General features: G+C 67.9%; 86 protein-coding genes, 9 pseudogenes and 1 CRISPR repeat array (1 of these 96 cut by a window edge). Of the genes and pseudogenes, 36 read left to right on the top strand and 59 right to left on the bottom strand.

The window, feature by feature from the left end; all coding sequences use genetic code 11:
• Nucleotides 1–4887, top strand: partial view of a WD40 domain-containing protein gene (locus tag GA0070618_RS11200; protein ID WP_088981574.1) — the 3' portion only. Its footprint begins 903 nt before the window's first position; 4887 of the gene's 5790 nt are visible here — the last part of the coding sequence; the start codon falls outside the window, past its left edge; it ends in the stop codon at nucleotides 4885–4887.
• A gap of 259 nt (nucleotides 4888–5146) precedes the next feature.
• On the top strand, nucleotides 5147–5713 hold the full coding sequence (locus GA0070618_RS11195) for a DUF4291 domain-containing protein (protein WP_088985456.1): 567 nt from the start codon (nucleotides 5147–5149) through the stop codon (nucleotides 5711–5713).
• 110 nt (nucleotides 5714–5823) lie between these two features.
• On the opposite strand, the gene GA0070618_RS11190 is transcribed toward GA0070618_RS11195, so the two are convergent.
• The 5 genes from GA0070618_RS11190 to GA0070618_RS11175 all read right to left on the bottom strand — a co-directional run bounded on the left by GA0070618_RS11190 (nucleotide 5824) and on the right by GA0070618_RS11175 (nucleotide 9738).
• Nucleotides 5824–6930, bottom strand: a complete 1107-nt coding sequence (locus GA0070618_RS11190; protein WP_269148484.1) for a sensor histidine kinase — start codon at nucleotides 6928–6930, stop codon at nucleotides 5824–5826.
• Between the two features lie 10 nt (nucleotides 6931–6940).
• Nucleotides 6941–7636, bottom strand: a complete 696-nt coding sequence (locus tag GA0070618_RS11185; RefSeq protein WP_088981572.1) for a response regulator transcription factor — start codon at nucleotides 7634–7636, stop codon at nucleotides 6941–6943.
• Between the two features lie 44 nt (nucleotides 7637–7680).
• Nucleotides 7681–7917 carry a VanZ family protein gene (locus GA0070618_RS34660; protein ID WP_231931700.1) on the bottom strand — a complete coding sequence of 79 codons (237 nt, stop codon included), beginning with the start codon at nucleotides 7915–7917 and terminating at the stop codon, nucleotides 7681–7683.
• A 29-nt stretch (nucleotides 7918–7946) separates the two neighbouring features.
• Nucleotides 7947–8384, bottom strand: a complete 438-nt coding sequence (locus tag GA0070618_RS34655) for a hypothetical protein (protein ID WP_231931699.1) — start codon at nucleotides 8382–8384, stop codon at nucleotides 7947–7949.
• Nucleotides 8385–8466: 82 nt separating this feature from the next.
• Complete coding sequence (locus GA0070618_RS11175) at nucleotides 8467–9738, bottom strand: serine hydrolase domain-containing protein (protein WP_088985455.1); 1272 nt, start codon at nucleotides 9736–9738, stop codon at nucleotides 8467–8469.
• Between the two features lie 447 nt (nucleotides 9739–10185).
• On the opposite strand from GA0070618_RS11175, the gene GA0070618_RS11170 reads away from it, so the two are divergent.
• Together GA0070618_RS11170 and GA0070618_RS11165 are read left to right on the top strand one after the other, a co-directional pair.
• On the top strand, nucleotides 10186–11967 hold the full coding sequence (locus GA0070618_RS11170; protein ID WP_088981571.1) for a family 43 glycosylhydrolase: 1782 nt from the start codon (nucleotides 10186–10188) through the stop codon (nucleotides 11965–11967).
• A gap of 152 nt (nucleotides 11968–12119) precedes the next feature.
• A pseudogene (locus GA0070618_RS11165) lies at nucleotides 12120–12308 on the top strand (helix-turn-helix domain-containing protein); the annotation flags it as partial.
• 209 nt (nucleotides 12309–12517) lie between these two features.
• Here GA0070618_RS11165 and GA0070618_RS11160 read toward each other — a convergent pair.
• Nucleotides 12518–13576, bottom strand: a complete 1059-nt coding sequence (locus tag GA0070618_RS11160) for a hypothetical protein (protein ID WP_088981570.1) — start codon at nucleotides 13574–13576, stop codon at nucleotides 12518–12520.
• Nucleotides 13577–13912: 336 nt separating this feature from the next.
• A pseudogene (locus tag GA0070618_RS33430) lies at nucleotides 13913–14065 on the bottom strand (IS5/IS1182 family transposase); the annotation flags it as partial.
• 93 nt (nucleotides 14066–14158) lie between these two features.
• On the opposite strand from GA0070618_RS33430, the gene GA0070618_RS11155 reads away from it, so the two are divergent.
• Nucleotides 14159–14911 (top strand): CPBP family intramembrane glutamic endopeptidase, encoded by a 753-nt coding sequence (locus GA0070618_RS11155; RefSeq protein ID WP_143740555.1) that lies wholly within the window; start codon nucleotides 14159–14161, stop codon nucleotides 14909–14911.
• 315 nt (nucleotides 14912–15226) lie between these two features.
• Here the strand turns inward: GA0070618_RS11155 and GA0070618_RS11150 are convergent, their stop codons facing one another.
• Entirely contained in the window at nucleotides 15227–15559 is a 333-nt protein-coding gene (locus GA0070618_RS11150; protein ID WP_088985454.1) for a glyoxalase superfamily protein, read from the bottom strand.
• Between the two features lie 236 nt (nucleotides 15560–15795).
• Nucleotides 15796–16188, bottom strand: a complete 393-nt coding sequence (locus tag GA0070618_RS11145) for a hypothetical protein (RefSeq protein WP_143740557.1) — start codon at nucleotides 16186–16188, stop codon at nucleotides 15796–15798.
• Nucleotides 16189–17048: 860 nt separating this feature from the next.
• On the opposite strand from GA0070618_RS11145, the gene GA0070618_RS11140 reads away from it, so the two are divergent.
• A complete protein-coding gene (locus GA0070618_RS11140) occupies nucleotides 17049–17369 on the top strand; it encodes a helix-turn-helix domain-containing protein (protein ID WP_088981567.1) in 321 nt (106 codons plus the stop codon).
• A gap of 437 nt (nucleotides 17370–17806) precedes the next feature.
• On the top strand, nucleotides 17807–18010 hold the full coding sequence (locus GA0070618_RS11135; protein ID WP_088981566.1) for a cold-shock protein: 204 nt from the start codon (nucleotides 17807–17809) through the stop codon (nucleotides 18008–18010).
• A gap of 186 nt (nucleotides 18011–18196) precedes the next feature.
• Here the strand turns inward: GA0070618_RS11135 and GA0070618_RS34650 are convergent, their stop codons facing one another.
• The 4 genes and pseudogenes from GA0070618_RS34650 to GA0070618_RS35635 form a co-directional block, all read right to left on the bottom strand.
• Complete coding sequence (locus GA0070618_RS34650; protein WP_231931698.1) at nucleotides 18197–18520, bottom strand: hypothetical protein; 324 nt, start codon at nucleotides 18518–18520, stop codon at nucleotides 18197–18199.
• 49 nt (nucleotides 18521–18569) lie between these two features.
• On the bottom strand, nucleotides 18570–19412 hold the full coding sequence (locus tag GA0070618_RS11120) for a hypothetical protein (RefSeq protein WP_088981565.1): 843 nt from the start codon (nucleotides 19410–19412) through the stop codon (nucleotides 18570–18572).
• A 274-nt stretch (nucleotides 19413–19686) separates the two neighbouring features.
• Nucleotides 19687–20337: pseudogene (locus GA0070618_RS11115) on the bottom strand (transposase); the annotation flags it as partial.
• Nucleotides 20338–20396: 59 nt separating this feature from the next.
• Nucleotides 20397–20867: pseudogene (locus GA0070618_RS35635) on the bottom strand (pectate lyase family protein); the annotation flags it as partial.
• Between the two features lie 822 nt (nucleotides 20868–21689).
• Between GA0070618_RS35635 and GA0070618_RS11105 the strand changes: the two are divergent.
• The gene (locus GA0070618_RS11105) at nucleotides 21690–24683 is read left to right on the top strand and encodes a discoidin domain-containing protein (protein ID WP_088981563.1); all 2994 of its coding nucleotides are present in this window, start codon (nucleotides 21690–21692) and stop codon (nucleotides 24681–24683) included.
• Between the two features lie 40 nt (nucleotides 24684–24723).
• Here the strand turns inward: GA0070618_RS11105 and GA0070618_RS33425 are convergent, their stop codons facing one another.
• Both GA0070618_RS33425 and GA0070618_RS11100 read right to left on the bottom strand, forming a co-directional pair.
• The gene (locus GA0070618_RS33425; protein ID WP_157748936.1) at nucleotides 24724–24894 is read right to left on the bottom strand and encodes a hypothetical protein; all 171 of its coding nucleotides are present in this window, start codon (nucleotides 24892–24894) and stop codon (nucleotides 24724–24726) included.
• Between the two features lie 654 nt (nucleotides 24895–25548).
• Nucleotides 25549–26394, bottom strand: a complete 846-nt coding sequence (locus GA0070618_RS11100) for a MerR family transcriptional regulator (protein ID WP_197701746.1) — start codon at nucleotides 26392–26394, stop codon at nucleotides 25549–25551.
• Nucleotides 26395–26842: 448 nt separating this feature from the next.
• Between GA0070618_RS11100 and GA0070618_RS35500 the strand changes: the two genes are divergently transcribed.
• Complete coding sequence (locus GA0070618_RS35500; protein ID WP_414467575.1) at nucleotides 26843–27385, top strand: tyrosine-type recombinase/integrase; 543 nt, start codon at nucleotides 26843–26845, stop codon at nucleotides 27383–27385.
• Between the two features lie 493 nt (nucleotides 27386–27878).
• Here the strand turns inward: GA0070618_RS35500 and GA0070618_RS34645 are convergent, their stop codons facing one another.
• Nucleotides 27879–28985, bottom strand: coding sequence for an ArsR/SmtB family transcription factor (locus tag GA0070618_RS34645; RefSeq protein ID WP_231931696.1), 1107 nt, complete (start codon nucleotides 28983–28985; stop codon nucleotides 27879–27881).
• A gap of 80 nt (nucleotides 28986–29065) precedes the next feature.
• Between GA0070618_RS34645 and GA0070618_RS11080 the strand changes: the two genes are divergently transcribed.
• Complete coding sequence (locus GA0070618_RS11080) at nucleotides 29066–30304, top strand: MFS transporter (protein WP_088981561.1); 1239 nt, start codon at nucleotides 29066–29068, stop codon at nucleotides 30302–30304.
• Between the two features lie 309 nt (nucleotides 30305–30613).
• Nucleotides 30614–30985: a hypothetical protein gene (locus GA0070618_RS11075; protein WP_143740558.1), complete on the top strand. Its 372-nt coding sequence runs from the start codon at nucleotides 30614–30616 to the stop codon at nucleotides 30983–30985.
• An 89-nt stretch (nucleotides 30986–31074) separates the two neighbouring features.
• Here the strand turns inward: GA0070618_RS11075 and GA0070618_RS11070 are convergent, their stop codons facing one another.
• Both GA0070618_RS11070 and GA0070618_RS11065 read right to left on the bottom strand, forming a co-directional pair.
• Nucleotides 31075–32112 (bottom strand): CU044_5270 family protein, encoded by a 1038-nt coding sequence (locus tag GA0070618_RS11070; protein WP_088981559.1) that lies wholly within the window; start codon nucleotides 32110–32112, stop codon nucleotides 31075–31077.
• A 2-nt stretch (nucleotides 32113–32114) separates the two neighbouring features.
• On the bottom strand, nucleotides 32115–32663 hold the full coding sequence (locus tag GA0070618_RS11065; RefSeq protein ID WP_088981558.1) for an RNA polymerase sigma factor: 549 nt from the start codon (nucleotides 32661–32663) through the stop codon (nucleotides 32115–32117).
• 669 nt (nucleotides 32664–33332) lie between these two features.
• Nucleotides 33333–34336: direct repeats of the CRISPR family, unit length 37 nt; unit sequence GTTGCGATCCTCGCCCGGCGCGGTGGCCGGGCGCAGC.
• 181 nt (nucleotides 34337–34517) lie between these two features.
• On the opposite strand from GA0070618_RS11065, the gene GA0070618_RS11060 reads away from it, so the two are divergent.
• A complete protein-coding gene (locus GA0070618_RS11060) occupies nucleotides 34518–36356 on the top strand; it encodes an IS481 family transposase (RefSeq protein WP_269148483.1) in 1839 nt (612 codons plus the stop codon).
• Here the strand turns inward: GA0070618_RS11060 and GA0070618_RS11055 are convergent.
• Both GA0070618_RS11055 and GA0070618_RS11050 read right to left on the bottom strand, forming a co-directional pair.
• A complete protein-coding gene (locus tag GA0070618_RS11055) occupies nucleotides 36265–36690 on the bottom strand; it encodes a hypothetical protein (protein ID WP_088981557.1) in 426 nt (141 codons plus the stop codon). The two genes, GA0070618_RS11060 and GA0070618_RS11055, sit on opposite strands and share 92 nt — an antisense overlap.
• Nucleotides 36691–36841: 151 nt before the next feature.
• Nucleotides 36842–37669: a tetratricopeptide repeat protein gene (locus GA0070618_RS11050; protein WP_088981556.1), complete on the bottom strand. Its 828-nt coding sequence runs from the start codon at nucleotides 37667–37669 to the stop codon at nucleotides 36842–36844.
• Between the two features lie 79 nt (nucleotides 37670–37748).
• Between GA0070618_RS11050 and GA0070618_RS11045 the strand changes: the two genes are divergently transcribed.
• From GA0070618_RS11045 to GA0070618_RS11035, 3 genes are all read left to right on the top strand, one after another.
• Nucleotides 37749–39035: an IS256 family transposase gene (locus tag GA0070618_RS11045; protein ID WP_088981555.1), complete on the top strand. Its 1287-nt coding sequence runs from the start codon at nucleotides 37749–37751 to the stop codon at nucleotides 39033–39035.
• 342 nt (nucleotides 39036–39377) lie between these two features.
• The gene (locus GA0070618_RS33420; RefSeq protein ID WP_157748934.1) at nucleotides 39378–39974 is read left to right on the top strand and encodes a hypothetical protein; all 597 of its coding nucleotides are present in this window, start codon (nucleotides 39378–39380) and stop codon (nucleotides 39972–39974) included.
• A 69-nt stretch (nucleotides 39975–40043) separates the two neighbouring features.
• Nucleotides 40044–40247 carry a hypothetical protein gene (locus GA0070618_RS11035; RefSeq protein WP_088981553.1) on the top strand — a complete coding sequence of 68 codons (204 nt, stop codon included), beginning with the start codon at nucleotides 40044–40046 and terminating at the stop codon, nucleotides 40245–40247.
• A gap of 1441 nt (nucleotides 40248–41688) precedes the next feature.
• On the opposite strand, the gene GA0070618_RS11030 is transcribed toward GA0070618_RS11035, so the two are convergent.
• Both GA0070618_RS11030 and GA0070618_RS11020 read right to left on the bottom strand, forming a co-directional pair.
• Nucleotides 41689–42090, bottom strand: a complete 402-nt coding sequence (locus tag GA0070618_RS11030; RefSeq protein WP_088981552.1) for a hypothetical protein — start codon at nucleotides 42088–42090, stop codon at nucleotides 41689–41691.
• Nucleotides 42091–42438: 348 nt separating this feature from the next.
• Entirely contained in the window at nucleotides 42439–42819 is a 381-nt protein-coding gene (locus tag GA0070618_RS11020; RefSeq protein WP_143740586.1) for a hypothetical protein, read from the bottom strand.
• A gap of 1885 nt (nucleotides 42820–44704) precedes the next feature.
• On the opposite strand from GA0070618_RS11020, the gene GA0070618_RS11015 reads away from it, so the two are divergent.
• Both GA0070618_RS11015 and GA0070618_RS11010 read left to right on the top strand, forming a co-directional pair.
• Nucleotides 44705–45085 (top strand): hypothetical protein, encoded by a 381-nt coding sequence (locus GA0070618_RS11015; protein WP_088981550.1) that lies wholly within the window; start codon nucleotides 44705–44707, stop codon nucleotides 45083–45085.
• Nucleotides 45086–45188: 103 nt separating this feature from the next.
• Complete coding sequence (locus GA0070618_RS11010; RefSeq protein ID WP_088981549.1) at nucleotides 45189–45662, top strand: hypothetical protein; 474 nt, start codon at nucleotides 45189–45191, stop codon at nucleotides 45660–45662.
• 44 nt (nucleotides 45663–45706) lie between these two features.
• Here GA0070618_RS11010 and GA0070618_RS11005 read toward each other — a convergent pair whose 3' ends face one another.
• The 5 genes from GA0070618_RS11005 to GA0070618_RS10985 form a co-directional block, all read right to left on the bottom strand.
• Nucleotides 45707–46711, bottom strand: coding sequence for a tyrosine-type recombinase/integrase (locus GA0070618_RS11005; RefSeq protein ID WP_172900279.1), 1005 nt, complete (start codon nucleotides 46709–46711; stop codon nucleotides 45707–45709).
• A gap of 117 nt (nucleotides 46712–46828) precedes the next feature.
• Entirely contained in the window at nucleotides 46829–47521 is a 693-nt protein-coding gene (locus GA0070618_RS11000) for a hypothetical protein (RefSeq protein ID WP_088981547.1), read from the bottom strand.
• A 52-nt stretch (nucleotides 47522–47573) separates the two neighbouring features.
• Entirely contained in the window at nucleotides 47574–48410 is an 837-nt protein-coding gene (locus GA0070618_RS10995; protein WP_143740604.1) for a hypothetical protein, read from the bottom strand.
• A gap of 396 nt (nucleotides 48411–48806) precedes the next feature.
• The gene (locus GA0070618_RS10990) at nucleotides 48807–49442 is read right to left on the bottom strand and encodes an AAA family ATPase (protein ID WP_172900278.1); all 636 of its coding nucleotides are present in this window, start codon (nucleotides 49440–49442) and stop codon (nucleotides 48807–48809) included.
• On the bottom strand, nucleotides 49439–50173 hold the full coding sequence (locus GA0070618_RS10985) for a class I SAM-dependent methyltransferase (RefSeq protein ID WP_197701745.1): 735 nt from the start codon (nucleotides 50171–50173) through the stop codon (nucleotides 49439–49441). Before GA0070618_RS10985 ends, GA0070618_RS10990 begins: the two co-directional genes overlap by 4 nt.
• A 75-nt stretch (nucleotides 50174–50248) precedes the next feature.
• Here GA0070618_RS10985 and GA0070618_RS10980 point away from each other — a divergent pair, with 75 nt between their 5' ends.
• Together GA0070618_RS10980 and GA0070618_RS35340 are read left to right on the top strand one after the other, a co-directional pair.
• Nucleotides 50249–51079, top strand: coding sequence for an IS5 family transposase (locus GA0070618_RS10980; protein ID WP_088981545.1), 831 nt, complete (start codon nucleotides 50249–50251; stop codon nucleotides 51077–51079).
• Nucleotides 51076–51483: a hypothetical protein gene (locus GA0070618_RS35340; RefSeq protein ID WP_088980870.1), complete on the top strand. Its 408-nt coding sequence runs from the start codon at nucleotides 51076–51078 to the stop codon at nucleotides 51481–51483. Before GA0070618_RS10980 ends, GA0070618_RS35340 begins: the two co-directional genes overlap by 4 nt.
• A 27-nt stretch (nucleotides 51484–51510) precedes the next feature.
• Here GA0070618_RS35340 and GA0070618_RS35335 read toward each other — a convergent pair.
• The 7 genes and pseudogenes from GA0070618_RS35335 to fxlM all read right to left on the bottom strand — a co-directional run.
• Nucleotides 51511–52089: pseudogene (locus GA0070618_RS35335) on the bottom strand (methyltransferase domain-containing protein); the annotation flags it as partial.
• Nucleotides 52090–52183: 94 nt separating this feature from the next.
• Nucleotides 52184–53287: a hypothetical protein gene (locus tag GA0070618_RS10965; protein WP_143740532.1), complete on the bottom strand. Its 1104-nt coding sequence runs from the start codon at nucleotides 53285–53287 to the stop codon at nucleotides 52184–52186.
• On the bottom strand, nucleotides 53287–54171 hold the full coding sequence (locus tag GA0070618_RS10960; RefSeq protein WP_088985450.1) for a thiopeptide-type bacteriocin biosynthesis protein: 885 nt from the start codon (nucleotides 54169–54171) through the stop codon (nucleotides 53287–53289). The genes GA0070618_RS10965 and GA0070618_RS10960 overlap by 1 nt, the downstream gene beginning before the upstream one ends.
• Nucleotides 54172–54218: 47 nt before the next feature.
• Nucleotides 54219–55448 (bottom strand): lanthionine synthetase C family protein, encoded by a 1230-nt coding sequence (locus GA0070618_RS10955; RefSeq protein ID WP_088981543.1) that lies wholly within the window; start codon nucleotides 55446–55448, stop codon nucleotides 54219–54221.
• Complete coding sequence (locus tag GA0070618_RS10950; protein ID WP_088981542.1) at nucleotides 55445–58498, bottom strand: lantibiotic dehydratase; 3054 nt, start codon at nucleotides 58496–58498, stop codon at nucleotides 55445–55447. Before GA0070618_RS10950 ends, GA0070618_RS10955 begins: the two co-directional genes overlap by 4 nt.
• A gap of 76 nt (nucleotides 58499–58574) precedes the next feature.
• On the bottom strand, nucleotides 58575–58772 hold the full coding sequence (locus GA0070618_RS10945) for an FxLD family lanthipeptide (RefSeq protein ID WP_088985449.1): 198 nt from the start codon (nucleotides 58770–58772) through the stop codon (nucleotides 58575–58577).
• A gap of 70 nt (nucleotides 58773–58842) precedes the next feature.
• Complete coding sequence (gene fxlM / locus GA0070618_RS10940) at nucleotides 58843–60018, bottom strand: methyltransferase, FxLD system (RefSeq protein WP_231931693.1); 1176 nt, start codon at nucleotides 60016–60018, stop codon at nucleotides 58843–58845.
• Between the two features lie 423 nt (nucleotides 60019–60441).
• Here fxlM and GA0070618_RS10935 point away from each other — a divergent pair, with 423 nt between their 5' ends.
• A complete protein-coding gene (locus GA0070618_RS10935) occupies nucleotides 60442–61392 on the top strand; it encodes a helix-turn-helix domain-containing protein (protein ID WP_088981540.1) in 951 nt (316 codons plus the stop codon).
• Here the strand turns inward: GA0070618_RS10935 and GA0070618_RS35495 are convergent, their stop codons facing one another.
• Nucleotides 61393–61758, bottom strand: a complete 366-nt coding sequence (locus GA0070618_RS35495; RefSeq protein WP_414467574.1) for a GNAT family N-acetyltransferase — start codon at nucleotides 61756–61758, stop codon at nucleotides 61393–61395. It lies immediately after the preceding gene.
• A gap of 355 nt (nucleotides 61759–62113) precedes the next feature.
• On the opposite strand from GA0070618_RS35495, the pseudogene GA0070618_RS10925 reads away from it, so the two are divergent.
• A pseudogene (locus tag GA0070618_RS10925) lies at nucleotides 62114–62280 on the top strand (IS5/IS1182 family transposase); the annotation flags it as partial.
• A 4-nt stretch (nucleotides 62281–62284) separates the two neighbouring features.
• On the opposite strand, the gene GA0070618_RS10920 reads toward GA0070618_RS10925, so the two are convergent.
• The 4 genes and pseudogenes from GA0070618_RS10920 to GA0070618_RS10910 form a co-directional block, all read right to left on the bottom strand.
• On the bottom strand, nucleotides 62285–62764 hold the full coding sequence (locus GA0070618_RS10920) for a GNAT family N-acetyltransferase (protein WP_088981538.1): 480 nt from the start codon (nucleotides 62762–62764) through the stop codon (nucleotides 62285–62287).
• Nucleotides 62764–64884, bottom strand: a complete 2121-nt coding sequence (locus GA0070618_RS10915; RefSeq protein WP_231931692.1) for an orotidine 5'-phosphate decarboxylase / HUMPS family protein — start codon at nucleotides 64882–64884, stop codon at nucleotides 62764–62766. Before GA0070618_RS10915 ends, GA0070618_RS10920 begins: the two co-directional genes overlap by 1 nt.
• A 396-nt stretch (nucleotides 64885–65280) precedes the next feature.
• A pseudogene (locus GA0070618_RS35490) lies at nucleotides 65281–65970 on the bottom strand (helix-turn-helix domain-containing protein); the annotation flags it as partial.
• Between the two features lie 850 nt (nucleotides 65971–66820).
• Nucleotides 66821–67414, bottom strand: a complete 594-nt coding sequence (locus tag GA0070618_RS10910; RefSeq protein WP_143740534.1) for a hypothetical protein — start codon at nucleotides 67412–67414, stop codon at nucleotides 66821–66823.
• A gap of 436 nt (nucleotides 67415–67850) precedes the next feature.
• On the opposite strand from GA0070618_RS10910, the gene GA0070618_RS10905 reads away from it, so the two are divergent.
• A complete protein-coding gene (locus GA0070618_RS10905; protein ID WP_197701742.1) occupies nucleotides 67851–68783 on the top strand; it encodes an NYN domain-containing protein in 933 nt (310 codons plus the stop codon).
• 8 nt (nucleotides 68784–68791) lie between these two features.
• Here GA0070618_RS10905 and GA0070618_RS10900 read toward each other — a convergent pair whose 3' ends face one another.
• The 4 genes from GA0070618_RS10900 to GA0070618_RS33415 form a co-directional block, all read right to left on the bottom strand.
• Nucleotides 68792–69331, bottom strand: coding sequence for a hypothetical protein (locus GA0070618_RS10900; protein WP_088981534.1), 540 nt, complete (start codon nucleotides 69329–69331; stop codon nucleotides 68792–68794).
• Between the two features lie 543 nt (nucleotides 69332–69874).
• The gene (locus GA0070618_RS10895) at nucleotides 69875–75136 is read right to left on the bottom strand and encodes an ATP-binding protein (protein ID WP_088981533.1); all 5262 of its coding nucleotides are present in this window, start codon (nucleotides 75134–75136) and stop codon (nucleotides 69875–69877) included.
• A gap of 381 nt (nucleotides 75137–75517) precedes the next feature.
• A complete protein-coding gene (locus tag GA0070618_RS10890; RefSeq protein WP_143740536.1) occupies nucleotides 75518–75781 on the bottom strand; it encodes a hypothetical protein in 264 nt (87 codons plus the stop codon).
• Nucleotides 75782–76491: 710 nt separating this feature from the next.
• Nucleotides 76492–77655, bottom strand: coding sequence for a hypothetical protein (locus GA0070618_RS33415; protein WP_143740538.1), 1164 nt, complete (start codon nucleotides 77653–77655; stop codon nucleotides 76492–76494).
• Between the two features lie 308 nt (nucleotides 77656–77963).
• Here GA0070618_RS33415 and GA0070618_RS10885 point away from each other — a divergent pair, with 308 nt between their 5' ends.
• A complete protein-coding gene (locus tag GA0070618_RS10885) occupies nucleotides 77964–79103 on the top strand; it encodes a hypothetical protein (RefSeq protein ID WP_088981531.1) in 1140 nt (379 codons plus the stop codon).
• Nucleotides 79104–79117: 14 nt separating this feature from the next.
• A complete protein-coding gene (locus tag GA0070618_RS10880; protein ID WP_157748933.1) occupies nucleotides 79118–80209 on the top strand; it encodes a hypothetical protein in 1092 nt (363 codons plus the stop codon).
• On the opposite strand, the gene GA0070618_RS10875 is transcribed toward GA0070618_RS10880, so the two are convergent.
• Nucleotides 80206–81219, bottom strand: coding sequence for a hypothetical protein (locus GA0070618_RS10875; RefSeq protein WP_094978037.1), 1014 nt, complete (start codon nucleotides 81217–81219; stop codon nucleotides 80206–80208). The genes GA0070618_RS10880 and GA0070618_RS10875 overlap by 4 nt on opposite strands.
• 430 nt (nucleotides 81220–81649) lie before the next feature.
• On the opposite strand from GA0070618_RS10875, the gene GA0070618_RS10870 reads away from it, so the two are divergent.
• On the top strand, nucleotides 81650–82588 hold the full coding sequence (locus GA0070618_RS10870) for a hypothetical protein (RefSeq protein WP_088981528.1): 939 nt from the start codon (nucleotides 81650–81652) through the stop codon (nucleotides 82586–82588).
• Nucleotides 82589–82612: 24 nt separating this feature from the next.
• On the opposite strand, the gene GA0070618_RS35485 is transcribed toward GA0070618_RS10870, so the two are convergent.
• A complete protein-coding gene (locus GA0070618_RS35485; RefSeq protein ID WP_088981527.1) occupies nucleotides 82613–82807 on the bottom strand; it encodes a hypothetical protein in 195 nt (64 codons plus the stop codon).
• 35 nt (nucleotides 82808–82842) lie between these two features.
• A pseudogene (locus GA0070618_RS10860) lies at nucleotides 82843–83223 on the bottom strand (transposase); the annotation flags it as partial.
• Nucleotides 83224–83428: 205 nt separating this feature from the next.
• Here GA0070618_RS10860 and GA0070618_RS10855 point away from each other — a divergent pair.
• The 3 genes and pseudogenes from GA0070618_RS10855 to GA0070618_RS10845 all read left to right on the top strand — a co-directional run bounded on the left by GA0070618_RS10855 (nucleotide 83429) and on the right by GA0070618_RS10845 (nucleotide 88010).
• A complete protein-coding gene (locus tag GA0070618_RS10855; protein WP_170107947.1) occupies nucleotides 83429–85693 on the top strand; it encodes a DUF262 domain-containing HNH endonuclease family protein in 2265 nt (754 codons plus the stop codon).
• A gap of 385 nt (nucleotides 85694–86078) precedes the next feature.
• Nucleotides 86079–86659 (top strand): annotated as a pseudogene (locus tag GA0070618_RS10850) (transposase family protein); the annotation flags it as partial.
• A 289-nt stretch (nucleotides 86660–86948) separates the two neighbouring features.
• Nucleotides 86949–88010, top strand: a complete 1062-nt coding sequence (locus GA0070618_RS10845; RefSeq protein ID WP_088979978.1) for an IS110 family RNA-guided transposase — start codon at nucleotides 86949–86951, stop codon at nucleotides 88008–88010.
• 65 nt (nucleotides 88011–88075) lie between these two features.
• Here the strand turns inward: GA0070618_RS10845 and GA0070618_RS10840 are convergent, their stop codons facing one another.
• The 5 genes from GA0070618_RS10840 to GA0070618_RS10820 all read right to left on the bottom strand — a co-directional run bounded on the left by GA0070618_RS10840 (nucleotide 88076) and on the right by GA0070618_RS10820 (nucleotide 95683).
• Nucleotides 88076–89524, bottom strand: coding sequence for a restriction endonuclease (locus tag GA0070618_RS10840; RefSeq protein WP_088981525.1), 1449 nt, complete (start codon nucleotides 89522–89524; stop codon nucleotides 88076–88078).
• 159 nt (nucleotides 89525–89683) lie between these two features.
• On the bottom strand, nucleotides 89684–91168 hold the full coding sequence (locus GA0070618_RS10835; RefSeq protein WP_088985448.1) for a DNA phosphorothioation-associated putative methyltransferase: 1485 nt from the start codon (nucleotides 91166–91168) through the stop codon (nucleotides 89684–89686).
• A 113-nt stretch (nucleotides 91169–91281) separates the two neighbouring features.
• Entirely contained in the window at nucleotides 91282–92190 is a 909-nt protein-coding gene (locus tag GA0070618_RS10830; RefSeq protein ID WP_088981524.1) for a phospholipase D family protein, read from the bottom strand.
• Nucleotides 92187–94082: an ATP-binding protein gene (locus GA0070618_RS10825; RefSeq protein WP_197701741.1), complete on the bottom strand. Its 1896-nt coding sequence runs from the start codon at nucleotides 94080–94082 to the stop codon at nucleotides 92187–92189. Before GA0070618_RS10825 ends, GA0070618_RS10830 begins: the two co-directional genes overlap by 4 nt.
• Nucleotides 94079–95683: a DEAD/DEAH box helicase gene (locus GA0070618_RS10820; RefSeq protein WP_088981522.1), complete on the bottom strand. Its 1605-nt coding sequence runs from the start codon at nucleotides 95681–95683 to the stop codon at nucleotides 94079–94081. The genes GA0070618_RS10825 and GA0070618_RS10820 overlap by 4 nt, the downstream gene beginning before the upstream one ends.
• A gap of 366 nt (nucleotides 95684–96049) precedes the next feature.
• Here GA0070618_RS10820 and GA0070618_RS10815 point away from each other — a divergent pair, with 366 nt between their 5' ends.
• The 5 genes from GA0070618_RS10815 (at nucleotide 96050) to GA0070618_RS10790 (ending at nucleotide 105252) form a co-directional block, all read left to right on the top strand.
• Nucleotides 96050–97237 (top strand): cysteine desulfurase family protein, encoded by a 1188-nt coding sequence (locus tag GA0070618_RS10815; RefSeq protein ID WP_088981521.1) that lies wholly within the window; start codon nucleotides 96050–96052, stop codon nucleotides 97235–97237.
• Between the two features lie 62 nt (nucleotides 97238–97299).
• Nucleotides 97300–98400 carry a DUF4007 family protein gene (locus GA0070618_RS10810; protein ID WP_088981520.1) on the top strand — a complete coding sequence of 367 codons (1101 nt, stop codon included), beginning with the start codon at nucleotides 97300–97302 and terminating at the stop codon, nucleotides 98398–98400.
• A gap of 29 nt (nucleotides 98401–98429) precedes the next feature.
• The gene (locus tag GA0070618_RS10805) at nucleotides 98430–101987 is read left to right on the top strand and encodes an ATP-binding protein (protein ID WP_197701740.1); all 3558 of its coding nucleotides are present in this window, start codon (nucleotides 98430–98432) and stop codon (nucleotides 101985–101987) included.
• Complete coding sequence (locus GA0070618_RS10800; RefSeq protein ID WP_088981518.1) at nucleotides 101984–102823, top strand: phosphoadenosine phosphosulfate reductase domain-containing protein; 840 nt, start codon at nucleotides 101984–101986, stop codon at nucleotides 102821–102823. The genes GA0070618_RS10805 and GA0070618_RS10800 overlap by 4 nt, the downstream gene beginning before the upstream one ends.
• 1115 nt (nucleotides 102824–103938) lie before the next feature.
• Nucleotides 103939–105252: a DUF6907 domain-containing protein gene (locus GA0070618_RS10790; RefSeq protein ID WP_143740575.1), complete on the top strand. Its 1314-nt coding sequence runs from the start codon at nucleotides 103939–103941 to the stop codon at nucleotides 105250–105252.
• A 5-nt stretch (nucleotides 105253–105257) separates the two neighbouring features.
• On the opposite strand, the gene GA0070618_RS10785 is transcribed toward GA0070618_RS10790, so the two are convergent.
• The 7 genes from GA0070618_RS10785 to GA0070618_RS10755 form a co-directional block, all read right to left on the bottom strand.
• Entirely contained in the window at nucleotides 105258–106463 is a 1206-nt protein-coding gene (locus tag GA0070618_RS10785; RefSeq protein WP_231931856.1) for an IS256 family transposase, read from the bottom strand.
• Nucleotides 106464–106838: 375 nt separating this feature from the next.
• Nucleotides 106839–108053, bottom strand: a complete 1215-nt coding sequence (locus tag GA0070618_RS10780; protein WP_088981515.1) for an acyl-CoA dehydrogenase family protein — start codon at nucleotides 108051–108053, stop codon at nucleotides 106839–106841.
• A 204-nt stretch (nucleotides 108054–108257) separates the two neighbouring features.
• Entirely contained in the window at nucleotides 108258–108818 is a 561-nt protein-coding gene (locus GA0070618_RS10775) for a GAF domain-containing protein (RefSeq protein WP_088981514.1), read from the bottom strand.
• Complete coding sequence (locus tag GA0070618_RS10770; protein WP_088981513.1) at nucleotides 108815–109432, bottom strand: GTP-binding protein; 618 nt, start codon at nucleotides 109430–109432, stop codon at nucleotides 108815–108817. Before GA0070618_RS10770 ends, GA0070618_RS10775 begins: the two co-directional genes overlap by 4 nt.
• Nucleotides 109407–109784 carry a DUF742 domain-containing protein gene (locus GA0070618_RS10765; RefSeq protein ID WP_088981512.1) on the bottom strand — a complete coding sequence of 126 codons (378 nt, stop codon included), beginning with the start codon at nucleotides 109782–109784 and terminating at the stop codon, nucleotides 109407–109409. Before GA0070618_RS10765 ends, GA0070618_RS10770 begins: the two co-directional genes overlap by 26 nt.
• The gene (locus tag GA0070618_RS10760) at nucleotides 109781–110200 is read right to left on the bottom strand and encodes a roadblock/LC7 domain-containing protein (RefSeq protein ID WP_088981511.1); all 420 of its coding nucleotides are present in this window, start codon (nucleotides 110198–110200) and stop codon (nucleotides 109781–109783) included. Before GA0070618_RS10760 ends, GA0070618_RS10765 begins: the two co-directional genes overlap by 4 nt.
• A gap of 37 nt (nucleotides 110201–110237) precedes the next feature.
• Complete coding sequence (locus GA0070618_RS10755; protein WP_231931690.1) at nucleotides 110238–111602, bottom strand: sensor histidine kinase; 1365 nt, start codon at nucleotides 111600–111602, stop codon at nucleotides 110238–110240.
• 446 nt (nucleotides 111603–112048) lie between these two features.
• Between GA0070618_RS10755 and GA0070618_RS34630 the strand changes: the two genes are divergently transcribed.
• The 3 genes from GA0070618_RS34630 to GA0070618_RS10740 are packed head-to-tail and all read left to right on the top strand — an operon-like array spanning nucleotide 112049 to nucleotide 114583.
• Nucleotides 112049–113152 carry a radical SAM protein gene (locus tag GA0070618_RS34630; RefSeq protein WP_088981510.1) on the top strand — a complete coding sequence of 368 codons (1104 nt, stop codon included), beginning with the start codon at nucleotides 112049–112051 and terminating at the stop codon, nucleotides 113150–113152.
• Nucleotides 113153–113158: 6 nt separating this feature from the next.
• The gene (tmk, locus tag GA0070618_RS10745; RefSeq protein WP_088981509.1) at nucleotides 113159–113767 is read left to right on the top strand and encodes a dTMP kinase; all 609 of its coding nucleotides are present in this window, start codon (nucleotides 113159–113161) and stop codon (nucleotides 113765–113767) included.
• 12 nt (nucleotides 113768–113779) lie between these two features.
• On the top strand, nucleotides 113780–114583 hold the full coding sequence (locus tag GA0070618_RS10740) for an exodeoxyribonuclease III (protein ID WP_088981508.1): 804 nt from the start codon (nucleotides 113780–113782) through the stop codon (nucleotides 114581–114583).
• Here GA0070618_RS10740 and cyaB read toward each other — a convergent pair.
• The gene (gene cyaB / locus GA0070618_RS10735; RefSeq protein WP_231931689.1) at nucleotides 114580–115173 is read right to left on the bottom strand and encodes a class IV adenylate cyclase; all 594 of its coding nucleotides are present in this window, start codon (nucleotides 115171–115173) and stop codon (nucleotides 114580–114582) included. The two genes, GA0070618_RS10740 and cyaB, sit on opposite strands and share 4 nt — an antisense overlap.
• Between the last annotated feature and the right edge of the window lie 170 nt (nucleotides 115174–115343).

Raw genomic sequence — 115343 nt, 5'->3', positions numbered from 1 at the left:
GCGAGCCGCGCGTACTTCGCCACCTGCGAGGCGGACGACGTCGACCCGCAACCTCCGTACTGGCCGAAGTGGCGGCACTACGCGCGGCTCTTCGACGACCTCTACCAGGGTCTCGAGGACCGGATCTTCGACAGCGAGCAACCCTGGACGCTGTTCCCGGTGCCGGACCTGCGGCTGGTGGTGGCCGGGTTGAACTCCACCATTGCCGTCACCCACCGTGAGGAGGACCGGTACGGCTTCCTCGGCGAGGCCCAGTCCACCTGGTTCGCCCAGCGGCTGCGCCACTACCAGCAGTCCGGCTGGCTGCGGCTGGGGGCGATGGCGCACGTCCCCGGCCCGCGCACCCCGTACGCCGACGAGGTGGCGGTCCCGGACGGGGTGACGCTGCGCGACCGGGGATCGTTCAACCGTCTGCTCGGGCCGATGCTCAACCTGCTGCTCTCCGACGCCGCGCCGACCGGCGCCCGGGTCGATCCGGTGGTGCCGCTGGCCACCGCCTCCCGTGACGGCCGGGCGCAGGTGCTCCGGCTTGCCGCCGACGGGATGACCCGCTGGGTGCTCGGCCGCGACGACCGGCACGAGGTGGGCGAGCCGACGGCGGTGAGCTGGCCGAAGGCGGCGGCGACGTTCGGGGCTGCCGGGCCGGCGCAGGTGCCCGACCCGCGGCTGCCCACCGCCGTCGAGGGGCCTGTCCAGGATGCGCCGGTCACCACGCCGGCCGTGGTCCCGGCGGCGCCGCTGGACCGACTGCTCGACCGGCTGGCCGAGGTCTGCGAGGCGCGCCACGACCGGGTGCTGGTCCGTCGGGTGGCGGCCGAGCCGCCGCACCTGTTCGTCACCTACCGCGCCGACGGGGTGGTTCGGCAGCAGCGGGTCGGGGCGTACGTCGGCACCCCGACTGCCTCGGACCTCGACCACTTCGCCCGGCGGGTGCACGCCACCGACCCGGACATCCCGTCCGAGCTGGTCTACGACGGCGACCGGGTGCCACGCGGGCTGGCCGAGGAGGCGCAGCGGCGCGGCGTACGGGTGCTGCACCTGACCGAGTTCCAGGGGCTGCTCGACCTGCGCGAGTACGTCGCCGCACAGACCGCCCGGCTGCAGGCCGACCGGCTCTACCCGCCCGGCCAGTACGTGCCGCAGCGCTACCGCCACCTGGTCGGCGCCGACCAGCAGGTCCGCGAGGACGTGGTGGACGAACTGCTTGAGCTGGCCTCCGCGCCGGACGGCCGGTTCGTGCTCGTGCTCGGCGACTTCGGCCGGGGTAAGACGTTCGCGTTGCGCGAGGTGGCCCGCCGGCTGCCGACGGCCGCGCCCGACCTGATCCCGATCCTGGTGGAGCTGCGTGCGCTGGACAAGGCACACTCGGTCGACGGGCTGGTCGCCGCGCACCTGGCCAACCACGGCGAGCAGGTGATCGACCTCAAGGCGTTCCGCTACATGCTCCGGCAGGGGCGGATCGTGCTGCTCTTCGACGGCTTCGACGAGTTGGTGGCCCGGGTCACCTACGACCGGGCGGCGGACCACCTGGAGACGTTGCTCCAGGCGGCCGAGGGCAACGCCAAGATCGTGGTGAGCAGCCGCACCCAGCACTTCAAGACCAACTCGCAGGTGCTCACCGCCCTCGGCGAGCGGGTGGGCATGCTGCCGCACCGGCGGGTGCTGGCCATCGAGGACTTCACCCCCGTGCAGATCGAGACCTTCCTGCGGCACCGTTACGGCGGGGACGAGCGGGCCGCCCGGGAGCGGATGAACCTGCTCGGCGGGGTGAAGGACCTGCTCGGCCTCTCCCGCAACCCGCGCATGCTCGGCTTCATCGCCAACCTTGACGAGGGACGGCTGACCGCCGTGGCCGGTGCGGGCGGCACGTTCAGCGCGGCCGCGCTCTACCGGGAGATCCTGGAGTCCTGGCTGGACTTCGAGGAGCGGCGTACCCAGGGGGTGCCGGGCGCACCGGTCAGCCTGCGTCGCCCCGAGCTGTGGCACGCGGTGAGCCGGTTGGCGTTCCAGCTCTGGGAGAGCGGGGAGTCGTACCTGCGCCTGGCCGAGCTGGCCGAAACCGCCGGGCAGCTCGCCGGGCTGGCAGAGTCCCGGCTCTCCGGACCGCAGGCGACACACGCGGTGGGCGCGGGCAGCCTGCTGGTCCGCACCGACGACGGTCTGTTCGGGTTCATCCACGCCTCCGTGATGGAGTGGCTGGTCGCGGCGGGGATCGCCGCCCAGCTCAACCAGGGCGAGGAACCGTCGGCCCTGGCGGCGCGCCCACTGTCGGCGCTGGCCGTGGAGTTCCTCGGCGACCTCGCCGACCCGGCTCGCTGCACCGCCTGGACGTCGCGGGTGCTCGGCGACGAGACGGCCGGCGAGACGGTTCGGGCCAACGCGTTGCGGCTCAGCGCCCGGCTGCGGTTGCCCGACCGGGCCGACCTGCGTGGCGCGGTGCTGCGTGGTGAGGACCTGTCCCACCGGGAGCTGGCCGAGGCGGATCTGACCGGCGCGGACCTGACCGACACCCGCCTGGTCGCCACCAACCTGACCGGGGCTCGGCTGGTCCACGCCCGGTTACGCGGCGCCCGCCTGGACCAGACCCGCCTCGTCGGGGCCGACCTACGCGCGGCCGAACTGGCCGGGGCCCGACTGTTCCGGGCCGATCTGCGTGACACGCGAGTCGCCGGCAGCAGTTGGCGCCGGGCCGCGCTGATCGACGTGAACGCCGACGCGGCGCTGCTGCGCGCGCCGGAGCTGCGCGGCGCGGTGGTCGCACCGGGCCGTCCGGTGATACCGGGCCTGGCCCCACCCGCTGTCGGCGTCTCGTACGGCTTCGAGGTGGGCCGGCTGCCGGTGCCGGCGGCGTACAGCCCGGACGGCACGGTGCTCGCCGTGGGCAGCGACGACGGGGGTGTGCTGATCTGCGACACGGCCACCGGTCTGCCGGTGCGGACCCTGCAGGGTCACCGGGGCCGGGTCTACGCGGTCCGCTTCGACGCCGCCTCGCACCACCTGGTCACCGGCGCGGCCGATCTCACCGTACGGCTGTGGGACGCCGACCACGGCGACGTGCGGCACGTGATCGAGGATGTCTTCGCCGGCTGGGTGTGGCCGCTGCTCACCGACGGCGCGCGGGGCCGGCTGGTGGTGGGCGACGCGGCCGGCGTGGTCCGGCTCTACGACACCCGCACGGCCCGGCTGCGCCAGGAATGGCCCGGGCACGCCGCCCCCATCTGGGGCACCTCGTTCAGCCCGGACGGTCAGCGGGTCGTGGTGGTGGACAGCGCCGGCGTGGTCCGCGGCTGGGAGATCGCCTCGGGCAACCTCGCGTTCGAGGTGCGGGAGCCGGAGGTGGTCTACCGGGTGGTGCACACCCCGGACGGCCGGTCGCTGGTCGCCGTCGGTCAGCACGGCCGGGTGTGGATCCGCCGGGCCACCGACGGGGCTCTCCTGCGCCAGCCGCGCGGCCACGAGGCCGACGTGTACGCCCTCGACGTGCACCCCGACGGCGGGTTGATGGCCACCGGCGACACGCATGGCGCGCTGCGACTGTGGGACGTGGAGACCGGCCGTTCGGTCCGGGTGCTGGGCCGGCAGCGCGGCGCGATCTACAGCGTCCGGTTCAACGCCGACGGCACCATGCTCGCCACGGCCGCCAGCGACGGCGCGATCCAGCTCTGGGACACCGCCGACGGCCAGCTCCGGCACGAGCTGACCCGGCACCGCGGCTCGGTCTGGCCGGTGGTCTGGCGGCCGGACCAGGCCCAGGTGGCGACCAGCAGCAACGACGGGACCACCCGACTCTGGGACGTACGGACCGGGCAGCTTCAGCACACCCTGCGCGGACACGGGCGGCGGGTCACCTCGCTGTCCTTCCGGGACGACGGCGAGATGCTGGCCGCCTGCGGCAACGACGGCGTGGTGCGGCTGTGGGAGCCGCGCACCGGGCGGCTGGTCCGGCAGCTCGCCAGTCCGGCCGACCGGCTGCTCTCCGCCGTGTTCTGTCCGGGCGAACCGCTGGTCGCCGCACCGAGCGGCGACGGCGGGGTGCACCTGTGGAACACCGACACCGGGGTCGACGAACGTGAACTGAACGTGGACACCGACCATGTCTGGTCGGCCGCGTTCAGCCCGGACGGCGACGCGCTGGCCACCGCCAACGACGACGACACGGTCCGACTGTGGTACCGCCGTACCGGCCGCCACTTCGCCACCCTGACCCCACACCGGGGCCGGGTCCGGGCGGTGGCGTTCAGCCCGGACGGCGAGGCCATCGCCACCGGTTGCGACGACCATCTCGTCCGGCTCTGGGACGCGGCCACCGCGACCTGCCGCCGCACCCTGGAGCAGCACACCGACCGGGTGTACGCGGTGTGCTTCAACAGCGAGGGGACGCTGCTCGCCAGCGCCAGCAACGACGGCACCGCGGTGGTGTGGGACGCGCTCACCGGCGAGCGGCGTACGGTGCTCACCGAGCACACCGGCAGGCTGTGGTCCTGCGCGTTCAGCCCGAACGGCGCGCTGCTCGCCACCGCCGGGGACGACCTGGTCATCCGGCTGTGGGATCCGGGCACCGGCCGGTTGCACGGCACCCTGGCCGCGCACACCCGGCGGGTATGGTCGGTGGCGTTCAGCCCGGACAGCAGCATGCTCGCCAGCGCCGGTGACGACGGCACCGTCCGGCTGTGGGACGTCGCGGACCCGGAGCACGGGCAGCTACGCGCCACTCTGATCGGCCTGCCGGACGGCTGGGCCGCGGTCAGCCCGGACGGCCGGTACAAGCTGGACGGTGATCCGGGCGGCCAGTTCTGGCACGTCATCGGCACCTGCCGGTTCGAGGTGGGAGAGCTGGACCCGTACCTGACGCAGGTGCGCCGGCTCTCGGTGGACGCCCCGTTCTGATGGCTGGCCGGGGCCGCGATGGTGTCGGGTGCGGTGAGACGGCCGGCGGCCTCGGCGGAGCGGACGCACGCCCGCACCGTCGTCGACGTCCACACCTACCGGGTGATCGTCGGCGACGCGCCGGTGCTGGTGCGCAACAACGACGGCGACGTCAATGAGCTTTCAGGCGGGAATGACCACGACCAATATGTTCGAACCGGCCCGGGTCAGGGGGAAAAAGGTTCGCGAGGCGGGTGGAGCGGATGGCAGGGTGCGGCGCATGGCACCCCAGTACCAGATCCGCGCTGACTACGATGCGCAGACCATCGTGGTCTACCAGGCGTACTCGCCTGCCATCGCCGACGCGGCGCTGCGAGCGGGCCGCTTCGTTGCGCCGTTCTCCTTCCACAGGATGACATGGATCAAGCCCTCCTTCCTGTGGCTGATGCACCGCAGCAACTGGGCCCGCAAACCCGGTCAGGAGCGTGTTCTCGCCGTGCGGATGACCCGGCAGGGCTGGGAGGAAGCGCTGTCCCAGGCGGTGCTCACGACGGCCGACCCGGCGACCGTGGCCGAGGCAGCCGTACATGTCCAGTGGGATCCGGAACGCTCGCCCCGCGGCGCGGCCCTGAACCACTACAGCATCCAGGTCGGCATCGGCCGCCGGCTGATCCGCACGTTCACCGACGACTGGATCGTCAGTCTCACCGACCTCACCCCCCAGGTTCGCAAGGCCGCGGCACTGACACAAACCGGGCATGCCGCCAAGGCCCAGCGGCTGTTCCCCCCAGAGCGCGTCTACCCACTGCCACGGGCACTGGAAGGTCTCCTTTCCCCGGGTAGATGACAGCCGACTGTCCGACGACCAAGGCGTTCCGGCAAACTCACGATCGCGCGTAGCAAGCGGCCACCGGGGCGTTGAGGCTGCCAGACCGAACGAGGGACCGTTCGGGGGTGCTACGGCGTGCCGGGAAGCCGGACCGTGACGCGGAGACCTCCGTTGGGTTTGGGGACGAGGTCGAGGGTCCCAGCGTGGGCGCGGACGATGCTGTGCACGATGGCGAGGCCGAGGCCGACGCCGGCGTGTTCGTCGGTGCGTACGCGTTCCGTTCCGCGCTGAAAGGGTTCGGTGAAGGTCGGTACCAGTTCGGGTGGGAGCCGACGACCCGTGTTCTCGATCCGCAGCACGCTCGTGTCGCCGTGCGCCTCGGTGTGAACCGCCACGGAGCCGCCGGCGGGGAGGTTGTGGACGATGGCGTTCTGGACGAGGTTCGTCACCATCCGCAGCAGGAGTTCGGCGGAGCCGCTGGTTCGGGCCGCCCCGCCGGAGACGTCCAGCGTGATCCGACGCCGTTCAGCGAGGGAAAGCAGCGTTTCGGCGGCTTCTTCGGCGACGAGGGAGAGGTCGACGCTTTCGCGGGTGAAGTTTCTGCGGTCGCCGCGGCTGAGCAGCAGGAGGGCCTCGGTGAGGTCGATCGCCCGCTGGTTGATGGTGTGCAGTCGTTCGATGAGTTCGCCCCGCCCCTGCGTGGGATCCTTGCGGGCGACGTCGAGGAGCGTCCGCGAGATCGCGAGCGGGGTGCGCAGTTCGTGGGAGGCGTTCGCGGCGAACCTCTGCTGCTCGGCGACGTGGGACTCGAGTTGTTCGAGCATCGAGTCGAACGCGTCGGAGAGTTCACGGAATTCGTCCCTGCGGCCCTCCAGGCGGATCCGGTGGGACAGTGATCCGTCTGCGGCCACGCGTGTGGCATTGGTGATGCGGGTCAGCGGCGCGAGCATCCGGCCGGCGAGGATCCATCCGCCCAGCAGGCCGAAGACCAGCAGGAAGGCCAGCACTGCGACTGCTCTCGGAGCGAAGGCGCGGAGCAGGTCGGAGCGGTTCGGTACGAACATCACGGGGGCGGGGAGACGGGAGCGGTTGGGTGCTGGTGCGGGCACCTGGGCGTTGTCGATCACCTCGGGTACGTAACGCAGCAGGAACACCCACACGGTGACGAGAAGCAAGCCACCTGCCAGCATGACGAACCCGGCATAGCTGAGGGTCAGTTTGAGGCGGACGCTCAAACCGGGCTCCCTATCCACGCTCCTCTCCCTCACGCCCGGTGCCGGGGGCGGTGTCGATGCGGTAGCCGACGCCGGGCACCGTGGCGATGATCCATGGTTCGCCGAGCCGTTTGCGCAGTGCGGAGACGGTGATGCGCACGGCGTTGGTGAAGGGGTTGGCGTTCTCGTCCCAGGCCCGCTCCAGCAGCTCTTCGGCGCTGACGACCCCGCCCTCGGCGGCGACGAGGACTTCCAGCACCGCGAACTGCTTGCGGGTGAGCGCGACGTGGCGTCCGTTGCGGAAGACCTCCCGGCGGAACGGGTCGAGCCGCAGGCCCGCGATCTCGCGGACCGGGGGCCGGGCGTACCCACGTCTGCGGTCGAGCGCCCTCAGCCGCAGGACGAGCTCCCGCAGGTCGAACGGTTTGGTGAGGTAGTCGTCGGCGCCCAGCTCGAACCCGGAGGCCTTGTCGTCGATCCGGTCGGCAGCGGTCAGCATGAGGATGGGGATGCCGCTGCCGGAGGCGACGATGCGACGCGCGACCTCGTCGCCGGAGGGGCCGGGGATGTCGCGGTCGAGGACCGCGAGGTCGTAGGAGTTGACGCTGAGCAGTTCCAGGGCGGAGTCGCCGTCGGCGGCGATGTCGGCGGCGATCGCCTCCAGCCGCAGGCCGTCCCGGACAGCTTCGGCCAGGTAGGGCTCGTCCTCCACGATCAGTACGCGCATGCCGGGACCCTATGACCACGCTGGTATTTCATGCTGGACACGGCTCAGCCTGCCGGTACCGGCGCGGGGCGAGGCCGGTCCGACGGCGCCTCCGCCGCAGTGCGCCACCAGTGGCGCGACGCCAGCGCGGCCAGCACGGCACCGGTGGCGTTGACCAGTACGTCATCCACGGAGGACACCCGGTCCAGCCGCAGGACGTACTGGGCGGTTTCGACCAGGACCGAGCAACCTGCCCCGAGCGCCAGGATCCGCGGCACCGACGCCAGCGCCGCGAACCGCATCGGGGCGAAGAACCCCAGCGCCGCGAAGATCAGCAGGTTGCCGCCGATCCGACCGGCCCCATCGTGACCAGGTCCCGCAGCGGGACCAGACTCACCCGGCCGGGGACGATGCCCGCCCCCGGCCCCGGCATCAAGGTCATCCACACGAACGGCACCGTCCCGTAGACCATGCCCACCTCGGCCAGCGACATCCGCCACCCCCGTGTGACGCCGGCAGCACGCCGGAGGCGCGCCAGAGCCCACACCGCCAGAGCCGCCAACGGCAGCCCCACCAGCATCATGAGCAGCACGCCGTTGAACGTGTCGTAGCAGCCGTGCCAGTGCCCGGCCAGGCACCTCGGCGCGGACATCATGAGCGGCCGCCGCACGGCGAACGCCGCGCTCGCCAACCCGAGGACAGCCAGGCTGGCGAGCACGATCCGGCGCGTACGGCGGGACGGTGCGGACGGGGACGCGCTGTGGTTCATGCCCCCATCGAAGCCGGAGGGCCGTTGCGGTGCCGTATGCGATTTTCCATACGTCCGCGATACACACAGTGCCCGGCGCCACTCAGCCGCCACCCCCGCCGCCGGGTGGGCCGACTGGCCCGCCGGTGACGGCCTCAGCCTCCCGCAGGCAGATGCCCAGCATCGGCACGCCGTCGTGGTTGCTGAGGACGACGCCGACCCAACCGGTGTCCGGGTAGATGCTCCAGTTGGCGCCGATGCCACCGCCCCCGCCGCCGCGCCCGATCACCCACTGACCGTTGACGATGCTGACCGGCATCGTGTACGCCTCGTACGATGTGGGCTCCGGACCGGGGAGCTTGGGCCCGGCGAACAGGTCGGCGTAGGGCCGGTCGAGCACCGTGCCGTCGCGCAGCGCTTCCGCGAACCGGACCAGGTCCGGCGCGGTGGCGAAGCCGTCACCCGAGGCGTAACCGATGAAGCTGCGGCCTGGATTTCTGCCTCGTATGTTCGGATCCAGGCTGCCCTTGTCCAGGTTGCGGACGGCGTCCACCAGGCTGCCGTCGGCTTGCCGCATGTACGGATGCGCGATGTGCTCGTCGGTGAGCCACTGGTCCCTGGTGTAGAACGCCGAGCCGCTCATGCCGGAGCGCTCGAAGACATGCTCGTGCACGTAGTCCCAGAACGTCACGCCGGACACGGCCTCCACGATCTGCGCGGCCATGGCCAGGCCGACGCCGCCGCCGGGACGGTGGCCATTGGACCCCGTGCCGGGAACCCCCACCAGCGTCGCCTGCCGGGCCCACTGCTCGTGGTACTCGTGCACCTCCTCCCGGCTGTGGAAGACGCGTTGCCAGTCCGGCATCGGGGCGTCCAGCCCGGAAGTGCTGGTGAGCAGGTGGTGGATGGTCACCTGCTCGGCGATCTCTCTGGCGAAGCCCGCCAGGTGGGTGCCCACCGTGTCCGACAGCGTCAGCCTGCCCTGCTGCACCAACTGCAGGACGGCCACCGACAGGAAGGGCTGGCTCCCCGAGGAGAGGTTGAACGCGACGCCCTCGTGGTTGCGGATCCTCTTCTCCTCGTCGGCCATGCCGTAGCTGCGCGACAGCACCGTCCGGCCCCGGTACGACAGCAGCACCACGCCGGAGAACCTGCCCTCGGCGGCCAGCCGCGCCACATACCGGTCGTAGGCTCCGCCGGGCCGGGTATCCGGCGGGATCCGGTCGCGCCCGGACGAGCCGGTGGGGGCCGAGTCGGCGTGGCCGATCCTGGCGCCTACCAGCGGCCCGCCCGCCGCCACCATCCCGGCGGCGGCCGCCCCACCCCATGTGACCAGCCGCCTCCGGTCGATACCGCGTGCGGTGTCCGGATCCATGATCACGCTCCTTTCCCGGTCGACGAACCGTGCGCTGACAGTGATGCGCTCTGGTTCATTCCTGCACCCAAGACGCACGACCGTTGCGGCGGCATATGCGTTTTTCGATACGCCCGCGATACCGCAACATGTCCTCCTGGCGCTCGCCTTCGCCATCAGCACATGGGCCTTCGTCGACCCACACGAAGGCGAGGCGGACAGCGAGCACCCCAACGGTTCGGACCGAGGTCAGGCACGTCGCCATGCTGCCGACGCCCTGCCCCGCATCCAGGCTCCTCATCTGACAGGGCCATGGGGACACCCCCACCCGCGAACGACAGGCGCTGGTACGGGTCTCTGTGCCTAGCGAGCCATTGACATCAACTCAGGCGGCCTCCACGATACTGGCCTAGGCCGGTATATGGTCGCGCCGCGGACATCGACGGCCGACCCCGAAGGGAGCTCGCCATGCGTATCCCGCCCATCCTCCGCAGCCAAGCCCACGCGGCCTCGTTCGCAGTGCTTGCCACCCTCGCACTCGTCGTGCCGGCCGCGCCGGTCGTGGCAGGCCCGAGTGCCGTCACCGCCGTACCCGAAGGCCCCAGAAAGCTCATCGCACAGGGGTTCGCCGACCCGGACGTGGTCCGCGTCGGCCAGACGTGGTACGCCTATGCCACCAACGACTTCAGGCACCTCCCGGTGGCCAGCGCGCCCACCATCGACGGGCCGTGGCAGGTCCTCGGTGACGCGATGCCGGGTGGGCCCGGCAGCTGGGCCGTCGCCGGCAGAACCTGGGCTCCCGACGTGCAGCCCAACCCTGACGGCAGTCTGACCCTCACCTACACGGCCCAGGACGCCGCCTCTGGTCGTCAGTGCATCGGCGTCGCGATCGCGACCTCGCCGCTCGGGGGGTTCGTGCCCTACGGATCGGGGCCGCTCATCTGCCCCCTCAGCCAGGGCGGCGCGATCGATGCGAACACCTTCGTCGACCGGAACGGAACCCGCTACCTCACCTGGAAGAACGACGGCAACGCCATCAACCGGCCGTCCACGCTCTGGGTCAGCCAGGTCACCAACAACGGCACCACCCTGGTCGGTCCGACGACCGCGATGCTGACCGTTGCCGCAGGTCAGATCATCGAGGCGCCGGACCTGGTCCAGCGTGACGACAAGATGGTGCTGTTCTACTCCGGTGGGTCCTTCGCCAGCTGCGGCTACTACACGTCGTACGCCACGGCGCCGGCGGTCACCGGCCCCTGGACACCGGCGCCGGAGGCCTTCATGACCCAGGCCAACACGGGACTCTGTGGTCCAGGCGGCGCGGACGTCGTGACGGCCCAGGATGGGCTGGGCGGCGGCGACAAGGTCGTGATGCACGCCGCGGTCGCGGACGGCAGCAGGCACATGTACTCGATCAACCTCCGCTGGGTCAACGGTCTACCGGTTCAGGGCGGCAGCCGGAAATCCTCGCTCGACGGCAACGGCCGCGCCGAGATCGCCCTGATCCAGACCGACGGCCAGATCAAGGCCTGGCACAACTACAAGGGCTTCGACACCATGCCGTACGGCGCCGCCGCGGTCATCGGGACCTCCTTCACCGACCCGGCCCGGGTGCGCTTCGCCGACCTCGACGACGACGGAAAGTCCGAGCTGATCCACATCCAGGCGGACGGCCAGATCAAGGCCTGGCACAACGACCTCGGCTTCGCCACCTCGCCATACGGGAACTCCGTCGTCATCGCGACCGGATTCACCGACCCGGCCCGGGTGCGCTTCACCGACCTCGACAACGACGGAAAGTCCGAGCTGATCCACATCCAGGCGGACGGCCAGATCAAGGCCTGGCACAACGACCTCGGCTTCGCCGCCTCGCCATACGGCAACTCCGTCGTCATCGCGACCGGATTCACCGACCCGGCCCGGACCGTGTTCACCGACCTGGACGATGACGGCCGCGCCGAGATCGCCCTGATCCAGACCGACGGCCAGATCAAGGCCTGGCACAACGACCTCGGCTTCGCCGCCTCGCCGTACGGCTACACCGTCATCCTCGCGACTGGATTCACCGACCCCGCGAGGGTGCGGTTCATGGATCTCAACGACGACGGCCGCGCCGAGATCGCCCTGATCCAAACCGACGGCCAGATCAAGGCCTGGCACAACTACAAGGGCTTCGACACCATGCCGTACGGCGCCGCCCAGATCATCGCGACCGACTTCCTCGACCCGGCCCGCACGATCTTCATCTGATCCGGGCTCGGGTGACCAGCACCGCAAGTAGGTCCTTCCGCGCGCCGGCTACACAGCTGTGCAGCTACCCCTCGACGGCGGGGGCGGCGAGGTGGTCGCTCGCACGAGCGCGGTGGTGACGCAACGCCGATGGTCGGCCGGGCCGGAAGTGATCTCTCGGCCTCGCCGACCGGGTGTTGCTGGTGGCCGTGTCCTGGCGCACGAACCTGACGATGCGCCAGACCGGCCCGCTGTTCGGGGTGTCGCACTCCGCCGCGCACCGGGTCGTCGACGCCCTCGGCCCCCTACTCGCTCTGACGCCGGGGCGCCGGCGTCGGGTCGACCAGATCACCATCGTCGACGTGAGCCGCAGCGACTGGATGAAGACGTGCACGGTCGGCACCAGCACCGACAGCAGATCGGGGAGTGTCCGCTCGACGCGGACCGCCACCGTGCGATCTCCCCGGTGACCACGACCTCGATCCCAGCGCTTCCGCCACCACGGCCACGTCGACGAGCGGGCAGCAGCACCCCGACGCCGAGCCCCTCCCCTTCGTGGTCGAGCGTGCGCCTACCGCATGATCGCGCTGATGACAGCCGGCGCGGCGACTCCGAACAGCAACGGGATCAGGCAGCCGACGACCGCGGTTCCACGCGGCGCCCTCGTCCTCTCGAACAGCCCTGCTCGGCGCGATCGACGCGCTTCGTCCGCGACTCGCGTCCCCGGCACGGCAGAACCGCCCTGTCGGTCCAGTTGCTCGTCCACCAGCGCGGCGAGGTCCTCGATCCACTCCCAGAATGCGGGAGTTGTGTTCGGCAGCGCCCGACGGGCGATGAAGAAGACCCGGCCGTCGACGATCTCGACGTCGCAGTTTCCCGCGAGCTCGACGAGCGTCTCCTGCACCGCAGGGGTGAGCAGCCTCCGGACGGCGTCGTCATCCCGCGGTGCGCAGTGAACCTGGAAATGCGCGTCGAACGAGCCGCCTATCACCAACGGCCGGTGCGATGGCGGCACCTTCCACGCGCACGACGGGATATCTCGCGCGGCGGTCACCAGCGTCATCGGCGGCAACGTTGTCCGCAGGGTGAACATGGCGTAGCAGGCCGTATGCGGCATGCGCGTCCGTGCCGTCCATGTGTCATAGGCGTAGTTCGCGACCTCGAACGGACGATGTGCAGTCGCGGTCACCAGATCGCCCGCGACACGCGACGATCCGACGCGGAACAACGCCGCCGGTCGGACCGGATCCTTCTCGATGGCTGTGTAGGACATTCCGTTCGCCTCGGTGAAGCGCCTCAGTCGGTACCAGCCGACCTCCGCGGCCCGACGCCCCCGGACGGCACCCCGGATCTGCATCACGGCGAGCGGAGCCACCATGAGACCTGCGATCACCACCGTCGTGGCATCGGCGCCGGGCGCCCCGAACATGAGCTGCACCGTTAGCACGTACAGGGCGGCCAACACCCCCGCACCGACCACAAGTACGGCAGCCCGGAACACGATCCGACCTCCGGCTGCGGCCTCGCCGAAACGTCCGCCCTCGTGACGTATCAGTTCGCGACCCTCCGCACGGGCGAGCGCAGGATCGACGGGGACGCGAAGCGCGACGTCATCGAAGCGCGACGTCATCAGAACACCTCCGCCACGGGTCCACGGCAAGATCCGTCGAGCTGCGTCAGCGATCCGGCTGCCGTGACCCTCCTTCGACCAACGGCGACTGCACGGTGACCTGCCGCCCCGCCTGCTTGAATTCGCCGATCCACGCGTCCGGCTTCGACTCCGCCCCGGTGGGGCACGAGTTCAGCGTCCCAGTCGGTGCCAACCGTTTGGTGAGCCATGTGACTCCTATTCACCTGAGGCATGAGCACTTCCAGCATGCCTGTACGGCGCTAGACCCGCGCACATCGCGTGAGCTGCGCAAGCGAGGCACAGACGAGCGTCCGGCGCAGTCCGCGACGACCTCGCGTACGCGAGCCGGCCGATGCGCCGTGTGGCCGCGTTCAGATCCTCGGCGTACGCCGCGAGTAGGCCGGTGGCTTCTCGGACGTACCGCCGGGCTGTCGTGACGCTGACTGCGGTGCCGCAGGCCAGACGGGTGATGGTGTCACCGTTACGGAGTAGCGTCGTGATTCTGGTGCTCAAGAGGCCGCCTGGTCAGAACAGCCATCGTCGCGATGCCCCGCAGAGACGTACCTGCCATATGGTCTGCGGGTGCGTGGACGAATCGAGCATTGGACACATCGGACGCCGGTCGGGGTCGCTGCCGGATTGACGCTGGCATGGCACATCGTGTTGTTCGCCCTGGCAGATCTCGTTGGGGGCTTGTCCGTCTCCTGGTTCCCGGATCTGGGTCCCGCGCTGGTCAACGCCGGCACCGCAGCCGGGGTCCTCGTGCTGGCCGCCTGGATGGGTTGGTGGCGCCGTGCCGCTCTGGGCTGGCGGAGCCCTGACCGCTCGTGGTGGTGGTGCCTGCCGATCGTGGCCGTCATCTTGTCGTACACGGCCCCGGGCCTCACCGGTTCGGTCACCGTGCTGATCAGTACTGCCGTGACCATGCTGGCCGTCGGTGTCGCCGAGGAGTCCCTCAGCCGTGGGGTCAACCAGCATGTGCTCGCCCGCCTCGGCCCGACGCGCGCTGCCGTCTGGGTGGGTGTGCTGTTCGGACTCGGCCACGCCTTGAGCGCCCTGTGGTTCGGACGTCCTTGGGACGACACGGTCGCACAGGTGATCAGCACCACCGCGTACGGATTCGGGCTGGCGGCGTTGCGCTGGCATCTCGGCACGATCTGGCCACTGGTCGTGCTGCACGCGTCAGACAATTTCGTGCAGCTCCGCAGCCCGGGCGCAGCCCCGCTGTGGTGGCAGGCGGTGATCGCTCTGCTGTTCGTCGGGTACGGCTGGTGGCTGATTCGACGTCTGCCCGAACGGCTGAGCCCGCCGTCGAGCGACCTCGACCCACGGTAGGGGTCGCCTCGGCTACGGCAGCTACTACGGCGTCCTCAGCAGTCGGTGACGGTCCACCCGTTCGTGCGGTCCAACCCGGAGACCAGCCCACACAGGTACTACGGCGCCCGCCGACGCGGCTGCACCCGACGAAACCGCACCCCGACCCGGCCATGAAGCCGGTCCAGCTCCGCCTGCCAACGTTCAACATCAACGCCCGCCACAGGTTGACCAACGAACACGAGCAACACTCGACACGCTCAGCGCCGTTGCAGTATCAGTCCGGCGCCGTTCAGCTAGGCGGTGGTGTACGTGCCGCGCGCCGACCCCAAGTGCTCATTCCGCCGGCGTGCCGACCCTTAGCCGGTTGCCGTCGAGATCGCATAGTTCAACCTCACGCGCCCAAGGGGCCTCCTTCACCGGCGCACCGAACTCAGCGGCCACGGCATCGACATCACGAACACGGAGGTAAATCAACGTGTCGGGACGGGCATCGCCCTTGTGCTCCGACAGGAACAACCGCACCCCGCCCCGGGCGACTTCGACGAAAGCGGGAAGCCCCGGTTCGAACCGGTGCTCCCACCGCTTAGCGAAGCCAAGGCGCTCGTACCACCCAACCGCCGCCGCAGCGTCCTCAACGCGAAGAATGGGGATTACTTCCTCGTTCATATAGAACATCGTCGCAGAACGCCCAGCAGAGCAAAACGGCACCTGATGTGGCACTAGTCCTGCCCTGAACCCAACGGCCGTTTCAAGCCCTTGACGAGTGCGTTGAGTTGTCGGCTCTGGACCCCTTCGTGGGGTGCTTCCCACGGGATGTCCGCCCTTCATGTTGACCGAGGCCCACTGAGGTGCCGCACCGGAGAGGCCGCTCAAGCTGGCGCTCGCGTCGCGCAATCCGACGGTCAGCGGCGTGCCGATCGAAGCGCGCTCCGCACCGCCGCCTTCGGATCCTCCGCGCGCAGCAGGGCTTCCCCCGGCATCAGCAAGGCCACTTCCATCGGCTCCGAGCGCGCGCGTGCGGCCAGATCGGCGCGTTCCCAAAGCAGGACGACCTCCAGCAGTAGCCGGAACACGGTGGCGTCCGGCTCGTGGGTCGGACGCCAGAGCCACTTGTTCAGGCGCACCTGGGCGAACTCGGCGAGCATGCCGCCCAGTTCGCTCTCGGCGCGCCGCGGGAAGGCGTCGTCGAGGTTGGTCGTGAACGAGTATGCGAAAAACTCTGCAGCGAGCTCCACCCGATCGGCCGCGAGCAGTGCGGCGAGGGCGGATGCCGAGTCTTGCGCTTTGCGGGGCATGGCCCGCACTGTCGTGCATCCCGGTGACCGGCCGGTTGTCGGGAGGTGACGGATGCTCGTCGGTCTCAGCCGGCCGCCCTCACTTCTCTCAAGATCGTCTCCGGCGCGTCGGCCACCCAGCCCGCCATCGCCTTACAGCCGATCATCCCCGCCGCCCTCGGCGCCGAGAGGGCTAGGACCGCTACGCCCGGATGATCCCGCCCTGCGACGACCGGCCATCCGACACCCCGACCGAAAGCCTCGGGCGGGCACCGAGAAAATCTGGCCTCCGGCGACTAGACATTCTCGGTGGGGCTGGGTAGTGTTGCCTCCGTTGACGACAGAGATCGGTAAGAACGCCGACGGAACAGGCCGAGCGCCCAAATAGAGCCCGGAACCTTTCGTGGCTCGCTCGGCACTGCGGTGGAACCGCATCACCGCACAAGCAAGACAAGGTAAGTGCACGTGAAGACCTTGACGTAACTCCAGGTCAGGGCAGCCGCAGGCAGGGCCGATGCAGGTTCGGGGCTCCGCCTGATGCAGGAAAGATCCGCCGCACGTGTGCGGGGCCGTGAAGTTGCGTGGGCTCCGACACCGGCGGGCAGCACCACTGGCAATGGAAGTAGAGGAAAGGGAGGGCTGGACGCCGTTGGATCGCCCGCCGTCAGGACGTAGTCCGAGTCCTGCGGTGGACACCGTAGTCCCACCGAATGTGAGGTGGTATCCGGTCACGCTTACGCGATCCTCGCACCCCATGTCGCTGATAGCGGCACGGTGCGGAAACGAGAACCCGACGAACCTGTCGGTAAATGGTGTATTCAACCCGTAACCCCGGGCCCCGGCGCTTCCTGCGCCGGGGCCCTCGTCACGGAGAGGTATGTATGGCCCAACCCGACGACATGCTCAACGACGACGACTACCCCGCCTACACCATGGGCCGCGCCGCAGAGATCGTGGGCACCTCGCAGGACTTCCTGCGCCGCCTCGACGAGGCGAAACTCATCACCCCGTTCCGCTCCGCCGGCGGACACCGCCGCTACTCCCGCTACCAACTACGCCTGGCCGCACGAGCCCGGGAGATGGTCGACCACGGCACCGCCCTCGAAGCCGCCTGCCGGATCATCATCCTCGAAGACCAGCTCGAAGAAGCCCTCCAGCACAACCGGAACCCCCAGCGCCGCCAGCAAGCCGGCACCGCCTGACCCACGCCTCACGGTCCTTCTCCACCTTTGAGAGGGACCGTTTGTCGTATCCGGCTCCCCCGCCGGCCCGCAAGGAAGGAGTTTCCTGACAGCCCATCGAGGCGGGCACGCGACGCGGTGCTGACACAGCACACACCCGTGGCCAGCACACCGGACAACGCCGGCCGGGCCGATGAGCCGCAGCGGGATTCCGGGCGTCGGGCTGATGCTGTGACAGGGACCACGCACCAGGGTGCTGACCCGCACTGCCATATTCTGTGCTACGGTTACCCAGTTGCAGTTTTGATTTCCGTAGACGTTTCCGGCGCCTGATGGGGTTATCTGAAACCCATCCAGGCGCTTTTTCGTTTGGCGTGTCGGTTCCGGCGCGGGGTGATCAACGCGGCGGCGGAAGGGTCCGCGCAGTGCGGCCTCTAACAGCCTCCAAAGGAGCAGACATGGCTACAGGCACCGTGAAGTGGTTCAACGGCGACAAGGGCTTCGGTTTCATCACCCAGGACGGCGGCGGCGCCGACGTCTTCGCCCACTTCTCCGCGATCTCGGCGAGCGGTTTCCGCAGCCTCGATGAGAACCAGCGGGTGGAGTTCGACATCACCCAGGGCCAGAAGGGCCTGCAGGCGGAGAACATCCGCTCGCTCTGATACGCAGTTTTGCGAACGGCGGCCCGACTGGTTCAGCGAGCCGCCGTTCGGCGTTCTCCTACGCCACCGGGACCTGCACACCGCTGGAAGCCACGGCAAGGCCTCTCACCGCCGACCACTGGCATCGGCGAACCTACGGTTGAGTAACATCGCTCAACGCCGACGGCTTCCGGCCGTGTGGATCCGTCAGCACCGTCCATGGCTGTAGAGGGGCAGGCCCAGCAGGACGGTGTCGGCCTGCTTCACCTCGGCCATTAGCTGCTCGGTCAGCCGCCAGAATCGACGCTGGTCGGGGGTGTGCTGGTCGGCCGGCACCATCCGGGCCAGGCCGCCTGCCTCGTTGAGGTGCGGCACGGGTCGATCAAGATGGAGCGCCGCTCCGGCGCACTGCTGGAGTACCTGGCCCGGCGGATGCGCCTGCGGTCGGAGTCGGTGCTGGCGCCGCTCGGCCTGCGCCTGCGGCATCTGGTCGCGCTCACCGTGCTGCGGGATGCGGGCGCTCGGCGGCATCTTGATGATCGAGGCGTATCCGGGATCGCTGTCTGCGGCCGGAGGCGGCTCACCGCGGGCTGGTCGGCGATGGACAGGTGCTCCCGGCGTAGGCAAAGAGGGAGTCCGCCACATCCGCCCGGATCGATCTGCGCCGAAACATCGAGTCGGCGTTGACGATCGGGGCCGAGGACAACGGGTCCGGGTACACCGGGCAGGCGTTGATGTGGTCGAGTAGCCACACCCGTTGCCCGCTCGGGCCGGTGCCGTGGCTGAAGGACAGGCTCAGGGCGGTAGTGCCGATGTACCGCGGCACCGGGGCCTCCCCCGGTGTCCGGGTCAGGCAGGACGGGGTCGTCTCGACCACCCGGACGTCGATCACCGTGACGCCGCCCGACGCGGCGCTCACCCGCACCGTCGAGCGTTGCGGAAGCACCTCGATGCGCTGCGGGTCGTCCCAGAAGCCCAGCGGTGGCCCGGAAGCTTCCGGCGTGGGCGTGGGCGTGGCGGTCGGCAGCACCGCCTGGCAGGACCGGACCGCCCGGTTCGCCGCGCGGAGAGCGGCGGCGTGGTCGTCGTCCCGGTGCAGCGCGCTGAGGTACGGCCCGACATCCCCACCGGGCACCTGGGCACCGAGCAGGACGAACAGCCGGTCCAGGTAGGCGTCGACCAACGCCGGGCCCGGGCGAACCTCGTCGGCCGGTATCGAGAGCAGGTGCCGCAGCCCCACCGGACAACGGCTGGCGAAGGCCGGCATGTTGATCACCATGGCCGCGGCGGAAACCGGGTCGTTGCACGCTCGTTCGAACAGGGCCCGCTCGTCCTGGCGCCGCTGCTGCTCCAGCGAATCGGACCGCCGCTCGATGTACCAGGTGGCCGTCGATGCCAGAAGGAGGAGGGCCGCCGTAAGCATGGCGGTGACCGAGCGGGCGGGCCGGCCTAGCGGCCGATCGCCGCGGGGACCGGGCGGGGCGTCTCCGGCGTCGGCCGTGCGGCCTGTGTCATCCATGCCCCGGCACCCCCTCACGACTGCGCCCAGAGTAGCCGGGGCCCGCGACCGGGGCCGCTGCCCAGCGAGCCCCGGCCATCCACGTCGGATCTCACAGCGTGACGCCGACGCCGTCTCCAGCGGCAGCCAGGAGGGCCTCGCCGTCCATCCCACGGCGCAGAGCGTGTACCGCAGGGCAGTACTCGCGTGGTCCGTGCGCGCCGGCGCCGGCCGAGAGCCGGCACCAGGCCCGAGCAGGTAGGGCGACGATCATCTGGTCGGCTCGGGCAGTGCCCATGGTGGTGGTGATCATGCCGTCGTTGCGGCGGGCCGCGACCACATACGCCGCCTCCCGGTGCTCCAGCCAGACCGGCAGGGACTTCGACTGCCCGTAGGCCTCGTCCATGGTCAACCACCCGGCCGGCACCCCCGCGTCGAGGGCGCGGGCGAGCATGGTGCGGGCCATCTGCACCTTCGTGGCGAACTTCACCTCCTTCGGGCTCCCGGCGGTCCGGCACCGGTCCCGGAGCACTGGCGCTGCAACCCGGCCGACCGTGGTGCCCTCCTTCAAGAAACCGGTGTCATCGACGATCAGCACCTCGGCTGGGTCGCCGAGATGCTCGACCACATGTTCACGCACGGGGGGTCCTACAGTTTGCCGGCACCGGCGCCGGCGGTCACCAGGGCTGGGACGTCCTGGCAGGGCTGCAGTTGGTAGGTGTAGGGGACGGGTTTGACGCTGCCGCCCGTCTGCGGCGTGCCGGAGTTGGCAAAGCAGTTGTTGCGGGACACGAGGTTGCCGGTGGTACCGCCGCCTCCGCTGAGCTGGAACGGTACGGGGACGTCTTGGAAGTAGTTGCCTTCCACAAGGATGCCGGCGTCAGAGGTGGATCGGACGCCGTACTTGCTGATGTTGCGGTAGTAGTTGTTGTAGACGTGCACCGGGTTGCCGAAGCGTACCCACGGGTTGCGTTCGACGGTGCCGTCGAAGAAGTTGTGGTGGTAGGTGATGTTCAACCGGCCGCTGTCCTGCGCACCGTTTTCGGCGCTGGCGCCTGCCAGCATGTTCTTGCCGTGGGTGCTGTGGTTCCACGAGACGGTGACGAACGACGAGCCGCGCTTGACGTCGGCCGCACCGTCGAAGCCGCCGACGAAGGTGTTGTGGTCGATCCACACGTGGTGGGAGAACATCTGGACGTTGACCGCGTCGTCGGCCCAGTCGTCGAACGTCAGGTTCTGGATGATGACGTTGTGGACCCGGTTGGCCGGCGGCGAGGTGACATCGTCGTTCGCTCCCAGCCCGATGTTCAGCCCGCCACCGGTGAATCCGGAGTGGGCGCCGAGCCCGACGATGGTCTTGTCCGAGGTCACGTTGTGCATCGGACCGGGCAACGCAATCATGCCGTCGACTTTGATGATCAGCGGACCGGTCCGCGCGATCGCGGCGAGGAACTCACTCGCGGTGTTCACCGTCACCGTCGGGCCGCCGGCGCCACCGGTGGTGCCGTTCTGGCCCCAGCCCGACACGGCGGCGAAGCCGGTCGGCGTACCCACTGCGCCTGTCGTCTGCGGCGTCGCGGTCCCTGCCGCGGAACGCGGGATAGGCGTCGCGCCCACGGCCGGAGCGAGAGGCACGATCGCCGCGACGATCAGCGCGGCCGCCCCGATGGACAGTGCGCGCCGCGGTCGTCGGCCGTTCACCCTCGGGTGTCTCATTGATGATCCTCCTCCGTGGTGCGGAATCCTGCCCGGGAAGAAGCCAGGGACCTGCGGAAGCGCCCACCAGCCCGGTGCCGGGCTGCTAGGTAAGCGCTTTCCTATGGAAGCATGGATGCTCCTGCCACTCAACACCATCGATAGAGCGGGGTCACCCGGCCGAGTCGATGCCCCCTGGGCGCCATCGGCCTCAACCGCGACCCAGCCGGCGGGGAACCCCTCGGTCAAGGCGCCGGACGTCGCTGCAGCAAACGTCACCGGCGGCAACGCTGCCACTCGCTGGGGCTCCGAGTACTCAGACCCGCAGTGGATCAGAGTGGATCTCGGCGGTACCGGCCAACCCCCCGATACGGCTATTCGCTGTGGTCTGTCGAGGTGCATTCGGCCTGAGAACGAGCACTCGGCTACCGCCGCCGAAAAGATTTCCCTTCATGAAAGTTTCCTAACTATTGACTTGTGCAAGTACTTTTGGAGAGAGTGCCGTCTATGCTCACCCGTAGAGCCCTGCTTGCTCTGGCCGGTGCCGCCGGCGGCGCCCTTGCCCTGCCCGTTCCCGCATCCGCCCTGGACGTGAGTCTGGCCGCGGACCCGGTCGCGGACGAGTATCACCGCCTGCTGCTCGTGCACACCCGGTGGGTGCAGCAGCAGTGGGACCCGGCGATCGGCGCGTACCGGGCCGCGGATTTCCGGTTCGCTGCCGTCCTCGGCAACGCCGTGCTGCTCACCACCGACGGCTACGACGCCGGTCTGGCCGGTGTCGACGCGGCCGTCCTGCGCGGGCAAACGCTCGCCACGATCACCCGGTTCGCCGCGACGAACCGGCTCGCCGGTGGCACCGAATGGGGCCGACGGCTGTTCTGGGACTCGACGTTCGAGTTGTACTTCGTGCTCGCCGCCCGGCTGCTGTGGGCGGAGCTAGACGCCGCCACCCGGTCGAACGTCGACGCGATCGCACGCGGGCAGGCCGCCTACGCGTACGGGCTGGGCACCGGCAACGACCCGCTCAGCGGCTCCTGGACCCCGAACGGCAGCGCCGGCGGGTACCGCGGCGACACCAAACTCGAGGAGATGGGCGTCTACGCGCAGGCCATCGCGCCCGGCCTGGCGTGGGCTCCGGCCGGTGACGCCGAGGCGAGCCGCTGGCAGGAGCGGTTCGTGTTCTGGGCGGCCAACGCCAGCGGGCTGCCCGCCGCCGACCGCGCCAACCCGGCCGTGATCGACGGCCGCCCGGTCAGCGCCTGGAACGTCGCGCACAACCTGCACGACACGTTCGTGGTGGAGAACCACGAGTCGGTGAACCCGCACTACCAGGCCGAACTGTGGCGCACCGCCGGGCGGGCCGCCGCGCACTTCCTCGCCGCCGGCCGGCCGTTGCCCCAGGTGCTGACCCGCCAGCCCAACGGGCGGGAACTGTGGGCAACCCTGCGGCTGTTGGCCAGCGACGCCGGCGAGCCGGTCATGCCGATGATCGCCGACCGCTACCACCTGTACGGCCGGGATGTGCTACCTCTGGCGTTCCTCGCCCAGGTCCAGGGCGACCGGCACGCCGCCCGCGCCGAGGCGGACCTGGCGGCGCGGCTGATGCCCTACCTGCGGTACGCGCCGGAAAACCGGCTCACGAAGTTCAGCGGCGAGGAGAAGTACGAGCCGGAGGCCCGCGCCGAGCTTGCCATCGCGTACCTGTTCCACCGCTGGCGGACAACGCCGGTACAGCCGGTGACCAGCGCCGAGTTCTTCGCCGCCGCCGCCGGAACCCGGTTCTTCGGCACAGCCGTCGGCCTGACCGCGCACCAGAGCACCACCGGCTTCGCCGCCGCCGTCACCAAACCCGGTCAGGTCCGGTTCCTGTGGCAGCCCGGCCACGACAACTGGCTGATCGACACCCGGGCACCCGCATTCCTGCCCGCACAGACCGCGCCGCCGATGCGGCAGTGGACGGCCGCCTACACCGCCGCCCGCGACGGCGTCGACTCCACCGCCACCGTGCTGCAGACCGCCGCCGGGTGGGCCGGATACGCCACCCTCCCGACCGGCACCGTCGTCTACAGCGGCCCCGGCCCGTCGTCGCTGACCCTGTTCAACCTGACCATGCCCGGCGTCCCCGGCCTCGACGGCTCCCGGACCTTCACCGGCCCGGCAGGCACCGTGACACCCCCTGCCGGGCTCGGTGACGGCGGCACCGACAGGATCACCTTCACCGCCCGCAGCGCCAGACACGTCCGGTTCCTCGGCCAGTCCGCGTCCGGGCAGTACGGCTACTCCCTGTTCGCCTTCGAGGCGTTCGACGCCACCGGCACCGACCGGGCTCGCGGCCGTGCCGTCACCGCGTCGTCGGCCGACCCGGCCTATCCGGCCACGAACGCTGTAGACGGCAACGCCACCACTCGCTGGGCGGTCTCCCGCGACGAGCGCAGCCGCACCGACAGCTGGCTCGCCGTCGACCTCGGCGCTACCGTCCAGCTCACCGGCGTCACTCTCACCTGGGAGGCCGCGTACGCCACCTCGTACCTCGTGCAGACCTCGACCAACGGCACCACCTGGACCACCGCGGTCGCCGCGCCCTCGACCGCGACACTGGGCGCCTGGGCCAGCGTCGACGGCCGCGCCGGCCTTGTCACGCACGGCGCCACCGGCCCGATCACTGCGTCACCGACGCGGATCACCATCCCGCCCGCCACCCTCATCGAGGGCTACAGCGATGCCGGAACGGACCTGGCCGCCGCGGCGGCCAGGCGGCTACCCACCGGCGGGCCGGCCACCCTGCGCGTCAGCGACGCCGACGGGTACCTCACCTTGCTCAACCTTTCCCCCACTGCCGTCAACGGCGCGGTCCTGACCCTGCCGCGCGGCGACCGGCTCTACCGCGGGGTGTCCGTTGCCCGCGCCGACGGCGGCCTGGACCTGACCGCTTCGGTACCCGCCGGCGGCGGCGCCGTACGGCCCGCCCGGTTCACCGTGACCGGCCGCGCACCGACCGGCGCCCGATTCTCGGTCGCCGATTCGCACAACGTCACGGTCACCGCACCGGCAGGTGCCGCCATCGACGTTCGCCTGACCGCCGGGTCCTGGTCGGCGCAGGCGCAGGTACCCGCAGGCGCGACCCGGAGTTTCACCAAGCCGGTCAACGGGCCGGTCACCCCCACCACCGACCTGGCTCGCGGCCGCACCACCTTCCCCACCTCGCCGCTACCCGCAGGCATGGGCGAACCGTCGCACGCCGTCGACGGCAACCCTGGTACCTCCTGGCGCCCCGGCCCGAACGGGCGGATGGTCGTGGATCTGGGCGCGTCACGCGCCGTCGCGGCCGTGTCGCTGGCCTGGACCAGCGGCACCCGCCGTGCCGTGCGCGTCGAGACTTCGACCGACGGCGCCACCTACAGCATCTTCAGCGGGCCGTTGTCCGCGCGGTACATCGCGGTGGCTGTGCCCGGCTGGACCACCGGCGACGCGGAGATCGTCGAGTTGTCCGTCACCGCGTAGCCCGCATCCCCCCGAGCCTTCATGACAGCACGAGCACCCGTCACGCACGAAAGGAACCCATAAGAAAGCGTCTCCTGGCGGCCGACGCGGCCACGAGCGTCGCCACGGCCGCCATGATCGCGGCCGTCACCCCCGTGACGACCGACGGCGCGCCCGCCGCCGCATGCCAGCCGGCGTACGTTGCCGGCGCAATCAACGCCGCCAGCGTCAAGGCCTCGTACGGTGGTGATGGTGGCGTAGTCGGGATGCTCGCGGAACGCCTGGGTGCTCGTGTCGGCGAGGTCGTCGACGTCGGTGGCTGCGGCGTTGAACCACCGCTAGGAGTGCGAGGAGCGAGACGGCCCCTTCGGGCCCAGCCGACGATAGCGGCCTTGCCTAATTTCGCGGTCACATACGGGCAAAGGGCCCCACGAGCAACCGATAGCGCACCGAACGTGCCGATCGTCCGCTTCGCGTTAGCAGCTGGCCGGCCTGTAACGGCTACGCGAGCGGTTCGCCGCCTACCACCCCCAGGGTGGCGGCGTACCCCGACAGCGGCAACCCGTGGCGCAGCGAATCCGCAATGGTCGACGACCAGCAGTTGATCTGGACGAACACCAGCCCAGGCCGGCGGACCCAGCCGGACCCGCCAGGACGGACAGAATTTCGTCTCACGAGCACCCACCGAGCACCCAAACGTCCACGAGGGACGGAAAAGCAAAGGGGCCCGACCCGCGTCTCGCACTCTGCTAGCCAAAAGGGATAGCCCTGCGCCGAGATCGCTCCGCCCGGCCGGCAGGATGCCAAGTCAGGAGATGTCCGGCCTCAGGGGGTCACTTCAACGTACAGCTAGTTCGGATGTCACTCGCGGTTATGGTCCGGGCGATCAATCGTCTGCGAAGTGTGCATCGGCGAGGAGTTGTGCCGTGCGTTCCATGCAGCGTTTCCGGGCGGAAGACAAGTCGTAGGGCATCTTGGTGACTGATTCGAAGGCGCTCATTTGGGTATCCTTCTCTTCTGTCAAGTCGGCGTCGTAGATCTCGAAGAGCTTCTCCTCGGCCGCGTCCAGCCCGGCTGCCTCGACTGCCCGCTCGAGGGCCATTTGGTGGGCGCATCGCTGTACGGCGAGTTCTTCCACGCGCGGGTCCTCGGGCTCCACTCTGTCGTCCAGAGCCGCCTCGGCCGCGTCAAGACGGTCCTGCTCCGCCCGCAGGTCAGGGTGGGTGGCAAGCACGATGAACACGCTGGCCTGGATCGCGGCGCCCAGCGGGCCGAAGACGCGTTCCGTGACCAGCAGCGCGTCCAGGTCGGCGGTGCGTAGTGTGCCCGGGGGCAGGTGGCCGAGCCGGTCTGTGACCAGTTCGGAGAGCAGTCCCAGCGGGCTGCCCACGGCTTGGAGACGCTGGATGGCCGCGCGTTGGCGTTTGATACCGGCCTCCTGGGCAGCCAGGGTCTCCTCCAATCGGCCCAGCACCTCCCCGATGTCCCGGGTTTCCTCGAAGGCGGCCCGCATGTCGTCAAGGCTGATGCCGGCCTCCGCCATCTTGCGGATCCACAGCAGGCGGATCATGTCGTCGTAGCCATAGCGGCGGCGACCGTCCACGCCCCGCTCGGGCTCCGGCAGCAGACCGATCTGGTGGTAGTGGCGAATGGCGCGCGGCGTGGTCCCAACGAAGACGGCGGCATCACCGATCTTGACCTGCCGGGGAGGCATGACGGAGGAGTACGTCACAGGCGGAGCCTTTCGTGCTGGGGTGCCTTCGAGGAGACCACATGCCGCTACGGCAGGTGCAACAACACCACCCGGAGCTCACGAACAACCGGGCATCGACCACCGTCGAGGCGTATCAAGAGCGACCCCCGCCTCCGGCAGCACAGCGCAACTATCGACCGCCAGACAGCTCCACTATGACTTCGGCGCCGGCCAGGTCCTGCCGACGCCAGGTGCGGTAATCGTTGGTTCACTGCGGGCTCAGCCTTGTGTTGGCCGCCCGTGGCAGGCCCGGCGGACGAGCCCAGCAACTGCTGCGACGCCGGCACGAAGTCACCGGCAGGCCGCAGGTACAGCAGCGGAAGCACCCCGGCCACGACCACTGCTCTCACGTCCAGCCCTCCCCGTTGCCCGCTCCCACCCACGCCGGCCGGGTGACTGCGTTCTCACCACCTGAACCGACACCCTGATGACGAGCGTCGGTGACGAGGGGAGCGAGACGATGAGCAGCGCAGGGGTGGTCTTCAAGCGGTGCGGGTGCCGGGACGCCAGCCGACGGCGACTTGAGCAGTCGTGTCCCCGGCTGGCCGAGCGGGGGCATGGCAGCTGGTACTTCCACTGCTCCGCCACGAACCTGCTCGGCCGTCGGGAACGCGTCCGCCGTGGCGGCTACGCCACCACCCGCTTCCGCAAACTCGTCCAACGCACCGAACTACCACCCGTACGGCTGCACGACCTGCGCCACGGCGCCGCGTCCCTCGCCCATCAAGCCGGCGCGGACCTGAAAACCCTGCAAGACCTGCTCGGCCACTCCAGCATCGTGATCACCGCCGACACCTACACCAGCGTCCTGCCCCAGGTACAGCGACACTGCGCCGGCGCCACCGCACACCTCGTCCTCACCGCAGCCCGCCGCACCCGCAAGAAGATCAAGACCAAGGCCCGGAAGAACCGCTCCACCCGCCGGCCAAAACAGCTGCCCCCGCCCCGGCCGCTCCAGCCGCAGCCCTAAACCAGCAGGTCAGAGCATCAAGACGCGGAGAAAACACATCAAAGACGGCGGCACCCACATCGCACCCACGTGACACCCACCGTCCACACCGCCCAGACAACACAAGGGGTCCAACCCGCGTTTCCGCAGGTCAGACCCCTTGTGATCTTGCGCGCCCGAAGGGACTCGAACCCCTAACCTTCTGATCCGTAGTCAGCCGTCCGGAGAGCACACGTCTCCTTAAATCACTTTACCCAAGCTCGTCCGATTGTCTATCCGCAAATCCGGGCTGGTCCGGCTGTATACCGGCAGGTCCTAGCCCAGTGCAGGCGCCGGGAGGCGCGGTGGCATCCCTGACCAAAGCCGCCTACGGCCCGAATTCCGGAGGGGTCCCCAGGTGTCCGGGTCGATACACCGACGTCCGAGCACCCACGGAGCACCACCCCTGCGGCAGACGGAGCGCCCCGTCGCCCGGGTTCGACCTGCCCGCCGAACTCGGGCGGCACGCTCACACTTAGGTCCGCGTCGACGGATCGTAGTCATCGCAGCCGTTGCGGCACGGATGCAGCTTGCCCTTGGCCGCTGTGGCCGGACGTACCACCGGATCATCGGCCCCCTGGTTGATTCTGCTGGCGGATCTCTGCGATAGGAGCGCGACTGCAAGCGGTGTCTGGCTGTAGAGCACTTCACGGCCGCGGCGTCTGGCGGTGACGAGGCCGGCGTCACGGAGAACGGCGAGGTGTTGCGAGACGGTTGCCGGGGCGAGGCCCACCCGTTGGGCCAAGCCGCCGGTTGTGCTGGGGATGAGGGTTTCGGCCAGCACGGATACGCGCCCAGCGCCGAGGAGTCGCACGATCGCGGGTGGCTGTGTGGCGGGCTCCCAGAGCTGCGCTGCGCCGAGCATCGGATACACCAGCGCCGGGACAGTCACGGAACTGTCGTCGGTGGGGCCGATCCCGAGATTCGGCCACCCGAAAACGGTCGGGACGAGAACGAGGCCGCGGCTGCGCAGATCCACGGCTCCCCGCCGGAAGCCGGTGAGGTGCAGCTCGTCGTTCCTCCACGTTGCCCGCGGGTGCAGATCCGCGAACAGCCGCTCCAGGCCGCCATCGGCCAGCTGCCGAGACCGGGCGGTGATGTCCGCGTCGAGCAGGCCGCGCATCCGGCGCCAGAGCGGCGCGACCAGCGCCTGCCAGGCGAGTCGCTGTTGCGCGACCAGCATGTCCCGGGCGATGACGGGGTCGCCGGTGAGTGCGCGGTAGACGTCGGCGGGCACGGTGCGGGGGTCGAGGCGACGAGCGTGCTCGGCGAGCTCCGCGGCGACGACGCGGGGATCGGTCGCCCGAACCTGGGCGAGATCGTCCTCAATGGTTGTGCGCGGGCCGGTCGGGCTCGGCCACAGGAAGTCGGGCCCGTGGCCGCGGCTCGGCGCGGCGACGTTCAGCAGAGCCAGGTCGAGCCCGGCGACAACGTGCCGGACATCGCGCAGCCACGTCAGGTACCAACCATGGCGACCCGGACTCTTCAACATCAGCAGTGCCGTCATCGTTTCCAGCAGCGGCGAGACCGCAAACCGGCACCGAGCTGCGTCACTGCGGCCGAACCTCAACACCAGCGTCATATCGCGGATGACCATACGCCCGGATTCGGCGTACGCCGAATCTCAGCGAGCCAGGGTCCACTGGCCGCACTCTGACGGCCATGGTCGAATCGCCGCCGTCAACCGTCGGACCCACGTCCCGGACTAGCCTCCTGCGCGGCAACCCGGCATTCCGCTCGCTGTGCGCATCACGGGCGGTGTCGCTCATCGGTGACGGGATCGCCACGACGGCGCTCGTTCTGCTCGTCGCTCCACGAGACGGGGCGGCGGGGGTGGGTGTCCTGCTCCTCGCGAACGCGCTGCCCAAACTCGGCGGACCGCTGGCCGGAGCCCACGCCGACCGGGTCCAGACGCGACGGCTGCTCATCGGCTGTGACCTGGCCTCGGCGCTGGTGATCGGACTGATCGCGGTCGCCCTGCCGCCCCTGCCGGTGCTGGTCGCACTCGTCGCAGTCGCCGGGATCCTGGCCACCATCCGAAACCCGGCCGGTCGCAGCCTGGTCCCGGTCCTGGTCGAGCTACCCGACCGCGCGCCGGCCAACGCCGTGTTTGGGCTCACCCGAACCCTTACCCTCACTGTCGGCCCGGGGTTGGCCGGCATACTGGCGGCCGCTCCGGGCGGTTTCCACACGGCGCTGGCCGTCGACGCCGCGACCTTCGTCGTATCAGCCCTGCTGCACACCGGACTCCCCGCGATCGCACCGGTCCGCGACCCCGCAGCGGTCACCGGAATATGGGCCGAGACAATCGAGGGACTGCGCTATATAACGGCGCACCGGCAGATCCTAGTGCTGGTACTCAGCCTCTTCCTGCTCGTGGCCTTCGCTGCGGTGGATAACGTGGCGCTGGTCTTCCTCACCGGCGATGTCCTCCACACCGGCCCGACCGGCTATGGCCTGGCATCCAGCGCGTTCGGCGTTGGGATGCTGCTAGCCTCGCTCGCCAGTGTCCGGCTGGCCCGCGGGCGCTCACCTATCGCGTTGTTGATCGTCGCCGTCGTGGCCACCGGAGCGGGCACCGTCGTCAACGGCCTGGCACCAGTACTTGCCGTCGTCGTCGCGGCACAGCTGATCGCCGGCGCCGGCAATGCCGTGGAGAACATCGGTTACGACACCATCGTCCAAAATCTCGTGCCGCGCCCGTTCATCGGCCGGGTGTTCGGCACCATGGGGACTGCCGCACAGCTGGGAGCCGCTTTCGCCTACGCGGCTGGCAGCTTCCTGGTTGGCCTGATCGGCGCCCGTGCCACCTTTCTCGTGGCCGGTGTGGGGACGTTCGCGGTCCTGCTCCTGCTCGTGCCCGTGCTCGGCCGCCAGCCCCGTGGCGATACGCCTACATGAGCTCCCGTCGCTGGTGTGACCGGACTGGGTCCGGTCACACCAGCCAGGAGGTCGGAGCACCCACGGAGCAACCCCGAGCAGCCCGATCAGGGGCACGGACGAAGCATGGCCTTCGGGCACATGTCGCCCCAATACTTCCCGGGCGAGTCCGCTGGCGATACCCATGCACCCGGCCCGACAACGCCGCACCTGCCGCCCCCGCCCCAGTCGTCGCGGAATTGGCCTTGGAGCCTGCTGGCCTTGGCTATCCGACTGTCAGACGCGCGACCGATCAAGCGAGGGCGCGCAGGCCCGCGATAGCCTCCATACATGAAGAATCATCGATCGTTTGTCCACCGGTCGTTCGGCATGGCCGCCGTGACGGCGGCCGTCGCGGCCGGCGCCCTGGTCCCCGCCCCGGCGTCGGCTGCGGTGCCACCGCGCATCTGCGAGGTCGTCGTCACCGCGGCCGGTGACGGCCAGGCGGTCCGCAGCGCGCCAGGGTTCGCCAGCGCGCCGCTCTACACGATGAGCACCGGGAACAGCTTTTCGCTCTGGGGCACCGGCATAACCTTGGACAACGTGAACTGGAAGCCTCTGACTTACAACGGCTCCACCCCGGTCCAGGAGTGGGTACCCGTCATCAACGTCATCACCGGCCTGCGATACGTCGACAACATCTTCTGCGACCGGGGCGTCTGACCGCACCCGGCCACCGCCCGGCGGCGCCCGCGCCGCCGGACGTGCCCGCTGTCAACGGCGTCGACAAGGACCACCCCACCCGTTCCGCATCATCGGGGCATCGGTGCGTACTCGGCGACCAGGTACGACCGGTAGGAGATCACTGCGGGGATCGTCACGTTCAGTTTCCCCGCCGTTGTGGTCAGCATTTCCTCGTATCCCAGCAGCGCACCGGAGTGTGGATCGACGATCACCGTGTACTGGGCAGGCAGGCCGTGAGCGCTCGACGTAATCGAGAACGCCTCTCCGACGCGTCCGGCCCGGTCAGTGACGGTCCCCGTCGCCGTAATGCCCGGTAGGTCGGCCAGCAGTCTGAGCACCGCCGCACGCTGCGCCGGGTTCAGCAGCCGCACGCCCGCGAGCTCGGCGACATCCTCCAGATACTGCACCGGCGCCTCGTGCGCGGACGCACCTGCGGTCAGCCATCCGCGCAGTTCGGCGACGTCCGTGGGCACCGCGCCCTGGAAGCGGCTGTAGAACCCGCCAGCCGCGAAGTCCCGCGTCTCCTGCGATGAGTCGACCCGGCTGCCCCGCCGCTGCCACTCACGCCGGTCAGCGTCCGACCGGAACGTCGGGGGCAGTTCCTTCTTAACCATGCGGCCGGCGCCGTCGTCGCTGCGCCAGGAGCGCCACTCCTGCGGTACGACAGCCGATGTCGCCCGACCGCCCGAGATTGACGAGTTCAGGAACCAGTTCGCCGACTCCAGGTGCTCCACCGTCCCTGCCGGTCGATCGAGCGCCGGCTGTGCCGCCGCCACAGCGGCCAGACGCCGCAACCTGGAGCCGGCCGGTTCCGCGTTCGCCGATTGCCTGTAGGTGAGGAGCGCGGGGGTGGCCGCGTACGCGGGCTGCGGCTCTCGAAGCGTCTCCACCGCTACCCCGCCAGCAGCCACCATCAGGACCGCCGCTGCGGCGACCCCCCACACGAGGCGCCGCCGCGAACCTGCCTGCCTGGCAGCACGCAGGGACTGGTCGGAGGCGAGGATGCGGGCCAGGTCCCGCGCGCGCCGCTCGTCATCCGCAGGCTGGATGCCCTGCGCCGGATCCAGACCGCTCAACAGTTGACGCACCTCGTTGACGGCGTTCATCTCTATCCACCCCAATCCGACATCGACGGAACCGTCCGCGGCACCCGCTGCGTACCTTCACCAGCCGCCCCTAGTTGTGCCCGAAGCCGTCGCCGGGCCCGCATCAGCCGCATCGCGCAGGTCGCCCGCGACTGTCCGAGGACGACCGCAGCCTCGGCAGCGGTCAGCCGTTCCCAGGCCACCAGGCGTAGAACCTCCTGGTCGGCGTCAGGTAGCCGGCTGAACGCGACCGCGATGTCATGCTGGCTGACCACCTCGTCCGCGTGATCCACCGTCACCGACCGGTCCGGCTCCGCCGCGACCCGCAGCGTCAACTCCTGCCATCGCCGTCGGCCTCTGGCCTCGTTCGCCAGCACCAGCCGGGCCACCCCGTACAACCATGGCAATGCCGACCCGGACGGAACATCACTCAGACGTCGCCACGCCACCAGGAAGACCTCAGCGACGACATCGCCGACGTCAGACCCGACGACCCGCCGAGCCACGTACCGCCACACGTCCCCGTGATGGCGTCCGTACAGCTCGGTGAACTGCTTCTCCGCGACGTCCATGGCACCTCCTACCGTGCTTATGTCCGGCACGACCCCGACCGTCACACCCAGCAACGAACAAATCACCCGAAAGTGCGGCCGGGTCACACCGACGCTCGCAGGAGGTACCTGGCACAGGCGTGGCTGGGAAGCGTCCGCAGGCTCCGTGTCACTGCTTGCAGAACCCGACGTCCCTTCCGACCCGGTCCCGGACCAAGGTCCAATCCCGGACCACGGGGCCGGACCGAAGCCTTTTATTCGCACCGAATGACTCGTAGTCGGCCGAATACGTGAACCGGCGCGGAAAACGATTTTTACCCAGACTCCCTGCGTCAGGGTGTGACCACCATCGACAAAGGGAGAAAAGCGATGAGAAGCTACGGCGCGATCGTGAAGCGGTGCGGCTGCCTGGACCCGGTAACCCGCCGAACGCTGGGCAAGACCTGTGCGAAGTTGCCGGAGCGTGACCATGGAAGTTGGTACTTTCACTGCTCCACGCGGAATCTGCTCGGACAGGCGGAACGGGTACGCCGAGGTGGCTACGCGTCGGAAGCGGCGGCGCGGGAGGCTCGGGACGAACTCCTGCTCCTTTCACGCGAGCAGCAGGCCGGCCGGTCGTGGACGACCGCCCGGTGGTTGCGGTACTGGCTGTCGACCAGGACCCGGATCCGACCGACGACGAAGATGCACTACACGTTCCTCGCCCGGCGCGGTGGCCGGACGCAGCGGGTGGGTCCGTACTCCATGGGTACCTCCAGGTACGACGTTGCGATCCTCGCCCGGCGCGGTGGCCGGGCGCAGCATCGGGCCGGGCATCGCGCCCGGTCAGGTGATGTAGCCGTTGCGATCCTCGCCCGGCGCGGTGGCCGGGCGCAGCAGCTCCGGCGACGCGACCAGGTCCACCGTCACCGCACTGTTGCGATCCTCGCCCGGCGCGGTGGCCGGGCGCAGCACGCGATTGGGTCGTCGCCCTCGCCGTACGACTGCTCGCCGTTGCGATCCTCGCCCGGCGCGGTGGCCGGGCGCAGCACGGTCGGGTCATCGCCGGGCCGGTAGCGAATGACAGCGTTGCGATCCTCGCCCGGCGCGGTGGCCGGGCGCAGCGTGCGCTCCACGATCGGCGGCGTGGTCTGCATGGGCGTGTTGCGATCCTCGCCCGGCGCGGTGGCCGGGCGCAGCCCGTTCCGGTCCGGCTTCAACGCCATTGCCCGCCTGTGGTTGCGATCCTCGCCCGGCGCGGTGGCCGGGCGCAGCCTTCATCGTCCACCTGAACGGCCCCAGCTCCAGGGGGTTGCGATCCTCGCCCGGCGCGGTGGCCGGGCGCAGCGTCCAACTTCGCCGGCGGACTCACGTTCGGGCTGGAGTTGCGATCCTCGCCCGGCGCGGTGGCCGGGCGCAGCTGCTCGTCGACGGCCCCCCGCCCGGCCCGACGCCCGAGGTTGCGATCCTCGCCCGGCGCGGTGGCCGGGCGCAGCCCGGACTTCGCCGCCGACCTGGTCGCCACGGCGGCGTTGCGATCCTCGCCCGGCGCGGTGGCCGGGCGCAGCGTTGAAGGAGTCGAGCAGCCACGGCACCGCCATGTAGTTGCGATCCTCGCCCGGCGCGGTGGCCGGGCGCAGCGCGTAGACGGTCACCGCGACGATGGGGGCGTCGACGTGTTGCGATCCTCGCCCGGCGCGGTGGCCGGGCGCAGCGTGTGGATGTGTCGCGCCACGCCGGCGGCAACCGAGTTGCGATCCTCGCCCGGTGTCCTACGCCGGTTGATGCTTGACACGGCGGCCTCGGTTGACGTTTGACACCTGGTCGGCCTGGTGCTCGTTGCGTCTGTAACTCAGGCGGGAGGAGCACCGGGTGAGGCTTGCGGAGTTAAGCGTTATGGAGCAGCGGTTTCACGCCGTGATGGAGTGCTTGGGTGGGACGCCGAAGACGGAGGTCGCCGCCCGGTATGGGGTGTCGCGGCAGACGATTCACAACTGGCTGGCCCGGTATGCCGCCGAGGGCGTCAAGGGCTTGGAGGACCGGTCGCATCGTCCGCATGTCTGCCCGCACCGGGTTGACGCCGCGACGGAGGCGTTGGTGTGTGAGCTGCGGCGGGATCATCCGCGGTGGGGTCCGCGGCGGTTGCGGTTCGAGGCGGGTCGTCGCGGGGTGACTCCACCACCGGCTCGGGCGACGGTGTATCGGATCCTGCGGCGCAATAACCTGGTGCTGGCGGTGCCTCGTAAGCGTCGGCGGGAGGACTATCGACGGTGGGAACGGCCGGAGCCGATGGAGTTGTGGCAGATGGACATCGTCGGTGGTGTCCTGCTCGCTGACGGCACCGAGGCGAAGGTGGTCACTGGTCTGGATGACCACTCCCGCTATTGCGTGATCGCCACGGTGGTGCGTCGGGCCACCGGCCGGGCCGTGTGTGCCGCGTTCGCTGCTGCTCTGGCCCGGTTCGGGGTGCCGGGTGAGGTGCTGACCGACAACGGCAAGCAGTTCACCGGCCGGTTCACCAAGCCCCGTCCGGGTGAGGTGTTGTTCGAGCGGATGTGCCGGGAGAACGGCATCGTGGCCCGCAACACCAAGCCTCGTTCCCCGACTACCACGGGGAAGGTGGAACGGTTTCACCAGAGCCTGCAGGGTGAATGCCTGGACGGGCGGGTGTTCGCCACCCTGGAGGAGGCCCAGGCCGCGGTGGACGCGTTCGTCGCCGAATACAACCACGACCGGCCGCACCAGGGCATCGATGACGCCTTCCCCGCCGACCGGTTTCATCGCCCCACCGGCGAACTGGTGCGCTCCGCCGCAGAGGGCCTGCCGCTGCGTTTGCCGGCCGGGCTGCTACCCGCCGTGCCGCCGGCTCAGAGAACGCCACCCGCCGTCGTGGTCGACGCCGCATCGGTGACCGTGTCCACCGCTCGTCCGCAGCCGGTGCAGTTGGTTCGGGTCGTGCCGCCGTCGGGGAACCTGACCGTCGCTCAGCAGCAGGTGTGGCTCGGCCCCGGCCTCGCCGGCACCCCGGTGACGATCTGGGTCGACACCGACCGGCTGCACGTCCTGACCGCCGACGGCGCCCGCATCAAGTCCAGCCCGTCCCGACTGTCCCAACGTGACCTGACCCGGTTGCTGGCCGACGGCGGTATCCCCGCCGGTCTACCGCCACTACCGCCGGCTGAGACGCAGACCACCGCCGTCGAAGTCGACCGGGTCGTTAACGCCTGCGGCGGCATCAGCATCAGCGGCCGACAGATCAGCGTCGGCATGCCGCTTGCCGGTCAACGCGTCCGGGTCCGCCTCGACGGCATCCTCCTGCACGTCATCGACAACGCCGGGCAACTGCGCCGCACCCTGCGCTGCCCACTCCCGCCCACCGCCTGCGCCCGCATCCGCGACGCCCGCCCAGCATCCGCAATCCCGCCACCAGCGGCCACCCCGAGCGCGGAACGAGTCGTATCCATCAACGGCAGCATCCAAGTCGCCGGACAGAGAATCCAAGTCGGCAAGGTCCATGCCCGCAAGGTGGTCTCCGTCGTTCTCGACGAGCACACCGTCACCGTCTACGACGCCACCAGCCCGATCAACGCCGTCCCTCGGCGCAGCACCACCGGTCTGACCCGCACCAAAGCCCACCACCACATCAGGGCCTCGGACACCCACCGGGCGGCTCCAGGGATTCACCCCGGCGTGCCCGATCCCACTCGGCCTGGTACTCGGCGGGCAGATCACTGATCGGTACCCAGGACAACGCCCACCGCGTCAGCTTGAGCAGCTCGGCGGAGCTCACGTCCGGCAACGCGGCGAAGTCACCGGGGAGCACGTCGAGGGGGAAGTGCTCCACGCTGCCATCCAGGCGGTGCGCGAGAACAAGGGTGCGGTAGCAGGGCTGCGGGCTGGGCTCGAACAGGATCGCCCGCATGATCGCCGCACGGCTGTGCTCGACGTGCTCGGTGATCCAGTCGGCGCGCCGACCGACGCCGAGATGCAGGTCCCTCGCCCGCTGCGCGAGTGCGACCAGCTCAGCCTTACCCAGCCTCTTGATCTCGCGTGGCAGATCTCGGGTCACGCCGGGAGGCTAACCCCTACGATCGATCCCAGCACCAGGGCACGGCCTAATCGATCACGACCAGGCGTCAAGCATCCTCCGACGCCGTTCCGTCAAGCATCATGCGGGACCAGACACGGCGACGCCGGCATTTGGTTCGGCTGTGGATGGGCTACCTCTCGGTCTGCTCGCCATCACCACGCTCAGCGAACAGAAGCCCCAGGTTGAAAACCGCCCCGGTGTCGCCGGCGTCGGCAGCCCGCCGGAACCACTGCTCCGCCTCCTCGCCATCACCACGCTTCGCAAGCAGAACCCCCAGGTTGCTCATCGCCCCGGTGTCGCCGGCATCGATGGCCCGCCGGTACCACTGCTCCGCCTCCTCCTGGCGACCACGCCCGGCGAACAGAACCCCCAAGTTGAACATCGCCCCGATGTGGCCGGCGTCGGCAGCCCGCCGGTACCACTGCTCCGCCTCCTCCTGGCGACCACGCCCGGCGAACAGAACCCCCAAGTTGAACATCGCCTCGGTGTCGCCGGCGTCGGCAGCCCGCCAGAACCACTGCTCCGCCTCCTCGCCCTCACCACGCTCAACGAACAGAAGCCCCAGGTTGAAAACCGCCCCGGTGTGGCCGGCGTCGGCAGCCTGCCGGTACCACTGCTCCGCCTCCTCGCCATCACCACGCTCAGCAAGCAGAACCCCCAGGTTGCTCATCGCCTCGGTGTCGCCGGCGTCGGCAGCCCGCCAGAACCACTGCTCCGCCTCCTCGCCATCACCACGCTCAGCAAGCAGAACCCCCAGGTTGAACATCGCCCCGATGTGGCCGGCATCGATGGCCCGCCGGTACCACTGCTCCGCCTCCTTCTGGCGACCACGCCCGGCGAACAGAACCCCCAGGTTGAACACCGCCCCGATGTGGCCGGCATCGATGGCCCGCCGGAACCACTGCTCCGCCTCCTCACCATCACCACGCTCGGCAAGCAGAACCCCCAGGTTGAACATCGCGGTGTCGGGTCTGTGGATCTAACGGTGTTTCCGGCCTGACCCATCGGGCGTTGTGCCTGGTGAGGAGGGTGCCGTGATGACCGCGACATCGAACGATGTAAGCCCGAGGAAGGCTAAGGCTGATCAGTCGGCCGAGGCGAAGGCCGCTGCCGACCTGGTGCGAGCCGCGAAGGAGCAAGGGCTGTCGCTGACCGGCCCGGACGGCCTGTTGAAGCAGTTGACGAAGACGGTTCTGGAGACCGCGCTCAACGAGGAGATGACCGAGCACCTCGGTTACGAGAAGCATGACTCGGCCGGTGCGGGGTCGGGCAACATCCGCAACGGCAGCCGGCCGAAGACGGTGCTGACCGACGCCAGCGGGCCGGTGGAGATCAACGTGCCACGGGATCGGGCCGGCACGTTCGAGCCCCGGATCGTGCGGAAGCGGCAGCGGCGCCTGTCAGGGGTCGACGAGGTCGTGTTGTCGTTGTATGCCAAGGGTTTGACGACCGGGGAGATCTCGGCGCACTTTGCGGAGATCTATGGGGCGTCGGTGTCGAAGGAGACGATCTCCCGGATCACCGACAAGGTCATCGAGGAGATGGTCGACTGGTCCCACCGGCCGTTGGACGAGATCTACGCGGCGGTGTTCATCGACGCGATCGTGGTCAAGGTGCGTGACGGGCAGGTCGCGAACCGGCCGTTCTACGCCGCGATCGGGGTCACCCTTGACGGCGAGAAGGACATCCTCGGCCTGTGGGCGGGCACGGGCGGTGAGGGCGCGAAGTTCTGGATGAGCGTGCTGACCGACCTGCGTAACCGGGGTGTGAAGGACGTGTTCTTTCTGGTCTGCGACGGCCTCAAGGGCCTGCCCGAGGTCGTGACGAACGTGTGGCCCCGCACGGTGGTGCAGACCTGCGTGATCCATCTGATCCGCAACACGTTCCGGTTGACCTCCCGCAGGTACTGGGACGAACTGAAGCGTGACATCAAACCGATTTACACGGCGGTCAACGCCACTGCCGCGAGGGCGGCGTTCGACGACCTGGCGGAGAAGTGGGGCGGCCGGTATCCGGCGGTGATCCGGTTGTGGGACAACGCCTGGGCCGAGTTCATCCCGTTCCTCGACTACGACCTGGAGATCCGCAAGGTCATCTGCTCGACCAACGCGATCGAGTCGTTGAACGCCCGCTACCGGCGGGCCGTGAAGGCCCGCGGCCACTTCCCGAACGAGCAGGCCGCGTTGAAGTGTCTGTACCTGGTGACCCGGTCCCTGGATCCCACCGGAGCCGGCAGGACCCGATGGACGATGCGTTGGAAACCCGCGTTGAACGCCTTCGCCATCACCTTCAGCGACCGCTTCCCGGCCGCTGAAACCTACTAACCAAGATCGCCGGAAACACCGTTGGCGAGACAGCCCCCCGGTGTCGCCGGCGTCGGCTGCAGTGCGCCATGCGTGGTCGGCGATGTCTGCCCGTTGGGTGTCATAGGCCCGCGTGCCGATGGCGGCGGCTTGGCGGGGGGTGGCGATGGCGAGCAGGGTGGTCCAGACCTGGTCGGGGACCTGGGTGGTGGCGAGGGGGCCTTGGCCAGTGGCGGTGCGGTCGAGCAGGTAGTCGGAAACGGTGTAGGTGTCGTTGTCGTTGGGCAGGAGGCAGGAACTGGCACTCAGAACACGTTCGCACGCCCATTCGAGTCCTTGAGTGACGGCGGGTAGGTCGGCGCGGTGTCTCCAGGCGGGCGACAGGTAGGGGCGGTAGAGCTTGGCCAGGATGTCGCGGGGGACGGGGGCGGTGTAGCCGGCGCGGCGGCACTCCACCCCTGCACTGATAAGGGCCTGTCCGACCTCGAACAGGGGGCCGTCTCCAACGGACCAGCGGCGCATCATCGCCGGCCCGGCGGCAAGGTATTCGGCGAACCCGACTCCGGCGGTCAGCGCAGCGGTGATCCGGTCGTCGCCGGTGGCCTCGGCGTCGGCGCGTTCGGAGTCGGTGAGGTGCTGGCCGACGGGGATGCGGCGGCGGCCACGGATCTGGGCCACCAGTTTCGCGGCGGCCTCGTCCACGCCGGCCGTGGTGAGTTCGGTGCCGTCGCGGCCTCGGGTGGCGGCGTGGTCGAGGCGAGAGAGTTCCTCGTCGCGGATAGTGGCTACTACCACCACATCAGCCCGACCCGTGGGGCACAGGCGTTGGAGCAGCGCTTGGTCGACGCCTCCGGGTGTGAGGAAGCGTTCCAGGTCGTCGAGCCACACGACGGCGTTGCTGATTGGGTAACCGGAGTCGATCAGTTCCCGCAGTGCGCCGGGGTGCGCCGGGATGAGTAGCTGGTGGTAAAGGCGTAGTTCGCGGATGGCCTCAAACGCGCTGCGGCTCTTACCGGCGGCTGCCTTACCGTGCAGCAGCACGATCCCGCCTTCGGCGATGGCCCATCGCAGGTCGTCGTCACCGGTGCGGGAGACGTAGGAAGGAAGGTCGCGGTCGTGGCCATCGATGGTGTCGATGGCGGGTTTGACGCCCAGATCCAGCGGATCGACCTGCTTCACCAGCGGCGGCTGTCCGTTGTCGCGAAGGTGCAACAGGCACCCAGGAGGCACTGAGTCGGCCGGACGAATCGTGTCGGGTTTCCTGCCTGGTCGTGTCGTGCGCCAGCTGGCTATCAGCCCGGCCGCTCCAAGGAGTCCGAAACTGATGCTGGTGATCTTCTCGGCCCGGTCCAGACCTTGTTTCACCAGGAAGTACACCACCGGCACGGCTACCGCGACCGCTGAGACCACCACCACGACCCAGCGACCCCATCGCCGCACCGACATGAAAGCCACACGTCATTCTGAAGGCGACCGGCAAGAAACGGCGCTGCCCGGGGCGTCTGATGGGCCGCTACCCGGCTCGTGGCACCTGGTGCCGGTGTTCTCACCCCCGCCTGTCAGGGCCGTTCAGAGCCGCCGTGACAGATCGGTGTGAGCCGGCCGGACAGCCAGACACCCTCCAGGTCGGGAGGGCTCCTCGTCTCCCCTGGGGGCGCACCGGCCGACCCGGAACCGTCCGGATTTCGGCAGCCTTCCCTGGAGTCACGGGGGCCGCAGAGTTGTCACGTCTTGTGGGTCGTCAAACGCCCCGTCAGACCCCGACACCCGCGCGCGTTTGGCCGGTGTTCGGACCACATACGGCAGTGCAGCGTTCCGGCGGCGTACTTCAGTCCCCGGTTCCTCGGGCGTCCGCGCGCAGGGGCCGCTACGGAAACTCCGGAAATCCCGGTCCCAAAGTTTTCTAACCCGTACGGACAGCGGCACCCCGACCTTCCCGGTGGCCGCCGGAGCACCCGGGGAGGGGACCGGCCCCCGGGGTCCGTGAGCACCAGGCCCTCGCGCACGCGCGCGTAAGCCCCTCGCGAAACTCGCGAAACTCCGTCCACGGTGCCCGATCAGGGCGGGTGTCAGCGGTCCGATCACGAGACCGATCAGCGGGTGCCCGAGGTCGTGTCGTGGTGACACGTCAGCCGGTTCCCGGCCCGTCGGGGAGAGAAAACGAGGGCTGCCTTCCCTGGGGCCTCCCGCCGTCTCCCCACGGACTTCACCCCCGGGGTGCCGGTCGCCCCGTTTCCTCGAGCGGGCCGCCGTGGCGGCCGACGTACCCAGGAGGACGAGCTGCCCCCGCGCGCACGCGTTTTGCGGTTCGACCGGTCGCACCGGGGCCGCGGTGGCGGCGGCCAGCCCGGTCGCGCGCGCGTTTTTGTGGTCTGAACGTTCACACCGCAGGTCACGGCCTCGCGCGCGTGCGCGTAGGCGTGTCTCGAATGTCTCGGAACTCGACCGGCGGGTGCTCCCGGGTGGCCACCGGGAAGCGGGTTTCGTACAGGGGCCGAGGCGCTAACCCTCGCCGCTCCAGCAGCCCGGGGCAGGAGCGCTCCCCCACCCCGGGCCGCCTGCGGACTACGTGGTCGGTGCTCCCGAGGAAATCCATTCTGAGATCCGGTGCGCGCTGCTACCGCCGACGGTGCCGCCCGCGCACCACAGCGGGATCCGGACTTCCCTTCAGGGTCTACTGGCCGGCGTCTGGCTGCGCGTCGGCCAGGGCGCGCACCTCGTCGACGGGCACGCCGGTGAGGGTGGAGATCTCCGCGCTCGTCAGGGTGGCGACGAGCCGGCCGGGGTCGAGCAGGCCGCTCGGGTGTCCCGAGGCGGGCTGGGGGGCGAGCATCCGGGCGCGGTGCGCGGCCAAGCGGGCGGGGTCGGTCATCAGATCCAGCGCGGCAGCCACGTCCGGGGGTGGAGCGGGAAGCCGAGAGGCGATCCGGGCGACCAGGACGGCGGTGTGCCGGTAGGCGTCATTCATGCCCCACCGGTGCCCGTTGACGGCACCGGCCCGCATCGCGAGTTCGACGCAGTGGCCGGTGCCGCACGGGGAGCTGGTCGACGTCGCGGGGTCGGGGCGGGTGCTCACGGGGCGGCTCCGGTCGATCTCGGCGTGTGAGGGGAAGCGACCATGGTCGACCTCACCACACCCCTTGTCAATCGTTCAGGTGCCGGTCATACAGGGGACAGTTGTCTAGCCTCACGGCGTGGCGGAGAAGCTGTACGGGAAGGCGGAGCTGGTCGACCGGCTCGGCGTCGCCGTCAGCGGGTCGCGCAGATCGTCCGGCACCCGTCGTTCCCGCCGCCGTTCGACAAGCTGCGCGCCGGGTGGGTGTGGTTGCAGACCGACGTCGAGGCGTGGATCCGCAAGCACCGTCCCGCCCTGGTCGACCAGGAACCCGACACGCAGCCGCCCGACTGAGCGGCCTCCTGGCCGTCACCGCGTGAGCGCCGCCCAGACCTGACCGGCGCCGACCGGGTCGATGGCGCGCAGGTTCACCGGCACGCCGAGCACGACCAGGTGCGCGCGTTCGGGGCTGCCCGCCGCTGGAGCGATCAGGCCGTGCACGGCGGTCTCGTAAGCGCCGTCGTCGCCGGCACCGGGTTCCGGTACGCCCAGCAGCCTCGCGGCGACCTCGGCTGGGAACGGCCCGCCCTGCCACTCGATCTCCCAGGTCCGCCCGCCCTTGCCCTGCCACCAGTCGAGATGGGCGGCGCCGCTGAGCGCGCTGGTCTCGCGGAGGGCGGACATGACCCGCCCCAACGCCTCGAAGTACCGCTGCGGATTGGTCACCAGGTGGTGCGTCTGATCTATCATGGCCTGCTCAACGACCCGAGCTGGGGGTCAGGTCCGCCCTGACCCGGTGATCCCGGCGGTGACCGTACGGATCACCGGCTGATCGGTGCGGTCGATCCTGGCCAGCCCCTGTGGCCTGGGGAGATTTTTCTGTCGCCTCGGCGAGGGGTCGACGTGCGGTCGTGGCTTAAAAACCCTGGTCACGCCCATTGACCCGGCGACCACCGGATACGGCGGGTGTCGAAACTCGTCAGCGCGAGAGCAGGCTTACCGCAGCGTTTCGAGCCCCCTGGCCGGCAGAGATCCGACCCGCCCCTCCCTCTGCTCGCAGACGGCTTCGCCGGGTGGACCTGCGCACGGACCTGCGCCGTCCCCGCCCCGTCCCGGGAGACCCCGGCACCTGGGTACCGACGCGGGTCCTGGTCGTAGGTCAGCGGCCATGACCACCACACCGGACCTACATCCGGACCTACGTCGGGACCTGGGTCCGACCTGTGCTCGGACCTGAGTCCGGACCTAGATCCGACGCAGGTCTGGCGCAGGTCCAGATCCGGGTCCCCGGCTCCGGAGCGGGCGCGGCCGGGACCGTCGGGAGAGGCCGCAGGAGCGGAAGACCACGATGCCCGCCCCGACCCAGTAGGGACCCTCTCCGGCGGTGATTCGTGATCGCCGCGTCGGTGATCGGCCCGGTTCGGGACGCGATCGGGACGCCGTTGGTCGTCTCCGATCACGATCGGACCGCGATCGGATCACCGACGTGTTCGTGAACCGATCAGTGATCCGATCACCAACATGTTTTTGATTCGTCAGTGATTCGTCAGTGATTCGTCGGTGATCGGTCGGTGATTGCTCGCTGATCCGATCGGCCGGCTGAGCTGCGCTGACGCGGCGATCACATGAGGCAAGGGCGGCTCCAGAGGGCTGGTACGGGCGCGTGATCCGGCTGGTCGACGGGTCGCACGGGACAGAGGTGCTCGGCGGCCTGGGTGGCCATTCGCGCGGGTTCCGGCTGGTGGCCGGGTCGCGCTGAGCGGTGCTGCTGCGGGCCTGCTGGCCGGCGGGGGTGCGGTGCGGTATCCGGCTGGCGGCCGGGTCGCGGAGCGCGGGATCTGGCTGGCTGCCAGGTCGCGCTGTGGGGGGTGCCTGGCTGGCTGCCGGGTCGCCCTGGTCGCGGTATCCGGCTGGCGGCCGGGTCGCGGAAGGTGGTGCTGGGCGGATCATGCACCCTCCCGGCCGGTCAGGACAACCCCGCTGTCCACACGGCTCCCGACCCGACCCGTTCCCGTCCCGGGGATCCGAATCCCGCAGTTAGGCGATTGAACCGGATTGGCCAATGCGAGGTTTCCGCTGGTGGAGCCCATGTTGAACGGCCAGCGGAGTGAAGGTTGGAGAGAACACCCGTCCCGTCCCGACCCGGGGATCTGGATCCTGGATGCCTCGGATCTGCCGGACCTGCAGATCGGACCTGGATGCCGAGCACCACAGGGGTGGGGTGCCCGACCCGACCCGGCCCGTCCCGGGCTCCTGGCTTCCGGAGGCTTCCGTCCTACCGATCCGGCCGGACGCCGGCCGGTTCCTACCGAGTCCGGCCGGACCGATTCCCGGGAATCGGCGGCGGCCCGCCTCGTCAGGGGTTCCGGGCGGCGGTGACAGCAAGCAGACACCCCGGTTGACCCTAAGGCACCCGACAACTACTAAGAGTAGACGTCTATCCCTTGTGGAGGTGGTCGGCTTGACCAGAGCCCACACGATCCGGCGCGCACGACGGACGCTGGCGCTCGCCTGCTGCGTGGTGCTGGCATCCCTCGGCGTGGCACCCGCCAGCGCGGGAGCGGCGGCGCCTGCGTCAGCGCCCGGTACGTCTTCCGGCTACTGGGCTCCCTACCCTGGCGGTGACGCCGCCCCGATGGGCGAGTCCGGCAACATCGTCGCCGGTTCCTGCACGTACCGGCAGGCCAACGACGACCCGCATCTGTCGAGCGGTGACGCCTCCGTCCATGGCTTCTGGCTGTACATCGCCGGCACGTGTCCCAGCAAGGCGAACGTGGACGTCTACTTGCAGGCGTTCTGGTGCGATCCCTTCGGATGCGGATGGGTCACCGTTGACTCAGGCTCGGGCGACTACGCCCCGGGAAGCGGTTCCGGCACCCGAGCTAATGCGAGGATCAACTGCTCAAGCAGCACGGAGGTCGGCTGGAGGGGCGTCACCGACGTCGACCTGCCCGGCATCGCCGACCCTCCTGGGATGTACTACGGGACTCCCAAGGACCTCCCGTGTAGCCCCTGATCACCAGCCGCCGCTGTCCTGGCGACGCCGTAACCGGTGATCAGATGGCATGGTTTGTTCAGGTATCAGCAGCAGCCATCGTGGGAACGTCGGGAGTGGCACAGTGAGCAGCGAGGAAGCCGGCTGGCGCCCGTACCCGGGCGCTTACCGGGCTCCCAGAGATCTCCCCCGGGTCGAGCCCGGCCGGGTGGTTGGCCTGGGTGCCACCTGCGATCTCAGAGGGGAGTACCCCGACGACGCGTGCACCCGAAGTTTCCTTGTCAGTGAGTTCGCGATGCTGGAGGACGGTCGGCGCGTGCTCCTGCACGCGGACCGTGGGTTCACTGTCACCGCACGGTCAACCGGCGCCCCAGGTGATGGCACCATTCCGCTGCACGAGACTCGGGACAGCCTCACCCAGCAGGTTCTGATCGTCGTGCTTCCCGACGACGAGGAGTCCGGGGAGGAACATCCCTGGTCATGGCTGGCCGAGCTGGCCCAGGCTCGCGGCCTGGAGGTGACCGCGGACGACCTACGCGGGCTTCCGTACGAGGTGGTCTTCACCGACGCGGTCTCCCGCTGGCTCACGCCCGACTGAGACCCAGGCGGGGGCAAGGCGGCCTTGCCCCCGCCTCCGGGCCGTCAACCCGTGAGGTAGCCGGCGAGGGTGTAGGCCGGGGACCGGTCGAGGCGGGCACCGCCGTGGTCGTAGCGGCGGGTGGTGCGGACATCGGCGTGACCGAGCTGGTCCTGGATGTCCTCCAGGCGGGCTCCGGCGTCGCGGGAGAGGGTCGCGCAGGTGTGCCGCAGCACGTGCGGGCTCATGGTGACTGCGATCCCGGCGGTCTTCGCCAGCCGCTTGAGCAGCCGCCATACCGCGCCCCGGTCGAGCCGGCCGCCGCTGGCGGTGGCCACCAGCGGTCGGCGTGGCCGGGCACCTGGTGTCTGGGTCGGAAGGCGGTCGTCGGCCAGGTCGACGCGGTCGGCGAGGTAGGCGTCCAGGCGGCGGGTCACCGGCGGCGGGAGCACCACCAGGTGCGGCTGGTCGCCCTTGGCGGTGAACCGCAGCACCCGGTGGCCACGGGCCTCGCCGAGCTGCTCCCGGTCGGCGCCGACGAGCTCTCCGACCCGCAAACCGGTGTAGAGCAGCAGCGCGACGATCGCCGCGGTGCGCAGCGCCTGGGGGCCGGTGTCGGCGTCGGCCGCCGCGAGCAGCGCGTCGGCCTGGCCCCGGGTCAGTCCGGCCGTCGTCGACCGGTCCGGGTTCACCCGAGGTTTGCGTTTCGGGTCGATCGCGGCCGGGTTCGCCCGGTCGGTGTGGTCCTCGGCGATCATCCACGTGTAGAACGCGGACACGGCGGCGAGCCGGCGGGCCCGGGTCGCCGTGGCCGCACCAGAGGCTTCCTGGGCGCGCAGCCAGGCGTGGGTGTGCACCCGGCGGGCCTCGGTGAGCGGATCGACCCCGGAGGCGGCCAGGAAGGCCAGCCAGTGCGCGACGTCGCGCCGGTACGCCGCCCGGGTGTTCGCCGACTGGTAGCCGATCAGCCACTCCCGCAGCAGCGCCTCCAGTGCGTCACCGCCCCCGGCTTCCGCCGTGGTGGCGGGCGACCGGGCGGCGGGCAGCAGCTCTCCGGACAGGGCAGGCACCGACTCACCCCTCCTTCCGCCACGCGGACCGGTCCCCGGCGGCAGTGGCGGCCAGGACCCAGGCGAACCGCGTCGGGACATCCCCGGTCGGCGCGGCCGTAGCCTGCACGCTTGCCCTCACTGTGGGTTCCCCTGCTCGTCGACGCGCCGGTCGTACTTGTCTTGGTCCTCGCGTAGCTGGGCGGCTTCCCGGTCGGCGAGGTCGCGGCGCAGGTTGGCCAGCCGGTCGGCGCTGTAGCCCCAGCGGATCGCCTCGATGCCGAGCCGGGCCCGGATCCCGGCGTCGTCGATCCACTGCGCCACGGTCTCCGGTGTGCCGTCGGGTCCGGTCGGGGCGTCGGGCAGCAGGTCAGCGATTCGCCGCAGCAGTTCCATCAGCGCGGTCAGGGTGGTGTCGATGTCGCCGACGCTGAGGGCGTCCAAGGCCCGCTCGTACGGCTGGTAGGCCACTGTCTTCTCCGGCACCGGCTGGCCCTCGGCGACAATGACCGCGCCCAGCTCCACACCCGGCGTCATCCGCCCGTACTCCCGGACGGTGCCGTCGTCCTCGACAACGTCGACCAGGTCCGGCTCCAGCAGGTTGACCGCCCGGGTGGTGGCCGCAGTAACCGTCGGCACGCCGTCGGGCAGGTCCGGGTCGACGTGCACGGTCCAGGCCACGCTGACCGGGGTGACGGCCGGCAGCGCCGTCATCAGCGCGGCCAGTTCCCCGGCCGTGGTGAACTCGCGCGACCAGCGGGCCAACACGCCGGTGACCGCGCGGGCCGCCGCCGTCTGCTGGTCGGAGAAGGTCTTCCTGTCGATGGGCATACCCCTAAGTCCTTCTGTCGGAGTAGTCGTGCCTGATGGGCTAACGGGTGAGTCACCTTCCGTCGTGCCGGAGGTGACGCAGGACTTCCTCGTGGATCCGGGCGTCGAGAGCGGCGTCGTTGGACGAGTCCTCGACAGCGATCCGAACGACCGGGACTCCGCAGCGCTGCCACTGCAAGTCTCGGTTGCGGTCGTCGACGTATCGACGGGGGTTGCGGTGGTGGGGGCCGTCGATCTCCATGACCAAGGCGCGGCCCCGGCCGGTGACCAGGACGTCCGGGCTCCAGGTATGGCCGGCGCGGAGACGAACGCCAGGCAGGGGTGCGATGGCGATGGTGTCGTGCTCCGGGAACCGCGCCTGCAGGCGCTTGAGCGCGCGGTAGACGCTCAGCTCCTCATCGCTGCCGAAGGTCAGCCCGTCCTCGACGGGGTGCTCCGGTCGTCCCGCCTCCCGGCGGGCCTGGTTGGTCGGGCGTTCCTGGGTCAAGCGGCTGGAGTAGGTGGTGCGCCAGTCGCCGCTCACATCGGGCAGCGCGGGCCTCGCCCGGACTCCGTCGACGTTCTCGTAGCCGTTCCGTTCGGCGACGTAGGTCAAGGTCGCTGCGATGCGCTGGCACACCTCGTCGGTGAACCGGGGAAGGATGTGGTCCTCGACGTCGAAGACGGCAACCCGGCGGTAGGTCGTCTTCTCCAGGGAGCCCTCGATCCACTCGTCGTAGATGCGCTCGACCCGTATCACCTCGTCGGTCCTGGCGATGCTCATGGCGCTCACGTCGACCAGCAGCGCGACGGCTTGTTCGTCTCCGCGCTGGGCGAGCAGGCCGGTGGTTTGTCCAAGGACGCGGTCGAGTTCCTCGTCCTGCTCGTACTCCCACAGGTCCCGTCCCACCTTGCTGTCCTCCACAGGTTGAGGGGTTGCCGTCGGGCGTCTGCCCGCGAGCCCCTGAGAGTACGGAGCCGGGCCGACAATCCACGCCTCGATAAGATCAGTTATGGAGGCATCAGCCAGGCAGGCCGGACCGGAGGCAATTCCGGGGAATTACCCCCGGCCCAGCCGGAGACGGAGTGCTGCTGGCGGCCGGAAGCCGAACGGCAACCGGGCCGTCAGCAGCGTTAGTCCCTCCTCAGCGAGGGGCCGAGGGTCCTACTCGTCGTCCTCCGGCCAGCCTCCGCAGGGTCGGGTCCCACCGGACAATCACCGCCGGGGGTGACGACCTCGATGACAGTGCAGCGCGCCCGCCGGTCTGCGTGGCGCCTCACGGCTGGGCAGTGGGTGTCTGGGTTGTCACGGCTTCGGTGCGGCGACGTCCGCAGGCGGTGTCAAGGAAGCCGCCGCAGCGGCGGACTGCTCGGATTTGCGGGCGCAGTGCCGGCAGCGCCGTGGGCAGGGCGTCTGGGGTGTCGCGCTGGTGAGGCCGCTGGTGTGCAGGATCGTGGTGACGGTCTGTTCGAAGGTGCTGTCCTCGCCGATGACGGTCTCACCCGGGATGCCGAGCAGGTCGCGGTGGGTGTACCAGGCGCGCATCTCGTCGGGGGTGACGGGAATAGGCTCGTCCCGGTTGAGGTGGCGGCGGACGGTCTCGTCGAAGGACACATCCAGGTAGAACACGGCGGCCGGTCCGGGATGGTTGTCGATGAGCTGGTGCAGGACGGGGGCGTACCGTTCGGTGTGCAGGATGCCTTCGAGGATGACGTGGTAGCCGAGGTCGAGGGCGGTGCGGGCGGTCGCGGTGATGAACGCCGGAGCGACCGGGTGGATATGTGAGCTGTCGTGTTCGCGCAGCACGATCCGACGCAGGTGGTCCTGTTCCAGGAGTGCGATCCCACGGCCGTAGCGTCGGCGGGCCTCCCGGGCGGCGGTCGTCTTCCCGCTACCGGAGTTTCCGCGAACGACGACGAGTGTCGGCTCGGTGGTGGTCACCGGTGATCTCCGGCGGTCCAGGTGATCGCGGTGGTGGTGTGGTGGCGGGGAACGAGCAGTTGTGGTCGGTCGGTGGGCGGGATGGCGACGCCGGCGGGATACACCCTGATGTCCGGGCCAGGCTGGTTGCGGTGGTCCCGGTCCCAGTCGATGATGAGGTCGACAACGTGCCGGGTTAGCGGTGCGGCGTCGGGTCCGTAGCCACGGGCACCGAACTCCCAGGTGGTGTCGTCGAGCTGGCGAATGGTGAGGTAGGCGATGCTGTCGCCTTTGAGAAGTGCGGGGCAGGAAACCCAGTTCTGCGGGTCCATGTCCGCAGCACGGTCGCGGTCGACGGCGAGGAGGCCGTAGGGGTGGGGTTGGCTGGCCAGCCAGAGGTGCAGTGACTCGAACGGCGTCGCGGGTGGGATGGTCACCCTGGACCAGGCATCGACCCGGGGACCGTCCAGCGCGGGGGTCAGGGCGTCGAGGTTGAGGAATCGAGTCTCGGGGTCGTCGATGCGCAGGGTCACGTCGTCGCCGCGCAGCGACCGCCGGGTCACGGGGTCGGCGCCGGCGCCTTGCATGGGCACGAAGCCGCAGAGGATCGCGTCGGTGGCGGTGAGGTGGTCGCCGTCGCGGGTGAGGGTGAGGCATCGGGTGTTGCCGCGCATCCTCAGAGGCCGGTTCGAGGGCTTTTGATTTGATCTATGCTTTGCGTCCGGTTGAGGGTCCTTCAGCGGGTTCGCCACGGATAGCGGTCTCTCGATGTCGGGGAATGTGAATCCTGGTCGTGACCGTCGGGCGGTAGTGGCGTTAGGCCGTTCATGGGTGATCGGAAGCCGTACCCCAGCGATGTCACCGACGCGCAGTGGGCGTTGATCGGGCCGTTCCTGCGGGCGTGGAAGGCCAAGCGGGTCTCGGTCTCGGGGCATCAGGGTGACTACGACCTGCGGGAGATCGTGAACGCGATCCTCTACCAGAACCGGACCGGCTGTCAGTGGGCGTACCTGCCGCACGACCTGCCGCCGAAGTCCGCGACCTACTACTACTTCGCCCTGTGGCGGGACGACGGCACCGACCAGGCGATCCATGATCTGCTGCGCTGCCAGGCCAGGGAGAAGGCCGGCCGGACCGAGGATCCGACCGCGGTCGTGTTGGACAGCCAGTCGGTCCGGGCGGCGAACCATGTCCCGGCCGCCACGACCGGCAAGGACGCCGGCAAGAAGGTGTCCGGCCGCAAGCGCGCCCTGGCCGTGGACACCCTCGGTCTGGTCATCGCGGTCGTGGTGACCGCCGCCTCGGTCACCGACAACGCCATCGGCATCCGACTGCTCGACACAGTCGTCGAGCGCGCCCCGACGGTCACCCGGGCGTGGGTCGACGCCGGGTTCAAGCAGGACCTCGCGCTGCACGGCTCCGTCCTCGGGGTCGACGTCGAGGTCGTCAAACGATCCGACACCCGACCCGGGTTCGTGCCAGTACGCAAGCGGTGGATCGTCGAGCAGACCTACGGCACGTTGATGCTGCACCGCCGGCTCGTGCGCGAGTACGAGAGCCGCCCAGAATCGGCCGTGTCACGAACGTTGTGGGCGTCGATGGTCACCATCGTGCGCCGGCTGACCGGCACCAGCACACCGTCCTGGCGACACCGGTGAACCTCGCCGTAATCCTCGACCTGATCACCGCACGCGAAGCCACCGCCGATCAGGCCGCCGACCGGCTACGCGAGCAGATCACCGCCCTCACCGCCGACCTCGCCCGCATCGAGGGCGAGCTGGCTGACCTGAAGGTCACCCGCACCACGCTGCGCATCCTCACCGCCGCCGAGTTCACCGCCGATGACCCGACGATAGCCAGCGCCCCCTACCAGCAGATCCTGACGGTCCTCGACACCACGACCACCGGCATGCGGGCCAAGGACATCTGCCTCGCCCTCGGCGTCGACCCCATCCCGAAACACGTCGAGAGCGCCCGCGCGAAGCTCAAACGCATGGTCAAGCATCACGTCCTGACCGAGAACCAACCCGGAGTGTTCACCCTCACCCCGAAACGGACCTAACCTAACGAACCGGCCTCTCAGAGGAACGACGAGGACCCCGTCGGGGGCGAGCTGGTCGGTCCAGGCGGGTGGGATGTCACTGGCCTCGACGGTCACGATGATCGCGTCGTACGGCGCCCCTGCCGGCCAGCCGGTGTCCGCGTCGGCCTGCGCCACGTGGACGTTCGGGTATCCGGCGAGGTCGAGGGCAGTCCGGGCGTTGGCGACGATGTCGGAGTCGATGTCGATGCTGGTGACCGTGCCGTGCGGGCCGACGACCTCGGCGATGAGCGCGGCGTTGTAGCCGCCGGACCCGATCTCCAACACCCGCCCACCCGGCTGCAGGCGGGCGGCTTCCAGCATCATGGCCTGGAGCCACGGGGCGGAGATGGAACTGGTCGCGCGTCCGTCCGGGCCACGTTTCGTGATGACCACGTCGTCGGCGTACGCGGCGTTGACGCTGACCCCGCCGGGGGCGAACAGGTGCCGCGGCACCCGGCGAAATGCCGCCTCCACCGTAGGTGAGGTGATCCGGCCGTCGGCGAGCAACCGGTCGATCAGCCGGTTCCGGGCCTCCTCCGGGCTGTTATCGGTTTCCGGGACGGTGTCGAGCGCGGAATCAGCCATGATCAAACCTCCGGTCGGTGGGGCCTCGGCGCGAGCGGCGCGACAATATAGGGCGCATGCGACATAATGCGCCTCCCTCGTTGGGTTGTGGCGCTTACGTCGATGTACCGGCAGTGGGTGTTGCCCGGATGACGGCTTCGGCGGCGTCTAGGGCGTCGGCAATTTCGGTCAGCAAGCGCTCGGGTATGCGGCCGGCGTCGAGTCCGCAGGCGCTAACCTGCTGGGTGAGTTGTTCGGCCTGTCGTTGGTTGAGGATGGCGCGGCATCCGGGGTGGGCGAGGACGTCTCGGGCGGCGTACCCGTCGCCGCTGGCCCGCTCGATGAGGTCGGCAGTGATGGTCTGTGCCACAGGCTGCTCGACGCCGCCGAGCGCGTCGGCGAGGCACATCCCCAGGCGGGTGTGGAACACGACGAGGTTTGCTGCTGTGGTGTCCAGCCCCTGGTAGGCCGCGACGGCGTGTCGTTGGGTGGTGCTGGTGATCGCGGCTTGCTGGCACAGCAGGGTCAGGGATGCGGTGACGGCGCGTTCCCACGGTTCGCCCGGCTCGGTGTCGTGCAGTAGCTCCAGGGCGCGGGCACGTCTGCCTGCGGTGGCGTGGGCTATGACAGCAACCTGCCGGCCGTCGAGCATGCGGCGGCCGATGCCGTTGCGTTGTTGGAGCCGGTAGTAGGCGTCGACCCATCGACCGGCGGTGGCGAGGGCGTGCGCGCCGCTGGACAGCAGGACCGTCCAGAGCCATTGGCGGAGTTCGCGGTGTGCGGTGGGCTCAGGCGTCAGGTGTGCGGCGGGAACGGTGATGCCGTCGATGGTGGTGTCGGTGCGGGACGCAATGGCCCCGTAGAGGGTTTCGAGGAGCCTCCATGCTCCGGTGCCGTCGCCGGCGCGGGTACGTAGCCGGGCAAGATTGATGATGGGTTCGAGGCTGTGACTTGCTGTTGGGAAGTCGGGTGCGGGGTGAACGAGCGCGGAGCGGGCGAGCCGTGCTGACCATTGCCGGGCCAGGTCAGATCGTCCGCAGTCTGATGCGAGCAGGGCGGCGAGGTTGACCACGGCGGTTGCGGCGGCAGGGTCGTCATTGCGGGTGGCGGCGGCAGCGCGGCGGGTCAGGTCGGTTACCCGCTCGGGCAGTGGGGTGCAGGCGGGTCGGGGCCGGGCGACGAGGGGGAATCTACGGGCTTGAGCACCGGTCGGGTCCATCAGCCGGTTCCCGCTCTGGCTGCGGTGACCGTCGCGTGGGCGTGCTGGTAGGTGGCCTGTGTGGCTGGTTGGACGGTGGGGTCTGGGCCGAAGATGACGGTGGCAGTGTGGGTGGCGAGGACGGCCTGGGTGGTCGCGGGGAGGCCGATCCGGTTCATCGCGAAGATGACGTGGTGGGCGAGGATGTCGCGAAGCCCACGGTGGAGGTTGCCGGTGCCGGCGAGGTGGGCCAAGTCGCGGCCTGCGGTGGTGAACGCGGCAGCCCATTCCACCAGCATCAGGTGCGGCCACGCCGGTTGGTTGAGGTTGGTCAGGTCCGTGCTCATCAGCCGGCGCAGCCCTGCCTGGAAATCCGGGGTCTTGTCGGGGATCGGGTTGTCGGGCGGGGTCCGGTGGTGGGCGATCTTGGACCAGACATCGCCTTGCTCGTACCAGTCCAGGCCGGCCGCGCGTAGCAGGGTGCTGGCAAGCAGGATCGCGAGCTCGCGGCGGCGACGGGTGGTGGGGTCTGCTGCGGTGGTGGCGAGGTAGCCGAGTACGTGCCGGCTGTCGGCCTGCCACAGTTCATGCGCGACGGCCATCGCTTGGTCACCGCCGAAGGCGCGGGTTTCGGGCTCGTAGACGACCTCGACCGCGCGGGTGATGTGCCGTTCACGGATGAGGGCGTCGAGGCGGGTGAAGAGGTGCTCCCGCGCGATGGTGGTCTCCTCGGTGGGGAGATAGCGCAGCCGCCACTGGGGTGTCTTTCGGATGAAGAACCAGCCAGCGATGCTCCTGTCGGCTTCCGCTTTGACGAGTATGGGGGCGAGGTGGGTGACGGCGGTGTGCTCGGCCCGGTCCGGATCGGGCAACTCGAGGGTGATCTGGAGCCACGGCGACGGCATCATCGCGTTCCTTTGGTGGTGAGTGGCGGTTTGCGGGTCGGGTGGTGTTAGGCGAGTAGGAGGACTGCGTCCCACGCGGACATGGGTGGGGTGCCGGTGCCGACGGCGTGTAGCGCGAGGGCGGCTCCGGCCGCGCCGTCCATGAGTTCCGGTTCGGTTATCGGCTCGCCGAGTAGTTGGGCGGCGAGGTGGCCGGACAGGTCGGGTAGTTCGGCGGCCAGTACCGGGCTGCGGGCGTCGACCGCCATGCGGAATGCGGCGTGGAGCAGGCCGGCTTTGCCGTGGCACAGACCGATCTCAGGGAGTAGGGCGGGTCGAGTCGGGTCGCGCAGTGCGGCCAGGATCGCGCGTTCGGCCGTTGCCTGTCGGCGGGCGTCGCCGAGCGCGATGCCGGCCAACTGTTGGGCCCGGGCAGTGCCCGCGATGCCGTAGCACCAGGAGGGCCGGGGACGAAGCGACGGTTCGAGGCGGCCGGTGTGGTCGATGGTGAGGTATCCAGGCCACCACGGGCCGGCGTCGTCGTCCCGGCGCCACTGATCGGTCCAGGCGCAGAGCCGGGCGAGAGCGTCGCGCAGGCTGGTGGTGGTCAGGTCGTGAAGGACAGCGAGGGAGAGCAGCGCGATGACGGCGCTGATGCCGTGGGCGACTCCCAGGTTCCCGTGCCCGTGTGGGTGGTCGGAGTCGGGTTCGCCGGACAGGCCGACCGGCATCCACCACGGCGGTAGATCGGTGGTACCGCCTTGGCCGGGGAGAGGGCGGGTGAGGCGGACCAGGTAAGCGAGCACGTCGCGGGTGACGGGGTGGTCGGGGTGGCGGTGCATGTGGTAGACGCCGAGTCCGGTCAGGCCGTGGATCAGGTCGAACTCGCGCATCAGCAGCGGGTCGCCCCGGTCGATGCGGGCATTGGCGTCGGCCAGGCGCCCTCGGGTGAGGGTGATGGTGGTGTCGTCGAGCGCGGCCAGCGCGCGCCGGTACCGGGTCGTGCCGGCGGCGTGCAGGGCGAGGCCGAGGGCTGGTGCGCCGTGGAACAGGTTGGCGTTGCCGCCGGCGCTGATCGGCTGGGACGCGGCGAGTTTCAGCCAGGTGTGGGCAACGGTGTCGTCGCCGTGGCCGGTGCGGGCTCGTTCGATGTGCAGCAATGCGATACCGACCGCGCCGCCCGCGAGGGATTGTGGCCTCGCTCGCCCCTGGAATGCGGGCTGGATGGCTTGGGGGTCGGCCAGTGCCTCGGCGATGGCTGCCGATGCCGCGAGCGCGCTCGGGTCCGTGGGGCTCATGGTTGGCTCCGGGCGCGGGCGGTCCAGCTCAGCGCGGCGGCACGGGCCAGGTGCAGGCAGGCGCGTTCGCTGTCCGGGTCGGGGCCGATCATGCGGGTGTGGTGCAGGTGCAGCAGGTCAGGCAAAACACTGTCCACGGCGGCTCCTGCGGTGTGCAGGGCGTCACGGTAGGTTTTCAGCGCCTCGCGGCGACGCTGCCAGACAGTCCGCAGTTCGGTGCCGTCGCCGAGTATGTCCAGGCCGGTCTGGTCGGGGTTGGCGAGCGCGACCGTGCGCTGGTAGACGTCGCGGGGTGGGGCGGGCCGGTGCGGGCGCGTGTGGTCGATCAGCCATCGCATACCGGCGTTGGTGTCGCCGATCAGGGCGGTAGTGATGTCCAGCAGGCTCGCCGCGGTCACCGCACGGACAGCGGGTGCCGGCCTGCCATGAATGGCGAGCAACTGCGTGAGCGCAGCTGCGGAGTCGGTGGCGAAGACCTCGTCGGCGGCGGTGCCGGCGGTGGGTCCGCCGAAGCGGGCGGTCTCCGGGTAGTCGGTGTCAACCTGTACCCGCGCGAGCAGGCCGACGCGGCGCAGGTCGTGTGTCCACTCGGCGAGCGTCGCGGTGCTCGCGTCACCGGTCAGCCTCAGCCGCAGGTGCGGTTCCGGGTCGCCGTAGCGCAGAAACCACCACCGTGCCTGTTGGCTGAGCTGGCGGAGCAGAGACGGAAGGTGCCGGGTGAGGATCGGTGTCTGCCGGTCGGGATGGCCGTACAGCTTGACGAAGAGGCGGCCACCGCCGCCGGGGAGGTGTCCGTACTCGCGGACGTCAACCACGGGTGCGGTGGCGAGCGTGCGTGGTGGTGCTGCCGGGTCGACCGTCGCGGCCAAGGGGACGACGATCTCGTGGGCGTGCCCGCCCATCCAGCCAGCCGTGTCACGCGGGGGCGCGGCGCGCAGCACGGCGGTCGGGGTGCGACGCAGATGGTCGCGCAGCAGTGCCTGATGAGCCGGCTCGGCGAGATCCAGGCGGATGCGTTGGTCGCTCTCGCCGAGGTACACCCCAGGCGGGCAGCCGGCCGTGTCGCGCCAGGAGGCCAGGGCCCGGCTCCACTCCCGCCAGCTCGTGGCGGGAGCGGGCAGGGCGCTTGCCCGTAGCAGCCAGCGTGCCGGCGACAGGATGCTCCGCTGGTAGCGCAGGGCGGGTAGGAACGGCAGACCGCTGGCAGCACCCCAGTAGAACCCGCCACACGGTGTGCTGAAGGCGGTGGGGGCCTCGGTGAGGAACCGCACGATCGGCAGGGTGTAGTGCACCTGCTCGACCGCGTTGAGCACGATCGGCTCCACCACACACCGCCGGGAGACCGACACCAGGTAGACCCGGTCGGCGTCAGCGGTGACCGCGATGTCGTCCAGCGCGATCCGGTTGGGTGCGTTGACGTGGTACTCCCCGAGCGAGACCTGGTGCGGCATGACTTGTGGGGCGCGGGCCACGTCCTCGGTGACCGTGTAGGGGGTTACCGCCGACACCTGGACATGCAACGCACCACGGGTCACGCCAGGTAGGGCCGCGTACTCGCTGGCGATGCGCTGCCGATCCGCAGGGTCGAGCAGGTCTAGGAACCGGCCGGTGACGGTGCCGGCGTTGCGGGACACTCCGACCACCTCCAGCCGAAACTCACCCCGGTCGAGGTCCCGCGCGGTACGGGCGTGCACGGTGACGGTCAGCTCGGTGCTCGGCTGGACGTGCCTGACCGGTGCGCTGTCGGCGAGGTCGGTGATGGCGGCGTCATCGAGCACGATCTCGCGTTCGCGTCGCAGCGCCGCTTCCTGGGCAAGGGTCAGCAGCTTCCGATCACGCGCGGTCAGGGCCGGCGGCGGTGTGGGAGTGGTGCCGTGGTAACCGGCGGGGTAGCCCAGGCCAAGGTCGGCGTCCACCGCGTCACGGACCGGTACGACCGCATGGGGTCCGTAACGCTCGAGGAAGCGGCGGTGCCAGGCCGCCCACCCTCCTCGACCGACAGTCGCGAGACGCACCAGGGCACCGGCCGCGCTCGCCGCCTCTACCGCGACGATCTCAGGAACACGCACGTCGGCGTCCAAGCGCAGATCGACTGCGACAGGTGACTCGTCGGCGGGGTGTAGAACGGTCATCGTCTCGGCCAGCCGCGCGCGCTGCCGCGCGCCGGTCGTCGCGGTATCCGGAGCAGCCCGCTGCGCGAGGGTGTGCAGTACGCCGAGCATCGCACGTGCCCGGGCGAGCGCGCCGTCGTCTGGGGTGCTCTCGGCGGCGTCGGCCACCGCCTGCTGGAGGCCGACAGTGACGGCGGACAGGGGATCAGTGCAATTAGTCGCCGGCCGTAGCGCGCTCAGCAGGAGCCGTTGCGACACCATCTGCGCGAGCAGCGCGTGCACAACGTGAACGGGGACGGCGTGATCGGTGGCGAGTTTGCTGGCCAGATCGTCCAGTCGAATCGATTCCTCCGCTGCCGTCAGCGCCGCGAGTACCGGGCCGGTGGCGCGTACCTGTACCTGGGTGGGCGGCTCCCCGAGATTCTGATGGGGGCGGTGCTCCAGCACGATCTGCCCATCCCGGCGCGCCAGGAGGTTGTTGGCGCGGACCGTCAGATGCGGCCGAAGCACCGGATCGGCCTCCAGCCGGTCGACCAGGCCCGAAAGCCACGCCGCCCGTACCCGAAGCACCGCTCGGTGCCCGTCACCGAACCGGACGGCGGCGGTGGGGGCCAAGCGGGCGGCGGCGACCCCGGCGAACAAGCCGTACGGCGTCGCCCGGCCACGCGCCCGCAGCAGGTACCGCAGGACCGACACGACTACCCGCCGCGCCTCACCCGCCCCGACCCGGCTGGCGCAGACCGCGCGGACACGGTCGGCGAGCACGGGGCTGGCCAACTCCACCGCCGCCGCGAACTGCGGCACCGCGAACACCTGCTCCAACCATCGCTCCCACGACCCTGCGGCCTCCGCGCCAGTCAGGTCCGGCCAACCGCCGACCAAACAATCGGGAGAGCAGGTCGACGCGCGCACCACCAGCGCATCCAGGTACCGGTACACATATCCTCCCCTGGGAACGGGAGGCGTCTGGCCACGCGGACGAAACCCACCTGGCCAGACGCCCCAGGTCTCCGGCCTACGCCGGGCAGGTGGTGCTGCAGGCGGACTGGCAGGTCTTGCCGCACCCGTCGTTCGTCATGTAGATCAGCTTGTCAACACTCTCGCCGGACTCGATAAACGTGATGTCCAGCTCCCAGTCATCCGGCCCGAACTCGTCCTTCTTCCCGTCCACCGCCACCGGCGACGCCAGCGGGACGGTCCGCTCCTCGGTCATGATCGACACGACAGCCTCCTTCGAAAGGGTTGTGATCCACCCGGTGCCCCGGCTGGGACGCCGGTAGCTGTCAGCGCCAGGACACCGCGACGGCGCCGTGGCGCTTCGGCACGTACCAGCCGTCCGGCACGCCTGCGCTGGTGGGCAGGTACTCGATCCGCGCGGCCCCGCGACGGCGGAAGTCGGCCGCCCAGCGGCGCAACAGCCCGACATACCTGTCAGCGACCGCCTCGGCCTGCGGGCCGTAGGCGTAGACACCGCTCTCCCATCCGCCGAGGCCCTCGTTCTCGCGTTTCGTCCGGTAGGCGAAACTGCCGCCCTCGACCACGGCAGCCGTGCCGTAGATCACCGCCGGGCTGAACACGCCCTGGTCCACCAACTGCTGGCTCGCGTACAGGAAGGGCACGTGGGACGCGCTGGTCACCACGAACAACTCCAGCTCGTCGGGCATGTCGAACGCCGCCCCGGACCACCGCTCGATCCTCGGTGCGTGGACCGCCTTACGTAGGGCCGGCACGTCGAAGCCCGGGTCCGGCCCGTCCATACGCAGCGTCGCCTCGCCGTTGATCGGCACCAGCGTCTCGGAGTACGTGCCCGCGCCCTGCATCGGCACGAACCCGCCGAGGCAGTAGCTGTGACTGACGAGGCGCCCTTCGGCCAGGTCGAAGGCGACGCAGCGGGACAGGCCGGCGAACCGCAGTGGCACCACGATCCGGCCGTGTTCGGACAGTTGGGCGATCCAAGCCGGTGGGATGTCCCACGCTCCGACCGTGACGATGATCCGGTCGTACGGTGCCTGCTCCGGTACACCGTATTCGGCGTCGGCCTGCACGACCCGCACCCGGTCGTAGCCGGCGGTCTGCAAGCAGGCGCGGGCCCGAGCGACGATCTCCGGGTCGATGTCCACCGACGTCACCGCACCCTGCGGGCCAACCAGCTCCGCGATCAGCGCCGCGTTGTACCCACCCGAACCGATCTCCAGAACCCGCATCCCCGGCTCGATCTCGGCCTGCTCCAGCATCACCGCCTGGATGTGCGCCGCCGACACCGAACTGAGCGCCGTACCGTCCGAACCGGTCTTCGTCACCAACGGGGTGTTCGAGTCGTACACCACATCCAGGGACTCCCCTGGGGCGAACAGGTGACGTGGCACGACCGAGAACGCGGCAGCCACCGCCTCCGACCTGATCGTGTCCGCGCTCAGCTCCGCCACCATCGCCGTCCGCAGCGCCATGGGATCTCGCACAGCGCTCTCATTTGCGGTAGTCATGTGATCACATCCTGGCCATTTGGTTGGTTCCCCGCTGCCGGCCAAGGTCCACCTGCAGGCGGTTTCGGGAGAGGTTGCGGAGCGGCCGCCGTCGCACCGGCCATCAACCTCCGCTGCTCCGAACCGGTCCGGCATCCGCGATGCCAGGCACCAGTAGACGCAACCAAACGCATGTCGAACACCCTCGACACCGATTTTCGACACGGCCCCATCAGGCCCCTCGAAGGCCTCAACCAACAGGCCCCTGAACGGCGGTGCGCTGGCTGACTCGCATCGCTGCGGTCGGCTGAAGTCGGTCGCCGCAGTTCAACCGTCGCCTTCCAGGAGAGGCGCCACGGGACTGACCGTGCGGAGGAGGGCTATCAGGGGCGACGCACGCTCAGGTAGGCGGAAGGGCTCATGATCGATCGCCAGCAACTCCAGGAGGCCAGGGAAGCCCTCGGCAGAATGCTCGCCACGCGGCGCAAGGCACGCGGAATGATCCAGAGCGAAGTCGCTCGAGCGGTTCTCACCACCCGCAGCACCGTGGGGATGGTGAAGTGGGGCAGACAGATCGTCGACCGGGTCTTCTGGCAGCAGTGCGAATCGGTGTTGGGTGCCGGGGGCGAGCTCGTCGCCGCCTACGACGCCTACCGGCAGCTCGAACGACAGTTCCGGACCGAACAGGAGTCGGCCGAACGCAAGGCCCGGTGGGCTGCGCTCGCCGACACGATCACCGAAGTCGACGTACCCGGTCCGGCGCTCCCCACGGTACCGTCCGCCGCTGAGCTCCCCCTGTCGGAGATCACGTCCGGTCCGCCCCGTCAGCGCACTACCGAGGGCAACCCGACCCCGGCAACGACGACGGGATGGTTCCGGCCGAACTTCCGCACCGGACCGCTGAGGATCGCCCTGTGCGGAAGCCGATCAACTGGTGTGAACAACACCCTGGTCGACGACGCGGTGGCTGCGGTCAGCCGACTGCTGATGAACCACCGCTGCACGGTCGACCACGGCCCAGTGGGCATCGGGATCGAGATCATGACGTACATCGCCGACCATTACCGCCCACCCGCCCTGCAAGCTGCAGTCGGCCTGTTCGGTCGGCCCAACGTGGTGCGCAACGCCGATTTCCTACTCATCATCGGTGGCGGCCGGGGCACCCTCGACGAGGTGTCGACGGCACACCTCGACGATCTCCGCCTTGAACTCCGGCGTGAACGCCCTACGCGGCCGACGTGGCTTCTTGCCCATGCCTTCCATGATGAACATCCTCCCGAGGAGCACACAGCCCCTCTGAGCTGGGATGTCCGTCAAACCGGGTCAGGCCCACATCACCCACCGACCCACCAATGCCCGCCACATTCTTGATCATGCAGCGTACGGTGGAATGAGTAGCCCCGGCATGGCCTGCGCCCGCCGGGTGAGCGCGGTAACCGCGCGGTCCCTGCGGCGTACCTCTCGGACAATCCGCCAACCCTGCACGTCACGGTAGTACGCCACAAGAGCAGGCTCGACCGTGGCACGTCGCACGCAAACCCGACCGGCCCGGGCCGCGTGGTCCAGCGCCCACCACGCAAGCTGACAACCGACCCCCTGCCCCGCATACCGCGGATGGATCCACGTCGACGCGACAAACAATCCTGGCCGCGCGCGTTCCTCCTCGGTCCACAACCACGCGGGCGACTCGTCATACAGGCTGGTGCACCCCACGACCTCGGCACCATCCACAAGCACCCATACCGGAAACTCCCGCGTCCCCGCCTGCCCTGCGAGAGCCCCCGCGACGGCATCCGACCCCGGCAGCCCACGCCGATGCAACCACCTCACCCGATCGCGAATCACACCCTCGATCGCACCCCGGTCAGCCACCCCGGCCGGACGCACCCGCCACACACAGCCCCCTCATCAACAGGTCACGCACCGCCGCCAGCCGAACACCGTGCGAGATTACCCGCAGCCTCACACGCTGCGCCTTTTCAAGCTGATCTTGCAGCTTGGGGCGGGTGTGGGAGCCGGTGATCGATGGATGGGAGGCTCCAGGCAGGGCAGCTGTCGATTAAGACCCGAAGCCCCGACCGGGGGCCTCGCCATGCTGTCCTACCCCGCCAGGATCCCGTTGTCCAGCCGAACCTGAACCACCTCGCCGAGCTCATCCGCGTCCGCCGCAGGCAACGCCGATCCCGGTGGTGGCGCTTGGAGCCCGGCCGGCAGGCCCTGCTCGCCCTGGCCCAGCTGCGCAACGGCGACACCTACAGCGCGTTCAGTTACGTAGCACCTGCTCATACACAGCACGGTGCTTACCTGGGCCCTTGTAATCTGAGATCACACGAACACCATGCTCCATCCGGTCGCCGAGAACGTTTCGAAATCCGAGGGCAATCCACGCCGCATGTGCAGCGTGATTATCCGGCTCAGAGGTCAGAAAGATTCGGCGGCATCCCCACTCCTCTGCCTGTCTCTTCGCCGTGTCAAGAAGTGCCCGGGTGACGCCGCGCCGACGGTGCCCGGGGTCCGTCATGACATCCTGGACATACACCTCGTCGGGCTCGTCCTGGCTCCTGAAGGCAATCACCGCGCCGATGACCTGATCTCCGACGACCGCCAGCGGGCAGGTCGAAGAGAACAGCTGAGAGTACAACCAATAGTCCGAGGAACCTCTTAGCCGGATGTATGGATCGCCCATGGCGAGAAGCTTCTCCAAGCCAGGAATTCGATCAACGGAAAGTGGAACAATATCCATCAGGGCATCCTTCCGCTCAAACCGACAGATGCCACAAGGTCACGTGCGGCTGTAACCGGATCTAGGGCATCCGTCACCCCTCGGCCAACAACTAGGATGTCCCAGGAACGCCGGTCCCTAACAATCATATCGGTCGGTTCAAAGCCACCGGATACCGCGACTGGAAGCTGCGTCCAAGACCGCAGAAGCTCCGCTTGATCAAGTGGGTGGTTACCGGCAACCCCGAGGTCGATATTCGTGGTGATCGCGAACGCGTCCACTCCGGCTCTCTCCATGTCCCTTACCCAATCTTCAGCAAGCCGCCCTTGCGGTACATCGAGCATGAGTGGCACACCGAGCCGCCTACTTGCGCCCACGGCGGCTGACACACTAGCGACACTTGCCGGCCCGATCAGGAGGACAACATCAGCCCCGGCTTCCGACGCCAGAACTACCTGGTCTCGCCCCCAGTCGGCTGACATCATTTCTGCAACGACAGTTGCCTCTGGAACCTGCTTCTTCACCTCGCCGATTGCCCTCACGCCTGCGCTCTTGATAAGAGGGTCACCAATCTCGATAAGCCTCACGCCAGCCGCGACGGCGGCTTCAGCCACCGCAACTGCCTGCTGAAGATCTCTGACGTCGAGCGCGATCTGGAGTGAGCGCCTGTCCCTCAGCCGCCGGAACATCTCCTTGCTGTTGTTTGGTCCGGCCACGATAGCCGCACGGTGACCCGCAAGGGCCTTCGCCTCAGCTTCCACAAGCCAGTCCCTTGCAACGAGGCCCTCGTTGATAAGCCGAGATTGAACGTCCGCTGGAAGTGTCAAGGCACCTGATTTAAGCTCGCGCAGGAGCCCGAACAGCGCATTGCGAAACGACTCTTCGTCGCGGATCGCGGGCCGTCCGGCCTTGAGAAGCAAGCGTTGAACCGCCACGCGAACGGCTTGGGGGCCGTCCCTCCAGACGGCCTCATCAGCAAAGGCAAGATCGGCCACGTCTGTGGTCGATCCCTGACGGCTACTCAGTCCTTGGAGCAACCTCTCACGCACATGCCAGTTGCGATCAAATAGCAAAGCTTTCAACCGGTGGCGGTCAATCGTGATGTCAGATTGACCCAAAGCAGCGGCAACGGCCGCCCGCACTTTATAGTCAAGGTCCTCGACTAGAGAGCCGAGGATGGCGTCAGGGATTTTCCGTGCCGCGACGCGTTCGTCACCAAGCGCGTCGCCCAACGCGGCGCGGACTCGCCAATCCGGGTGGCCCAGAAGGACCTTGAATGCATCCGACCCGATGTCATCATCGCCGAAGAAAACAAAGAAGTGCCTTGCAAAGAACACCGCATCGTCCACCGAGTCAAGCCGGGCTGACTGCACGAATTCTCGGATCGCCGTCACGCTAAGGCGCCCGTCAACACAGGTGACTATGTCAACCCAGATCGGCGGCCCAAACTGGCGAAGTACGCGAAGAATCCAACCAAGATAGTCGCCACCTAATGCTGCGGCAGCGGCCCTGCTCCGCAATAGAGCTCTGGCTAATAGCAACCCACTGGGCTGGAGACAACGGCGAGCACAATCTCGTAACACATCACCGGTAGCGAAAGCCGCGTTGTCACCGACCAGCTCAAGCATCAACGGCACAGTGTCGATGACGCTGGCCGCTGGCACCTTCGCCATAGCAGCCAACAATTCCGGAGACGTGGCGTCTAATCCCTGCAGCAAAAATTCTAGGATCCCTCGCAAATCGGCGGATCCAGTGGTAGCCGACGCCAGTTCATTGAGCAAGGCGACAGATCGCGGCGAGCTCCCCCAACTTTCAACGACCCGAGCGAGCCAACGCGCGAACAGATACTCTCGTATCACATCGTGATCTAAAGCAGAGCTCGCGGCGAGGGATAGTGTCGCCGTCTGCGCGACAGCTCTCTCGGAATCCTCACGCGTGAACTCTTTCTGCAGTAGGTTGGTGAGGTTGCGAGGAAGCGTCGGCAGTAGCTGCAGTCGCACCGAACGCGCCAACCCATAAATTGCCTGATCTGGATTTAAGCCTGACGACTTCAGGATAGACTCGACACAGAATTCGACAAGGCGGAAGGAGTTTGTCTGGCCATCGGAATTAGTCTCGCCCGCCGCTCGCATCAGGCTCATATACAGCGGCAGCCTAGCGAAACCACGAAGTCTCGTCGGCATGACGTCGAACGCCGGTTGCCCCGTACTGCGGCTTCGATCCCAGACTCGCCGCGCCGTGCTCGTGTCCCAGAGCCCGAGCTGCAGAGAACTGCCGACGTTCTGTGATTGCCCGGAAGCCACCGAGGCAGCAAGTACCGGGTAAGGAGCAAGTTCGATCTCGGGCGGCGTACGGAGGATGAGTACAAACCTCAGCCGCTCGGATAGAACTTGTCGGAGGACCCTGTCGAGCTGTCGACATACCCGGTCTATAGCCATTCTCGTTCTAGGGTTGTCGATCACCACAAGAAGTGGCCGGGTAAGATCCTTGCTTTCCCTCTCAAGCGCCAAGAGAGGATCGGGCCCAGCAATTGAAGAGGCGTAGCGTAAGATCTCTCGGGCTAGATCCGCGTTCTCCTCGGCCCACAGGTCTCCCGCCAGCAACTGAACATCAAAGCCTGCCGCCTCGTCAGCCAGGTGACGGGCAAGTCTGGTCTTGCCACACCCTGGTGGGCCAGTGATGAGATATGCGCGCGACGCCGATGACAAGAAGCCCGACAATACTTGCTTGATGTCGACAGGCGGCAAGTAATAGAGGCTTTCGGACCGTTGGCGTTCGAGCGCCGCTAGAATCGCGACGGTTCTCTGACTTGAGCGCGCGCCGAGTCCATCTCGGGCTAGAGTCTCTTCTGGTGCAACGCCTCCGGTTCCTGGCAAGGAGGCCGTTCGGTCCGCCAGAAGCGCTCGGGGATGCCGACTAACTGGCGCAGAGCTGCCCCACCTTGCCCGACGCGCCGCCTCCTCGCGCTCAGTCTGATACTCGTGCTCGACCATCCGATATGCGCGGTAGGCGGCAATCAACTCGCCATTCGCGTCCAGCAGAGCATCACACCGCAGCCAAAAATCCTCGTCTACTACTTGCGCACCCGTCTCTACGCCGGCCACGCTGCTGCGGGAGGTTGGGATCCCTTCAGCGATGTCCTGCTGGCGCAATCCGCGGGTCTTCCGCCAGGCCGCAAGCTTCGAGCCGAGCGCGCGCTTCGCCTCGCGAAGCCCATCTGGTGACACCACACTAGGTCCCTGCGACTTGTCCGATTTGATGTTGATCACTAGATCCAAGTGGCCGCCGAGACATCCCGCTTCGGTTCGGGGTGATCAATACACGCGTGGGGCCCGCCTGCGAGATGGACGGCCAAGAGCAGCCCTTCAACTTGATCATGGCGGTCGCCCTCGACGGGGCGGCGGCAACACGCATGGCACCTCCTGGTTGAGCCCAACACCAGCGCCACCTCACCCTCACGAACCGTACAGGCATGCCCACTGGGGCCCATACATCGTCGGCCCACCATACGGACGACGGGCCAAACCGCAGAGGGCAGCCCAAACGTCCCTGCTCGGCAGCAGTCGGACCGGACGGGGTTGGACTCAGGGGATGCTCGTCGCACGAGCACCCACCGAGCACCCAAAGGTCCACAAGGGACGAAAAAGCGAAGGGGCCCGACCCGCGTTTCCGCAGGTCAGACCCCTTGTGATCTTGCGCGCCCGAAGGGACTCGAACCCCTAACCTTCTGATCCGTAGTCAGCCACCCGGAGAGCCCACTTCTAATTACATCACTTTACCAAAGCTCGTCCGATTGTCTACCCGCAAATCCGGGCTGGTCCGGCTGTATACCGGCAGGTCCTAGCCAAGTGCAGGCCCCGGGAGGCGCGGTGTCATCCCTGACGAGAGCCGCCTGCGGCCCGAATTCCGGAGGGGTCCCCAGATGTCCGGGTCGATACTTCGACGTCCGAGCACCCACGGAGCACCACCTCGCGAAGAACGAGCGCTGCCGCCGTGACACCGACCGGCCAGTAGAGGCAGATTTTGGTGGTTTGTCTTGACGTCCCAGCCTGGTCCTCATCATTCACGGCTTCGCCGCTATGGCGTCAGCCCGTACGGCGGTGCAGGAGGACCTACGCTCACCCCAGTGCGTGGTGGGACCGGCCACTCCGGGATCAGAGCATCGCCGCCGGTGAGTTCGAGCGCGGTGATCGTGGCCAGGTCCTGTACCGCCTGCACGAAGCCCTCGACCCACATCAGGGTGATGGACGTCTTGCCGTCCTTGCGGTCATAGAGCGTCCCGGACGCGTTCGGTGCGGTCTGCGGGTCGTCGCCGTGCGCGAGCCGGTTCCGGACCGCCTTGGCATCGCGCAGGTAGTCGTCCAGGCGCTGCGCCTCGATGGTGGTCCACAGCCAGCGCCCACCGCGCCCCGGCTCGGGCTGCGCGCGGACCCGGGCCCGCCACCGGCCGGTCACATCGGAGACGCCGAGGTGCTGGCTGAACCGCTGACGGATCCGTTCCATGGTCGCCGGCGTGCCCTGCGGGGGACCTCCGTGCGCGCCAATCACGTGGTTGAAGAACATCTCGAACGGCCCGTACGTCAACAGGAACGCCCCGTACCTCATGCTCCGGTACCGAGAGTTCCGCCTCGCCTCGTCCATGTTGTCGCGGTGGATAGTGATCAAGTCCACCGGGGTAACCAGCCGCGCCGCCAAAACACTCAGCGCATCCTCAACCGCTGCAACATTCACCACGACCGCGAGGGTACTGACCGACGACCGAAGCTGACCGACCCCTCCAACGAGATCCGGCTCGGACGGCCTCGGGTGGATACCCCCACCCCGCAGCCCGCCACCAGGGCAATCCAGCTCAGATATCACTTATCGGTGCCTGGTAGTGATGCCCGGGGCAAGCCGACGGGTACGAGGAACCCTGTCTGTGGATCAGTTTTGTGCCGCACCTTGCCGGGGCGGCGAGGCTTACGGCGCAAACGGGGCCCGAACGTCTGGGGCGCCGATCGTAGGATCGCACCTGCGGCCGGGACCGTTCACCGATAGAGCCGCCGCCTCGATAGTTGCGGCACTGGGTGGCATCCTGTGGATCGTGAGGCCTAAATGCTCCCTGTACGTGGACGTCGGCTACCTGCTCAGCGCCGCAGCGGTCCGGGTGACGGGGACGTCGCTGCGGAACGGGATTCAGGTCGACTACGAGTCACTGATCGACGCGCTCGTCCAGCAGGCCGAGGCGCTGTCGGAGCTGCCGATGTTGCGCGTGCACTGGTACGACTCTGCGACAGACGGTGTACCCGACGCCTCGCAGCAGTTCATCGGTGAACTGCCCAACGTCAAGCTGCGGCTCGGCCGGTTCGGCGTGGACGGCCAGCAGAAAGGTGTCGACCTGCGCATTGGGCTCGACCTGGTGATGCACGCACGCAACGCAGTTGCGGACGTCTTCGTCCTCGTTTCGGGAGACGATGATCTGACCGAGGCCGTGGAGGAGGCCCAGGTGCACGGGGTACAGGTCATCCTGCTCGCCGTCCCCAACGGGCAGGACCGGCCCCATGGCATCAGCCGGCATCTGATCCGGGCGGCCGACGGGCTCAAAATCATATTTCCGGACGCCATCGACCATGCCGTGACGAAGGTGGAGACACCCTTGGCGGTGCCGTCACCGATGGCGGTGTCGCTGGGCGGGCACCCGCGTGCCAAGGCCCTGTTGACGGGCTTCACCGCGCAGGAAGGCTCACGAGCACCCCGCCTGTCGTCCGCGCTCGCGTCCAGCGGGGCCCTCGACATCAGGCCGGGCACGACGAATCACGAGGACCCTCCTGACCTTGCCGAACAGATCGGCTCGGTCGTCACCAACGTCCTGACGACTTTCCGCAGTTCCGCCACGCCGGAGGCCCTGGCGGAACTCACCGCCGGGAAACCATCGATTCCACGCGATATCGACAAAGCCTTACTGACCGACCTGTCTGACCGCCTCGGTGAAGTCGATTTAAGTGAAGCCGTGCGACACCAGCTTCGGGCACGGTTTTGGGAGCAGTATGGCCAGGCCTAGCTGGCCGCTCATGCGGATGCCGGGGTGGTCATCCCGGCACGGGTGGCGAGGCGTCGGTCGATGGTGCTCAGAAGCGTGGGCAAGGCCGGCTGGTCGAAGCCTTCGTAGAGCAGCTTGAAGCGGTGCAGCTTCGGGGCCTTGTTCTTGTCGTACCCGTGGATGAGCCCTGGCTGGAAGATGTCGCGGTTCTCATCCTCCTGAACGTTGACGAGTCCGAGTCGCTCCAGCATCTGGTGGGCCTGGTAGGTGTCCCGGCCGAGTCCAAAGTGAATGATCCTCCACTCGCCTTTGAGAAAGTGGTACTCCGCCGCCGGCCACCGGTAGCGAAGCCAGGCCAGCATCAGCAGGAAGACGATCTCGCTGTCCTCTAGGACATGGACCCAGCCGTTGAGAAAGAAGCCGGTGGGTAGGTACGGCAGACCATCACCAACATCCGCGACGGTGGCTGGACCTTCGCCCACGGCCCGCAACTCGACGCCGATGTCGCCACTCGCATGAGCGCCGACCTGAAGATCCTCCCGCCGGAGTGAACACGCCAGGCGCCGCACAACCCTCCGGCATCAAGCGATGCGACAACCGGCAACGCTCTCAACCGGTTTCCGCGATGCCGAACCGGTGCTGATGCTCTGACCTCGGTGGCCGCACCCGAACCATGTGGTCCACTGGGCGCTCGCCTGCACGCGGAGTGCCGACGAGGCCACCTGTTTCGTCGCGGCGCTGAGCGCCCAGGGCCGGAGAACACCGATGGGGTTGGTGGATCGCACGGGTGCCGGCCTGTCGGGCTGCCTTGGGGGTGTCCTGCGTCGATGGCCAGGCCGACCGTGACGGCAGCGTTGGGCAGGGCGGCTCCCCCCGTGGCCGCCCTGTTCAACGTAGTCATGCAGGGTCTGAGTCGCCTCCACGGGACCGTAGCTGGTAGCCACTGGGGTGAGCGACGGAGTTGCGTAGCTCTGCCAGTGCGCTTTCGATGCCGTGGTTGCACTGGCCGCGCAGCAGGCCGACCTGGCGCGCCCACGCGCGCAGGTCAGGCCCATCGTGATCTTGCGCGACCGAAGACTCGAACCCCTAACCTTCTGATCCGTAGCCGCTGGTCACGCCCAGCGGTACCCCAGACGTAGACCCTGTCCGACGAAGCGGTACCGCCTGCGGCTTGCCGGATCGAACGGGTTCGGCAGCATACGGATTTGGCGGTTCTCATTCATGACGTTGGTGACCACGAGAAGCCGCCACCGCCGATTCCGGGCGTTCTCCTGCGCCGCGATGACCTGGGTCTCGCCCAGCTCGATTCGCCCGCCATCCCCGAGGGTGGTCTTGACCTCGTAGTACCAGGTGCCACGCCGGCCGGGGATCTCAAAGTCCCAGCCCAAGGTGTCGTCACCCTTGCCAGGGAAGACTCGCTCGCGGTACCCCGACACCCAGCACTCCGGGCTGAAGTCGGTGCCGTACTGCCGCTCCAGCCACCGATACGCGAACCACTCGCCAGCGAAACCCACCCCCAGCTTTTGCAGGCTTGACAACTCGGAAGCGAACCCACCGCCACCAAGGCCGCCACCGGCGATCCGGCTGCCGAGGCCGGAGCCGGACCGGGCGTCGGTTTCCTTGAGGCCGGTGAACCTGCGTGGAGTGGCCAGGAACGCGGGTGTTCGGTTCAGCGAACTGTCGAGAGCCACGCGTAGCGAGGCGAAGCCGTCTTCCAGGTCGAACGGCTTGTCGTCGATGTTCACCGTCCGCCGCTGCAGTGCCCGTTCGGCGCGTTGCTGCCGCTCCTCGGCTTTCTGACGGTCGAGGTCATCGGGAGTCAGACCGAGCGCGTCAACATCGTCGGTCACGGGCATGCCCGTCGGCCAGACGCCGAGCGTTTGCAGCCAGCGCAGTACGTCCGGAAGCGCCAGGATAGCGAAGTCGAGCGCGCCGGCCGAGTCGAGCGTTGCGCGCAGCGCTGGTCCTGCCGACGCCTCGTCAGTCCACGGCGTAGGCACAGGCCGGCTGTGCCGTTCGAGCCAGGCGCGCACGAGCTTGGCTAGGCTGCCGGCGGCGGTGTCGACCAGCTCGGCGTTGGCCTTGGCGCAGTCGCTTCGGCGCGACAGGGGCGGGCCGCTAGTTGGCGGCTGTTCGCCCAGCCGCGCCGCGAGTTCCTCCTCGACGCGCGCCGCCATGAGATCGGTCGAGAGCACGTCGATGGTTGTGCCCCACTCCGGGTTCGGGGCGAGCAACTCAACACGCCGGAGCTGCGGCCAGTCCGGCTGGGGGTCGCCGGCCGCGAAGCGGTCCCACCGATGCCAACGCAGCCGGTCGAGCAGGGAGTCGCGCTGGCGACGTATGTGGTCGGCGAAGTCCTCGGCGTGTTGCGCGCCGTAGTCGATGAGCGGATAGCGCCCGCCCATGCCGGACAGGGTGGCGTTGAGTTCGCGTACCGGGATCTTCAGCTGTTGCTGGAGCGCCGTGAGCGTCGGAGCGTCGAGCGCGGCGGCGAACAGCTTGTCCGGCTCGTGGTCGAGTCGGTCCCCCAGCGCAGTAAGCCGGTCTCGGGCCTCCTGCTCGCTTTCCACCGACGACGGCGAGTCGGGGTCGAACGGCGCGGCCGCCTCGGCGTCCAGGAAATGCGCGACTACTGGATAGAGCCGGTGTAGTACGGGTCGCAGGAGGGACTGGATTCGCCGCGACATCGTCCGGACGTTCTCGGCCGTGACGTCGCATATCTCGGCCACGTCGTCGTCGGCGAGCTGGGCGACGGGGACGCCGCCCCGCCGCGTCCGCTCCGCGGCCCACCGGAATGTGCGGCCGTAGTCCCGCCGGCCGATGAGGTATGCCAGCGGCTCCGCCATCGCCTCCAGCATGTCCCAGTCCAGATCCGGCTCCGCACCCTCGACGATCAGGGTCGGATGCGCGGCGTCCGGCATCGGCAGCACCCCGTGCAGCCGGTCCGGGAGCCGCCGGGTTTCCGCACCGAGGCGCACCTCGACGGTGCCAGCGAAGGCGACCCGCACCCGCCGCAACGCGTCGAGCGTGTCGTCGAACGCCCGCTGACCGAGGCGGGTGAAGTGGCTGCGCTGGTGTTCGAGCAGCGTCGCCACGAACAGCGGCAGCCACGGCAGGATGCCGACAATCGGTCGGGCGCTGGCGACGGCCGGCGGGCCGAACTCGTGGCCGTCCAGCAGCACGACCGGCGTGACGCTGCTGGCACGTGAGACCCGGTCACTGAGGCGGCGGCGCAAGATGGCAGTCACCGTCTCGGGATGCGCGTCTACCTCGAGGACCCGCCACCCGAAGTCGGCCATCAGCCGGAGCAGGCTCTGCTCGTCGTCCCGCGACGCGACTACCACTTCGGGCGGTTCCTGTTCACCACCGGCCGGCTCGAGCGGCAGGGCTGTCGACGAGCCACCGATATCGACAACGAGATAACCCCGGGTGTCCGGCGGAAACGGCTCCGCCTCGGCGCCACGGCCGGCACAGGCCGCCCACGCCGCCCGGTACGTGTTGTTGAACTGTGCCGCGTGCATCTCGGCAATCGCACCGGTGTGGAAGAGCACGCCCAGGTGGCGCACCAGGCGCGGGGCATCGGCGTCCCGGCCCCACACGCCAAGGCCCAGCTCGGTCAGCCGCCGCAGCGCCATCGTGTCGTCGTCGAGCAGATCACGCATCGGCTTGGCGAGCAGCGTCGCGAACCGCGGCGGGACGTCGTCACTGCGAACCGGAAACGTCCAGCACTCGGCCGGCCTCGCGAAAGCTCCGCCGCTCTGGCCGGGTCGTTGCGTCGGCATCCAAGCCACCGTACGCAGGAACGCGCCGAGCGGCGTGCATCGCCGTTGCGGGTTCTTGTCGCCGGGCCGGTCGCGTTCCCAGACGGTCGCCAAGGCGTCGGCCGGCCAGGCACCCTTGAGTCCGCGCAAAATCTGTCGTGCCAGGTGCTGGCGCACCCGGTCGGTCAGCCGCTCCCAGTCGGCCTGTCCCGGCATCCACCAGAGCGGGCTTTTTACCACGTATGGGGTGGACGGATACCAGGCAGCGGAGGTCGTCGGCAGGGCCTTCGCCCACTGATCGCGGACCGGATCGGGCAGCCCGCGCACGGCCGCGAGCCGATCACGGGTCAGCCCACGGCCGTTGATCTCGCGGCTGTCGCGTACCGATGCGAGCGGCAACACCTCGCGTACGCCGATGCGCCGCAGAAAAACCACCCAGTCGGTGACGCGGTCGCCGGCTCGCATAACCTGCGCCGGGGATGCCAGCAACCGGCCCGCGAGCGAGTACAGCTCAGCCGACCGGTCCTCCGGAGTGGCCGCGATCGCGGACAGCTCCTTGCCGTTGGTACCCGGCCAGTCGGACGAGAACAAACATTCCTCGGCGACCATCCAAGCGCCGTTCGCAGTCGGCAGTCGCAGGCCCAAGGCGGCCAGGTCGGTCTTGATACGGGCACCACTGCGGCTCAGGTTGAAGACAAACGTCAGCGCGTCCCGGGCGACCCGCTGCGCCCGACTGTCCGCGAGCACGCCACGGATGTGTTCGAGGATGCCCCGCGTCTCGAAACCGCGCACGAGCCGGTTCTCCTGCAGGAACTTACGCGCCGGGGTCTGTTGCCGGTTGACGTGCCAGGTCAGCTCGCCATGCAGATAGAACAGCCGGTTGGACAGGCTTGCCGGCAGCGACAGGTCGGCGCCGGGGTCGACGTCGTCCTCGTCGGCGATCCGCTGGGTCGTCGGCGGGAAGAACGGCGCGGCCTCCCGGCTCGCGGGCGTCTCGCCGGTCCGGCGGCCGGCGCACGGCGCGAGCTCGTCCAAGTCGGTCAGCAGAATGCGCCGCGCCCGCAACGCCTCGGGCGCCTTCTCGAAGAGTCGCGCAATGTCCGCGTAGGCCCGGTCCCAGTCGCTGAACGGGCGGCGCTCGCGCTGCATCACCGCCATCATCTGCTCAACCCAGCCGGCCAGACGCTCCGGCTCCGGCGTCACGTCAAGGCCGAGCCGCGACAGCAGGCACCTCAGCCGCGCCTGCCGGCGCATCGGCAATTCCCGCAGGAACTCGGCGCCGCTGGCGGCTGTCGCGAACGCTGCGGTCAGCATGCCTGCGTCGGGCACGGGCCAGCGCCATGCTGCCGCTGGTGTAAGCCAACGGCCGGGCGCCTGTGCGGGCAACAACGGACGCTCGCCCAACGGTCGGCCCTGCTCCTCGGCGCTAGAGGTGAGCAGCCCCAAACGGTCGTCGTCCCAGCACAAAAGATCGAGTACAGCGGTGGAGGCGGCGTTGTCCGGCCAACTAGTGAGCGCCTCGGCCGCGTCGAGGCATAGTTCCGCCGCAGAGGTGAGCAGCAGCCCGTTCAGCGCGTTCGTCTCGTCGATGTCCGTGCGGGACAGGTCGGTGAAAAACGGCGCGTTGAGGTGCCCCGCGAACGGCGACGGCGCCTTACGGCCCATCGGCAGGAAGGTGTAACACCGGCCGACGTGCGCGTCCGTGGTCCCGTACGGCACGGCGACCGAGACTTCGACCGCCGCCGTCGACTCGGCATACCTGGGGTCGAGCTGGCGCCGGCCGATTGCCTCCTGCACCGCACGCCGGTAGGCGGCCGGATCGACCTGCCGAGACAGCACCAGATATGTGCCGTCCTCGTCCAACGTCACAAGGTCGCAGGTAAAGTCACCGGCCACCACCGGCACGCTGCCGCGTACCCGGGTCAGCACCCGCTCTTCGCGGGCGGAACCGTCCTCTCTCCGGACAGTGACCCGTTCCAGCCGCTTCAGAAACAGCATGAGCGGCACCTCTGACGCTTCGAGCTCGTCGAGGCGCTCGGCCACCGCATCGACGGCGCCCTCGTCGAGCGGCAGCCGCACCACGGTGGCATAGCCGTCGGCCCACAGCGCGACCACCCGAGCGGGCGTTCCCTCGGCCGGCAACGTGATGCTGTAGAGCGAAACCTCGTCGATGATCTGCCGAGTGAGCACCGGGTCAGCGCCGACCAGCCCTGGCACGTCGTCCTCGGTAGCAAACCGGAAGCAAAACCCCGGATCTCCGTTGTCCAGCGTGCTGTAGACCTCCGGATCTGTGCATATCTGCAGCACGCTCTTGAAGCCGACACCCTTGTTGCCGATGCCCTCGCCGATCGGCTTGTCACTCAGTCCCAGTGAGCGGATCCGCCGGGCGTTGCTGGCAGTGAACCCGCGCCCCGTGTTGGCGACGTAGAGCGTGCCGTGTGCACCCTCGCCACGCGCCAAGACCACCGCGATGCGCCCGCTGCCGCTGTCCGCCGGCTGCGCGTCATACCCGTTTTGAATCAGCTCGAACAGGAAGCGGCCGCCATACTCCCGCATGGTCTGGCCGATCATGCTTTTCTGGCTGAGCGCGAAGTCCTGGTCCTCCCTGGTCATCAGCTGAGCGCGGACAAGGCGCTCGGCTCCATCACGCAGCAGAGCATCAGCCTCCGCACGTGAAGCCGGCTCGTTACCCACCATTTGCTTCTCTATCTCCCGAGATGGACCGAGGGCCACTCAAACGTGATCCTCAGGAATGCGACGCCCACACTTCGGGCGGCGCCCTGGCCCCGTCTTCCTGGCAAGCGCTGCAAGGGACCCCAATGATCTTGCGGCAGTGGCGCCGTCAACGGAACGGCGAACCACCACTGGCCGCGCCGCGGCGCTGGACGGAAACACTTCTACGCCTCCGTCCTCGAAAGTTGGCCCAAAGCCGGTCGGACGGCATCCAGCCAGCCGACCGGGCCTCCGATGTCGCCAGGCGCCGCGGACCGGGCACTACCGTCTCTTGCGTTCCAGGCTGCTGCGGAGGTTCTTCGCGCCCGCCTCCGTGACTCCGGCGTGCGCCAAGGCGTACCCCACAACAGTGTCGACGTCGAGCACCCCACCACGCACCACCGCGTCCAGAGCGTTGCGGGCGTGGTCACGCTCGTGCCTTCCGGTCCAGTTGTTGTGGCCGCCGAACAACAGGGCCCGGTCGAGGGCCTTCTGTGCCTCGGGATTCAGCGCCGGCACCTGCGGATACACTCCAGACAAGTCCACCGCCCGAATCCCGGCAGCCCAACCGGCCAGCGGGGTCATCGCACTCTCCAGAACCACGAGCGCCGATCCGCGCGCCAGATCAGCCGCCTGGCGCAACGACCGGGCGTCCGGGTGGAACGCCAGCCCGGCGCCGCGTGGCCGGTTCCGGTCGAGCGGGCAGCTGAACCGGTAGCGGGTGGCCAGCCGGTGGACCGGGCCAGGGCCCCGTGCGCCTTAGCCGCGTTGTAGAACACCACTGGCGTGACCCCATCGAGGGCAGCCTGCTCCTCAATTCACTCGACAGCAACCTGCTCGAGTTCCTCCCACCGCTGCAGATTCTCATCAGCGTCAGGAATCCACGCGGCCACCCGCAGCAGGCTCGGATGGTGCCGCCACGGTTCGTCCGGCTGACTGGCCACTCCATGCCTCTTTCATCAGGTATGTGTGGCCAGTGAACCAGCAGGGTCTGACATAGAGCCAGCCGCCGGATGCCCTGAGGTTCCTGGGGTAGATCGAAGGCTTTCGGCCATGCTCCGACGGAGCTGAAGCAAGTCATTCGTGGCAGCAACGAAGAAGTACCCCCCGATGAGCTGCGTGGACATGCGTTCCGCACCATCGCCGGCCCTCTGTTCGAAACCAAGAACACCATCCGACGGCACAGGAAGCTACCCGCCGCAACCCCGCAATCCATGAGATGAGGCGGATCCATTGCCGAAACCGTGCACGAGTCGTTAGAGGCAGGGCGACCCATACTCTCCTTCAACTATGTTCCGTTGCTTAACTCGAAGTCGAACGGACTCGTCGGCCTTCGTGGCCATCAAAGTCAGTTCAAAGACCTGCCCGGACCCAGAGTTAACGAATTGCACAGTCTGGCCCACATCAATAAAAAGAGGATCACAGAAGGCTGGTCCAGCAAATACGTTCATTATTGCACGGTCCGAATAGGCCGAAGACAGCCCTATTGCGATAGATCTATCGTAGAGCTCGCTCGCCACTCCGATGACAACGGTTACCGTAACCGTTTGCTCTTTAGGTGCGGCTGGTGTGCGCGATGCGGTCATTGACGGGGAGTCAGTCGCGCCAGAGGGCGATGACAAGGTGAGCGAGGCGCTTGGGGAAGGTGTCCCATTTGGCCGGTCAACGATAAGGCCATCTCCTGCGCGTACAGCTTCCTTCGATGAAGGTAGCAGTGCCGCAGGAAGGGCCAGCGCAAGTGCGACGGCCGCAACGGCGGCAAGAGCGACGCGGGCCCGCCTAAGGTGAAACGCAACGGCACCGGTGATTGCGGCGACCAGCAGTAAACCTGCCGTCATGACGCGACGCCAGCCATCAGGAGCCACTTGAGATGCGCCGAATACGATAGAAAGCACCGCGACCACGTAACCGAGCCAAGCCGCATCGAAGAACCCATGCCGCGCAGGAAGATCACCATGGCTGCGAGAGCTGTCTTGGAGATCGCTACCACCAGAGACGACTCCAGTTTGCACTTCAGGAGTGGTCGGGCCGCTCTCCCCCGCAGGCAGACGTAACAAGGGAGTCGAGACCGGAGGCCTCCTCGCAGCCAGCCACAGTCGTTGCGCCTTCGCGCCTACGCGCTCCTCGTCAACGGCCGGCACCCAGCGGGCCAGCGCGACCGTGAGTGAAATCGCGTCGTCTTGGGTAGCGGGTAACTCTCGGCCGCTGATGATCCGATGGAGCCTGTCTCGCCTCGGCGCCCCCGGCAGGTCGCCCTCGTTGGCGATGGCGGCGGCGATCTCGTCCAACGTCGGGGTCCCAGCCTGGAGATAGAGATCGAAGAAAAAGTCCCTCAGCTGTCGGGCCGGACCTGCCGCAAGGTCGACCGGTTTGATCGCGCGGCGACGCCGCCCCGCTTGTCGCTTCTCACCGTCAGCCATCGATAGAAGCATCCCGCACCGAGGCCACCGCGGTCACCGCAGGGTCACTAGTCGAAGGCTTGGTTGATCTTGAAAGAAGCCCTGATCTCCGTGTTGGTTCATCCTGCCGCGCCGCGTCTGACGCCACCTCCCCGACGAGGCGTGACGGTTGGGACGCATGGCCAAAATCCGATCATCCGTTCGGTGACCGGCATAGCACCTCGGGCCTTGATGCGCCGGCCGGACCGGTGGACCGTCGCTGGTGGACGGCAGGCTCGTTGCGTGAAGTGCCGCATCCGCGATACTCGCGCACCTCTAGGAGGCAGCCCATGTTGATCGCCGGCCCCATCGCGCAGCCTGATGAGCCTGTCGTTGTCGAGATCGACGGGCTGCTGTGGAAGCCCTGTCCCGGGGCGACCGCAGCCGAGTTCGAGGCCGCGAGGTCTCTGTTCATCGAGGTGCACCGCGAGGCCAGGTGGAACCGGTGGGTGGAGACCGAGCGCGCTGCGGACCTGGAAGCGGCGATGGCGGTGATGGGGCAGTGGACTCGCGCGGAGCCAGGCTTCCGGCAGACGGCCCCTCAGGAGGTTGAGGAGTGGCTCGCCTCCTGGAAAGCGGAGTTCGAGGAAGAGCAGGCTGATCGGGAACGACAGCGGCAGGCCCGAGCGGCTGGATACGACGAGGGTCGTCATCACGCGCGACTGGCGCTGCTGGAGCAGCAGTCGATCCTCACGGGCCGAATTGCCGAGCTGACCGGGCTACAGGACGGGACACGCTTCCCCGCTATGGAGGAGCAGCGTCGAGCGGCTGAGATCGCGAAGCTGGACGCGGAGGTCGCCGAGACCGAGGCGAACATCATTGCCCTGCAGCGCGAAGTGGGCGCCCCCGAGACGGTCGTTGACGTCAACGGCTGGCTGCCCTCTCAGCGGCGGGAGCTGGCGCTGACGAACTTCATCTACTGGCGCTGCGACGAGGTGCAGCGGCTCAGGGCAGAGGTAAACCGACTCACCGCCGAGGCGGAATCGGCGGATCAGACACAGCGGCGCGAGCGGCGCGCCGAGGCAGATCGGGTCAGGCGGAAGTTCGACGCGCTACGGGCGATGTCACCGCTCGCGGCAAAGGACATGTGTCCCGACTGCTTCTCACCCGCCACTGGGCATGGCTGGTCCTTCGGGGAATTCGATTTCCCTGTGGGTGGTCCGTGCCCAGCGTGGCCACGCTGGGCTGCGCGGCTGGGCCGCGCACGCGAGATGCTCATGTCGCACCAGAAGCGTCCTGAGGCTGTGGCCGCGCCGAACCCGCAGCCTCTGGCGGTCATCTCCTCCGGCAAGTCAATCGATGAGGTGATCGAGGAACTCAGTCGCATACGCGCCGAGCATCCGGGGGCCGAGGTTCGCCGCGGCAACCGCAACCGCTGGGAGATCTGGCCCAGCAGAAACACCACCCCCGACACCGAGAAGGATCGCTAGGACCAGTGGTGGAGATGACACCGGAGCTGGTCCTCGACCGGGTGAGGGCAGCGGGCGGGCGGCTGAAGCTGGAGGGCCTGGACGAGGCGTCCCTTGCCGGGTGGCGACGCGCGGCGAAGGTCGCCAAGCTGCGGCTGCTACGAGCCGGTCCGCAACGACTACGTACCTGGTCGTCGCCGGGTGGCATGTCCTTGCTGCTGGTCGAGGTGGACCGCCAGGGCGTCGAGTCGCCGGCGCTGGCGCCGCCGGAGACGCCAACCCGGCAGTGGGTTCCTCCGCCGCATCCTCGGCCCCGCACGCAGGAGTTCCTCGGCCGGATCGTGCCGGTTCCCTCGACGGCGCGCCGCCCGCACCGAATCGTCGAGGACCTGATCGAGGCGCTGAACTATCCGGAGCGGATGATCTACCAGCACCGCCCGTACCTGATGCCGAACAAGCGTCGGCCGGTGCAGCGGATACGCCAGATCTGGCAGGCCATCCTCACCGAGGCCGAATTCCGGGGCTACGAGACGCTGTTCCGGCACAACCGGCGAGACCACTACGACAGCGGCCAACTCATCCTGCGCATCGACCATGACGAGTTCCCGATCCGACTCGACGGTGAGCGGGGCCAGCCGCTGCAGCTGACGATCAGGGAAGTGCATCCGACACGGCGCCGCGGCTACGACACCTGGACCGACACCCCCGACCACCCCCTGCACGAGCAGCTCGGCGAGGTGTTCACCCACATCGAGCGGTGGGCAGACCTGCTGATCGAGCGTCGCGAGGCCGACAGACGCCGCGAGCTGCAGCGCATGCGCGAGCGCGAGCGGCGCGAGACCGAGGCCCGGCGCCAGTTCGCCGAGGACCACCGGCGCAGGACCATCCAGGCGCGTATCGGCGAGCGGCAGTTCGCCGACGACGCCCGCGCCTACGCCGCAGCGCTGCTGGCCGTCGTCGATGACCTGCAACCGGACCGCGCAGACAAGGTACGGGCCTGGGCAGACTGGATCCTGCGGCATGCCGACCAGGTGGATTCCCGGCTCAACCGGGAGGGTATGCCGAAGACCCCGAAGCCCGAGCGCGACGACCTACGGCCGTACCTGCCGCCGGGGCACTGGTACTAGCCGTGGTGCCAGCGGCGGTTGGGATGCCACGGCCGCTCCGGCGGCGCGTCGCTGGTCTTCTGGGCGTGCCGCCGTCGTGGCGCTGGCACGGTGGCTGACGGCGGGGGGTCGTCGGGAATGCCGGGCGGGTCGGCCAACGGGTCAAGGTTGTCCGCGTAGGTGTACGCCCAGGCCAGCCACGGATCGTCGATTGGCATGCCGGCGGTGACGAGGTCGCCGCAGTAGGCACGGACGTCCTCGGCCAGCAGCCACGCACCCACCTGCTCCCGCAGAATGTGGTCGCGGTGCGCCGTGACCGCCCGCTCGCGTTCCTGTCGCAGTCGCTGCTGCTCCGCCTGCGCTGCGGCCTCCTGGCGGTCGTGCAGTCGTCGGCCTCGCCGGCGTAGGTCCTCAAGGATCGAGCGCAGTTCGTCCTCGAGGCGCTTGCGGGCGTAGTCCTTCCACTCGGCGACCCCACCATCCGGGTCGGTGACGGTCAGCACGAGACGCAGTGCCCAGCGGGCTCCGCTCTCCTCCCGCATCCGTATCTCGATCGGCTGTTCATCGACGACCATGCTCAGCAGCGCGTCCGTGCCGGAGCGGATGCCCCACCCGCGTGAGCCCGCCTCATCGCACAGCGCTTGTAGGAGAAGCAGTGTGCGGGACCGGTTCTCGTCAGAGGCCGGCAAGCGGTTCGGCTGGTCACGCAGCTGGTTGACGACCGGATGTGGATCCACCAGCAGTTCGGGGACCGGAACCGATGAGCGGCTACTCGGCTGGTACCGCTTGCTCGGGTGACGGCCCCGCCGCAACTCGATGACCAGGTCGCCGGCGTTGCGCCCGCGGTGGACCAGATGCCAGCCTTTCGGCACATGCCCACCGGAGCGCACCGTGTGGATGAGTCGACGCCACGCCGCCCGCACTTGCTCGGGCGGATCGAGGACCTGCAGGGACCCGCCCGCCTTCTCCAGCAGGTCCAGTAAATCCTGTACGGAAGCGGGCGGCGTCGTGGAGCCGGGCAGGGCGTCCATCACGCCATGCTCGCACCCCTCCTTCAATGAGGTGCGACGACACGGCGGTTATACCCGCCGCTGGTTCCGCCCGGGAAACCACCCGCGCCGTCTTCGAGTGCGAGTTTGTGCGACGAAGCCCGTCCGGTGACGGTAACGATCCGAAGAATGAGGTACTTCGTGCCGTGCCAGACGCGAGGCGGGCTGCTGCAAATGTCAGCACCGGCCCGCTGGCCGTCTGACGCTCGGCGTCGTCGGACTATCCGGTCTCCGACGCTGGATCGCGCTGGTACACCCCCAACCTCGTCGCCTGACCAGACCGCACTTCGCTCTGCCGTGACGCCTCCGGGTACAGCTTCCGTATGGTAGGCGCAATGAGCACTGCGGCACACTGCTCGTCACCGCGCACGTGGACGTTGGCGGCAACCACCGATGGCCACCGGCGGCCGCGATGAGAATTGATCCCTCCCGTTTCGTTGTCGGCGACGAGTGGGCATACCGGGCGCGCGATGACGCCCACTCAGAGCGTGTCCAAGTCATGGCGGTCACGCCGAAGAAGACGAGTGCCCGTGTCGAGGTCAGGTTCCTTGACGACCCTGACGGGCGGACCGAGAACGTGCCGGGATCGCGGCTGCGCGTTCCGTGGGCTGAGGTAGCGCAGTTCGACGCGACGATGTCGAACTGGCAGCGGCTCAACGATCTTGAACTCGACAACACTGAGCAGGCCTGCGTTGAGGAAGTCTTCCAGCTGCTGATCGCCGAAGAGATCGCGGAGATCGAGTGGTCTCCCGTCGAATGCGCCACCCGAGTCAGCGACATGGGCCAGCTGAGCAGCCTGATCCGCGTCCCAGCAGAAGAAGTCCTCGCCAGCGCGGAGTGGTTCGACCTCGACGGCGACACCATGATCTCTCCCGCCGGCACGCTCCTTATCGCCGAGGCCGCCTGCCGGGCCAACCCCACAGCCGTGCTCGACCACGTCATCGAGGAGGAGGCCAAGTCTCGTCACAAATGCAAGCACGGAGATGAACGGTCCAGCCTGAGCGCTCGGGGGCGGGAGCCGACAACACCGGAGTGGGAGTACCACGTATACAGGCGGTTCGACCGGCCTCGCCACGAACTTTTGCGCCAGTGGTGCGGACACCGGGCCGTGACAACCCACGAACGTCTCCTCGCGGCCGAGGCCGAGACCCAGCGGTTGAACGTCCTCGTCACCCGTTTGATCAAGGTACTGGAACAGGCCGGCGACACGACCATCGCCGCTGTGTACGCGGAGGAACACGACCGGGAGCGCATCACACCGGCCACCATCCGCCCCTTCGTCGACCGACCGCTACACCCCTCCGAAATTCCGGTACGCGAGATCCGCGTCCGGCGCCGCTGGGGTTACTGAACCTTGGCGGTCGCCTCCCGATCACTATCGGGAGCGAGACAAGCAATCGCTGCAGCCGCCGGACTTGGCTTCCAGTGCCCCAGTCGTGACGGCACCCTGCTCAACAATCGTGTTTGCGCTCGTCCGGGTATCGAACATCTGAGGCACCCGGAGCAGCAAGGGCCGGGGGCTTGTTCGATCAAGCGTCTCCATCTCCGCCAGCTCACCGAGGAGGTCCATCGCCTGGTCGTTGTCGAAAGGATCGTCCCCCCAGCTTCCCCATCAACCACCGTCCTCCTCGCACCATAGGCCAGGAACACTCCCACCTGGCAGTTCTCGATCCTGCCGGGGGTGCCCGAGCAGTGCCGGGCGACCCCGGCCGACCGCACACCCTTCTTCAGGAACCCGATGCCATCCACGATCAGCACACCGTGCGGGTCGCCGAGGTGCTCGACCACGTAGTCCCGCACGTCATCGAGGACGGCGTCAACGTCCCAGTCCGCCCACCGCAACAACCGCTGCAACCCGTCCGGCGGCACGTCACCGGCCTGCTCCGCCAGGGGCCACCCGTTCTTCCGGTCCAGACCGGAGACCAGCCCACGTAGGTAGTGCCGCAACCGTCGACGAGGCTCTGACCTGCTTAAACACGGACCGATCCGACCATGAAGCCGGTCTGACTCAGCGCACCACCGGTCGACATCAACATCCGTCACGCACTGCCCAATGAGCCCGAATCGAACTCGATTCGCCTACTGCCGTTGCAGTACTAAGATCCCAACCGAAGCTCATGCTGAGTCGTCTTCCACGTGCCACTCCGCTGGGCGCGGCCATCTACGGTCCATCATCCGGGTAGGTTCCCACATGCCAAGCAACTTCACCGCCGACCCCTCGACGCTTCGCCAGCTGATCCTGCAGCCGGGGCAGGGGTTCTATGTTCCTGCCTACCAGCGCGACTTCACCTGGGGTAAGGACGAGATCAGTCGGCTGTTTGAGGATCTAGAGCAAGGGATCACAAGGGCCGCGCAGGGGAAGATGCCCTCGACATTCCTGGGCTCGGTGATCCTCGTCAGTGACAGAGACAGCGTGATGCCAAAGCATGTAGACGCGCTTCCGGCGACGGTACTCCAGGTTGTAGACGGCCAGCAGCGGCTTTCGACACTACTCACCGTGTTCGTGGTCTTGTCGAGGTTCGTCTCTGACGATATGCGGTGGCTCCAGCAGCAGATCGACGGAGGGTCTACGGACCAGCTCGACATCTGGTTGCTAAACACGCTGGGCGAGCGGCGCGACGAGCTCCTTGACACGATCGCTTCCAAGACCTACTCCGGCACGGGCGAGTTCAACATGAAGCCCCGGCTTATTCGCCAAGTGAGTGACGTATGGGGTAATGACGCGACTCATGCTGCCTACGAGAGCGACATCGCGTGGCTGCTGATGGAGGCGGCTCGCTACCGGATCCGGAACCAGCAACATATCGCAATACCGGCGCCCTCGACCCGGCCACACCTGGAGCTGGTACTCCGGGTGATCACCAAGCACATCGATGATCTACGGAAGGGCGCCGACGAGGTTGATTGTGAGGTCCTCACAGAGCTTCAGTTCCTTTCGAACATCGGCATGGCGAAAGCCCTCGTCGGGTCCAATTCGGACCCCGTGGTAGCCCCAGACGTGCTGGATGACCGTCGGAAGTCAGCCGCACGTCTCCTGGTCGTTGCGTCGTTCCTCTTAAACGGCGTGCTGGTCATCGACGTCAAGGCACCCGATGAGGACTACGCCTTCGCGTTGTTTGAACCCCTCAACACCACCGGACAGCCCCTGACCGCCTTGGAGACGCTGAAGCCGTTGGTCGTGCGCAGCGAAGGCGGAATCACGAACTACAGCACGTCACCTTCGGCGGCGCCGTTCGGTCGCGTCGAGTCTTATTTCCCGTCCTCCATGCGCGCGGACGACCGCTGGAAATTGTCAGCCGACATGCTTACCGCGTTCGCTCTGGCAGACACAGGGCGAAAACTGCCGCGGACTCTTCTCGATCAACGGCAGTACCTCCGCCTTCAGTTCCAGTCCGTCGCGACACCGGGCGGAAGCGTCGCGGGGGCTCGGGCGTTCGTCGGTCAGCTTGCCGACGTTTCGGCCTTCCTATTCGAGGTCTGGCCTCGTCCCGGCCAATCCCCACTCATGCCATCCGGCACCGATCTGGACCGCTTGTGCTTGGAGGTATTGCGGTCGACTAACCACACAGTCGTCCATGCCTTGCTAGCACGCTATTACTCCGAGTGGGCCGCTAACCCGAGTCCCGCTAACCGAGATGAGTTCATGAGTGTCTTGCGAGCCGTGACTGCCTTCTGGGTGCTCTGGCGGACGTCACGGGCGACGACGAGAGGGATCGACGACGTTCATCGCAAGCTGATGGCCGCCGGCCACTCCGAGACAGGGCTTCCGGCCATGGCGAGGCGCGCTGCTGACGCTTCGGCGACTCTGCCAACCGCCACGGAGGTCCGTGCGGCCTTGAAGAGCCTTCTGTCGACACGCGGGAACATAGCCACCGAGGCCGAGTGGGTCGCAAAGGTGACAGTGCAGCCGCTGTACCAGACCAGCAAGCAACTTGCGAAGTTCATCTTGCTGTGCGCCCATGACGACCGGATCGAAGATAATGCCGCGCCCGGCTTGGTTAGGCGCGGCGTTTCCGGGTCCTTCCGAGCCTTGACCCCCGAGGCCTGGGAATCCCACTACTCGGTCGAGCACATCGCACCACAGAATCTGGCCCATGGCGACACCTCGTACGAGCAGGCTATTTACGACCAGGGACTCGTGGACCGTCTCGGCAACCTCACGCTAATGCCAGTTGACCTCAATGAGCTCATCGGGAACAAGGCATGGTCATATAAAAGGAGCATCTTCACGGTCTTGTCTGAAACCGACCCGGATGCACGGGTGACCCACATGCAGCGGCAGCTACCAGGTCTCGCTCCGAAAACGAAGAGCGTTCTGCAGTCGGCCTCATACCTGCCGTTCTGTGAGTTCCTCGACAAGCAGACAGCGTCGATCCTGGCCCGCGCATATGTGGCACAGCGCGGACAGCGCCTAGCAGAGCTTGCGGTCGAGCGGTTGTGGCCAATGCTGGCATGAACGACATGCGAATCAGGCAGGGACGAGAACCTCGGCTGCCCCATCGTCATCACTCCTACCCGCCGGCATAGTCCGTTCTCCGGTGCGGTGTCGATGTACGCGGCATCGCACCCGACGCACGTCTACCCGCTACCGAGCGGCACACAGGCGAGGTTCTCGCCCACGGCCGGTCCTTCCCGCTTGCCCGGACTCGCTGTGGAACGTGAGTGGCGTCCGGAGTGAGCCGCTCCGCGATCGTCGGGGCCCGTAGCGGCTCCTCCGCCAGCAGATCAACCAGCTGACGGTCACGGACGGAATCACCCGACACTCGATCTCCGTCTTCAGCGTCACCACTGCTGAACCCTGGCTGAACCGCTCAGCCTGCTGGTCCTGCTGCTCAACCACCACCGCCTGGCGGTACGTCCGCGAGGCAATCACCCTGCTCGCGACCCTGGCCGACGACCTGAACGCCTGCGCGGCACGAGCCGCACGGCTGGCCTACGCGATCCTCGACGGCACCCCTATCCCGATCGACCGGGTCACCGACCAGAAGCCCTACTACTCGGGCAAGCACAAACGACATGGCATGACCGTGCAGGTCTTGGCCGATCCCGCCGGCCGGCTGGGCTGGGTCTCACCCGCCCTGCCCGGCGCGGTCCACGACCTGACCGCCGCGCGAACCGTCGGTCTCGTCGACGCGTTGACCAGCCGCGCGGTGATGACCTTCACAGACAAGGGCTACAAGGCGCCGGCGGCACCACCCGGACCCCGTTCAAACGCCACCAACACCGGCCACGGTTGCCGCGACGCCAGAAGGCCGTCAACCGAGGCCACGCCCGAATCCGAGCCGTCGGCGAACGCGACGTCGCCACCATCAAGACCTGGAAGATTCTGACCAAGCTGCGCTGCTGCCCACGACGCGCCACCGCGATCGTCCAGGCCATCCTCGTCCTACACGCCGTCGAGAACGACCGTCACTCAGGATGAAAAGGGCTGTGAAGGTTGCTCTTGGCTGGCCTGGGGCTGGCTGGCAGGGTCGGCGTCATGATCGCGGGCCTGGGTGTGGCTCATGAAAAGGGTGGCCCCCGCGGGGTGCTCTCAGTGAGATCTGCCCACCCGGCTCGAGGTCGGGGCGCCGGCCCTGCCCCTCTCGGTGGCTTGATCAGAAGCTTGCCCGACCCGTGGCCGCGGGTCGTGGCCCATCACAGTCCTGCCGCGAGAGCACATCCCGGGCCGGCGCCGCCACGACGTCTCCCCGGAAAGGCAGGACGCCGCCATGGCCATCGTCGCAGACCACTACGACTTCGTCATCGGCGTGGACACCCACGCCGCTTCACATACCCTCGCACTCATCACCGCCGGCACCGGCGCAGTCCAGCAGCAGGCCCAGTTCCCTACCAGCCCGGCCGGGCTACGCCGCGCCACCGCCTGGATCCAGCGTCACACCCAGGACACGACAACGCTGATCGTCATCGACGGCGCCGGATCCTACGGCGCCACCTTCACCGAACAGCTCACCGCAGCCGGTTTGACCGTTGCCGAAGCACCCGACGTCCCGGCCATCAGCAGGCGCCGCCACGGCAAGAGCGACGCCCTGGACGCCATCGCGATGGCCCAAGCAACCCGCAGCCTGAACATCAACGAGCTGCGCTGGCCCCGCGCGACCGGTGCCCGCACCGCCCTGCGGGTCCTGATCGTCGCTCGGGAACAGATGAGCGGCGAACGCACCCGAGCCGTCAACGCGTTGACCGCCCTGCTGCGCACCGTCAACCTCGGCATCGACGCCCGCCGCGCCTTGACCACCACGACCATCACCACCATCGCGGCCTGGCGCACCCGAGACGAGAATCCGGCCCTGGCCGTCTGTCGAGCCGAGGCCATCCGCCTGGCCCGGCGCATCCGGGCCCTCGACGCCGAACTCGCCGCCAACCACACCACCCTGCACGAAGCCGTCACCATGCAGGCGCCGCAACTGCTCGACCTGCCCGGCGTCGGCGCCGTCGTCGCCGCGACCGTCCTACTGGCCTGGTCACACCCCGGACGCATCCGCTCCGAGGCCGCGTTCGCCGCCCTGGCCGGCGCATCACCACTACCAGCCTCATCAGGCAACACCACCCGACACCGACTCAACCGCGGCGGCGACCGACGCCTCAACCGAGCCCTCTACACCGTCGCACTGGTCCGCATGGGCCACGACCCCCGCACCCGCGCCTACGTCACCCGCCGCACCGCCGAAGGCCGCACCAAACGCGAGGTCATGCGCAACCTCAAGCGCTACATCAGCAGGCAGCTCTTCCGGACCCTGACCGCCGCCCACACGGCAGGAACCACCCCTTGACAATTATAGAAGCATCTCAGTCAAGATCCCGATCGGCGGCTGCCGTATTAGAGGCATCTTGTCACCTAATTCTCGACGCGTCGTACGATGTCACGGTACCGCGCTACCAGGTCAGGGTGTTGTCGGAGACGGTCTTCTAGTTCCACACGCGTCCACCACTCGGCGTCGAAGTCGCCACGCCGGCGAATGTCTTCGAGCCTGTTGAGTAGACTGCCACTGATCCGCCGGGAAACCACGAGCATGAAACCGTCGGCTCGATGATGATACATAGTGGTTAGCAGGTCATGCACGTCACTCACACCGACGGTTTTCATCTTTGCCTTGCATTGCACGATGAAGTTGCGGCGGATGAATGGGCGTTCACTGTCAGGCTCTAGAGCTCGACCCATAGCGGGTCGCATCCACTCCAGCACCAAGTCGCGCCCTCCGTCGCGCTCGGTCGTCGGCCCCATACTGCGTACCCTTTGAGGATCAACCCCTGGCTCTCGAATGAGTAGGTCGCGAACCAGCTCCTCGAAGCGGCCAGCATTGATTGGCTCGTCCCACTCGAACTCTTCCGGCCCGAATAAGCGGACAGCCTGCTCCCGATGCCAACGCAGGACTCGCTCTCTCTCACGTCCATACCTCGTTGTTCCACCATCAGTAGGCAGGAACAGCAGGTGTTCGTCTCCGACGACGAACAGACAGTCATCTAGTGGGAGAACTAACGGCGTCCCTGAGCGATGGTTTTCCAGGCGGCGCAGCAGGCGGATCGCTCGAGTCTGCAATCGGCCCGGCTTGTAGCTACGCAATGGCTGATAGTCGATCAAGGTACCGCCCGGTACAGGAGTTTCCTGAATCGGCCTTGCAATAGCTAGTGCAGTTTTAGCCTTTTCAGCGATCGCGGGGCACCGGAATACAGACGCGCCGTTCAAAGTGGACCGGTAATGCCGCCAACTGTAATCCGCAGAGCTACGCGACCCGATGTAGTCATCCTCGGCCAGATCTCTTCTGTCGAAGAGTTCGTAGGCGACATCATTGGCCCAGGAAGTGAGGGCGTCAGCGTCGAACTCGAACGTGCGATGATCGTCTTCTTCTTGCGGAAGCGCACAGCCGAGAAGGTCGTGCAACACGTCCTCCACGACCCGCAGTCCGACGACTAGCCGGATCGCGTTTTCTCGTCCGCTGAACCCGGGACCCTCTGGCTGACGTGGGAATAGCCACCTGCCCCAAATCTCGCCCGGCAATTGCTTTGCAGGATGAGGCACCTGGCTTGTCGCGAGACCGAAGAGTCCAGCCTTCCACAATGCAGCTTGGAGAACCGTCGAGTACATGTCATTCAAGTCTGTACGGTCGCCGGGCCACCAAAATGATTCTGCACGACAGAAGTAGGCCGCGTGCCAGAGGTCATCGGTCTCGATTTGTACATGCAGCTTGATGGGAGAGCAGGCCGCCCCCATCAGGACGCGCTGGCCGCGCTCCACCATCTCGAATCCGTACGCCATCGCGCCGAACTTCAAAGCATCGATCAACACAGAAGCCACGATAGCGGCCAGGGTGCCAACTTCGTGGTCCGTGGGTTCGAAGCGATGCGGCCTATCCGCAGGACAAGCGAGCCTGGATGTCCGGCTGCCACAGCTTCGGCCGAGCCCTGGTCCGCCGCTGCCGGGCGTGCCCTTCCAACATACGTTGGCTCAATCAAGCTTCGCAGGGGGAGTCCGAACAAGCCTGTGGCCCTGAAGGCGGTAGCCGGCATTGACCAGGCGTATCCGCCATCCCTCCTGCGTTCCGATGGAGCTGCTCGCCTCAAGTAGTCCGGCCTTCTCTTCCTGGCGTGTGAGCCGGGCGAACTTCTCACGCTGAGGGTAGTCGTCGGCGACGAACGTCTCTTTACGGTGCAGAACGGGAGGGTTCGCCGACTCTCGGAAGTCCGTGTATTTCACGTCGAGTCGCCGAAGGTCTGCGCGTACTGAGGTGGCGAGCGTTGGGTGCGGGTCCTGATCGAACTGCGGGTAAGAGAGGTAGGAGACCTTGGGGCCGGTACGTGACAGTTTGATGATGTTGGCGTCGGCGACGCTGCCAGTAAGAACGCGGGCGCATCCTTCGTAGACCCGAAGTAGTGGGCTGAGCTGCTGCGATGCAGCCTGGTGCACGTAGAGGGCTTCAGGCGTGAGTTTGCCGATCTTAGATTGTCCGCATGCGGCGTTCACGGCGCTCTGGTCAGCGACACGGTGCAGCAGTTGATCGGCACGACCGCATGCTGTGCTGTAGGAACCGAAAAGGGCCTTGATGTCCAGGGCGATGTCGCGGGGAAGCTGCGATGCTTTGGGCCGTTTAGTGAAGGCTGCTAGTGCCAGGTAGACGAGAAGGTCCTGCTGGGCGCGATCCTGCGCGGCTTGAAGGTCGAGATCCCATTCTTCCGCGCCGATGACCTGGCGGAGGATGGCGGCTGCTTCTTTGATCGATAGAGATGCGGTAGCGAGTCGGTCAGCGTGGCCGTTCAGTTCCCACAGCTCCGGAAGCCGGCCCCGACCAGCGACGAAGCCGTGGATCTCCTCCATGACGTCGCGGTGGGTGTCGTAGAGCGCCTGGCGGATCCTCGGTCGGCGCGTCGGAACGGATCGCCGGCGGGTTCGGGAAGCGAGTAGAGACTGTGCGTGGCTCTCGTCGCGGAAGATGTAAAAGATGCCGGGTGCTGCGGCGATGCAGTCCGTCTGGAGCACGGTCTTGAGCCACGTTTGCAGTGCCTCTTGTGTGAAGAACTTCTGGAATGTCCCTCGGGTGGTCAAGATGCCGTCGCCGTGCCGCTTTCCTGCGACCGTGCGAGCTTCCCAGTCGGGACGGGCGGCAACGACGAGCGCCTTCCCGGCAAGCGCCCAGGCGGTGCGGAGTGCGTGCGCTCTCTCTGCCGGGTCTTCAATGACGTTCACGACGTAACCGAGGTTGACGACGTCGGCCGGCCGGATGTCTGCTATCGGCCGGTGCCCCGGGTCCCAGCCGTCGGCCTCGTAGCCAAGAGATCGCAGTCGGGCGATGTCGTCGCCACGACCGCATCCGTAGTCGAACAGGCTGGTGCTCGTGGTGATGACACCGTCCGCGATGGCCAGCGCGATCGGCTTGGACAGATCTGGCCGAGCGATCGCGGTGCGGTGGCGCGGAATCGCCTGTTTAACGTCCATGGTCACTATATTGTGCCCAGACCAGGTCACGGTTGGCTCGCCGCGCGGAGGAGGGCGTCTCCGCGCGGCGTTCCCTGGCGAAGCGGCGGCCTGTTGGAGCGATCGTGAACGCTCTACACGTGCTCCTGGCCGGGTCGGAGTTCCCAGGTCGCGACGTTCATGTAGAAGTGGTCGAAGTGCTTGAGCCACGCGGCGATCGTCTCGGCCACCCGACGTGCCTCGCGATCCTCGAGCCCGATGCGTTCACTCAAGGAACGCTGGATGTCCAGGTTGCTGAGCCGCTCGCCTTTGAGGAGGCGACTCACCTCGTGTATCGCGGCAAGCCGTTGTCGGACCGCCTCGTTGAATGTGGCTTCGTCTAGTCCTAGGGGCACGTCCAGGAAGGCCAGGTCATGGACGTATCCATCGCGTACTGCTGAGGAGGCGTCGGCCTTGCCGGTGTACGCACCGTAGAGGTGGTCTGGCCGGCGGGTGACGGGATACCAGGCGGCGGACGGGACGTCTTCGCCTGCGACGATGATCGAGGCGCCTTCCGTTTCTTGAAGCAGCTTTGCCTGTTCACAGACGCTGGCCGCCATTTCTTCTGTAGCGGGAACAGCGGTCAGGTCAATGCGCTGAAGCAGGTGTTGGACCTCAGGGTGGTCCCTGTCGACTTCGACGAGAAGCTCTAGATTGTGCCGTGCAGTGGTTCCGAAAGCCTTCCTGGTGAGGTTCGCCGATCCGACAAGGCCAGCTGTGTCCGCGAGAAAGAGTTTCGCGTGCAAGTTGTGGCACAGCCGCACGCGAAGACGCTCGTCCTCCTGGATTAGATAGATGATCTCGGGGTCGGACACTCCGGCCGCGACCTCGGCCGCCGACCAGCGTGTCACGCAGTCGATCCGCTGAACGGATGCCGGGGTGGCAGCGAGCACGGTCCGGAGGACCTCAAGCTTGATGAACGGAGCTATCAACCGAACGTGATCGGTGGCACCGTTGAGCAGCGTCCGCACCTGTTGCCAGATGCGTTCGTCAGCAGTGCTCACTCGTCGTCGTCTCCGTCGTCAAGGAAGTGGCGGGCATAGCGTCCCCAGTCTTGCCGCGCCTCAGCGATCTTCGCGCGCTGTCTCTCGCCTGGAATCTCGTCTTCCATCCTGGCCCAGGAGAAGATCAGCAATTTGAAGGTGTCCGCGGCTCGACTGAGGCGCTCGCGGAGAGCGTCAGCGTCGGCGTTGTCCGGGACGTCTTCGAGGACGGTCATGAGCTCCCGGTGCAACGGGTGGTTGCTGTTGAAGATGACCTGGAGCATGCCGGCCATGAGGTCGATGCTGAAGAATGCGGGTGAGTCCTCGAAGTTGGAGATCCACCGTACGCGGATGTCCTTCGCCAGATCCTCGTCAACGAGCGCCTCGGCGGTCTCCTTGTCGATGTGGTGGCGGTTCGTGAGCGTGTCGACCTGCTGCTGACGCTTCTGCTCCGGTTCAGTCTCCTGGTCGAGTTTGTCGGTCTGGCCGAGGCGGCCGTCATCGCGGCGCCTGTTGATCGCGTCGTTGGCCTTCTTGGCTGCTTCGTCCTCGTGGCGCTTGTTGTTCTTTCGCGCGCCGACACGCTGCTGCCTGATCTGGCGGCGCATCGTGGGCAGAAGCTTCTCCTGCAGGTAGAAGGCCAAGTCGATCAGCGGCAGTCGAGGATCGCCCCGCTCGGCAAGCCGGTCCTTCAGAGCCTTGAAGGTCTCGCCCGGTTCCGCCTCCGCCTTCCAGTCGAAGTGGGCGAGTTCTGCGAAGTGTGTCGCTGTCTGTTTGTTGTTCGTCACGCCGAAGGCCGCGTCGAGCTCACGGGGGAAGTCGACCTCGACCCCCCACCACCGTTCGATCGGGTCGTAGCCGATCGCCCATGAGGTATCGAGACTGAGTTCGCGGCCCTGCCGTACCAGGGAGACACCGATGTTACGGGCTGCATGCTTGCCCCACGGATGGGTACCAGCGTCTGTGTTCGGGCTCGCGTTCGCCGGCCAAGGGTGTCCGCTCACGTTTGGCTGGCGAGCCTCAGGGCGGGCAATGGAAGCCCGGACAATGACGTCGTGTGTCTGCCCGTTATGGGTGATAGGCAAGCGCACTACGCCGGGGTTGTCCTCGTCGCCTATATCGGACGGCATGAACATCGGCTTGTCGGCGAATGGCGCTGGCGTGCAGGTAGGGTGAGTCAGGTACAGCGGGTCGTTGGGGCTAACGAACCGTTCGCCGTCGATGACGTCGCCGTCACGCACGGGTACGAGGCGGATATCGACGCTGCGGTGGTCGGTGCCTTCCTCCGGCGGCTTGAGATAGTGGCGGTAGACCCGCCCGATCAGTTCCTCGGTGTTGCGCAGCGTGGCGGCAGCTCCGTACCACAGGACACGGTCGAGATCGCTCCAGACTACCAGCGTGCCTGACTCACCGAGACCATCGCTAAGCTGTTGCCACTGATCCGGGACACGCTGATGCACCGGCTCGGGGACCTCGTCGAGACCGTTCTCGATTTCGTCTAGCCAAAGGTAGGTGTAGAGCGCGTTGCCGGCGCCGTTGGTCCAGGACCAGACTTCGACCTTGCGGCACTGGGACATGCTGGAGTTGGGCAGGCCCATGCCAAAGCGGCCGATCCGTTTGCTGTTGCCGCCGCGGCCGTCGCCGAACTTGAGAGCGCGGCGCAGCGTGTCGCCGTCCATGCCTTTGCCGTCGTCAAGCACAGCGATGGTCTCGATCCGGGGCCGGACGTGGCTTTGCCCGGGCTTGGGCCGCTCTTCGCAGGCGAACACCTCGACGAGGTTCGCCTCAGCGTCGATGCTGTTGTCGATGAGTTCCGCTAGCGCGAAAGCGGTGTTCTTGTAGCCGTTGTCACGCATCGCTTTGACCGTCAGCTCGGGGCTGACGATCCGGTAGCCGGCCGCAGGGTTGGTCACGCTGTCTCCCATACGTCTTCCCAGTTCATGAAGGCTTCAGCCACGTCACCGAACCCGGGCAACTCGGGGTCGACGACCGTAACGATCTCGCAGTCGGGCGTACCGCCGGCCTTCGGTCCGCGGATGACTCTGCCGACCATTTGGCTGTAGAGCACGAGCGACTTGGTGGGCCGCGCGATGACCGCGGCGCTCGCCGCCGGCGCATCGAAGCCTGTCGTCAGGACACCGTAGTTGCACAGCACCATCGGCCGCCGTGATCCGCCTTTGAATCGGCTGATCACCTGTGTACGGTGTCGCGTCGACGATTCTCCGGTCACGAACGCCGCGTCGATCCCGAGCGCGGACAGCACCGCAGCGATGAGCCGACAGTGATCCACCGACGCAGCAAAGACCAGGATGCGGCGATGCTGCTTGATCAGATCGAGGACGGTGCGCACGACCTGCAGGTTCCACTGCTCGTCGCCAGCGAGCCGGGTGACGATGTCGGCGGGGATGTCGAAAGAACCCGCCAGCGCCCGGCGGTCGGCGTCGGTCAGCTGCACGCCGGTCTCCGAGGCGACCGTGCGCATCGTCGGTCGCGACAGATAGCCCTGTTCGATCAGCGCTGTCACCGGGTTGGTGTAGCCGTCGATGCGCAGCATCACCTTCTGCCGGAAGAAGAAGTCCGAGAGCTGCTCATCTTTGGCGATCTCTGCCCAGGTTCGACCGGGCGTAGCCGTCAGGCCAAGAAGGCTGGCGCGAGGGTTGACGGTGAGGTCTTCCACGACACGCTGGTATGTCGGTGCGATGATCTGATGCGCCTCATCGAAGACGACGAGGTTGCATCGGGCCGCGAGGCGACGCAGGAACGTCTCGTCTCGCTTGGCCAGGGAAACGGCCTTCTCCAGGCCCAGAACCAGCAAGCCGTCGCTGACCTTGCCGAGATCAGCACTCTCGCTTCCCCATAAGCGAACGAGGTCGACCGCTCGGTTCCCGAGCTTGGACCATGCGCGTTCGAACTCGGCGGCCGCCTGCTCCAGCAGCTCCTGTCCATGGGCGAGCCATACGACGAGCGCAGGCTCGTGTTGGCGCAGGTGGTCACAGATCAAGTTCATGCCGGTACGGGTTTTGCCTACCCCGGTGGGCAGGTGCAGAACGACCCGCCGGGCACCGTCGTACAGGTGGTCACGTACCCGCGCGGCGGCGTCACGCTGGTGCGGGAACAGACCGTAGTCCGCCGGGCAATCTCCGGTCGGCCGGGGCGCGGGCGCCGCCACCCGGTCGACCGCGAATCCGAGGAACTCCAGCAATTCCTGCCGTTGGCCCACGGTCCACTTCGCTGACTTCAGGTAAGCCGCCGGGCCCTGTCCATCGTCGGTCTTGCCGAGCCGCTGGGCGAGTTCGGCCTGCTTATTCGCAGGCAGGAAGGCGAGGAAGGCTGTCCGGCTGTCCCGCGAGGCAATCAGCTTTTCCGCATCGATGGCAGTGGCCGCTACCGCGCGGAGCTTGTCGTCCTCCGCGACGCCACCCTCGACAAGATCGAGCAGGCCGCACAGGTCGGCACCGAGCTGATCCCGGATGTAGGCGATGGGTACACCCTCAAGGACGGCCTTGAAAGACATGCCTGGTGACCACGATGTCACGCGCCGACCACCCCGTACCCCCTCTGAACACCCTGCCGTTGAGGCCTTCTTGGCGATGAAAGCACTCGGGTACGACAGAACTGCGCCAGGGTAGCGCAATCGGTGCCGACTGCGACAGGGCCGTTTGTACGACACCGGTACGCATATTCCTCCCTGTCCGACCGTTCCTGATCACATTGGCCGACGGATTAACGCGGGGCTGAAGGTGCTATCTTCCGACTCCTGCACGCACGATTCCCTTCTCTCGACCTACAGGGTCGCTGCTCACGGGATCGGTGCACTCCTGGGGGCGAGACGCCGCAGGGGCCACTCGACCGCCAGGAGTGAGCGGAGTAAGGTTGCGTCGTGACCGGAGATCAACTCAGAGGAGATAGGACAGCACCACCAACCAACTCCGCTTATCTGGACTACAACGCGACCGCCCCGGTACGGCCGGAGGCGGCGTCTGCCGTCCTCGACACACTGCGGGTACCCGGGAATGCTTCGAGCCCGCATGCGGCAGGACAACGGGCCTCGGCGCTCGTCCAACTCGGCCGGTCTCAACTCGCCGAGCTACTCAGGTGCTCACCGAACGAGCTTGTGATCACCTCAGGTGCCACCGAGGCGAACAACCTTGCGCTGCGCGTAGCGGCGCCGGACGGCGGCCAACTCGTGGTCAGCGCCACCGAGCATCCCGCAGTGTTAGAAGCCGCACGCCAGATCGCTACCGACCAGGGATGTGACCTGACGATCATCGGCGTAGACCGCGACGGGCAGCTGCGCCTCGATGAACTGCACGCCGCGTTGAACAGCCCGCTACCTACCGTCGTCTCGATCATGGCTGCGAACAACGAGACCGGCGTGCTCAACGACATCCAGGAGATGGCCGAACTGACCCGTGCCGCCGGCGGCATCTTCCACACAGACGCGACACAGCTCGTCGGCCGGCTCCCCCTTGACCTTTCGACCGTCACGATCGACATGCTGTCTTTGTCCGCACATAAGTTCGGCGGTCCGCAGGGTGTCGGAGCGTTGTTCCTGCGGCGGGGACTTCCGGTCGCGCACCGCCCGCTCGTCCGAGGCGGTGGTCAGGAACGGGGATGGCGTGCGGGGACACTGAACGTCGCCGGGATTGCCGGCATGGGTGCCGCCGCAGCTGCTGCACAGGCGCAGCTCGACATCGAACGCGAGCGGACAGCTCAACTACGCGATCGCCTCGAGGCGTTGGTGTTGGCGGCGCTCCCGGACACGCAGATCAACGGACGTTCCGTGCCCCGCCTGCCGGGCGTAAGCAGCATGACTTTCCCTGGCGCTCCTGCAGACGCCGTTCTTTCTGGGCTCCCGGAGGTGGCAGCCTCGGATGGCAGTGCGTGCTCCTCCGGCGCACTAGCCCCGAGTCACGTCCTCCTCGCCATGGGGAGAACGGCGGAGGAGGCGGAGAGCACCGTCCGGTTCTCTCTCGGTCATGCCACCACGAAAGCGGAGATCGACTTCGCGGCCGAACAGGTCGTATCCGTCGTGCGCCGCGTTAAGGAAGCGATGTGGGTGTCGTGAGCCGCCGCCTCGATCGCTAGCGCATTCCAGTACATCACCTCGCTGAGGAGCTTCGCCCCGCCATGCTCGAGATCAAACTCAAGGACGCTGCGGTCCCGTCCTTCGCCCGCCACGAGACCTTCGCGCCGCGATTCGGCTGGTTACACAAGGCATACACCGCCCTACGGGACCCGAACATGGGCAGCGAGGTCTTCCTGCAGCAGGAGGCGCCGGTCCGCCTAGGCGTCGGCAAGAACATGGTCAATGCCATCCGGTTCTGGTCATACGCCTTCAAAATCACGGCCGAGCATCCACGCGGTGCAAACTCGCGTGCATTCGCCGCCTCCCCAACGTGGGAGGCACGGTGGCTGCTGGATGAGAACGGCGCCGACCCCTACCTGGAAGACACCGCTAGCCTTTGGCTACTGCACTGGTGGATGCTGAGTGGTCCGTCCTACACCCCGACTTGGTGGGTGGCCTTCAACTCCATGTCGTCCTCCCGGTTCACCGAGGACAACCTGACTGAGACGGTGATCCGGCAGGTCCGCACCTCGGAGTGGGAGCTTCCGGTCCGAACCTCGATCGCCAAGGACGCCGACTGCCTAACCAAGATGTACGCACGACGTAAGACACACACGGGATCGCCGGGCAGCTTCGAGGACCTGCTGGATTGCCCGTTCCGCGAGCTCGGTCTGCTGGAGTTCGCCGGAACTCAGAAGAGCGGCGACCGGGAAGAGCGCGTCTGGCAGTTCACCAATACCGCTCGGACTTCGCTGCCAGCCAGAGTGATCGCCTATACCTGCCTGGACTACGCCGATCGCAACCCTGCGCTTCGTCAGGGCGGCTCGATCGCCCTGGCACGGCTCGCCAACGAACCCGGTGGCCCGGGACGAGCGCTGCGCCTGCGTGAGCCGGAAATCGTTGCCGCGCTTGAGGAGGTGCTCATCAGAGACGAGCTGGAACTCTCCCAGGGTGTGGGCCAACGCAGTCTCGTCTTCAAGCGCCCGCCACGCGACCTCGCCTGGGATGTGCTCGACGGTCACTACGGCAACGTTCGTCAGCGCCCGGGCTTCCCTGACCGCGAGACCTGGTATCGCGAGTACCCGGACGCTGGCCGTGTCATGACGTCACGCCGCGAGGGCCGCATGGACGGCCAGCTCACCCTGACGGGAGCCACCGCATGAGCAAGTCAACGACAAGCACGGTACGTGACGTGGAGACGCCGGAGGGCATCCGCATCGTCAGTAGCCAACTGCGATCGACGAACCTCGAACGCGATGTCATCGATGCGCAGCTCGGCCCGATCTACATCGGTGTGCGCGCCCAGGACATGCTCGACCGCGTCACGGCCGCCCTCGAGGACCGGACACGCACCCGGGCCTGGGCCTTGACCGGCCCGTACGGCACAGGGAAGTCGACGCAGGCGTTGCTGATCGCCGCGCTACTTGGCCGGGACGCCGCCCGCCGCGCCGAAGCCGACCGGCGTCTCGCCGCGGCCAGCACGACCCTGGCCGAACGATTCGCCGCCGCCCGGGAACGGTGCGCGCCGAACGGCATGATCGGTGCGATCGCCACAGCTCGGCGGGAGTCCTTGTTCGACACCCTGGCCCGAGCGCTGCGTAACGGTGCCGCGCAGGCGTGGCCGACACGACGCACGCCGAAGTCTGTCACCGCCGCTCTCACGGACTTGGATGCACCGGACGCCGGCAGCGAGCACATCATCGCTGCTGTTCGCGCTCTGTGCAGTGACAGTCCGCTGCTGTTGGTGATCGACGAATTCGGCAAGAGCCTGGAGCACCTCGCCGCCCGCGGCGAGTTCGCCGATGGGCAGGCGGACGTGTTTTTGCTTCAGGAACTCGCCGAAGCCGGTGCCGGAACACGTGGTCTGCCGCTGCACCTCCTGACGCTGCAGCATCTCTCCTTCGGCGACTACGCCTCCCGCGCCACCAACCTGCAGAGTCGCGAATGGGCCAAGATCCAAGGCCGGTTCGAGGACATCACCATGACCACGCATCTCGGCGACGCGGTGCACCTCATCCAACGGACTCTTGACCACAGCGAAGTCAGCCCAGAGGCAGCAACGCTGATCCGTAACCACGCCGAGTCCGCCGAGCAGGTATGGACGGCACAGGGACTCGACGGCGTCATGGCCGCCGACGCCGATCTGTTCGCCAGCGTCTATCCCCTGCACCCGCTCACCGTTGCCGTCGCCCCACTCCTCGCCGGCCAGATCGGGCAGCACGACCGCAGCCTGACCGGGTTCATCGCCAGCGACGAGCCCCACACCGTCGCCCGGTTCCTGGCACAGCACTCCCGCAAGGCACCCAGCCGTGCCAGCACCGTGCGCCTCGCCGACGTCTTCGACTTCTTCCTCGGCGCCGGCCGCACCACCCTGCTGGCCTCGGCCAACGCGAGCCGGTGGATCGAGATCGACACTCGGATCAGCGAGGCCAACGGCCTACCTGAAGATGACCAGGAAGTCCTCAAGACCATCGGCCTACTGAACCTCGTCGACGCGTCCGGTGCCCTCCGCGCCAGCCTCGATACAGTCCTGTTCGCTCTCACCGATCCCACCGACACGGCTGACCCGCAGGCGCGCCAGGCGCTGTGGGAACGCATCGACGGCCTGATCGACCGTAACTTCCTGGTCCACCGGGAATTCAGCGACGAGTACCGGGTCTGGCAGGGCAGCGACGTTGACCTCGGTGCAGAAATCCAGACCCTCATCGAGCGATGCGACGATCACACTGCGGTCAACGTGGTCAACCGCTACCTACCAGTGGCCGTAGTAGCGGGCCGGCACAGCCAGAGCACCGGCATGCTTCGCCACTTCATCACCAGCGCTTCCGACGCGGAAACCGGGACGGTCACCGGATGCCAGATCGGCGAGCCAGCCGACGGAATGCTGCTGTTCCATTTCGGCGACGAGAGCACCATCCCGACCGTCAACTCGCCCCTGCCCGTAGCGGTCGGTATCAGTGGGGACGCTAAGACGGTGCTCGCCGCCGCCCGCTACCTGCACGCGCTGGAAGAGCTTTCCTACAACGACGACTACGACGCCGTTGCCCGTCGTGAACTGACCGAACGAATCGCGCAGGCGAACGCAGAACTCGCCACTCGGGTCGCCGCCGCATTCACGCCGAACCTGCTCGCCCCCAACTGGCACCTGATGGCACCTAACGACAATGGCACCGTTCAGCGTCCCCGAGGCGCCGAACCGTTAGCGGCCCGCAGCCTCGCCGGCGTGGTATCCGCTGCATGCGACGCGATCTATCCCTACACGCCGGAAATTCGCAACGAGATGCTCGGGCGTCATCAACTGACGAGCCAAGGTGCAAAGGCCCGTCGCGAGCTGATGGAAGCCATGCTCACACGCCCCACCCAAGCCAATCTCGGCATCGATGGCTACGGCCCCGAACGCGCCATGTACGGCGGTGTCCTGCAATATCTCGGCCTACATCAGCCCGTCAAAACGACCTCCATCGTCAGCCTCGACACGCTGGTTCCGTATGCGTTCAGTGCCCCAAAGCCCGAATCCAGCCTAGCGCCGGCCTGGAGAGCCCTCAGTGAGCTGCTGGCGGGCTCGGAGACTCCGGTAAGCCTCGACCGCGTGCTGCACTTCTTCATGGCACCGCCATACGGCATCAAAGCGGGAATGGCGCCCTTGGTGGTTCTAGCGACGTTGCTTGTCGGAGAACAAGACCTCGCCGTCTTCGAGGAAGGCACGTACCAACCCCGGCTTACCCCAGCACTGATCGAACGCATGGTCAAAGCCCCGAACACCTTCGCGGTAAAGACCATCAATGCCGGGACGGGCCCACGCAAACAAGCGATCAACGAGATCGCCAACCTGCTCGACGTCGGCGCACCCAGCAGCTCTCGACCCGGCGTACGTAACGCCGCGCTGCTCGCTGTTGCCCGCGAGCTGCTCGACAAGGTGCGTGTCCTCAGCCCTTATGCGCAACGCACCAAGAATCTCAGCCGCGAGGCCGACGCCGTTCGCACCGCCTTGCGCGAGGCGCGCGAGCCCGACGTACTCATCTTCGACGCACTGCCCGCAGCATTAGGGCTGCCAGCCGTGCCGGTCCGGGGCAAGGCCGACAAGCAGGCCGCGCAGCAGTATGCCGCGTCTCTGGCCACCGCTTTGGCCGAGATCGCCGACATCGACCAACGGCTGCAGCGGACCGTCATCACCGCCATCGCGACCGCCTTCCGGCTTCCCGACGGGCTCTCCGAGCTTCGCGCGGGCCTCGCCCAACACACCGAAGCCCTTCTCGACGTCTCGTTGATCGAAGCACGGCTGCGAGGCCTGATCACCATCACCCATGAGGCCACGATCAGCGACGACCAATGGTTGGACATGGCTGTCGTACGGATCGCTGGCCGCGGCATGGGGGACTGGCGCGACACGGACGCTGCGGCCTTTCCTCAGCAAGCCGCAGCCATGTCCAAGAACCTCGACCGGGTCGGACACCTCTACCAAAGCGAGCAGCTCCAGGAGGGCACTCAGCCCTACTCGGTCCGTTTGCTCACGCTGACCGGCGCGGACGGGCGCGAGGACCACGCCCGGGTTCACATTCCTGACGCCCTACGAGACAAAGCCCACGAACTAGCACGCACCGTGCTGGCCGAAGCGCGGGATAATCTTGGGGCCCAGGGGGAGCGAATCCTACTCGCCATGCTGGCGGAGGCGCTGATCAGCGACGCTCCGGCTGGCACCGGCGCCGACGACGACACGCAGGACCTCACCGAGAAGAAGGCCGTCTCATGACGATCGTGCAGCAACGAACCAAGAAGAAGGTCCGTCACGTTCTCGGCATCTCGGGTGGCAAAGACTCGTCAGCGCTGGCCGTTTACATGCGCGGCAAGGTGCCCGACATGGAGTACTTCTTCTGCGACACCGGAGCCGAGCTGCCCGAAACGTACGACTACCTCAACCGGCTCGAATCGGCCCTCGGCAAGCCTATCGTCCGGCTCAACGCCACCAGGGATTTCGACCACTGGATGTCGATCTACCAGGGAACTCTGCCGAGCGCCAGCATGCGCTGGTGCACCAAGAACCTCAAGATCAAACCACTTGAGGACTGGCTGGGCACCGACGAAGCCGTGTCTTATGTAGCGATCCGCGCCGATGAGAACCGGCTGGGCTACGTCAGCACCAAGCCGAACATCAAGGCCGTCTTCCCGTTCCGCGAAGACGGCGTCGACCGTGACGGCGTGAACACAATCCTCGAGGAATCCGGCATCGGCCTGCCGGCTTACTACGAGTGGCGCACCCGCTCCGGCTGCTACTTCTGCTTTTTCCAGCGTAAGCACGAATGGATCGGGCTAGCCGAACGCCACCCTGATCTGTTCGAACGCGCCATCGAGTACGAAGATAAGGTCAAGTTCGCCGGCACAGCCATGCAAGGCCGTCAGTACACCTGGTCACAAGGTGAATCCCTGCGCGAACTGCTCGACCGGAAAGAAGAGATCGAACAGCGCCACGAGGCGGCACTCGCCCGCGCTGCCGCCCGCCCTCGGCGCAACCTGCCACTCATCGACGTCCTCAGCGACGCCCTCGACGACGAGAACGATGAGGCCGGCTGCGCTGTGTGCCACCTCTAGCGGGGCGGGTTGACTCAAGCCCGACGCGTTGTCCCTGCTCCTCCTCGGAATCGAGGAGGAGCAGCGGCACCATGGCTACTGCAGGCTGAGTTGCAAGCCGGTTCCGCTCCGCCGACCACCAGGCCACTACCGCTGCCGCGTTGGCGAAAGGGCCAACGACCACCGCGCGCCGGCTCACACGATGCATGATCACCGCTGCCACCTGGTCGTCCACAGACTTGATTGATGACACCTGGAGGATTGCGGCCAATGCTTCCGAAGGCAGAATCAGGAAAGCCCGTACGTCGCGCACCGCTCCAGTCGTCCGGTCAATCATGGCCGGGGATATCATGACCGCGAACAATGCCATCGTCTCGCCTGGAAAAACCACGGATACGGCCCACGAGTCAGCTACATCGGCATTCTCTCGACGCACATGCATTCCTTCGCCTCCTGCGCGATGAAGTTGCGCCACCGGCCATTTATGTCGTCATTCGGCTAGTGGCCACAGCATGAAGCCGTATCTCTACGCGAAGGTCAAGTCGTGCGGATTCACCAGTGAATACGGGTTCCTCGCAAATACGGAATTCCTCGCGGACAAAGCCAGCCGTAGGGCATGGGACTTCGGGGTACCCGGCGTGCCGGGCACGTTCGATACAGGCGTCAGGCGTCGAGGTGCTGTCCGGTGCCCTGGTGGCGAACCAGCGCGGCGAACCCTCGGGCGAGGTCGGCAACAGGTGTCGAGGTGCGGGCAGCGGCTGCGGGCGTCGGCGAGGTTGGTGCGGTCGTCGTCGGTGAGTTTGTGTCCGGATCACATGATCCAGGCGGTAATCCGCCGGGCCGACGGCACCCGGACGGCCACGGGGGTGGTCGGGTGCGGTTCGTGGTGAGCCGGTCCCGCAGCACGCCCAGGCTGCTCTGATAGCCACGGGCCAGGATCTCGGCATGCAGGTCAGCCATTTCTTGGACACCGTCGGTAAGGCGTTGCCGCAGGTAAGGGCGGAACGGGGCGAGAACGCTGGGGCGGCTGCTGGCGTTCGGGCCGATCAACGCCTCAGCGGTGGCGGCGCAGGGGACTGCCCCGGATTTGGTTGACTCGCCAGGTCCGGCATCGGCACGCTTGATGAACACACACCGTGTCCGCTCTCAAGGCCGTGGTCGCCGTGACACTGGCGCTCGCTGACCTCGATGCGAACAGCCGTGCTGTGCAAGGAGCGCATTCAATGGCCGTACATCCGCACGTCCCCCAGTCCGCCACCCCAGCCGTCAGCGAACAGCCGAGCCCGCCTCGGCCCCGATGCCCAGCCGGCACGGAGGCGGGCGGCGAGCCCAGACGGGCCGCGCTGCTTGCGCTGGACGTGAACGGACTGAGCCCCGAAGCCGCCTCGGTTGCAGGGGGCGTTGGCGATCCGGTCTGGTGCGTGCACGGCCATTTCGACGACGACCGGCTCGTCGACCGTCGGCACCAGGCCGATCCAGTCATGATGCGCCTGTCGATGGCCGATGCGGTCGACTGCGGAGAGCAGTTTGAACGTTCGCGCCGCTGGGAGCCAGCGTTTCTAACGGTGCGCCTCGTGCAGCGCCTCAACGAGATCCGGCCCGCGATCACCCTTCAGAGAGACGTCACCGTCAGCGAACCCTGGGTGACATGCTCAGTGGCGGAAGCAGAACGACTCGCTGACCTGCTCCTCACTGCGACTGAACGCGCAGAGGTGCCGATGCCCACCGAAGGTGTCGTGGACGGGCCGTTCTGGCAGAAGACCGCTTGCCCACCCTGGTGCACCAGCCGTCACCAGGCCGATGACGCCTACGCGGACCGGGTGCACCACGCCGACCTGCTTCCCGACGGCAAGGCTGTCATCGACCTAGTACTCGAACAGGCAACCGAGGGCCGCCCGGAGCAACTCGAGGTCACCGTCGCTCGGCACTACCGCTCCACCACTGCGGTGATCCACGTCATCAAGTCCGAGCAGACGGAGCTGCAACTCACCCCGTCCGAAGCACGTACCCTCGCGGCGCATCTGCGGCAGCTCCTCCGCACCGCCAGTCTGCCCGCCGATCCGTCGCGGCTCTGGAAGCCCCTCGACGGCGTAACCGTTGGCGGCCAGCCGGCCTTCCCCTGCCCGCACCGACGTCCATGGTGTCGCGGCCACAGCAAGAGCGAGATCGTCGAGTCCCGCCAGCCGGGCAATCCCCTCATGCACAGCGGCTCCGTGGCCAGCGTTCCCTTCACCATCGGCAACAGCCCAGGCAGCATCGACATCAGCCTCGACACCATCGATGGCCATCAACCGCAGCCCTTCGCCTACCTGCAGGTCGTCGGCGGGGACGGCGGCGGCGAGCTAGACGTCACCGCCATCGACCACACCATCGCCGCCCTGCAATTGGCCAAGAAGCTCATTCTCGACAACCCTGTCGGGAGTGTCAAGTTAACGGCTGATCTTGGTTGAGGTGGTCAGTGGTTGGCCGGGGTGAGCCGGCCCTCGAAGGCGATCTGGAAGGCGTTCAGGGGTGCCTTCCAGCGCATGGTCCAGCGTCGGCGGCCGGTGCCGGTCGGGTCGAGGCTCATCAACGCCATATACACGCACTTGAGGGCGGCCTGTTCGTTCGGGAAGTGCCCACGAGCCCGGACGGCCTTGCGGATGCGCGCGTTGACGGACTCGATCGCGTTGGTGGAGCAGATGACCTTGCGGATCTCGACGTCGAAGGCGAGGAACGGCACGAACTCGGCCCAGGCGTTCTCCCACAGCTTCACGATCGCCGGATACTTCTTGCCCCAGGTCTCGGCGAACTCCAGGAACCGCTCGGCCGCGGCGTCCTCCGTGGCCGCGGTGTAGACCGGCTTGAGCGCTTTGGCGATCTTGTCCCAGTCCTGCCGGGCCGCGTACCGGAACGAGTTACGTAGCAGGTGCACGACACAGGTCTGCACGATGGTGCGCGGCCAGACCGTCTCCACTGCCTCGGGTAGACCCTTGAGCCCGTCGCAGATGAGCATCAGGACGTCGGCGACGCCGCGGTTCTTCAGTTCGGTGAGCACGTGCAGCCAGTGCTTCGCGCCTTCGCCGCCGTCACCGGCCCAGATCCCGAGGATGTCCCGGTGGCCGTCGACGGTGACTGCCATGACCAGGTAGATCGGCCGGTTCGCGACCTGACCGTCCCTGACCTTGACGTTGATGGCGTCGATGAACACGACCGGATACACCGGGTCGAGGGGCCGGTTCTGCCACTCGACCATGCCGTCCATCACCTTGTCGGTGATGGTGGAGATGGTCTGCTTCGACATCTCAGCCCCGTACACCTCGGCCAGATGGGCGGCGATCTCGCCGTGCGTCAAGCCTTTGGCCGACAACGACAGCACCATGTCGTCGACCCCGGTCAGGCGCCGCTGCCGTTTCCGCACGATCTGCGGCTCGAACGTCCCCGCCGCGTCACGGGGAACCCGCACCTCGACTGGCCCGACATCGGTGAGCACCGTCTTGGTCCGGCTGCCGTTACGGCTGTTCCCGCTGCCCCGACCGGCAGGGTCGTGCTTGTCGTAGCCGACATGGTCGGTGATCTCACCATCCAGGGCCGACTCCAGGACCCGCTTGGTCAGCTGCTGCAGCAGCCCACCCTCACCGGTCAGCTTCAACCCGTCACCACGAGTCCGATCGACCAGCATCGCGATCAACTGCTCATCCGTGACCGCACCCACCGGCACGGCTGCCGGCTCCTGCCCCGAGATGATCTCGGTCGTCATCTGGCGTCTCTCCCTTGATCGGTCGATCAGCCGTTATTTGTACAGTCCCCCCCTGTCAGGCAGGCCTCTGACCTGCCCACGTAGGAGCGCCGTACCAGCGGGAAAGCGGGGAGGGATGGGTGTGGGGCCCTCGAACCCGGCCCAACCTAGCCTTTCAAGATCTGTAGAGGCGGCGAGCCGGTTGTGCAGGTACGCCGCCAGCACCGACAACGTGTCTGCGGGCTGTTCGCTGGAGATGCTGCTGGAAGTCAGCATGCAACGGAAACCGCTTCGCTCGTTCCTGCCCACGGCGTGGCTTCACCTCGCCACGTTCGTTTCGAGCTGGCTGGGGGTGGACGCCTTGAACTGGGTTGACCAGGGTTGTTGAGCGCTGCCGAGGGCGTGTTCGGCCAGTCGGAGGAGCTGGATGTCCGAGGTGCCAGCGGGGGCGAAGATGTGTAGGGCGTCGCGGAGGTAGCGTTCGATGGGTGACTGCGCCGGTTGGAGGCCGTGTGCGGCGTGGATTTCCATCGCGGTGCGGGCGGAGTCGATCGCGTATTCGGCGTTGATCAGTTTGGCGTTGATGAGTTCGGCGTCGCAGGGTTGCCCGTTGTCGAGCAGATGTGCGGCGTGGTAGGCGGCCAGGCGGGCGGTCATCAGCCGGGATTGCATGGTTCCGAGCCGCTGTTTCACCGTCGGCAGTTCGGCCAACGGTTTCCCGTAGCGGCGCTGGCTGGTCGCGTAGGTGACGGTGGTGTCGAGGGTCGCTTGGTGGATGCCGAGGGCGACGGCGGCGAGGTTGGGTCTGCCGTACAGGATGCTGGAGGAGTAGGCCACGTCGAGGCCGTCGCCTTCGGCGCCGAGGCGGTTGCCTGCGGGGATGCGGCAGTTGTCGAAGACGATCTCGCCGAAGCTGAAGCCGTGCAGGCCCATGCTCGGCTGGTGCGGCCGGAGGTACACGCCAGGCCGGTCGGCTTCGACGAGGAAGGCGGAGAGTCCGCGGGTGCCGGGTCCGGTGCGTGCGACGACGCCGTGCAGGTCGGCGATGTGGCTGTTACCGACGAAGGTCTTCGTGCCGTTGATGAGGTAGTGGTCGCCGTCACGGACGGCGGTGGTGGTCATGCCGAGGACGTGGCTGCCGGATCCGGGTTCGGTGACGGCGATGGTGGGCAGGCAGGTGCCGGCGGCGATGGCGGGTAGCCAGGTCTGTTTCTGCTCGTCGTTGCCGAAGTGGATGATCTTCGCGGCGCCGAGTTGGGATGCTTGGATCATGGCGCCCATGGCGGCGGAGACGCGGGACAGTTCCTCGATGATGATGCTCTTGGCGAGGTGGCCGAGTCCGAGTCCGCCGTGGGTGGGGTCGATCGTGACGCCGAGCCACCCTTGGCGGGCGATCTGCAGGGACAGGTCGTATGCCACGGTCCGGGACGCCTCCAGTTCCGGGATGTGGGGTCGGACTTCGGTCTCGGCGAACGCGCGGGCCGTGTCCCGCAGGTGCGTGTGGTGGGGGGTGAGGTGGTAGCCGTCGGTCATCTGCCGGTCTCCTCGTAAGTCGCCCTCGGCACGCTCCGGCGATGGTGGGTTGCGCCGCAAGGTTGGGCCGTGGCGGGGGTGCTGTCACCAGTAGTTCCTGGAACGTGCGCTGCCGACTTGGACGGCGAGACGACGCAGAATGTCTGGGGTCCCCGTTGGGATGGGGTCGGTGGCGCGATGGAGGTTGTCGGACGGCCCGGGCTGTTAGCTGGGGCGGTGTTCCCGCTGGTCGATGAGGGCTGACAGTTCGGCCGCCAGGGTCTTGATCGTGGTGAGCCCTTTCTGGCCCCAGGCGCGGGGTTCGGGGCCGACGACGCAGATCGTTCCGAGGGCGGTGCCGGTGCGGTCGATCAGCGGGGCACCCATGTAGGTGCGGATGCCGAGCTGGTCGACGACGGGGTTGCCGGCGAACCGTGGCCAGGCGCAGACGTCTTCGAGGACCAGCGCGCGGCGTCGGGCGACGACGTGTGGGCAGAAGCCCTGGTCTCGTGACATGCGGCGGCCGGGGTCGAGTGGGGCGACCGGTGCGGACACCCCCGGCTGGGTGGTCGGGGTGGTGTAGAGGCCGGCGAAGAACTGTCCGTGTTCGTCGAGGAAGTTCACCATCGCCCAGGGCATGTCGGTGGTCTGCGCCAGCTTGCGGGCGAAGTCGTCGAACTCCGGCTCCGGTCGTCCGAGTCGGAGGGCCTGCAGCCGGTGTAGCCGCTGCGGCGCCTGCAGGTCGGGTGGGGTGAGGAGTCGGGGTTCGTAGCTGTCGTTGATCATGCGGGACTGCCTGCCTCTATCGAGTCGAAGCTGGTGGATGCGGGAGAGGGCTGGGTGAGCAGGTGCTGCACGAGCGTCACGAGGACGGCGGTGGCGGATCGTTGATGGCGGGCGTCGCACATCACGACCGGCACCTCGGGCCGCAGTCCCAGGGCTGTGCGTACCTCCTGAGGGTCGTATCGGTAGGCGCCGTCGAACTCGTTGACGGCGACCAGGAACCGCGTGCGGCGGGATTCGAAGAAGTCCACGGCGGCGAAGCAGTCCGGTAGGCGGCGGGTGTCGACCAGCACCACCGCGCCGAGCGCGCCGTGGCACAGTTCGTCCCACAGGAACCAGAACCGGTCCTGGCCGGGTGTGCCGAACAGGTACAGGACGTTCTCGGGATCGATGGTGATGCGGCCGAAGTCCAGCGCCACGGTGGTGGTCGTCTTGGCTTCCACCCCGGCGAGGTCGTCGGTGCCGACGCTGGCCGTGGTGAGGAGTTCCTCGGTGCGCAGCGGTGGGATCTCGCTCGTCGCCGTGATGAAGGTGGTTTTCCCGACTCCGAACCCGCCTGCGATCAGCACCTTGAGTGCGTTCGGTGTGCGGTCAGAGTCGTTGTTGTAGGCCGACAAGGAGTCTCTCCAGGATCGTTCGGTCGGTCGGGTCGGCGACCGGGCTGGGTGGGCGGGTGCGTACCGCGCCGACCGCCACCAGGTCCGACAGCACCACCTTCGTGACCGCGGCCGGTAGCCTCATCCGGGCGGCCACCTCGGCGACCGTGGTCGCCTCGCCGCACAGGCCCAAGGCCACGTCGTGGTCCGGTTCCAACCGCCCGCGCGGCCGTACGCCGGTGGCGACGACCCACGACAGCAACTCCATTGCGGTGGTGGGTCGGGTTCGCCCGGCGCTGACCGTGTAGGGGCGTACCAGTCGCCCGGCCGCCTCGTCGACCCACGGCTCCTGATGCGCGCCGCCGAATCTCATCGCACGGCGGGCGACGGGATACCGGCGCCGCGGGCGGGTGTCGCCAGATACGGTCGGACGCTCTTGACCATCTGCGACATCTCGTAGCCGAGCACGCTGACGTCAGCCTGACGGCCCGCCAGTACCGCCAGTACCGCGCCCTCACCTGCGGCGGTGACGAACAGCAGCGTGTCGTCGAGTTCGGCGACCACCTGCCGCACGCCGGAGCCTCCGTCGAACATCTCGCCGGCGCTGCGGGTCAGGGAGAACAGCCCGGAGGAGATCGCCGCCAGGTGGTCCGCGCCGTCGTCGGTCAGTCCGTGGGCGGCCCGGGGCAGCCCGTCGGAGGACAGCAGCAGCGCGCTCCGGGTGTGCGGTACCCGCTCCACCAGGGCGGACAGCAGCCAGGCCAGTTCCTGGCCGGGCGTCGTGGTCATCACAGGACAACTCCTTCTGAACGTCAGCGGTCAGTGGTCAATGGGCAGGAGGTGCGGTGGGCGGTTCGCCGCTTCCGGAGTTGGCGCCGCGTAGGAAGTTGGCCATCAGGGTCGGGTTGTGGCCGCCGGTTGGCTGGTTCGCCGACGCTGGGCGGGCCTGCCGTAACGGGGCCGCCATGTGTGCCTGCCGTGTCCGGCGCGGCAGTACAGGACGCACGCCGTCGCCGTCTACGCCCGCTTGGCCCGTGTGGGCGCTGTAGCGGCGGGGCGCTGGCGTCTCGGGCGGCGCGGCCCGCGTCACCTCCGCCAGGGGCGCAGCTGAGCGGTGACGAGGGTCGGCCGGCGCAGGTGCAACACCGATCAGCGGTGATGGCACAGTCGCCGCGCTGTGCGGCAGCGTTCGGGCCGCGTCGACGGCTGGCGGTTCCTGGGCCGTTTTGTCTCCGAGCAGCGTCGTCGGCAGGATCACCACCGCCTGCACACCGCCGTAGACGTTGCTCTGCAGTTTGACCGTTATGTCGTGCCGGCGGGCCAGTGCCGAGATAACCCACGCCCCGATACGGCCATCGCGCAGCAGGTCCCCGACATCCACCCGGCCCGGATCCGCCAGCAGAGCGTTCAGCCGGTCCTGCTCCGGGTGCGGCATTCCCAGGCCGCAGTCGTCGACCTCGACCGCCACGCCGGCCGCGACCCGTCGGGCCCGCACCGTCACCTCCGTGTGCGGAGGTGCGAACGCGGTCGCGTTCTCGATCAGCTCGGCCAGCAGGTGCACCACGTCGGCCCCGGCGTGGCCGCGCACTGTTCCCTCGACCGGTGGCACCACCCGAACCCGCGGGTACTGCTCGACCTCGGCGATGGCCGAGCGCAGTACCTCGACCAGCGGCAGTGCCCTGCTCCACTGCCGCCGTGGCACGGCCCCTCCCACCACTGCGAGGTTCTCCGCGTAGCGGCGCATGCGGGTCGCGAGGTGATCCACCTGGAACAGACCCTTGAGCAGGTCTGGGTCTTCGACCTGCGCCTCCAGGACATCCAGCAGCTGGATCTCCCGGTGCACCAGTCCCTGCAGCCGGCGCGCGAGGCCGACGTACACCTCCTGCTGCCCCACCACCGGCTGAACGGGCTCAGGCCGGGCGGCCACCGCAGTCCGGGCAACAGAGCGGGCGAGTTTGCGACCGTACGACGCAGCACCTGCGATGACCACGGCGCAGGTCGCAGCGGCGCACACCAGTACCAGCCAGGCCGTCGCCGGGACGGGCCCTGGTGGCAGCGCCATCGCCCACGTCGCCGCACCAAGGCCGATCATCGCCACCACAGCGGCCGGCGCCACACACATCCCCAGCAGGCGGGCGCGCAGGCTGGTCGCAGGCGGTTCTTCAGCCGACGCGTCGAGTCGGACTCGCACCCTGCCTCCCCAAGTAGTTAGGTGGCGCCGAGCGCCACCGGCTGTGACCCCGGCCTCATTCACAGGTGTCGGCCACCTGCCGGGTCCGGTTGGTCCTGGCGTCGCAGCGATCGATGCCATTGACAATCAGTTATGGCGGGCGCGTGGAGTGTCGGACACCGTCGACACGAAGATCCGACACGGAACCCGCACCACTTGGCCCGCATGGAAGGACCAAAGCGCCTCTCGGCTGGCCACTCCGAATCCTTCGAGATCGATCAATGTTGCTGGCCAACGCTGATCGGGACCGGGTGAACGCGGGCACGGCCGGGGTCTGCCGCGGTGTCGGATTTCGATGTCGAGGGTGTTCGACACGAGCAGACGCCCCGTTAGCTGGACGAGGAATCCCGCGACCCAGGCCAGGCGATGTCAAGGCCGCTGGGAGCGGGCGGGCGCTGGGAGGGTTCATGAGCAAGCGTCTGGTCGTCGAGACACACGCCAGCTCCTGCTATTTCCGCACCTCTGTCGAGGGCGATGAGCGCAAGGCGCTGGTGCAGGTCACGGAGCGGTGCAACCTGCACTGCGCCCACTGTTTCGTGTCATCCACTCGGGTCGGCGTGGATATACCGCTGGAGGAGATGGTTGAGACGGTGCTGCCTCGGCTGCGGCGGGCTCGGGTGACACGGTTGACGTTGACCGGCGGGGAGCCGTTCGTGCACCCGCACCTGCTGGAGATCTGCGCAGCGGCGGCGAGGATGGACCTGCCCGTCAAGATCTGCACGAACGCCACCCAGACCAGCGACGCGCAAATCGCCGCTCTCGCCGCGCTGGGCAACGTGCGGGTCAACGTCAGCTTCGACGGGTTCCGCCCTGCCTCTCACGGCCGGTTCCGGGGTGACCGCGACTCGTTTGCCGTCACCCTGGAGACAACGCGACGATTTGCCGACGCCGGTCTGCTGCACGGAATCCTGTCGACGCCCAACGTGCTCACCCGCCCCGAGGAGTTCGCCGAGCTGTGCGCGTTCGCCGCGGACCTGGGCGCGGAGTATGTGCTGATGAACCCGCTGTCGAGCTTCGGTCGGGGCGTGAAGTCCCACGGCCGGCTCGCCGCGCCGGAGCAGACGATGCGGGCGATCGCCGCCGCCACGGCGCCCCTGGCCGGCCGTGTCGAGCTGGTGCCGATCCGGTTCCCGAACGACAACCGGCCGTTGTCCGGCTGCGACGCCGGCACCCTGATCTACGTGTTCGCCAACGGCGACACCGCCATCTGCCCCTACCTGGTCTTCGCCGCCCGGACGCCACAGTCACGGCACGCCGACCGTGAGTTCCTGGTCGGCAACATCCTCCACGGCGAGATCGTCGACGCCCTTGGCCGCTACCGCTTCCACGACCGCTACCAGGTCGGAGCCAACCCGACCTGTAGTGCGTGCGTGTTGAGCGACTCCTGCGGCAAGGGCTGCCCGGCAGCCGTGGTCGCCGCCGGCGAGCTCATCGGCGCCCCCGACGGCGATCAGTGTCCGCCCGAGATTGTCCGGCGTCCGCTGATCCCGATCCAACCGGTCAGGGCCTGACCGGTCATGCTGATCGTGATCGAGGGACCCAACGGGGTCGGGAAGACAACCGTCGCGGGGCTGCTGGCCGAGCGGCTGCGCCACCGCACCGGCCAGCCGGTCCACCTGACAACCGAACCCACCAGGACCCGCCTCGGGGAGCTACTGCGCGAGGCCGAGGCCGTCATCCACGGACGGGCCCTCGCCCTCGCGATCGCCGCCGACCGCACCATGCACGTCGAGGACGAGATCATCCCCGCGCTCGACGCCGGCACCATCGTGATCAGCGACCGCTACGTGCAGTCCTCACTGGTCCTGCAACGGGTCGACGCCGTCGACCTACGCGAGATCTGGAGCTACAACCGGTACGTCCTACAGCCTGCCATCTCCATCTACCTGGTCGACGACCCGCAGGTCATCGCCACCCGGCTCGCCGCACGTCGACGCCTGACCCGGCTCGAGGCGACCGGTACCCCCGAACGCGAACTGCAGCTCTACGACCAGGCGTTTCACTTTCTCAACCGCCAGTCATGGCACCAGGTGAAGATCGACTGCTGGAGCCTAGACCCGGACCAGGTGGTCTCTGCCATCCTCGACACGCTGACCCCCATGCTCGCCCAACGCCCAGCGGCCTGAAAGTCTCGCCTCGTGTTGTCGATCCTGACCCTGAACATCCAGGCCACCTCCCAGCGGCGCGCCGAACCGCTGCTGCGGTGGCTCGCCGGCCGCCCGGAACAGATCCTCCTGTTGACCGAAACCAGCGGCGGCGACGGCAGCGCCTACCTACTGGACCACTTCCGTCGCGCCGGCTGCCACGTCCTACACCCGCCCCTGCCCGATGACCGCGGCGCGGCGATGATCAGCCGCGTCCCGGTCACCGCCCGCCCGGACATCACCGCCGGACTCAGCATCCCGGGCCGGGCCGTCGCCGCCACCGTCCACACCGACCAACCCGTCACGGTCCTCGGCGTCTACGTGCCGTCCAGCGACCGCGCCCCCGCAAAGGTCGAACGGAAACGGGCGTTCCTCGCCTCCCTCGTCGACACCCTCGGCCGCCTGAAGGCCGACGAGCGGGCGCACCTGGTGCTCGGCGGGGACTACAACGTCATCCCCCGCGACCACCAGCCGCCCTACCCCGGAGTCTGGCTGCCATTCGAGTACGCCCTGTTCGACGCCCTCACCGCCGCCGGCCTCACCGACGCCCACCACCACCTCAACGCCGGTGTCCCGCAGCACAGCTGGTTCGGTCGGGCCGGCAACGGCTACCGCTTCGACTACCTGCACGTCGGCGACGCGTTACGCGACCGGCTTCGGGGCGGCGAGTACCTGCAGGAGCCCCGCGAGCAGCGCCTCACCGACCACGCTGCGGTCACCCTGGCCCTCGACCTGCCCGTCGACACCCTCGACGTGTGCCCCATGCCGCAGGTAGCCGAGCCGGCGACCCTGTTCTAGACCCCGACCATTTCCGCCGCCCGGATCAGCGAGTCGTAGGTGTCGTTCGTCCGTTGCAGAGGCGCGCCCAGCGCGACGGCGAACCGGTCAAGCTCGGCCTGGACCAGTTCACCGGACTCACCGCCATCGACGATGCGCTCGATCTCCAGGAACGCACCGATGCCGTCCACCTGATCGACGCACAACGACATCAATCCGAGCGTCGCGGTGCGGCGGGTCTTACGGATGCGCACCGTCGGATAGAAGCCCAGCTGCTGGATCGCGGCGTGCATCTGCTCCCGATCGGCCACCTCGGTCTCGTGCTCGACGCACGACTGCTCGTTGGCCACCGGCGTCTTGACCGTCAGTAGATGCCGTCCCCGCTCGGTCCGCAGCCGCGCGAACGGAACACCGATCTTGGACTGGCCGTAATCCCAGCCGACCCGCGCGTATGCCTGATCATCCTGGAAGACCGGCGCCGACAGGGCGATCCCACGGGCGGCCAGAGCCGCTTCCAGCGCCGCGAAGTCACCGACCTGGTACTTGACCTCCACCTCACATACGGCCGCCACAGTCGTGCCCATCGTCTGGGCAGTATCGCCACTCGTCACGTCGTGGCAGCCTACGGCGTCACCGGCGGACTGGCGCCACGCCCCGCCCGCCCCCGCAGCAGTTCAACTACCACCGCCCGACCGGTCCGCTCTCCAACGGTCGATGCTGCGTCGCCTGGGCGGGTAAGCCGGCGTCGGTGGTCCGGACGCGCCCAGCTCTTTCGGCCGGT

Source organism: Micromonospora echinospora, from assembly GCF_900091495.1.
Classification (GTDB): domain Bacteria; phylum Actinomycetota; class Actinomycetes; order Mycobacteriales; family Micromonosporaceae; genus Micromonospora; species Micromonospora echinospora.
This window is presented reverse-complemented; position numbering and strand designations above follow the sequence as displayed.

Coding starts and splice junctions, on each gene's coding strand:
- GA0070618_RS10965 (WP_143740532.1), bottom strand. CDS start 53,287: ATGGACCCGACCGGTGCTCAAGCCCGTAGATTCCCCCTCGTCGCCCGG.
- GA0070618_RS10955 (WP_088981543.1), bottom strand. CDS start 55,448: ATGAGCCCCACGGACCCGAGCGCGCTCGCGGCATCGGCAGCCATCGCC.
- GA0070618_RS10855 (WP_170107947.1), top strand. CDS start 83,429: ATGCCAAGCAACTTCACCGCCGACCCCTCGACGCTTCGCCAGCTGATC.
- GA0070618_RS11065 (WP_088981558.1), bottom strand. CDS start 32,663: ATGGACGTCGCGGAGAAGCAGTTCACCGAGCTGTACGGACGCCATCAC.
- GA0070618_RS10885 (WP_088981531.1), top strand. CDS start 77,964: ATGTTGATCGCCGGCCCCATCGCGCAGCCTGATGAGCCTGTCGTTGTC.
- GA0070618_RS11020 (WP_143740586.1), bottom strand. CDS start 42,819: ATGATAGATCAGACGCACCACCTGGTGACCAATCCGCAGCGGTACTTC.
- GA0070618_RS10920 (WP_088981538.1), bottom strand. CDS start 62,764: ATGGATATTGTTCCACTTTCCGTTGATCGAATTCCTGGCTTGGAGAAG.
- GA0070618_RS10760 (WP_088981511.1), bottom strand. CDS start 110,200: ATGACCACGACGCCCGGCCAGGAACTGGCCTGGCTGCTGTCCGCCCTG.
- GA0070618_RS10935 (WP_088981540.1), top strand. CDS start 60,442: ATGATCGATCGCCAGCAACTCCAGGAGGCCAGGGAAGCCCTCGGCAGA.
- GA0070618_RS11045 (WP_088981555.1), top strand. CDS start 37,749: ATGACCGCGACATCGAACGATGTAAGCCCGAGGAAGGCTAAGGCTGAT.
- GA0070618_RS34660 (WP_231931700.1), bottom strand. CDS start 7,917: ATGCGGTTCGCGGCGCTGGCGTCGGTGCCGCGGATCCTGGCGCTCGGG.
- GA0070618_RS34650 (WP_231931698.1), bottom strand. CDS start 18,520: ATGCCGCCGAGCGCCCGCATCCCGCAGCACGGTGAGCGCGACCAGATG.
- GA0070618_RS10780 (WP_088981515.1), bottom strand. CDS start 108,053: ATGACCGACGGCTACCACCTCACCCCCCACCACACGCACCTGCGGGAC.
- GA0070618_RS11075 (WP_143740558.1), top strand. CDS start 30,614: ATGAAGAATCATCGATCGTTTGTCCACCGGTCGTTCGGCATGGCCGCC.
- GA0070618_RS11015 (WP_088981550.1), top strand. CDS start 44,705: ATGGGCGAGTCCGGCAACATCGTCGCCGGTTCCTGCACGTACCGGCAG.
- GA0070618_RS10775 (WP_088981514.1), bottom strand. CDS start 108,818: ATGATCAACGACAGCTACGAACCCCGACTCCTCACCCCACCCGACCTG.
- GA0070618_RS10875 (WP_094978037.1), bottom strand. CDS start 81,219: ATGGACGCCCTGCCCGGCTCCACGACGCCGCCCGCTTCCGTACAGGAT.
- GA0070618_RS34655 (WP_231931699.1), bottom strand. CDS start 8,384: ATGAACCACAGCGCGTCCCCGTCCGCACCGTCCCGCCGTACGCGCCGG.
- GA0070618_RS11105 (WP_088981563.1), top strand. CDS start 21,690: ATGCTCACCCGTAGAGCCCTGCTTGCTCTGGCCGGTGCCGCCGGCGGC.
- GA0070618_RS11050 (WP_088981556.1), bottom strand. CDS start 37,669: ATGTTCAACCTGGGGGTTCTGCTTGCCGAGCGTGGTGATGGTGAGGAG.
- GA0070618_RS10765 (WP_088981512.1), bottom strand. CDS start 109,784: ATGAGATTCGGCGGCGCGCATCAGGAGCCGTGGGTCGACGAGGCGGCC.
- GA0070618_RS11135 (WP_088981566.1), top strand. CDS start 17,807: ATGGCTACAGGCACCGTGAAGTGGTTCAACGGCGACAAGGGCTTCGGT.
- GA0070618_RS10785 (WP_231931856.1), bottom strand. CDS start 106,463: ATGCTGGTCGATCGGACTCGTGGTGACGGGTTGAAGCTGACCGGTGAG.
- GA0070618_RS10845 (WP_088979978.1), top strand. CDS start 86,949: ATGGCCATCGTCGCAGACCACTACGACTTCGTCATCGGCGTGGACACC.
- GA0070618_RS10945 (WP_088985449.1), bottom strand. CDS start 58,772: ATGACCGAGGAGCGGACCGTCCCGCTGGCGTCGCCGGTGGCGGTGGAC.
- tmk (WP_088981509.1), top strand. CDS start 113,159: ATGCTGATCGTGATCGAGGGACCCAACGGGGTCGGGAAGACAACCGTC.
- GA0070618_RS10880 (WP_157748933.1), top strand. CDS start 79,118: ATGACACCGGAGCTGGTCCTCGACCGGGTGAGGGCAGCGGGCGGGCGG.
- GA0070618_RS11000 (WP_088981547.1), bottom strand. CDS start 47,521: ATGCCCATCGACAGGAAGACCTTCTCCGACCAGCAGACGGCGGCGGCC.
- GA0070618_RS10960 (WP_088985450.1), bottom strand. CDS start 54,171: ATGCCGTCGCCGTGGCTCCAGATCACCCTCGAGTTGCCCGATCCGGAC.
- GA0070618_RS11185 (WP_088981572.1), bottom strand. CDS start 7,636: ATGCGCGTACTGATCGTGGAGGACGAGCCCTACCTGGCCGAAGCTGTC.
- GA0070618_RS11060 (WP_269148483.1), top strand. CDS start 34,518: ATGGAGCAGCGGTTTCACGCCGTGATGGAGTGCTTGGGTGGGACGCCG.
- GA0070618_RS11160 (WP_088981570.1), bottom strand. CDS start 13,576: ATGACGTCGCGCTTCGATGACGTCGCGCTTCGCGTCCCCGTCGATCCT.
- GA0070618_RS11170 (WP_088981571.1), top strand. CDS start 10,186: ATGCGTATCCCGCCCATCCTCCGCAGCCAAGCCCACGCGGCCTCGTTC.
- GA0070618_RS35485 (WP_088981527.1), bottom strand. CDS start 82,807: ATGGACCTCCTCGGTGAGCTGGCGGAGATGGAGACGCTTGATCGAACA.
- GA0070618_RS11080 (WP_088981561.1), top strand. CDS start 29,066: ATGGTCGAATCGCCGCCGTCAACCGTCGGACCCACGTCCCGGACTAGC.
- GA0070618_RS11120 (WP_088981565.1), bottom strand. CDS start 19,412: ATGCTTACGGCGGCCCTCCTCCTTCTGGCATCGACGGCCACCTGGTAC.
- GA0070618_RS34645 (WP_231931696.1), bottom strand. CDS start 28,985: ATGACGCTGGTGTTGAGGTTCGGCCGCAGTGACGCAGCTCGGTGCCGG.
- GA0070618_RS11070 (WP_088981559.1), bottom strand. CDS start 32,112: ATGAACGCCGTCAACGAGGTGCGTCAACTGTTGAGCGGTCTGGATCCG.
- GA0070618_RS11195 (WP_088985456.1), top strand. CDS start 5,147: ATGGCACCCCAGTACCAGATCCGCGCTGACTACGATGCGCAGACCATC.
- GA0070618_RS33415 (WP_143740538.1), bottom strand. CDS start 77,655: ATGGCTGACGGTGAGAAGCGACAAGCGGGGCGGCGTCGCCGCGCGATC.
- GA0070618_RS11140 (WP_088981567.1), top strand. CDS start 17,049: ATGGCCCAACCCGACGACATGCTCAACGACGACGACTACCCCGCCTAC.
- GA0070618_RS10915 (WP_231931692.1), bottom strand. CDS start 64,884: ATGAGCCTGATGCGAGCGGCGGGCGAGACTAATTCCGATGGCCAGACA.
- GA0070618_RS10800 (WP_088981518.1), top strand. CDS start 101,984: ATGACGATCGTGCAGCAACGAACCAAGAAGAAGGTCCGTCACGTTCTC.
- GA0070618_RS10980 (WP_088981545.1), top strand. CDS start 50,249: ATGGGTGATCGGAAGCCGTACCCCAGCGATGTCACCGACGCGCAGTGG.
- GA0070618_RS10835 (WP_088985448.1), bottom strand. CDS start 91,168: ATGGACGTTAAACAGGCGATTCCGCGCCACCGCACCGCGATCGCTCGG.
- GA0070618_RS34630 (WP_088981510.1), top strand. CDS start 112,049: ATGAGCAAGCGTCTGGTCGTCGAGACACACGCCAGCTCCTGCTATTTC.
- GA0070618_RS11145 (WP_143740557.1), bottom strand. CDS start 16,188: ATGCCCCGCAAAGCGCAAGACTCGGCATCCGCCCTCGCCGCACTGCTC.
- GA0070618_RS35500 (WP_414467575.1), top strand. CDS start 26,843: ATGACGAGCGTCGGTGACGAGGGGAGCGAGACGATGAGCAGCGCAGGG.
- GA0070618_RS10820 (WP_088981522.1), bottom strand. CDS start 95,683: ATGTCTTTCAAGGCCGTCCTTGAGGGTGTACCCATCGCCTACATCCGG.
- GA0070618_RS10895 (WP_088981533.1), bottom strand. CDS start 75,136: ATGACCAGGGAGGACCAGGACTTCGCGCTCAGCCAGAAAAGCATGATC.
- GA0070618_RS10810 (WP_088981520.1), top strand. CDS start 97,300: ATGCTCGAGATCAAACTCAAGGACGCTGCGGTCCCGTCCTTCGCCCGC.
- GA0070618_RS10870 (WP_088981528.1), top strand. CDS start 81,650: ATGAGAATTGATCCCTCCCGTTTCGTTGTCGGCGACGAGTGGGCATAC.
- GA0070618_RS11150 (WP_088985454.1), bottom strand. CDS start 15,559: ATGAACGAGGAAGTAATCCCCATTCTTCGCGTTGAGGACGCTGCGGCG.
- GA0070618_RS11175 (WP_088985455.1), bottom strand. CDS start 9,738: ATGGATCCGGACACCGCACGCGGTATCGACCGGAGGCGGCTGGTCACA.